Genomic DNA, 115,343 nt, shown 5'->3' on the forward strand with positions numbered 1-115,343 from the left:
TAATCTGCCGCATTAAAAGTCTTACAACAGACTCCCCCTCATTTTGTGTTTTAAAATTTTCTTGTTAGTGCCGGCCTATTTTTAGCCGCAATCAAGTTAATTTTCCTAAGGAAGCTATTTTGACATCACTCTGGGCTCAAAGCCTCAAACACTTAGAAAATGATTTAAACGATCAGCAATTTCACACCTGGATAAGACCCTTACAAGCCATCGAAGAAGAGTCTTTGATTCGTCTGCTCGCGCCTTCTACCTTTATTTTGGACTGGGTTAACAAAAAGTTAATGGATAACATCCGACAAGCTGTTAGTTTGGCCGCTCCCATTAACACCCCAAAAGTGCAGCTAGAAGTGGGTGATTACAGCATCGAAAATATAGAAGAACCTCAACCCATGGTTCCGCAAGCCATGCAAATGCCCAGCCACAATGCCACCGAGCAGGCCATTCAAAAAATCGCCATGGCTAATCCAGGAGCCGTACCTACCAAAACCGGCATTAAGCACAACTTAAACACCAAGTTTACCTTTGACACCTTTGTAGAAGGTAAAGCCAACCAATTGGCCGCCGCCGCCGCTCGTCAAGTGGCCGAAAATCCCGGTGGCAGTTACAACCCATTTTTTATTTACGGTGGCGTAGGCTTGGGTAAAACCCACTTAATGCACGCCATTGGCAATCAGCTTATTAAAGACAAACCCGATGCGCGCGTGGTGTATTTGCACTCTGAACGCTTTGTGGCCGACATGGTTAACGCCTTACGTCACAATAAAATTGACGAATTTAAACGCTTTTATCGCTCGCTAGACGCGCTGTTAATTGACGATATTCAATTTTTTGCCAAAAAAGAGCAGTCGCAAGAAGAGTTTTTTCACACCTTTAACACGCTGTTAGAAGGCAATAAGCAGGTTATTTTAACCAGTGATCGTTTTCCAAAAGAGGTGGACGGCTTAGAAGATCGTCTTAAATCGCGTTTTGGCTGGGGATTAACCATTGCGGTTGAGCCGCCCGAGTTTGAAATGCGTGTGGCGATTTTACTTAAAAAAGCCTCAGAATTTGGCGTGTTGTTGCCCGATGAAGTCGCCTTTTTTATTGCCAAACGTCTGCGCGGCAACGTGCGTGATTTAGAAGGTGCGCTTAAACGCGTCGGCGCATTTGCCCAGTTTACTCAACAAGTCTTAACCGTAGAGTTGGTCAAAGAGGCGTTAAAAGACTTATTGGCACTGCAACAAAAAATGGTCACCCTCGAAAACATCCAAAAAACCGTCGCCGATTATTATAAAATCCGAGTGGCTGATATTTTGTCTAAACGCCGCACACGTAACATTGCGCGCCCTAGACAGATGGCCATGGGCATTGCCAAAGAGCTCACCAATCACAGTTTGCCCGAAATTGGCGATGCGTTTGGTGGCCGCGACCACACCACGGTATTGCACGCGGTGCGTAAAATTAAAGAACTGCGCGAAACCGATCATCGTATTGACGATGACTTTAACAGCTTATTACGAATAATCACCAACTAGAGTTCAATAGAGTTCAACAAAGGCATTTAGCATGAAAATCAGTCTAACGCGTGAAAACCTTTTAAAAGTTCTGCAAACCGTCGGTGGCGTAGTCGAAAAACGCCAAACCATGCCCATTTTAGGCAACTTACTGTTTCAAGTATCCAACAACACGCTCACCGTTACCGCCTCGGATTTAGAAATTGAAACCCGCGCGCAAGCCGAGTTAGAGTCGTCCGATGTGGCCCAATTTGCCATTACCCTACCGGCCATGAAACTCATTAACATTGTGCGTTCTTTGCCCGACGGTTTAACCATTGTGATGGAGTTTGTAGACAGTCGTTGTAATCTGTCGGCTGGGCGTTCGCGCTTTAAATTGTCCACCTTACCGGCCGACGATTTTCCAACCCTAGATTTAACCCAAACCGAACTGTCGTTTTCGTTGTCGCAACATCAGCTTAAACACCTTATTGCCCATTCGAGCTTTGCCATGGCCAGTCAAGATGTGCGTTTTTATTTAAACGGCATGTTGTTTGACATCAGTGGTCATTCACTGCGCGTGGTCGCCACCGACGGTCACCGTTTATCAACGTGTGCGACCGATTTGGCCATCGAAGGCTTAACACCGACCCAAGCCATTTTGCCACGCAAAGGCGTTATGGAGCTGGCCAAACTGATTGGCGACGACGACACGCTGATTGAATTTTCACTGGCCAAGAACTATCTAACCGTTCAGTTTGAAGACACCGTATTTACCTGTAAATTAGTCGACGGACGTTTTCCCGATTACCGTCGGGTTATTCCGCAGCACAACGATCAATTTATTCAAACCGATCGCGAATTGTTACGCAGCTTATTGCAACGCGCCTCCATTTTATCCAACGATAAATTTAAGGGCATTCGCTTAATTTTAAGCCAAAACTTATTGGCGGTAGACGCGTCTAACAGCGAACAAGACGAATCGCACGAAGACATGGCCATTGATTACAACGGCCCCGAAATGGAAATTGGCTTTAACGTCAGTTACATTCTAGACGTGCTTAATTCCATGCAAGAAGACGTGGTGACCTTGCTGCTTAAAGATTCCAACAGCAGCTGTTTGGTAGAGGCCAACTCTGACACCGTTACCTGCCAACACGTCATTATGCCCATGCGTTTGTAGCAGGTTAATTTTACACACGCCTTAAACGCTCCGGACTTTTTAGACACCGACTATGACCAAAAATCGCCTTATTCGCATTGCCACCTACGCCTCGGTGGCCATTGCGGTGCTGTTACTTTTGCTAAAAGTGTACGCTTGGTCGCAAACCGGTTCGGCCAGTATTTTGGCCTCACTGCTCGATTCAGCCCTCGACATTGCCGCCTCGGTGATGATTGTCATTGCCGTTCACATTGCCCAAGTTCCCCCCGACAACGAGCATCGTTTTGGTCATGGCAAAGCCGAACCTTTGGCCGCACTGGCGCAAAGTGTCTTTATTGCTGGCTCGGCGGGGTATTTGGTGCTCTACGCGCTCGACCGTCTGTATAACCCGCAAGCCATCCAAAACCCCGAAATTGGTTTGTGGGTTATGTTATCGTCTTTGGTGTTTACCATAGGCCTGGTGGCGTTTCAACGCTATGTCATTGCGCAAACCCAATCTACCGCTATTAAAGCCGACTCGTTGCATTATGTATCGGACATTATGGCCAATTTATTGGTTATTGCCGGGCTGTTTTTAAGCCACCTGAAATGGCTCGACCCCGTATTGGCCTTGGTCATTGCCGGCTGGATTTTATACAGTGCGGTGTCGCTGGCTAAAGAATCGGCCAATCAACTTCTGGATCGCGAACTGCCACAAGCCATGCGCAATCAAATTCAGCACATTATTTTAAGTACGCCCGATGTCAAAGGCTACAACGATTTGCGCACCTATCAATCGGGCCCTAATCGCTTTGTGCAATTTGATTTGGAGCTGGACGACGATTTAACCTTAAAACAGAGCCACACCATTGCCGAACGCGTCACCAAAAGCCTTAAAAACGCCTTTGGCAATTTGGACGTAATGATTCACCAAGAACCGGTCAGCTTAAAAGATCACCCATCGCACCACACATGGGGCGAAAACTAAGCCCTAATGACTCACATTACCCAACTGACGGTGCAACAATTTCGCAACTGCCATCAAGCTAATTTAAGTTTAAGCCCCGGTTTAAATTTAATTGTGGGCGACAATGCTGCCGGAAAAACCTCGCTGATTGAAGCCATTTGGGTCTTGGCCACCGGGCGTTCGTTTAGAACGGCTAAACCTCAACAACTGATTGAGCACACGCAAACCGATTGCACGGTGTTTGCGGCGGTGAGTTCGAGTTTTAGTACGAGTTCTCATCACAACCCATCCAAAACACATCGCTTGGGATTGCAAAAAAGTGCGCTCAACACCACGTTGCGAGTGGACGGTGAAACCACGCAATCGCAAGCCGAACTGGCGCGCTTATTGCCCGTGCAACTACTCACCCCCGAAAGCCACCGTTTGTTAGAAGAAGGCCCTAAAGCGCGTCGCCAATTTATGGACTGGGGCTGTTTTCATCAACACCCCGAATTTGCGGGTGTATGGCGAACTTACCAACGGGCGTTAAAACAGCGTAATCACGCTTTAAAACGCCGCTTACCCAAAGCCCAAATTCAGCTTTGGGACAGTGCGGTGGTGGACAATGCCCTGGCGATTGACGCCATTCGTCAAGACTATTTGGCGCAACTTACCCCGTATTTACTGACCTTTTGCCAAGCCTTAATGCCCGAACTCACCACCACGGTGCAGTGCCAATACCGTGCCGGCTGGTCTAAAGGTTGCGACAATTTGCTTGGCTTGTTTGAGCAAAGTTTTGACGCCGACTTACGCATGGGACATACTCAATTTGGCGCGCACCGTGCCGACATTCGCTTTAAATTTGGTGCGGCTGAAGCCTTAGACACGCTGTCGCGCGGCCAACAAAAACTATTTGTGTGCGCCCTGCTACTGGCGCAAGCCAGTTTGCATGAAAAAGTAGTGCAAGAACCCATTATCATGCTCATCGACGACCTGCCCGCCGAACTAGACGCCACCCATCGCTTAAAACTGCTTGAACTGTTGCAAATTCTGAATATTCAACACATCATCACCAGCACCGCGCAGTCGCTGATTCCCATTCTTAACCCCGACACCACGCAAATTTGGTCGTTGCACGATGGCGCGATTGTTTGATTATATTGACCAGGCCTGGTCTAATGCAAAACACGTGCTCATAACGAAATAATCGTCGTATAATCAGTGCCATTAATTTGTTACGGATAGGTTTCACGTGAAACACCACTACACTTCTTTTTGGCCACACCTTAACGACCCCAAACTAAGCGAATGGCAGAGCCAATTACCGGCCTTAATAGACGCCGCACTGTTGCCCGATGGCAATGGCAATTTGCCGCGTTGGCAGGCGGCGTTGGACAGCTTAAATCAACTGCCGAGCCATCAGCCGCACGCCCTTGACCAGGCCTGGGTAAGTGCCGGTGACCCAACGACCTTAACGCCCCAACAACATGAACGACTCGAAACCGCATTGCGTGCATTGCACCCTTGGCGTAAGGGGCCGTTTAAGTTGTTTGATATTGAAATCGACACCGAATGGCACTCGGATTGGAAATGGGATCGTGTGCTGCCGCATTTAGCCCCCTTGCAAGACCAAGCGGTGCTCGACATTGGCTGTGGCAGCGGCTATCACCTCTGGCGCATGTTGGGACAAGGCGCTCGGTTGGCCATTGGCGTTGACCCAAGCTTGCTGTTTATGAGCCAATTTTTGGCGCTCAAACAGTTTATTGGCCAACAACAACCCGCGTACTTTTTGCCCTTAACCCTAGAGCAACTGCCGGTGTCGCCCAAAGGCGGTTTTTTTGATACCGTGTTTTCAATGGGCGTTTTGTATCATCGACGCTCGCCCATTGACCATATTTACGAGCTTAAAGCCCAACTTAAACCCGGTGGCCAATTGGTACTGGAAACCTTAGTCATTGACGAAAAACAGGGGCAATTATTAGTGCCCCAAGATCGCTATGCGCAAATGCGCAATGTCTGGTTTTTACCTTCGGTGCCCGAACTCACACGCTGGTTAGAGCGCTGTGGTTTTAGCAACGTGCGCTGTGTCGATTTAAACCAAACCAGCACTGCCGAGCAACGCAGCACCGATTGGATGCAATGGAATTCGTTAGAATCGTTTTTAGACCCAAACGACCACAACTTAACCATTGAAGGCCATCCTGCCCCCTTACGCGCGGTGATGTTGTGCAATGTGCCCGTCGCGTAAATAATGAGACCTTTGCACGATATAAACCAACTGACCAGGCCTGGTGAAACGATTTTAACCATCTTAAACCGCTGTTAACCCACACCACAGCATGATATCTAGGAAGTAGACCGTGTTTGAACCCATTGAGCCAAACAAAGAAACAATCCCTAAAAAGGCAATTGAAACAGCCGTTATGCTTGACCCCGCGCACCCAGATTTTTTAGTGCAACGATTTCAGGCCTTGCAAGCGCACGTTAATGCACACATTATTGGCCAGCCGCACTTAACACAACGATTGTTAATAGCGCTGTTATCCGACGGGCATTTATTGGTAGAAGGTCCACCAGGCCTGGCCAAGACCAAAGCCATTAAAGTCTTGGCACAATCCATCGAAGGCCAATTTCATCGCATTCAATTCACCCCCGATTTATTGCCCTCGGACATTACCGGTACAGACATTTATCGACCCGAAACGGGTCAATTTGAGTTTCAAAAGGGGCCAATTTTTCACAACCTTATTTTGGCCGATGAAATTAATCGCGCGCCCGCCAAAGTGCAATCGGCGCTGCTTGAGGCCATGGCCGAAGGTCAAATAAGTGTCGGCAAACGCACCTTGTCGTTAGACCCACTGTTTATGGTGATGGCCACGCAAAATCCATTAGAGCAAGAAGGGACGTATGCCTTGCCAGAAGCGCAATTAGACCGCTTTATGCTGCACGTTAACATTGGCTACCCTAACGCACAGGCCGAACACCAAATTTTAGAATTGGTTGAAAACGAAGCGCGCGCACTGAGCCCAGATGAGTTTGAGCCCATAGCCCAAGAGTCTTTGTTTGACGCACGTCGCGCCATTTTAAATTTGCACATGGCGCAAGCCATCAAAACCTATATTGTCGAATTGGTTATGGCCACCCGACAACCGCAACAATACAACGACACACTGGCCAAGCATATTGCCTACGGCGTAAGCCCACGCGCCACCATTGCTTTATCGCGTGGTGCGCGCGCTCACGCTTGGTTAAACGGCCGCACTTACGTTAACCCTGACGATGTAACCGCAGTGATTCACGATGTGTTTAGACACCGTTTATTGCTTAACTTTGAGGCGCAATCGCAAGGTTTAAGTGTGGACGATGTGGTTAATCAAATTTTAGAACTCGTGCCCGTTACATGAACATCTTGAATACATTAAGTTCACTGTTATGAGCACAGACAACCCCCAACTACTTTACAGCACGCTTGAACCTTTAATGGCATGGCAATTTCAGGTTAAAACGCGAAAATTTGTGGCGCATCAAGCCTTGCAAGCGCAACAAACCGGAACCCATCACGCCTTGCGTAAAGGCCGAGGCATGAGTTTTAGTGAAGTACGTCAATACCAACCAGGCGACGACATTCGCCATATGGATTGGCGGGTTACTGCGCGCACCCAAAAACCGCATACCAAAGTATTTATTGAAGAACACGAACGCCCCACTTTGTTGGTGTGCGAACAATCCCCAGCGCTGTTTTTTGCCTCACAAACCCGCTTAAAAGCCGTGCAGGCGCTTAACATTTGCGCCATTTTAGGATGGGTCGCTTTGGCGCAGCACGATAAAGTAGGCAGTTTAAGCTTTAATCATCTTAACCAGGCCTGGCAAGCCCCCAAAAACTCACCAACGACATTAATGCACGGTTTACAAAACGCCATTCAGCTGCAAAGCCAACTCAACGCTCCGGCGGCCGTGTCGAGTTCTCTTTGGCAAAACGCACTGCAAAAATTAACGCAAATGGTTAAACCCGGCAGCAAAATTTTTTTTGTGGGCGACTTGCTTAACCTAAATACGACCAGCCTTACACTGTTAAGCCAATTACGAAGACATAACGAACTGGTGGCCATTCACATTGTTGACCCATTAGAACAATCCCTGCCCAAGCTGGGCTGGTTAAGCTTACAAGCAACACCCGATGCAGATACCGCGCCCATGCGTCTTAACAGTTTTAAAGACAGCACACGCACCGATTACGCCGACAGCTATGTGCGCGCTTGGCAAGAGGCTCAAGCACACTGTATTACGTTGGGTATTCCGCTTATACAAATTGCCAACACTGACCATCCATTGCACGCCTTGCTTGCACACAAAGTGATTCAATAACTCATGTCAAATCCAAGCCCTAATCCTGTGCTCACGCCCGAATCGCTTAATGTCCTTAGCCAGTTGCACGACATTGTGTTGCCACAGGCCGTGGGTTGGTGGCCATTGGCGTTTAGCTGGTGGGTGCTTATTTTTAGCGTGGCTTCAATGCTTATTGGCCTAATTTGGTTTTTTACCGATCGCCACAAACGTAATGCGTATCGACGTGAAGCACTGGGCTTATTAAGCAACATTAATAACGATTCGAGCTTAAACGCACATCAAAAAATCTCGGCCATTAATCGTCTGCTTAAACAAGTGGCTCTCACAGCCTATGGGCGTCACGCCGTGGCCGTATTAACCGACCAGGCCTGGTGTGATTTTTTGCATCAAAATGCCCATTACATTAAAGCGCCCGCCACCTTATTAGCGTGCCTTAACCTGGCCTATCAGCCTGTTGTATCCCCCACTGAAAGCCAAGCGGCCTTGATTATTTGGCACGACTACGCCAAACAGTGGATTTTAGGACACCACCAATGAACAGCGTAACCGAGGTGTTTAGCTTTATAAGCCACGTGCAAAACCATTGGGACAGTTTTGAGTTTTTATACCCTTGGATGCTGGCGTTTTTACCCTTGCCGTGGTTAATTCGCAGCCTGTTAAAACCCGTACCAAAAAAACAACACCCCCTATTGGCACCCCATATTGTGGCGCGTTTGCAGGCACATTTACCGCAACAAACTCAACTTATTCAACCGCAACGTCACGGTAAAATTGCGCTAGGATTTATTATTTTATGGCTTTTACTCATACTTGCCGCCTTGCGTCCTATTTGGTTTTTAACCCCCACGCCATTTCACATCAGCGGTAAAGAGCTTATGTTGGCGGTCGATTTATCGGGCTCCATGCAAAAAGCTGACATGTATTTGGGCGGGGACGACGTTGACCGACTCACCGCGGTAAAATCGGTAGTGGCTAATTTTATTGAGCAACGCCAAGGGGATAGAATGGGTTTAATTGTGTTTGGCACGCAAGCCTTTTTGCAAAGTCCACTTACTTACGATTTGACCACGCTCAACACCCTATTAGCCGAAACCCAAATTGGCATGGCCGGTAACAACACCGCCATTGGCGATGCTATTGGCTTAACCCTTAAACACCTGCGTCAAAAACAAAACACCCAAGCGGTGCTGATTTTACTCACCGACGGCTCCAATACCGCCGGCACGGTTGAACCCATTGCGGCGGCGCAAAAAGCCCAAACCCTAGGACTTAAAATTTACACCATTGGCGTAGGTCGCATGACTGACCGCACTGGACTGGATCGTTTTTTGGGCAGTAAAACCGACATGGACATTGCCACACTCGAACAGATTGCCCAACTCACTCAAGGGCGTTTTTATCACGCCAACGACACCCAACAACTGGCGCAAATTTATCAAGAAATTAATCAACTCGAATCGGTAGAACACCAAGTCAACAGCTACCGTCTTCGCACCGAACTCTATGTTTGGCCATTGGGTGCGGCGTTTGTGCTCAGCCTAATCTTAGCGTTTGGCCATCTTCGTCACCAAAAACAGCAAGGTTCTTAACATGTTTGCCATCGAATTTTTACGTCCATGGTGGTTTTTAGGCGCTCTGCCGGTGGCCTGGATACTTTGGCAGGCCTGGCAAGCTCATCGCCAACAAGGCGCATGGCATAAAGTCATTGCCCCACCGTTTAGAACGCTGTTATTGGGTAACAACCAAACCAACGGATTGGACGGTTTTGGCCACATAGCGCTTATGGGTTTGGGGGGGCTTTGGTTGTTAATGTTAGTGGCACTGGCCGGACCTACCTTAAAAACCGTTGAAATTCCGGCCGAAAAATCCCAACAAGGCACCGTGATTTTGCTGGATTTATCGCTGTCCATGCTGGCCGACGATGTGTCGCCCAATCGTTTAACACGTGTAAAATTTAAGCTCACCGACCTGCTCACGCTGTACCCAGAACAACCCACTGGCTTGGTGGTATACGCCGGCTCAACTCACACGCTTGCGCCCATCTCTGAAGACAATCAAACGCTGTTAGGCTTACTGCCCGCTCTGGATCCCACCATTATGCCCAGTTACGGCTCTGACCCGCTTAACGGATTTAAACACGCCAAAGCACTGTTAAACGGTGCACACGTTCAACAAGGGCATATTATTTGGATTACCGACGATTTAGAACCCGAACAAATCGCCCCCCTAAGCGATTGGCTTAATCGCCAATCTTTTAGAGTCAGTGTCTTGGCCGTGGGCACAGACAAGGGTGGCGCGGTAAATATTCCCAATTTTGGGCTGCTTAAAGACGCCCAAAACAACGTAGTATTGCCTCCGCTGGCGTGGACACAACTCGAACAACTGGCGCAAAATACCCAGGCCAAACTCACTCCACTTACGCTAAACGACCGCGACATACAAACCTTGCGCCCCGCACACCGTGCCGGTACAAAACCAACCGATGCCGCCAAAGACTTAGACAACAAAACCGTACAACATCCGCTTGACGAAGGCAGTGCGTTACTGTTTTTATTGATTCCTTTGGCCGCACTCATCTATCGCCGTGGCTGGATTTTTAGCCTAGGTCTAAGCCTGTTTTTGCCCATTTTTGGCGGTTTGAGTTTAAGCGCACTGCCCAATACCGCCTTTGCTCAAACCGAGTTACCTAGCTTTACCGAGGTGTTTAAATCGGCCGACCAACAAGCCTACCAGGCCTGGCAAAAACAAAATTTTGAAGCCGCCCAAGCGCAATTTGAACACCCACAATGGCGCGCCAGCAGTTTGTATCGCTTAGGCCAATTTGAGCAAGCCGCTAAATTATTTGCGCAAGATAGCACGGCGCAAGGTTGGTTTAATCAAGGCAATGCATTGGCCAAAGCGGGTCAATTAGACCCAGCCATAACCGCTTACCAAACCAGTTTAAGCCTGCAACCCAATTTTAAAGAGGCCGCCGACAATTTAGCCTTGGTTGAGCAGTTACTTAAAACACAATCTCAAGAACAAGCAGCAGACAAACCAGCGCCAACACCGCCCAGCACAGCACCTGAGCAAAAATCTGAGCCGACATCCGAACCGACATCAAAGCCAACGTCTGAACAGCAACCCGAGCCAAAAAGCAACGATGCTAAAGACACTGACGAAAAAACAGTGACAAAAACGATGACACAAACACAGAAAATAGTCAGAATAAAGACGATGGCGATGATAAGAGCAAAAACACAAACCAGGGTGATGACGACACCTTAGCAAACCCGCAGACGGGTCAATCCACCGCCGATACACCTGATGCACAGACCCTAAACGACAATCAAACCAGCGATGAAAATGCCGCCGCGCAGTTACCAGCGCAATCTTTAGCCGACGATTCAAAACAATCCAATGCAAAAAATGAAGCTGAAAAAAGCCAACAATCCGAACAAAATCAAGCCACCGAAGCCTGGTTAAGGCAAATTCCTAACCAACCCGAGCTGTTTTTAAAACGTAAATTTGATTATCAATACCAACAACAAACCCAAAAAAATACCGCGCAGCCACACACCAAACCCAACACCAAAGATTGGTAATATAAAATGCACCGCCAAAAGAGTCCACTTATGCTATTTGTACCCGTTATAAACCGACTGCATACTGTTATTTTCTCTGCCCATTTGCGCTTTAAAGTACGCCAATGGATAGCCGTAGCACTGTTAAGCATTGCACCGCTTAGCCACGCTAAAACCATTACGGTGCAAACCGATCGCCAAGTAATCGAAATGGGCGATGTAATCACGCTCGTGGTTGAAACCGATTTTCAAACCACCGGCACCCATTTAGATCTAACCGTGCTTGAAGATCAATTTACGGTGCTAACGCAACAACGCAGTAACAATATTCAAATTATTAACGGGGATTTTAAATCCAGTACCCGCTGGCAAATTCAACTCACTCCCAAACAAATAGGCGAACTACAAGTACCGCCTCTAAGCATCGAAAACGTCACCAGCACACCCTATACTCTTACCGTGCGCCCCGTCGCTAAAGCGGCTGACAGTAACTTAGAACCGTTTTTCTTAACCGCCGATCTCAGTCAAAACCAGGTTTACGTTCAACAACAAGTGTTGTATACCCTGCGCTTTTTTTACCAAGGCCGTTTTCTAGACGGAGGCATTAGACCGCCGGTCTTTAACCATGCGCAAGTAACCCCAATAAGCGATCAAACTGTATACACCAAACAACTCAATGGCCAAAACTACACTGTGTACGAATGGGTTTACGCATTGCATCCCCAAAAAAGTGGTCAACTTGACATTGCCCCACCCATGTTTAATGGTCAAATTCAGTTGCAAGGTAGACAAAAGCAGGTGCAAATCTTTGCCAAACCGCTTAGTTTAAACGTCTTACCCGAACCCCCAAGTTACGCGCAAAACACCCAAAACAGTTGGTTGCCTGCCAGTCAAATCACGCTTGACCAGGCCTGGTCAACCCTGCCCAACACACTTTATGTAGGCGACACAGTTAACACCACCTTAACCTTACAAGCCAACGGACTCACAGCCAATCAACTGCCTGATGCAACAAAACTAACCCAACTGTTTCGCGCAAACATGCCAGAGGCGCTTAAAATCTACACCGAACAACCCAGCACTCAAAACCAAGTGTCTGCTAATGGTGTCAGCAGTCAATGGCAAGTACAGCAAACGCTAATGGCTACCGCGCCAGGAACGTTTACCCTGCCCGAGCGCAGTCTAAACTGGTGGAATACTCAAACTAATCAACTGCAAAGTGCCACAATTCCGGCCAAAACCATCACCATTTTGCCGGCCAAAAACACGGTTCAAACAGCCATTCCCGCCGCTCAAGATACAACGATTAATGCACAAACCAACACTCAAACCAATCCAACACCGGACACGTCTGCCGCTGTAGATAAAAAAGACGATGCACTTATCCCTGCCAAATCCATAGACTTTTGGCAAATAATTGCGTTGCTTGCGCTGATTTTATGGGGAGTAACCTTGGTGGCAGGGGCGTTGCTATGGCGAAAATTGAGCCACAAACAGCCCTCTAAAATAGCAGATGGTACGGATACATTACAGTATGAAATGGCGCAAAACACAGAACGCAACACGTCATCTGACTGGTGTACGTTAGCGCCCAATTTATTTTACGCTCGCCTACGCCACACCCTGCAAAACGACTATGGCATCACCGACTTAACCAGACTTAACGCTTTACCCTTGTTTAAAAACAGCACGCTAAACACCTCATTACCGGTGTTAATAAACGCATTAGAGGCGCATCTATTCAATCAAGCGCCTTTGGACAACGATTGCCAAAAGAAAATTTGCGCGGTGCTTAAAGAATGGACTAAAACTACAAAAAAACTAAACAAACCAAACAAGACCAACTCACCTAACTCGTTAAACTCATCGCCCAGCCAGCTTAAAAAGCTGTATGGCCAAAGCGATTAATAAAACTAAAAACGCAAAACTACGCAACACAACAAACTAACCAGGCCTGGTCAAACCAATAAAGTTACCTTATTCAAGTTTAAAATGCTGTTCGGCAATTTTTTGCACTGCTGGATAATTGGTTTTACCACTGCCTAACAGTGGTATGGTTTCAACTAAAATCACTTTTTTGGGTACCATCAGCTCGCTGACTTTTTTGTCTTTGGCGGCTTCTAACACGGTTTGGCGACTTAGGCTAATGTCGTCGGTGACCAGCACCAATTGCTCGCCTTTGCGCTCGTCGGGCACAGCCACCACCACATGATGACCGTGCGGGCTGGCTTGGTTAATGTAACTTTCAACCGCCGTCAACGACACCATTTCACCGCCAATTTTGGCAAAGCGTTTGGCGCGGCCTTTAATCCAGACAAAACCGTCGTCGTCCACGTGCACAATGTCGCCGGTGTCGTGCCAGCCATCCACCGGCGGTTGCAACAGGCCTGGTTGATTGGCAAGCAAATACCCCAACATCACATTAGGCCCTTTAACCCAAAGTTGTCCGCCCTCTTTAATGCCGGCCACCGGTTCTAAACGGTGTTCAATTCCGGGTACAAATTGCCCGACCGAGCCATTTTTAAACGCGGTGGGAATATTAACCGACAGTACCGGTGTGGTTTCGGTCACACCGTAACCTTCGTAAATGGCTTGATGAAATTGACTGGCAAACAGTTCACGCGTTTCGGGACGCAGGCGTTCAGCACCTGAAACCATCGCGCGCAAACTGTAAAAATCGTATGGATCGGCTTTGCGTGCGTAGCCGCTAAAAAAGGTGTCGGTACCAAAAATCAGTTTGGCGTTGGTTTGATAACTCATCTCGGGCACCACCGCGTAATGCACGGGTGACGGGTATAAAAACACTTTAGCGCCCTTTAAAATAGGCCACAACATGCCGGCCGTTAACCCAAAACAGTGAAATGTTGGCAGGGCGTTTAACAGTTGTTCGCCCGGCAATAAGGTCAGCATGGCGCTAATTTGTTCTATGTTGCTCACCACATTATGATGCGACAAAACCACGCCTTTGGGCACACCTTCCGAGCCCGACGTAAACAGCACCACCGCCTCATTTTGTGGGTTAAGTGCATAACCCGGCAAACGGTGCGCAGGCGTCAGCAGACCGGCAATTTTTTGGCGCAAACCAATGCGTGCGCGCACCTCTTCCAAATAGATAAACTGCACTTTAGGCGCTAAACTGGTCACCAAATCGTGCAATCCAAACGCTTCTATAAACGCCTGTGACGTCACAATGGTGGTTAATTGCGCGGTGTCACACGCCGATTCAATCGCGGGCGACCCCGCAGTAAAGTTAATCATCGCCGGCACGTAGCCGTAGGCTTGCAACGCAAAAAAACTCACGGGCATGGCGGCCACATTAGGCAACATTAAGCCCACACGTTTCACCCGACCTGGTGATGCATTTTCTGGGTTTGCCGCGAGGGTTGCCGCAAGAATGACATCGAGTTGTTTGCCTAAAATAATGGCGGCTTGATTGATTTTTTTAAGGCTTAAAGCCTGATTTTTAACATCTTCTACCGACACTTGATTGGCGTGAAAGGTCTGTTTGGCGTGCACCAAAGCTTGATACAACGACACAGAACGCACCGACCCGTAAAAAATACTGTTGCGCATTAAACGAGTAATTTGCTGTTTTAAATAGAGATGTTTGGCGTGGCCTTTAAGTTCTAATGGTGCATTAAGGGTGCGTGCTGGCTGAATATTTAAGGTGATTTTTGGAAACCACAAACGTTTCATAAAGCCAAATTTAGTGCCGTCCAAATACGAAAACCGACTGTACACCGCCCCACCAATGTAAATAGGCAACACCGCCGCTTGGGTTTTTTGCGCCACCAAAGCCGTACCGTCGTAAATTTTCATTAACCCACCGGTGGTGGTAATGCGCCCTTCCGGAAAAATCATGCATTGCTTACCCTCTCTTAAGGTTTCAATCATGTGTTTGGCCGCATAAGGACTGTGCAAGTTCACCTTAAAAAAATCAGTCATGCTTAAAATAACGCGCTCGTACCATTTTTTGGTGTGCGACTCATCAATCATAAACGTGGTCTTACCCGGAATAAAAAGATCCAACAAAGGCCCGTCTAACAGTGAAACGTGATTGGCAATTAACAACAACGGCTGTTGAGTTTGTTGTGCGGTGTAATAATGCTCAAGCCCGGTAACCTCGACTCGATAGACTATTTTTAATACGCCTTTTACCAGCGGTTTAACGAGCGATATAACGAACCTTTGCATTGCGACTCCTTCTTGATTCTTTTCGTAACCTTATATGTATTATGGATAGAAAACGTGATTTTTGACCACGAAAACACTAAGGCATGAAGTTTTTAAAAAAATTCAACTACTTTGAGGCCTTTGAATATTAACTGCTCATTTATCTAACAACCTGTTAGATTAAAATGACTGAAACGAACAAACCTTGCTTAAAACAGTTTTGTTCGATTTTGAGGAAAATAGCCCGCTATTTGACGAAAAACTGGGCAAAAATTAACTCAATAAAGAGTTTGATGAAGAGCCAAGAAATCTAGCTTTTTGCAGCCAATTGGCTTTAATCCAAGAAGCTACTAGACACGGCTACACGTTCACGCCTTAATCTGATTTACTTATGATTGACAGAATCAATCTTAATAGATGAGCCCTAAGTTCAATGTATTTCCATTCGATAAGGTCTCAAAATAACCAAGCCTGGCAAAATAATAAACCGATAAATGCATTATTTTGCCCTTAACAATCTCATCTAAACTTTAAACGCCTTAACAACCTGTTCTAAATCTTGGGCAGACTCAGACACCATATTAATTTGTTGAACAGTTCGTTGAATCATTTGGCTATTATGCTGACTGATATTTTCAGCTTGAGAGACCGCTTGCGATATATTTTGCGCCGACTGACTCTGTTCAATACTGGCATGATTTATGGCATTAACGGATTGTTGCAAGGTTTCAACCTTTTGTTTAACCAACTCTAAAGACTGATTAACATGATTCACCAATGTAACGCCATTATTAACCTTATCATTGGAGTTTGAAATGAGTTTTGAAATTTCTTTGGCGGCCTCGGCTGATTTACCCGCCAGGTTTCTAACCTCACCAGCGACCACTGCAAATCCCCTACCCTGCTCCCCTGCTCTAGCCGCTTCTACGGCCGCATTCAGTGCCAAAAGATTGGTTTGAAAAGCGATGCTGTCAATTAAATTAATAATATCGACAATCTTGCCAGACGATTCTTTAATGTCATCCATAGCTTTCACCATGCGCTGCATGACATCCATTCCTTCATTCAAGGCAATAACTTGTTCATCCGTAATTTGAGTCGCTTTAGTGGTGTTTTGAGTGTTAGATTTAATTTTATCGGTGGTATCTTCAACTGCCTGCAAAGTACTGTGCAAGGTCTTTGATTGTTGATGAGAACTTTGTTCTACCGTTTCAGAGTCTTCACGTACAGTCACTATTTGTTGTTGTATATGGGTTGAAACTTGAGCCACCTGTTGAATGAGTTTTGCTAAATTATCTAATGAACCATTCAAAGCTTCTTTTACCTGATTTAACTCTCCTTCATAATTGCCCTTAATTCTGACCGATAAATTACCCTGTGCCAAGTTGTCAGAAACTGAACTCATTTCTTTCATATAGGCTTGTAATCTATCTAGAGTGGCATGCACACTCTCTTTAAGCTTACTAAGATCCCCTTCAAACCTTTCATTGGGTAAACGTTCACTAAAGTTACCTTTAGATACTTGAGTCATTAATTCACTTACAGCTGCAATTGCTAAATTCAGCTTTTGGCTGTTTTCTTCAGTCACTTTTTGTTGTTTAGCAACTTGAGTTTGAGCGGTTTCAGCTTCAATGACTTTACTGTCGGCAATGGCTTTTTGTTGATCAAGTTCATTTAGCTTGCTTGCTAAATCGATGCTTGCGGTTTGCGCTTTTTTTGAAGCCCCTCGAATTTGTAACATTAAAAGGGTCACCAAGACCAGCATAGCGATAACTAAACCAATTAAAGTGTTAGAGAGGGTTTCTATAAAGTGATTTACTTTGAAATATTCACCACTGTAAAAATCGTGTGATTCTTGAATGGCGTCTTCTATTTTTGAAGAACTGATTTTTTCTAAAATAATGTGGACTTTAGGTTGGTATTCCACAATTAAATTGATGTGTGTTTTTAAAATAATGTAATCGGATTGTGTAATGTTTTGCTTAAATTTATCAATACTTCCCAGGGTAATTAAAATATCTTTAGTTTGAATGGCTTCGTTACCTGACATATATTGAAACATTTGTGCTTCAAGGTGGGTCAATAGTTGTTTCATTAACATGGTTTGCTCAGAAATTTTATGAATTCTGATCAGTTCTGGCAAATAGGTTCTAGAATTATTAAGCAAAGAGTTTATACGCATAAACTCTATAACATCAGAGTCAAGTTCGTTAGCATATTTAATGACTTCTTTATTTTTGGCCTGTAAAACTTGTTTTACTTGGTTATCCAAAAACTCAGGTACATACACTAATGCATTTGAAAAGCGTTGAAGTTTAACTAAATTGGCTTGTAAAAAATCATAATGCCCCACCCCGCCACGACCTGCTTTAAAGGCATTTTCTGATGTTCTTAAAAAGTAGTTTTCAAGCTTAGAATAACCATTAATATAGGCTTCATGGTGGTTTGCATTAATATTGGGCTTGATGATGATAATACTGATAACACCAATAATAATGGCTGCAATCAAGGTTAATAAGAGCATGTTTGATGTATTTTTCATATTGAGGCCTTTTAACATTATTCTTTAGGGGCTAGCATGGCTTGCGTTTCCAGCTTACCCGTTAATGTGGTTAAGAAATCTGCTATTAAAGCGCGCTCATTATCAGGAATTTTGCGACCCAATTGGTTAAGTCCCATAATATTGATTGCCTCATCTAAGTTTTTTGCCCCTGCGTTGTGAAAATAAGGCGCAGTGACTTCAACATTACGCAAAGTGGGAACCTTGAACACATTTTTATCTTTTTCTTGTTTAGTCACATTAAATAAACCTTTATCAACCTCCGTTTCGTTATTGTCAGAAAAATAAGCCTCTAATGCGCCAAACTTTTGCATCATATTGCCGCCAAAATTAACACCCTGATGGCAAGCTACACAGCCATAACTTTGAAATAGCTTGTAACCCTTTGCTTGATTGGCGGTGATAGCGTTATCATCCCCTTTCAAATAAGCATCTATCGGGGCAGGTGTAATTAAACTGCGCTCAAACTCAGAAATGGCATCGGTAATCGTATAAACAGAAATACTTTGTTCTGGATAGAGGGTGTTAAAAAGAGTTTGATAGGTTTTTACGGATTGAATATTTTTAACCACCTGAGGCCATTCGGCTCCCATTTCTATGGGGTTAGCCACAGGTCCTTCTGCTTGGTTTCTAAGATTCGCTGCACGACCGTCCCAAAACTGTTTAAAGTTAAATCCAGAGTTTAGGACAGTGGGGGAATTAATCGGCCCCATTTGACCATCAATCCCGATAGCAACGGGCATATTATCATCACCTCCGATGGCCAAACCATGACAACTTGCACAGTTAAGTTTGCCATTACCAGATAAGCGAGTATCGTGATAGAGCATGTTACCAAGGCTGACTTTTTGAGGGTTTAGATTGAGGTCTTTTAAATTAGGAAGGGGTTGATTGTATTTGGTTCTGGCAGAGTTCACTGCATAGGTCATTAAATAAGGTTCTTCAGCGGTTTTTTGATAATCAACATAAGCCATATCAGTATTTTGGCAACCAATTAACCCTTGAACAACTAGACAAACAACGCCTAGTTTTAAGATTGACGATTTCATGGTGAATTTCCTTAAGGATTGATTAAGACTTAATTACGCATATTGCCATATAAAGTGAAAATTTAGCAATGAAAAGTTTATTATCTTAAAACTTCGTGTCTTCGTGACTTTGTGGTTTTTTTATAAAAACTCCCGCCACCACTAAATTGAGTAAGGCCATAATCAGTAATTGCGTTAACAAACTCACCTCATTGGCAAAACCAACCATCAATAGCACCGAGGCCACAACCATAAATAACGCGTTAAGGATGTTGTTGGTGGCCATCATTCTAGCACGGTGTTGTTGCGGAGTTTTTATTTGTAATAGCGTATAAAGAGGGACAATATACGCACCACCAAACACCGCTAAAACAAACAGCAAACCTAAACTTAAGATGTTATAGCCATGTTGAATAAATTGGCTAAAATTGTATAAGCTGTTTTGAGTCGTTGGCACATAACCGGCGATCACCGCCACCAACAGCGCCAATGCAACAGACAAACCCATTAACAAAATGCGTGCCATTTTAAGGTAACTTGACCTTTTAACAGCCAAACCATCAAACCCGAACCCACCGCAACGCCCACCGAAAACAGTGTTAAAAACGCCACGACCACGCCATCGTCGCTTATTAAATGAGTTTTTACCAAGGTGGGAAACTGACTCAGCAACACCGCACCCATAAACCAAAACCACGAAATAGCCAACACCGCCCAAAAAGCCTGCCGATGACTGCGACTCAATGCCACCATTGTCCAAGTGCTTTTAATAATATTAAGCTCAACGGCCACGCTGGGGTTTTGCACAGGCAACTTAGCCCCACGACGACTTAACACCAAAAGTCTTACACTCGCGCCATAGCCTAACAGAGCCACCAGCATGACTGTGCCAGCCATTAAAGCCAAACCGTGCTCTAATAACACACCCAAGCCACCTAAAATAGTGCCCAATAAAATCGCAATAAACGTCGAACCGCTGATCAAGCCATTGCCTTGTAATAATTGTTGATTGGGCAATATTTCTGGCAGAATCGCGTATTTTAGCGGCCCAAAAAAAGCCGATTGTGCGCCCATTAAAAACAGTACGATTAATAGACCTTCTAAATGTTGCATCCACAACGCCCACGCGCCTAGACTCATAATCAGCACTTCGGCCAATTTGATTTTTTGCAATAACCAGGCTTTGGGATAGCGGTCGGCCAATTGACCCGCGAGAGATGAAAACAGAAAAAATGGCAAGATAAACAGGCCAGCGGCTAAGGTAATCAGCAAGCCGCTGTTGTCGGTGGTTAATTTAAAGGCGATGAGCATCACCAAAGCATTTTTAAACAGATTGTCGTTAAAAGCCCCCAAAAACTGCACCCAAAATAGAGCAAAAAAAGACGTTTTGGGCGCTAATAACGAGCTGTTTGCAGAGCCATTAAAGGCCTTATTGGGCGCGTGAACTGACACAAATATTTACTGAGTAGCCATTAAATAACCCTGCCACTAAGCCGCAATGCCGCTGTGACGCAGCAATGCATCAATGTGCGGTTCACGGCCTCTAAAGGCTTTAAACAGCACCATCGGGTCTACCGAACCGCCGGCCGCCAAAATACTGTTTTTAAAGCGCGCGCCCGTATCCGGGTTTAGCACGCCGGTCTCTTCAAATAAACCAAATGCGTCGGCCGACAGCACCTCGGCCCACTTATAACTAAAGTAGCCCGCCGCATAACCACCGGCAAAAATATGGCTAAAACTGTGCAAGGTTCTGCTAAACGCTGGCGGCTGTAACACCGCCACTTCGGCTCGAATCCGTCCGATAAGCGATTCTAACGACTCCACCGCATTCGGGTCATAAAAGGCGTGCAGTTCAAAATCGACCAAAGAAAATTCAACCTGACGTAACATCGCCATCGCCGACTGAAAACCACGACTTTGTTTAAGCGCCAAAAACAGCTCTTCGGGCAAAGGTTGCTGGGTTTCAACATGCGATGAAATTAAATCCAATCCTTCACGCTCCCAACAAAAGTTTTCCATAAATTGCGACGGCAGCTCAACCGCGTCCCACGGCACGCCGTTGATGCCCGAAATATCCAAATGCTCCATCTCGGTAAACAAATGATGAATGCCATGACCAAACTCATGAAATAAAGTAGTGACTTCATCGTGAGTTAAGCAGGCCTGGTCAGAACCAATCGGCGGGGTAAAGTTGCACACCAAATAGGCCACGGGCGATTGCAATTGACCGTTAGGATGACGCCAGCGGGTAATGGCCGAATCCATCCATGCCCCGCCACGTTTGTTTTGGCGCGCGTATAAATCCAAATAAAACTGGCCAATGAGCTGATTATTGGCGTTAAACAATTCAAAAAACTGCACGTCTTCGTGCCACGTCGATGCACCGGTTTTGGCCACAATGCGCACGTCAAACAGGGTTTGCGTAATGCTAAACAAACCCTTTAACACCGCCTCGACCGGAAAATACGGCCGCAACACCTCTTGCGATAACGACAGAGTTTGAGTTTTTAATTTTTCAGACGCGTAGGTTACATCCCACGGTTGCAAGGTGTCCAACCCCAAATGGGTTTTGGCAAACGTTTGTAAGTTGGCCAATTCAGCCTGGGCTTGCGGTTTAGAACGCTTGGCCAAATCACGCAAAAAGCCCAGCACCGTTTGCGTGTTTCCGGCCATTTTAGTGGCCAACGAATACTCGGCGTAATTGGCAAAATCCAATAGCAAAGCTAATTCATGGCGTAACGCTCTAATTTGCGCAATATGCGCGGTGTTATCAAACTCGGTATTTTCGGCGCACTCTGACGCGCGGGTTACAAACGCTTGGTAGACTTGGGCGCGTAATGCTCGATTATCGGCGTGCGTCATGACCGCCAAATAAGAGGGAAAATCCAGAGTAACACACCAACCTTCTTGGCCTTTTTGCTGCGCCAATTGCGCCAACAACCCCAACGCACTGGACGGTAAACCGGCCAGCTCGACTGGGTCTAAAATAGACTTTGACCAGGCCTGGGTAGATTTTAAAACGTGGTTACCAAACGCACTGCTCAGTTGCGACAACTGTTGTTTAATGCGTTGATACTCAAGCTGCTGTGCCGGTTGCAAGGCGATGCCACTCAACTTAAAGTTACGTAACGCGTTTTGTATGACCTTTTTTTGCGCCAAGCTGTAATGCGTAAATTCCGCGCTGTCGGCTAACGCTTTAAATTTAGCGTATAAACCGGCATTTTGACCGACTTCGCTATGGTACGCGGTCACAAGCTCCAAACAAGTGGTATAGGCTTTATGCCAATCATCGCTATTATTCACCGCATCCAAATGGCCAACCGGCCCCCAAACGCGTTCAAAATGATTGTCTAACACCTCTAAGGGCTCAATAAAGTTTTGCCAGGTTGGTGCATCGCTTAACGCCACAATATGCGCAATTTGCGCGCGGTTGTCGGTCAATAATTGCTGCACCGCCGGCTCAATGTGTTCCACGTGAAACGCCTTAAACACCGGCAAGCCCGCTACGTTTAGTAAAGGATTGGAATTTAAAACGTTATTAGAGTTTAAAGCGTTAAGTGCAGTGTTCATGACAGACATCTTTACAATAAGTGGAAAGCACTTATTATAACCAATCCCGTGCTCAACGCATCATTAAGCCATTTTAACTTGATTACGACCTGCCTCTTTTGCTTTGTATAAAGCGTTATCGGCTTGTTTAAAAAAGGCTTGTTCACTTTGCTGAGAAAATTGCACCACCCCTAAGCTAATGGTTAAATTTGGTACGGGTAAAAAATCACTCTCCTCAATGGCGTGTCTAAGTTTTTGCGCCACCTGAACCGACTGCTCAAGGGTTTGATGAGTAAGCAAAATAGCAAACTCCTCTCCACCAATTCGATAAAAACCGTCTGTTTCACGCAAATGCTGACTGATAATTTGAGTCATTTTTTTTAAGACCATATCGCCTGCATCGTGGCCAAAATCGTCATTTACACGTTTAAAAAAATCAATGTCAAACATAATCAAACTTAACAACGAATGATAACGTTTAGCGTCCTCTATTCGCTCGTTAAGGTGAGCATTAAACTGACGACGATTGCCAATACCGGTTAAATCATCTTTTAAGGCATTTTTTATTAATTGCTGATGGAGTTTTTCATTTTCAGTCACATCGTTTAAGACCACCACCGCCAAACTTGGATCAGAATCTATTGTGTTGGCTTTAATATCAAAAATTCGGGGCTGATCTTGCAAAAGCAACTTAACTTTATACGATGTTTGTGGATGTGTTAACAAGGTTTCTAACCAGTTTTTAGAATGGTCATTAGGGTTTAAATACCCTGGTTCATCCATAAATAAATGACCAATACAACCGTAAGTTTTTTTAAACTTTTTTAAATTCATGGGCGCATTAAAATAGTTAAAAAAGGCTTTATTAGCCTCTAAAAGTTCTTTGCCATTGGTAATAATTACCACCTCTTGTTCTTGATTAATCACACCCCGATAAAATTGTTTTTGTTTATACAAAACCCAACCTATTGCTGCAAAAAGAACAAGTAAAATTAAACCATTTCTTACCTGATTTAAACTATCTTGCACGTGCTCAAAAGTGTCTAATCCATCATCACCTTCTAACGCCCACAAAGGTAAAAAAGCCAAAATCCAACCATTAAACTGTAAGTTTAATGGGCTGGTTAAGCGACTGTTTACATCTTGTTTTATGTTTGAGTTTATGGTGTTTATGGGATAACGCACCACCAAATAATCTTGCCAAATCACTGGTGTGGTTACATCGTGCAACCAAGTTTGTAAGATTTTTTTTGGCAAATGATTCACGTTTAAAGAGTCTGTTGTTTGTTGTGCTTGATGCTCTGGATTGAATAAAATTGTTTCAGTGCTTTCGTCATTAAGGTGGGGAATTAAAGTAATCAAAGAGTGATTGATAAACTCTAAGGGTTTTTTGTTTATAACCACTTGATTAAGCGTGTTAAGAAGACAAATAACCTCAATAAACCCCATAAGTTCATTCGCCACAAAAATAGGAACAATAGATCTTAAAATAGGCAAATTAAACCCATCCTCTACCTTAACTAAAGGCTTTGCAAGTCTAATAAGTCCCTGCCACTCCCAGGTTTCGATGGCTGAGGTGTGTTGAAATAACAACGGATTTGAACGATATAAAACCTGACCTTGCACGTTTAAAATTTGAAAACAAACCGCTCGGCTTGCCGATTCAGGCTGAATTTGGCGGATAAAATGATGAAAATCACTGGGAATTTTAAGACCCTCAACAGCGGGTTGGTCAAGGGGTGAATAAGATATTAAGTTGGCCGTCTGATTAACGGTTTGATTGTAATAATCCATCTGTTTGGCTAAATTTAACGCCAACATTAACGCATAATTTTGTTGTTCTTGTAACTGCTGGTGAATGTGTTGCTGTGTTTTTTCGGTAACTTGCTGATACAGCGTTTGATTTAGACGAGTTTGTTGGTTTAACTCAAAAATGTTAAACCCAAAATAAAGCGCCGGCAGTAAAACTAATAAACTGCACAGCATCATTTTATAACGCCCAGCTTGCTGAATCACGGCAGTATCACTTATCTTGATGATGGTAAAAGACAGTGTACCGCTTGGTCAAAAAGAGCAAAATCACCCACCAAGGTGATTTACTGGACATTTACTTGATATTTACTAAATATTTGATAGAAAATTATAGAGACCTTTGCACCCTTTTTGAGCACCTTTATTAACCCCAAGTTAAATAAACATGCCCTTTGGGTTAAAACGGTGCGGCGTAAAAATTGTATTTTTAAGGTTTTATTTGGTATCCCATGGCTTTCATGCAATCTTCGTAACTCACAGTTCCAGAGGTTTTTAAGCGCAAATGCAGTGTAGACACACCTTGTGAGTCGTTATTTTGACCTAACGCCTGACTGCGACAATACGCCTGATCAGTGCTAAAGGCACGCTCAGTTTGTTTTATTTTTGGCTCAAATTGTGGGGTTTGCGCGCATCCAGATAATGTAAATACACCCATGCCCAGCATTGAAGCCAATAAGGCACGCAACACAATCTTACGGTGAGTGAAGTGGTTCGCACGATTCATACATGACAATACTAAAGCGGGCTTGACCATAAAAATTTTCCTTTTGAGCTGTGTTTTAAGCGCAGTGATGATTTAAGGCGCTAGTGTAAACAAAAATCGTTAATTTAAGGCGATTTGAGTAGACTTTTTTATTTTGCCTAATAAAACCATTAACCTAGCCGTTAAATCATTGTGAGCACTTGTTTATAGAGACCTTTTCAAGAGTAAAGTACAAGAAAAAATGCAAAAAAACTTTAACCATTTTTAGGCGTACATCCACTTTTGCAAAGATATTTTATAAAAACTCATTTTATGAGAACGCATTTTAAAGCGATTTTTCAACGGTATTAGCAACCTTATCTAAACCAGAACTTACGTTTAGCGTTTGATTTGACTCAGCCAACTGCAATCGAGCAATGCGTTTAGACAAGGTATGCAATTGTTTTAACCCATCGATTAATTGCATCTCATATCTAAAGACTTTTAAGCGTTCTTCGTCCGGTCTAAACCGCTTAACTTGATGGGTCAGCGCGTCTTGAATAAGGTGGTCTATGGTCTGCTTTATAGCCAAGACCGCCATCGCCGATTCACTGTCTTTGCTGTAAATACTCTTTAACGCATTGTCCATCGCCTTACCCACCTCAGAGGTTAGTTGCCCCACCAGATTGAGCATGGTTTCACTGGGTTTAATATTGTCTTGAGTCATTTCATGCAAAATTTGCAATAAATTTGAACCGGCCGCTTCCAGCATCGATTCTAAATTATTCACCACATTCATTAATTTCATGTACTCGGTTTGCTCTTCTGGCGTCAGTTGATTTTGCCCAGTTTGCCCTAAATAACTTAATATTTGCCGTTGATACGATCGTAACCGCTGCAAGGTTAAATCCTCGCGTGACAAACGATCAAAGTTAGGATTGGCAATCATCGACACAACCCGCTTGTAAAATAATCCTACCTGTTTTTGATAATGTTCTAATTCAAGGTTAACCGCTTTCATCGCTAAAGATGGCGTATGCGTTAACGATTTGTCTAAAAACTCGGCCTGAAATTCACCAGTGGTTTTTTCCTCAGACAACACAGGTAATATTTTATAGACCACCCATAAAAAAACCGGAATAAACGGTAAAAACACCGCTAAACATACCACTTTAAATAAGGTATTGGCGTTGGCAATCTCTCTGGGTGTATTTTCGGCCAACATCGCCACAGAGCCATCGCTAACGGTAGCGTGTGCCGAAATAGCTACCGCCATATTGGCTAATTCGGGAATAAAGGGCAACCAAATTAACACCCCATAAATATTAAACTGTACGTGAATCAATGCGGCACGCAAGGCTTCTCGGGATTTGCCAATGGCCGCCAATAAGGCAGTAATGGTGGTGCCAATGTCTGCACCCAAAACCAAGGCAATTCCAGCCGGTAACGTTAAAAAACCGTTGCTGGCCATAACAATTACCACCGCAATGGTGGCCGACGACGACTGCACTAAGGCGGTAAAAACCAAGCCTAATAAAATGCCGTAAAACGGGTTTTGCATCTGTTGCATTAGGTCTAAAAACGGTGGGTAGTCACGTAAAGGTGCCATGCCTTCGCTCATTAAACTCACCCCAAAAAATATTAAACCCAACCCCATTATTAAATCGCCCAACGCTTTTTTGCGTCGCAACTTGGCCAAAAATTGCATACTAAACCCAATCGCAATCATTAACAGGGCAAAGTTAGTGACCTTAAACGCAACAATTTGTGCGGTGATGGTCGTACCTAAATTAGCCCCCATAATCACACCGGCGGCTTGGGTTAAAGTAATTAAACCCGCCGAAACAAACCCAACCACCAACACCGTGGTGACCGATGAACTTTGAATAACAGCCGTTATGCCTGCACCGGTTAATGCGCCCATAACCCTATTATTGGTAAGCTTAGCCAAACCCACTTTAAGCTTGTCGCCCGCCACCACCAGCAAGCCTTTTACCATCTGCTCCATGCCAAACAAAAACAGCGCCAAACCACCAGCCAGCCACATAAACATCGCTAACCAATCAATTTTATTGGCCGCATTTTGTTCTATTTGAGTTTGTGAAAACGCCGCCGTGGCCAACAAAGAACCCACCACCATTAACAGCAGCAAAAAAGGCATCGGCGAAAAAGAGTGCGTAAAACCAACCGAGCGTTTCATACGCTATCCCCTTACTGGTAAATAATTTAAACCACAATCATAGCTTGGTTAGTTTTTTAAAGCGGATTTAAATCCCTTTATCGTTTTATAAAGCCAGGATTTAAACAGTAGAATTTTTATAAAACACTTTAATTAATACGTACTATTTATAACTTTATTTAAAAAAATATTATATTAACGTTTGATTATATGTTTTAATAAAACCGCTTAAAACTTGCACACTTTAATGAAAGGAATCTATAAATGAAAAAACTCACTCTATCTTGGTTAAGCGCCGCTGCCTTAGCTGGCTTAATGTCTGCATCATTGGTACATGCCGCGCCAGCCCCAACCGATGAGAAAAAACAAACTCCTCAAGGACTGTACGTTGACGCCAAAGAAACCGCAGAGATGATGAAAAAAGACCCAAAAGTTATTTTAGTGGACGTACGCACTCCGGCCGAATGGCAATTTGTCGGTTACACCAAAGACGCGCAAATTATGATTCCATCGGTATTTTTTAAATACGACGGCATGGACGACAAAAAACCCCGTTACCGCTCTATGCCCAATGCCAACTTTGTGGCCGAGCTAGAAGGAAAAGCCGCTGAATTGGGCGCAGATGAAAACAGCACCTACATTTTAATGTGTCGTTCGGGCGCGACGCGGGCGCAACCTGCCGCTAAAATGATGGCTCAATACGGTTACAAAAATGTTTACGTAATGACCGATGGTTTTGAAGGCGACAAAGTTAAAGAAGGCGATAAAAAAGATTTTCGCATTAAAGATGGCTGGAAAAACGTTGGTTTACCATGGACTTACGACTTAGATGCTAAAACAGCGTATATTGAGAAAAACTGATTTTATTCTTCAGAAAAGTTTAATTTAAAAACCGCTGAGTTTATAAACTCAGCGGTTTTTTTGTTTCACGTGAAACCTTAAAACCCTTAGAAACCTTACTATTTAGAATCAATACTTGGTCGTGCCAAACTAAATCTTTGGCGAGTATGGCTATAATCGTTACCCGACATTTTACCTACGGCATCGAGCAATTCGGCATCAATAGCGCCGTTATTTAACACTTCATCCGCCACATTTATGCCTAATACGTCTAACAAAATAATCACCCCTCCTCCGGGTTGATTAGACAAATTAATAACCTCTCGTAAACGACATTCAAACTGCATTTTAGCGTCTTTAACCGCTAGGGCATCAACCGATTGACTGACAATAGATTCAATACCCACTTGCTCAAACTCACTCACGCCCAATGGATATTGCGCACTGGTGGCGTTCATTTTTTCGGCCAAATGCGCGCTGACAATATTCACCACACAGCTTTGAGTGCTCTGCAAATTAGCCAGAGTGTCTTTTATAGGTTTGTCATTAGCGTTAATGTGCGTAATGCTTAAAATAGGTGGTTGCACGCTGGCCACCGTAAAAAACGAGTAGGGCGCTAAATTGGCTATTCCATCGCTATCAAGTGTGCTCACCCAGGCAATAGGACGCGGTACTACGCCGCTTACTAACAGTGAATAGAGTTTTTGGGTGGGCAGTTCCTGAGCATTAAAATACATTATTACCTCGCTTTGCGTAAATGCGCGTTATTAAATTTTTAAAGACCTTTACACGAATGGGATACAAGAAAAAAATGAGGAAAGTTTTAATCATTTTGGCCGTACGTTCATTCGTGCAGAGGTCTCTTTTAAATGATTATAATCATTTAACCAGGCCTGGTCAGCCTTAAAAAAAGCAAATATTCTCTAAATTAATAAGCATTCTTTGCGATAGTAATGTCTAAAGGGAAAATTCAATAAATGCAAATTATCGCCAAGTTTTTTATGGATAACATGCTAATATTTATGCATATTAATAACTGGCACCTTGCTTCAATTTAATCGAAGTTGCCTAACCCCTAGGAGCTCAATATGTTTGCAATATACAACATTGATGGGCGACGTTTTAGAGATAATTTAGAGGCTTTAAAGCGAGTACGAGCGCCCGATCCAAGTGAAGCGTTTAACCTCCACAGTAACGTTGCGCAAGATGAAACGGTCATTATTCAAGGTCTTAAAACCGAAACCTTAAACACCAAAGGACTTGAAGCTTACCGAACTATGTTGCACCTAAATGAACGTGCACCCATTTTTCATGCCTATCAACTGATGAGTCATCCCGTGATTACCTTGCCAATTGATTTACCTATTATTGATGCCTATCAATTGATGAAAAAACACAAATTTAATCAAATGCCGGTAAGTACTGCACAAATGCAATTGGTTGGATTAGTCACCCTAACCGATTTATTAGCCTTTATTATTGACGATAATAACAAGGTTTCATTTGTAACCAATAAAACGGTTAAAGATGCTATGACCTCTGAAGTTATTACTGCAGACCCTGTTTCGGATGTACGGCGTATTGCACATGTTATGGTGGAATATAATTTAACCAGTGTTCCCATCGTTAATGATCAAGATAATTTAATTGGCATTGTGACACGCACCGACCTGCTTAAAGCCATGCTAAAAGATCCACCGCTTAGTCTTTGGAGTTAAAAGCCCTTTAACAAGGCCAACAACATGGCACTCACCGAATCTTTAGCCATGGCCACACCGACTGATTGACTTTGATTGCGCTGTACCAAAACGTACGCCATCGCAAACGCCTCTTTACCTGTGTCAATTGCGCTTTGTAAATGCAATGCGTGTTCGACGTAATCGACTATTTCAACTGTTTCTCCGGTACGATTTTTCCAGGCGTCGCACAAGGCACTTAACGTGCCATTACCCAGGCCTGTCCAGATTTCTCCATTCACTTCAATAGACAATTTTTCTTGCTGACCTGTTTTATCCAACTGATAGTGATTAAGACTAACCTCTTGATTATTAAGTCCATAATACGCACTAAATGCATTATATAAATCAAGATGACTGACCACCCCGCCCTGCTGTTCGGCCAAGGTTTGCGCCACTGGGGCAAAATCGACTTGCACCCATTTGGGTAAATTTAAGCCATATTCTTGCGCCAACACAAACGCCGAACCCGCTTTGCCCGATTGACTGTTAACCCGAATAATTGCTTCGTAATCACGGCCTAAATCTTTCGGATCAATGGGCAAATAAGCCACATTCCAGGGTTGATTGGCGTGCTGTTTTAACAAACATTTTCTGATTGCATCTTGATGACTGCCCGAATAGGCGGTGTACACCACTTCGCCCACCCAAGGATGACGGGGATGCGTTTTAATCTTAGTGACCTCTTCGACCACTGGAATCCACTCTTTGGGGTTTTGCAGATTTAATTTAGGGTCAATGCCTTCGCTGTACAAATTCATCGCCAAGGTCACAATGTCCATATTACCGGTGCGTTCGCCGTTGCCTAACAACGTACCTTCAATGCGATCCGCACCGGCCAACAAGGCTAATTCGGCGGCGGCCACAGCACATCCTCGGTCGTTGTGGGTGTGAATTGAGATAAGCACCGATTGTCGATTATTAAGTTTATTTATAAAGTATTCCACCTGATCAGCAAAGCGATTGGGTGAGGTACTTTCAACGGTGGCGGGCAAATTTAAAATGCATTTTTGTTGGGGTGTGGGCGACCAAACGTCCATCACCGCCTGACAAACTTCTACCGCGTAATCGGTTTCGGTTTGCGAAAAACTTTCGGGTGAATATTGAAAGACAAACTGACTGTTTGGAAAATCCACTTTAGCTTTTTGGGCGTACTCTTGCACCCATTGCGCGCCCTGCACCGCCATGGCTTTGATGTCGGCTTGGGATTTTTCAAAAACGCAATCGCGTTGTACTTTTGAGGTGGTGTTGTAGACGTGAACCACGGCCTTATTAACGCCTTGTAACGCTTCGTAAGTGCGTTTTATTAAGTGTTCACGTGCTTGCACCAACACCTGAATACTCACGTCGTCTGGGATTAAATTGTCTTCAATCAACCGGCGGGTAAACTCAAATTCAACCTTACTGGCCGATGGAAATCCCACTTCGATGGTTTTAAACCCCAACGCCACCAATTGATGCCATAGCAACAATTTTTGCTCAACCGTCATTGGATTGGCCAACGCTTGATTGCCATCGCGCAAATCGACACTGACCCATAACGGCGCCTGGGTTAAAAATTGGTTAGGCCATTGTCTATTGGGTAAATTGGGCGTGGGTGTACGTTGGTATTTTTGGGGATTCATCATTCTCACCTAAAAAATAGTAAAAAAACAGTAAGAATATTGTATGACCAGGCCTGGTCAATTTTATTGTGTTTTATTGTTTAATTTAGATTAAATTTAGAATTTAATTTTAATATTTAAATTATTATTAGCATTAAATATCAAAATTATCTTTTATAGCTTTTATAAGGACGTTTATGCAACTGGATCAGTACGACAAACTTATTTTAAATGCGCTGCAGAATAACGGTCGTTTAACCAATCAAGAAATGGCCGACCAAATTGGTTTGTCGCCGTCGGCGTGTTTACGACGTTTTAAAACTTTAGAGACTTCAGGGGTTATTACTGGGTATAGAGCGTTGTTAGACGCTAAAAAGTTAGGTTTAGATTTGATGGCTTTAATTCACATTTCTATGGACAAACATACCAAAGAACGCTTTAACCAATTTGAAACCGCTGTGCAGGCCTTGCCAAACGTTTTAGAGTGTTTATTACTAACAGGGCAAAGTGCCGATTATCAATTAAAGGTGGTGGTAAAAGATTTAGAAGCCTATCAAGATTTGCTGTTAAATCATGTTACTCAAATTGAGGGCGTTAGCGGTGTACACACCAGCTTTGTCTTGCGAAAAGTGATTGATAAAATGGCGATACCATTATAAAACTGCTTTAGTTAAATAACGTTCCAACAAACTGTACAACAATGGCACATTAATTGGCTTGGTTAAATATTCATTTAAACCATGCGTTAAAAATTGTATCGAATCCCCTTCCATCGCGTTAGCCGTAACTGCAATAATAGGCATGGGAGGTAAATTTTGTGTTTTTTCTAACTGTCTAATGCGTTGTGTGGCTTCTATACCCGATAAATTTGGCATATTTTCATCCATTAAAATAATATTAAAAGTTTGATTATTGGTTTGATTTTTAAACGCTTCAACCGCTTCTAACCCGTCATTGGCCACTTCAGACGTTAAACCCACTTTTTTTAACAAGGTGGTTAATAATTTTTGATTGATAATATTGTCCTCCACAATCAATACATGTCCTGCAAGTTGTGTTGGCATTTTTATCGTAGAGGTATGCGTTTTTTTGAGTGTATCGTTTGAGCTAATGGGCGCGACAACACTAAAGGTAAATTGACTGCCTAACCCTAATTCTGATTGAACGCTAATATCTCCTCCCAATAGCTTTGTTAATTTAGTAGAAATAGCCAATCCTAACCCTGTGCCACCGTATTTACGCGTGGTAGAGGCATCGGCTTGTATAAAAGCATTAAAAATAGAACTTTGTTTTTCAGGTGCTATGCCGATGCCTTGATCTTTTACGCTTATGTGTAAGGTTTGTGTTGCTAATTGGTAGGTTATTTCAACCGTAATCTCAGAATATTCAGGGGAAAACTTAACGGCGTTAGACAATAAATTATTTAAAATTTGTTTAATTCGAAACGCATCAGACACCGCATATTCTGGAACATTATTATTAACTATTAGCGTAGTTTTAATGTGTTTTGTGTTGAAACGCGATGCAAATAAATCCAAACAATTCTGCACCTCTATTTGCGGATTAAATGCTTTTTGCTCTAACATCATTTGATTACTTTCAATTTTACTAAAATCTAAAATATCATTAATAATGTTAAGTAAATTTTGGCTTGCTTCAATTACAGTATTTAAATAATTGACTTTTTTAGGCTCTGTTTCTTCTTCTTTTAAAAGGTGAATAAAACCAATAATAGCGTTCATTGGAGTACGAATTTCGTGCGACATGTTGGCTAAAAATTGACTTTTTAACATACTCGCTTCTAAGGCTTTATTTTTTTGAATGTGCAAATTTTCAATAAGTTGATTATTTTCATATAACAACTCTAAATTCTTAGTAATGTTTTGGTTAAACAGTTTTCCGTTGCGCAACATAAACAAAATAAACACTAAAATCATTACCGCAAACAGATAATTAGCCATTTCTCCCATGGTGCTATAAACCAATAAAACCGGAATTAAAATGATAAGTAAAAAACTGTAAAAATAATGTTTAATCGGAATCAGTGACGCGGTGCTGCCAGCCACAATACCGGCTAAAGCAATAGTAATGTAGGCATTAGTAAGTGGATTGTTTGAATCAATAAATAACAACGCACTTACCCCCCAACCCAATGCGGTAAGCACCACCAAAGCAAACATTAATTTGTTATAACTGGGTTGATAATGTTTTTCTATTTTTTTAGCAAAATTAAACCCTATCAATAAGCGTGCGACAGAAACTAATGCCATAAACGCAAACCATAACCATAACGTTAAAGACGGTGTAAATTGCGCCAAAATAAGCGTCAGTAAACTCGCCACTCCAAAATTACCCAAACTGCTGCTTAGATTATTATTTAGCACTAGTTTTAACGTACTAATATGCAAATAATCCAGGCGTTTTTGAGTTTGAATATCTGCTTTAATGCGTTGTGAAGTGAACATGTTTTGAACCTATTAATGAGTTACTTTACTCAAAATTAAAGTCATTTAAAACTTTAACCGGTGGTTTGCCGTCGTAAATCAAATTAGTTCGATATTGCAAATAACTTTCTCTGGCAAACACATAAGGATCAGGTTGATTTTTTAAATTATCCACCAAGCTCACCACTTTACTGTATGCAACAAAACCTCGTGCACCGGCTATTAAGGCTCTGTCAGAATTATCTACGTCTACAATGTGATTATAAAGAGGGTCGTTTACTGAATCGACCATTGAACCGGCTAAAGAACGGACTGTGTAAGGTCCTACAATCGGTAAAATTAGATAATTTGATTCTTTCCATACACCCCAGTGATAGAGCGTTTGACCAAAATCTTCTTTTTTATCTTCTAATCCAGCCGGCGTTGCAATGTCTAAAATTCCTAATAAACCAAAGGTACTGTTAATTGAAAATCGCATAATTTCAGATAAACCATCTTCAGTTTTGCCTTGCAATAAACTGTTTAAAGCGCTTAACGGAGTGGTGAGATTGTTTAAAAAATTATCAATACCAATTTTTGCCGGTAATGGCATAACGGTGTTATAGGTATTAACAACAGGCGAACCAATGTATTCGTTAAAACCCATATTAAAATCAAATATGGCACGGTTATAAGTTTCATAAGGGTCATTAGAACCCATAGGTGAAGCAGTTTGTGCTTGATTTGCGTGTACTGATAAACTCATTAAGTTAACCAAGATGAGTACGCTAAAAATAGAAAATTTTGAAAAAATTAGTTTTATAGAATTCATAAAAATCATAGAAATACAGTCAGTTAAAATGGATTGAAAACTCTGCATAAATAAATTTATAAGGCCTTTGCACGTGTGCAAAGGCCTCTTATGCATTAATAAAAATTTAAGGTTGTTTAATTGGCATTGTACAAGGTATTTGTATTTGAAAAATAGCTTGTTTAAAGAGTTCTAAAATTTTTGGACGAGTAAACGTTTTACGCCATGCTATGGCCACAGTTCTTGTTGGAACAGGGTCATGTAAGGGTTTAATCGCAAAAAGGTCTTCATCGCGTTCTGAGAGCGAACTGCATGGAAAAATAGACAAACCTGCACCTGATGAAACCATATAACGAATCGTTTCAAGTGAACTGCCTTCAAATGTGCGCTGTAATCGATCACTTTGATAATTTAAATGCATCAAATTAGGAAAATTTTCAATAACTTGATCTCTAAAACAATGTCCCGATCCTAGTAATAATACACTTTCGTTTTCAATATTTTTAAGACTTAGGGTTGTTTTAGTGTTTGCCAAAGGATGGTCTTTTGGCACTATAACTTTAAAAGGTTCGTCAAAAATAGCCAAGGTTTCAATATTTGGTTCAGAAAAAGGCAATGATAAAATAACAATATCGAGTTCACCCGATTGCAATTTATTGGCTAAAACATGAGTGTAATTTTCTTCAATAATAAGTGGAACTTTAGGCGCTAAAGCATGAAATTTTGGAATCAATTTAGGCAATATATAAGGTGCAATTGTGTAAATAGCCCCAATCTTAAGTTCGGATGAATAATCTCCCTGTGCATCAAGAGCAAGTTCTTTAATGTCTTTGCTTTTTTCTAGTATTTCTTCTGCTAGTTCAATTACTTTTTTTCCCATTGGGGTTATTAATATATCTTGTTTACATCGTTCAAATAATATTATGCCTAATTCATCTTCCAGTTTTTTAATGGCCACACTTAAAGTCGGTTGACTAACAAAACAGGTTTCAGCGGCTTTTCTAAAATGTTTTTCACGGGCAACTGCCACAATGTATTTAAGTTCACTTAATGTCATTTTGGGGGTTTAATCTCTAAAAATTAAGGGTTAAACAAAAAGAGTCAGGTTGTTTTTAAGTGACTTATTTAAGGCGATGTGTGCATAAACTTATGCACTATTAAAGTATATAGATTTCTTTATATATTCTTTTTGTTATTTTTATTAGCAAACTTTATTCTGTAGATAAGCTTTATTTATTCATAGCAATCATTACGTTAACATGTGGTTAAGCTCTGTATGAATGGCTGTATAACCCATGTGTGTAAGTGTGGGTGTTTTGGGGATAAAAATCCAAAAAACCAAAAAAGCTAAAGTTATCCACAAAATAGCAGGTTTTATCCCAAGGCTTTAATGCCGTTTTTTTAGTGGGTTTTGCGCGTTAAAAATGGCTTTCGCCATGCGTGCGACGTTATAGCAGGTTAAATTAAATTATAATGGCTTTTTTAAATTTAAGCCCTTTTGTGAGTGATGTTATGAGTACGTTTGATCCGCATGCAACCTTATCGTTAATACAAGCCAGACGCACGTGTTATCAGTTTATGGATCGTGCACAGCACCCGGTTTTAGAGTCCGAAATAGCTCAGTGTTTAGCGGCTGCGGTGTGCGCGCCCAATCATAAACTGACTCAACCTTGGGTGTTTTGGGTGCTGGGTCAACAAACTCAAGCGCAATTGGCGCATATTTATGCGCAGCTTAGAGCGCAAAAAAATACCCGTTGTGACGATTTAGAGTATGAGCAGTGTTATGAAAATGCGCGGCTTAAATTTAATGCCATTGGCCAAGTGGTGTTGGTGGGACAAACCTTAAACACCGATTTAACCGTGCAAAAAGAAGATTATGCGGCCTGTGCCTGCGCCATTCAAAATTGGCAGTTAATGGCTTGGTCGCTTAACATTGGAGTGCAATGGAGTACCGGCCCTATTCTTAACGATGCACGTACCCTGCAAATACTCAATGTGCCGCACAATACCAGTTTAATAGGCGCGTTATACATGGGTAAAATTAATGCCGATTGCGCGCCTAAGAATACGTTAAAACGTAAAACAATAGCCGAAGTAACCACGTATTTACCTTAAAAGCTTAACAAGCTTAAAATCATCAAAAAATTAAAATAAATAGCCTTTCACCAGGCCTGGTCAATCGAGTAATTTCATCAATATGATAAATCAATGAACGCTGACAACCCCAACAATTCTAACAACGCCACGTTACAAAACGCCTTAGCCACCTTGCAAAGTGTGTTTGGCTACGCCCAATTTAGGGCGCAACAAGCCGAAATTATTGATGACGTTTTGCGAGGCCAAGACTGTTTTGTATTAATGCCCACTGGCGGTGGAAAATCGTTGTGTTATCAAATTCCCGCCTTGTTGTTGCCAGGCACCGCACTGGTGGTGTCGCCGTTAATTGCCTTAATGCAAGATCAAGTGTCGGCGCTTAAAGCCAACGGTGTAAAAGCCGATTTTTACAACTCCAGTTTGGACGCTCAAAGCGCCGAAGAGGTGTTGATGAAACTGCACACTGGGCAACTCGATTTGCTGTACGTGTCGCCCGAACGCTTGTTAAATCAGGCGTTTATTGCGCGGTTGCAAACCATCGAGATAAGCCTGTTTGCGATTGATGAGGCGCACTGTATTTCGCAATGGGGACACGATTTTAGACCCGAATACAGTCAAATTGGGGCGTTGCGGGCGCTGTTTGTGCAAGTGCCGTTTATAGCCCTAACCGCCACCGCCGACCACGCCACGCGTCAGGATATTCTAGACAAACTGCATTTATCTAATCCCACCACGCGCATCAGCAGTTTTGATCGACCCAATATTCGTTACACCGTGCTCGAAAAAAACAATCCAATGCGCCAATTATTGCAATTTTTACAATCCCATCCCAACGACAGCGGCATTGTTTACGCTCTAAGCCGTAAACGGGTTGAAGAAGTGGCCGAAAAACTCAAAGAAGCCGGTTTTAACGCCCAAGCGTATCATGCAGGATTGCCCGCCCAAATTAGGCAAAGTGTTCATCAGCAGTTTATTCGCGACAAAATTGACATTGTTGTCGCCACCGTGGCCTTTGGCATGGGCATTGATAAACCCAATGTACGTTTTGTGGTGCATTACGATTTGCCCAAAAACATCGAAGGCTATTACCAAGAAACCGGTCGTGCCGGACGAGACGGTTTGGCCTCGGAAGCCCTGTTATTGTTTGGCATGCAAGACGTGGTAACGGCCAAACATTTTGTGGAAAACGTCCCCAACGAAGACCAACGGCGTTTAGAAAATTTTAAATTGGCCAGCATGGTCGATTTTGCCGAAGCGCAAACCTGTCGGCGCAATGTGCTGTTAAATTATTTTGGCGAACCCAGTCACCAGGCCTGTGGCAATTGCGATATTTGCTTAAACCCACCGGCGTTATTTGACGGCAAAGTGGCCGCACAAAAGGCGTTATCGTGTGTGTATCGGCTTAATCAAGGGTTTGGAGCAAAACACGTGGTGGACGTATTGCGCGGCGTGGACAACGAACGAATTAGGGGTTTATCGCATCAGCAACTCAGCACCTACGGCATTGGCAAAGAGTTTTCGGCCACCGAATGGTCGAGCATTTTGCGCCAATTGATTCATTTAGGGTATTTGTATCAAGACATTCAAAATTATTCGGTGCTAAAACTCACCGCGCGTTCGGGTGATGCGCTAAAAGGTAAAGTTGACGTGCAATTTGCGTCGCCTAAAAAAGCCAGTTTTGATGTGACCAGGCCTGGTAACAGCGGCAAACGCACCGCCAAAGACGATTTATTAGAACACGATAAACCGTTGTTTGAAGCGCTTAGAGCCTTACGCAGAGAAATTGCCCTAAGCGAAGACATCCCCGCCTATCAAGTGTTTGGCGACGCGGCGTTGGTCGAAATGGCGCAAAAACGCCCGCAAGACGACCATCAATTATTACGCATCAGCGGAGTAGGCGAAACCAAACTAGCGCGCTTTGGCTTTGAATTTTTAAGCTTACTGCGCCAAAATCCTTAACTTAATTGAGCATAATCTAGACTGAATGTTATTCAGTATTTAGGGTTTTTTGATTTTTTAACCTTTTGTAATTTTTAGACTTTACGCATACAATCAAACGCCTATTTTGCTTACTACGCTCACATTGGGGTTATGGTCATGCTGTTTAATACATTTTATAAAACCTCTTGTAAAACTTTGGTTAAACCCTTTTTTGACACTTATCTTAGAGCGCACTTTGGCGTGTTGTTAGGGGCTTTTTTTACGGTTTTTGGCCTTAATCAAAGCACTTTTGCGGCGGCGCCATCGGGTGCTCAAACTCCCCCGCCGGTGCAAGTCATTGCGTATAAAGTGCCTTTAGCGCCCATCCAAAAATCCATCTCGGTATTGGGTCAATTGCAAGCCCAGCAGTCGGTGGCCATTACCAGCAATGTCAGTGAACACATTGAGTCTTTGCATTTTAAAGACGGTCAAAGCGTGCAAAAAAATCAACTGTTGGTGTCGCTTAACGCGCAAGAAGAACGCGCCCTGCTTAACGAAAATCAGGTGGCGATTAACGAGGCTAAAACCCAATATCAACGGGTAAAAGAGGTGGAAGGTCGTGGCAATGTGACCCGTGCCTTAGTGGACGAAAAACAGCGTATTTGGCAAAGTTTGCTGGCCAAACAGACGGTGCTCGAAACCGCTTTGGCCGAACGCAGTATTACCGCGCCTTTTAGCGGAACATTGGGTTTAAGTCGTGTTTCGGTGGGCAGTTTGGTGTCACCAGGCCTGGTCATTGTCAGTTTGGATGCTCTGCAACAGATGCAGGTGGATTTAAACATTCCCGAACAATTTTTAGGGGTGCTTACACTTAATCAAGCCGTTAAACTCAGCACGGCGGCGTATCCCGAAAAACAGTTTATGGGTTCAATCAGCGCCATCGCTTCGCAAGTCGATGCCAACTCACGTTTGGTGCAGGTTAGAGCGGTGCTGGACAATTCAGACGGTCTGCTAAAAACCAATATGATGATGCAAGCGCGTATCGACATGCCTGCAAAACAGCGTTTAATTGTGCCCAACAGTGCGGTGGTGATGTTGGGAGATTTGCAATTTGTCTATCAATTAATAGCCCGTGAAAACGGCTTGTATCAAGCCCAAAAAACCGTGGTTAAAACCGGTCAAATTGGCGCGGAATTTACCGAAATTACTCAAGGTTTAAACGTGGACGCGCTGGTGGTAAGCCAGGGCGTAATGCGGGTTAACGACAAAACGCTTATCAGCATAAAACACCTGCAAAACCCAGAGAATCAAGCCACACCCATCGAGCAAGCCGATTTACTCAAACCGAAGGTTAAACCCGATACTCAGTCTAATATTAAGCCCAATACTAAGCCGGGAGCGTAATTATGTGGTTATCCGATACTTCGGTTAAACGCCCCGTTATGGCGACGGTGGTGTCGTTGATTTTACTGGTGTTTGGTTTAATGGCGTTTGATCGCATGAGTTTGCGCGAATACCCCAATGTAGACGCGCCCATTATCAGCATCGACACCCAGTATTTAGGCGCTTCAGCGCAAGTGGTTGAATCGCGCATTACCAAAATCATCGAAAACCGCATTTCGGGTATTGAAGGCATTCGCGCCATCGAATCAAGTTCGCAAGACGGTCGCTCTAGCATTAAAGTGGAGTTTTCGATTGACCGCGATATTGACGCGGCGGCCAACGACATTCGTGACAAAATAGCCCGAATTCAAGACAATTTACCCGAAGAAGCGGGTGCGCCCGAAGTTGAAAAAACCGACGCCGACGATTCGCCCATTTTATGGTTTAACTTAAACAGCGATCAGATGACCGTGCCGCAATTAACCGATTACGCCGAACGTTATTTGGTCGATCGGTTTTCGGTGCTGGACGGCGTGGCCAATGTGCGTATTGGTGGCGGTCAGTCGTTGGCGTTACGCATTTGGTTAAATCCAGAAAAAATGGCGTTGTACGGCGTCACCGCCCAAGACATTGAACAAAAATTGCGTTTGGCCAACGTCGAACTGCCGGTGGGTTCGATTCAAGGAAAACACATTTTGTTTAATGTGTTAAGCCACAAACCGTTGCAAACGATTACCGATTTTCAGGGTTTGGTGATTCAACAAACCACACAAAACGGGCAAATTAATCAACTGACCTTGGCGCAAGTGGCCGAAGTAAAATTGGGAACGGTCGAAAACCGTCGTATGTTTAGCGGCAACGGTCAACCCATGGTGGGCATTGGCATTGTCAAACAATCCAACGCCAACACGTTAAACGTCGCCAAATTAGCTCGTGAGCGTAAGGAATTAATCAATCAATCGCTCCCCCCAGGCCTGGTGTTGGCCGACAGTTTTGATTCGTCGGTGTTTGTAGAACAATCGATTAAAGAGGTGTACACCACGCTTTTGGTGGCGTTGGGGTTGGTGGTGATTGTCATGCTGGTGTTTTTAAGAAGCTGGCGCGCCGCTCTTGTGCCTATTGTGACCTTGCCGGTGTCGCTGATTGCGACGTTTTTTGTGTTGTGGACGTTGGGTTTTTCAGTCAATTTGCTTACTTTATTGGCGTTGGTATTGGCGATTGGCTTGGTGGTGGACGATGCGATTGTGGTGTTAGAAAACACCCAGCGTTACATTGATAAAGGCTATAAACCCATTGCAGCGGCGTATTTAGGCACTCGTCAAGTAGGGTTTGCGGTGGTGGCCACCACGTTGGTGTTGGTGGCGGTGTTTTTACCCATCGCGTTTTTAGAAGGTCAAATTGGCCGATTGTTTTCAGAGTTTTCAATTACCTTGGCAGTGGCGGTGTTGTTTTCGAGCTGGGTGGCGTTAACGCTGTCGCCGGCGTTGGCGTCGGTGATTTTAAAACAACGAGTGTTTGCGCCAAGTACATCGTCTGCTTCTGTTAAGAAAAAATCGTCTAAACCCTCGGTTTGGACACGCGGTTTTAAAAAGGGTTTAATTAAAAATTTACGCTATCCTTGGGTGAGTTTTTTGGTGTTTGCGGGCGTGGTCGCCGCTGGCGTGTTTTACGCGCAACAGCTCACTCAAGAATACGTTCCCAAAGAAGACCGTGGGGTGTTTTTTGTCACGGTAAAAGGCCCAGAAGGCGCGACCTTTGAATACATGCAAAGCTACATGGAACAAATTGAACAACGCTTAATGCCTTTGGTGACCAGTGGCGAGGCCAAACGGTTATTGATTCGTGCGCCACAATCGTTTGGTAACAGCGAAGTGTTTAACAGTGGTTTTGTGATTGTGGTGTTAGAAGATTGGTCTATGCGGCGTTCGGCGTTTGAGATTATGAAAGAAACCAGCAAAAAACTGGCCGATTTGACCGGCATAAAAGCCACGCCCATTATGCGTTCGCCCATTGGTGGGCGCATTCAAAGCCCGGTGCAATTTGTGATTGGTGGGCCAAGTTATCAAGATTTAGAGGCGTGGCAAGGTTTAATAGACCAAGCACTTGCCGCCAACAACCCAGGCCTGGTCAATATAGATTGGGACTACGAGCCGAATAAGCCACAACTGCAGCTCACCCTTAACTACGCCAAAGCCGAAGCCTTGGGGGTGTCTTATCAAGCCTTATCCGAGACATTGCAGACCTTGTTAGGCGGTAAAGCCGTCACCACGTTTCAATACAATGGCGAAGAGTACGACATTATTTTAAAAGCCGATCACGAATGGATTCAATCGCCCGACGATTTGCAAAGTATTTATATACGCTCAGACACCAACAATGCCCTCATTCCATTGGTTGAGTTGGTCAGTGTTAACACGCAGGGTGTGGCCTCAAGTTTAAACCGCACCAATCGAGTTCGCTCGATTACCCTGTCGGCCAAGTTGGACGATAATTTGGCCTTAGGGGATGCGTTGACTTATCTAAACGAGTTGGTTAAAACCACCCTACCCGATACTGCAACAGTCGATTATAAAGGTCAATCTAAAGACTTTTTAACCGCCTCACAGTCGTTTTATTTTGTGTTTTTGCTTGGGATTGTGGTGATATTTTTGGTGCTGGGCGCGCAGTTTGAAAGTTTTGTGCATCCGCTGGTGATCTTGTTTACCGTGCCACTGGCACTGGCCGGCGGGCTGTTTGCCCTGCTCTACTTTAATATGACGCTGAATATTTACAGTCAAATTGCGTTGGTGTTACTGTTGGGGTTGGCCACCAAAAACGGCATTTTAATTGTCGAGTTTACCAATCAATTGCGTGATCAAGGCTTGTCGTCGTATCGCGCGTTAATTTCGGCCACGCAGTTGCGTTTGCGGCCTATTTTAATGACCACCATCACCACCATGGCCGGCACCATTCCGCTGATTTTTTCGAGCGGTGCTGGGGCTGAAACCCGCGAAATTTTAGGCATTGTGCTGTTTTGGGGGGTGGCGTTTTCAACGCTGTTGAGTTTGTGGATTATTCCTAGTGCCTATGGACTTATGGCCAAAAACAGCAGTTCGCCTTTGGCTTCAACCCAAAAGCTTACGCGTGCTTTAGCTAAAAATGAGGGTAATAAGGTTTAACCAGGCCTGGTTAAACGCTTTTTGCTGTTAAAAACGCTCACCTAAAAACGCTAAAATAAAAACGTTAAAATAAAAACGTTAAAAATTAAGCATCTCTTCTTCTTCAATGATGGAAGAAGGATTGGACAGATTACGAATGTTCTTTTTAAACATCAGTTTGTTTTGCACGGGTTCGGGTAAATCGGTAAAACGAATCAGCTCGCGTTTAAGCAACATGTCCACCACGTCTTCAATAACGCGCACCATGTCCATGTCTAACCTATTTAGCACACTTTGCACAATCGCCTCGCTGTTGGGCGATTGTTCAATAAAGCGCTTTAATTCTTCATCGTATAAGCTGATTTCTTCACGGTGTGCGCCAGGAGAAAATTCAATGTCGGCGATTTCGCCTTGAGGATTACGGACGATGTACAGCATGGCTTATCCTTTTAATTTTATCAGCTTAGTTTTTATCAAAGTAGTTTTATCAACTTAGTGTTACTAACCTTAATCTTCGTCAACCACGTTGCCTAATAGAGCGGTTAAACGGTCGTTTTGTGAGTAGTCTACCGGACAATCAATGATGGTGACGGTATTGGCTTTTAACGCGGTTTGTAACGCGGGTAACAGCTGGTCTGCCGACTCAATTTTAACTCCAGTGGCACCAAACGATTGCGCGTATTGGACAAAATCGGGGTTTTTAAAATCAATGTACGCACTGCGTCCAAAACGGCGTTGTTGTTTCCACTCAATTAAGCCGTATTGGCCGTCGTTCCAAATTAAAATCACAATCGGCGTATTGCAGCGTAAAGCGGTTTCAATTTCTTGCGAATTCATCATAAATCCGGCGTCACCGGTGACCGCCACCACCGCTTTATGCGGATACGCCAATTTGGCGGCAATCGCCCCAGGCACAGCAATGCCCATGCCGGCAAAGCCGTTCGAGATAATGCAGGTGTTGGGCAGGTCACAGCGAAACATACGCGCCATCCACATTTTATGCGCGCCTACGTCACTGATGGCAATGTCGGACGAGTCCATCGCGGTGCGTAAATCCCAAATAATTTTTTGCGGTAACATCGGCCAGGCATCGCTTTTAGCACAGCGGTTCATCTCGTTAATCATGGCGGTGCGTAAGTTAAACTCAATGTCGGTAGTGGTAATGTCGTTAACCAATGCCTCCCCCAACGCTAAAAAGTTAGCACCAATATTGCCAATTAACTCCACGTTAGGAATATAGCTGTTGTCTACTTCGGCTTTTTTGGTGTCGATGTGAATGATGGTGTGATTGCGGGTTGGATTCCACAAGTGCGGGTGGTATTCCACCATGTCAAAGCCCACGCAAATCACCAAATCGGCCTTAGCAAAGCCGGCGTTTTCATAATCGCCTTTTTGCAAACCAGCCGTGCCCATGGCCATGTCGTTGTAAAACGGAATAATGCCTTTGGCCATAAACGTGTTAACCACGGGGATTTTGTGGCGTTTAACAAAGGCCACAATGTCGTCACCTGCCCGGGCGCGTACTGCACCGTTGCCCACCAAAATAAGCGGATTTTTAGCGTTTTTGACCAGTTCGGCGGCTTGCTTAATTAAAGCGCGGTCTGCAAAGGTTAGGCGATTGGCGCTGACCGGCAAGGGCAGTTCGTCGGTGTCCATTTCAACGATGTTTTCGGGCAGGTCAATAAAGGTGGCACCGGGTTTTTCGGCTTCGGCCAATTTAAAGGCTTTGCGCACCACTTCGGGAATGGTGCCAGGCTCTAATACTTGTGTGGCGTATTTGGTAATGGGTTTAAACATGCTTACCAAATCGACCACCTGATGCGACTCTTTGTGCATTCGCGTGGTGGCGGCTTGGCCAGCAATGGCCACCAAAGGGGCGTTGTCCATATTGGCATCGGCCACACCGGTGACTAAATTGGTGGCACCAGGGCCAAGGGTCGATAAACACACGCCCGATTTACCAGTTAAACGTCCGTACACATCCGCCATGTACGCCGCACCCTGTTCGTGGCGTGTGGTTATGAAGCGAATATTTGAGTCGAGCAGAGCGTCCATAATATCCAGGTTTTCTTCACCGGGAATGCCAAAAATAAACTCAACATTTTCGTTTTCTAAACAGTGAACAAACAGTTTTGCGGCCTTCATAGAACTCTCATATTTAATACGTAAAAATGGTAAAACTCATAATCAAAGATTCTCTTTAAAATGTCAAAGAGAATTGACCAGGCCTGGTTATAAAAAAAGAGCCAAGGGGCTCCTTCTTTATAACACGTTACTTTGGATTTATGTTAAATCACGGCATTACTGTAAGGTCAGTTGATTAACGACATTCCACATAGCCGCTTTATTGCCAGCCATAGGAACATCGGTTAGGTATTTGCCGTTTACAATCACCGCAGGCACGCCTTCTACGCCGTAAGCGGCGGTAAGTTGTTGGGCTTTGCGAACGTGTTGATCGACTTTAAACCCTTTAAATGTGGCGGTAAAATCTTCTGGTTTTACCCCAAACTGAGTAAAAAACTGTGCAATGGTTTCTACGCTGTACAGGTCTTTTTTATCGCGATGCAGAGCATCAAAAAACGCACCGTGTGCTTGGTCTAAAACCCCTAATTCTTTGGCGGTGTAAAACACTTTAGCCATAAAAATCCAGTTGGGGTTGTTAAACACCACGGGCATTAACTCAAACTCCACATCGGCCGGTTTGGTTTTTAACCACTCTTTAACGCTGGGTTCTAGGTGGTAGCAGTGCGGGCAAGTATACCCAAACACTTCAACCACTTTTTTGCTGTGGGGCGCAATAGACTGCGGCTGTGGAATTTTTTTGTATTCCACACCGTTGGCCAATTCAGCCGGTTTTTCGGCGGCGTGTGCGCCTGCCGAAAACAGTAATAATCCGCCTAAAACGCCAGTGGCTAAGGTGTTCAATAATTTTCTGCGTAACATTTAAACATCCTCTGTTTAAAACTTAAATTACAACTCGCCGTATGAGTGTAAGCCTGATAAGAACATATTTACCCCTAAGAATGCAAAGGTGGTAATGAGCAAGCCAATAAACGCCCACCACGCCATTGGCGTACCGCGCCAACCCTTAGACATACGAATGTGCAACCAAGCGGCGTAGTTAAGCCATACGATTAAAGCCCAGGTCTCTTTTGGATCCCAAGACCAGTAACCGCCCCACGCTTCGGCCGCCCACATGGCGCCTAACACCGTGGCAATGGTAAAAAAGGCAAATCCAAGCGCGATGGTTTTGTACATTAAATCGTCCATCAGCTCTAACGATGGCATCTTTGTCGCAAACACGCTGTTTGGGTTGGTTCTTAACGCTTTGTCGGTAATAAGGTAGGCAACACCAATCATGGCAGCGATCGAAAACGCACCGTAACCCACAAAGTTGGCGGGGACGTGAATTTTCATCCAGTAACTTTTTAGCGCCGGCACTAAAGGCTGAATAACGTGCGCGCCTTTGTCAAAGGTATACCACAATAAAAACGCCACAGCGGCACTTATAACCAACATAACAAACCCACCCAAAGCGCGAGTTTTGTAGCGTTGCTCATAATACAGGTACATAAGTGCGGTCATAACCACAAATAAAATAAACACTTCGTACAAGCTGCTCACAGGAATATGACCGTAATCAAAGTTGATTAGGTACGATTCGCGCCAGCGAACCATCATGCCCACTAAACCAAAGGTAGAACCCGACCAGACCATAAAGGTAGCGGTTTTATATGCAAAGTCCGATTTAGTGTACAAGGCAAAAAAGTAGGTTACGGTGGCCAGCACAAACAATGCGCTCATCCACATAATGGCCGATTGACTGGAAATTAAAAACTTCAAGAAAAAGGCTTGTTCATTGGCAGTAATGAGATCGCCGTTGTTTTGGTACGTCCACAAAGCCAGCAACGTCATGGCGGTAGTCACCACTGTAACGGTTTGGATACTTGGCCAAAAACGTCCTAAGGCAATTAAGCTTAACGCCGTACCAATCAATATACCTTCTTCGTACACATCCATTAAATGGCCGTATTGCAAGTGGGCAAAATAACTGCCCACTATGACAAATACCGCCCATGCCAAATCACGCAGTGCAAAAGGCTTTTTATCGGCACTTTTAAACTCGTTAATGTAACTGTCTGTTTGCATTTTTTATAACCCCGTTTTAGACGATTAATATTTTTGTTTTATGGTTTTTAAAGTGTTCTTTTTTAAAACGTTAAAGCGTTTTTTGTTTAAATTCTTGAATCTGTTTTACCAGTTCTTCAAATTCTTTAGTGGTTTCTGGTAGATTTCGGTTGTCTTTAGCGGCCATGGTTAGCTCAGTTTTTAGGTCGTCTTTATCGTTTTGTTCTTCGCTGACACCGCTCTGTGTATTGATGGGTTGAATATAAATCCAGACACGACGCTGACGAAGGTAAAACAAAAAGAAGACTCCGATTATAAGCATTGCACTGCCAAAATAAACGACATCTTTTCCAGGGGATTTGGTAATTTGTAATCCGGTGGCTTGTATTTCGGTAAATCCAGTCATTTCAAAGTACATTGGCGGGCCATATTTACCCAGTCCGGCAATGGTGTTTAGCGCGTCTTCAAACCAGGCCTGGTCAGCGGGTAATACTTCAGCCTGATGGTCAGCAATGCGTCCTTCTTGCTTTAATGTATGCAAGTATAAAGTTTGTAATGCAAAAGTGGTTTGACCAAAATAATACTCAGCCACTTTTTCACGATCTTTCTCGGGCACATTCGCTTCTACAAACGCGGTAATGCCAGCAAAACCTTTTTGACGATACAACACCAATAATTGCTCAAGCAGTTTGGTTTGCATGTCATAAGATTGTACTGTCATGTCCTCAGCTTTAGGGTACATAGTTTTAAAAATAGTCACCGCTTTTTGTGGGTTGTTTAACAAGGATAAGTAGTTGAAAAAACGGTCTTTTTTGTTATTTGCATCAGCCGGAATAAATAAATATCTAAACGGATCTGCTTGCGTTTCACGCATACCGGTCATAAAAAACTTACGACCTTCTTGTTCGCTTGGCATCATGTAGTTTTCGTATTCCCAGGCTTTGCCCTGCTCATTACGAACTTTAAAAATAATGCTTGGTCCATTGTTATGTACTTTTTTACCCGTGGCGGCCAACTCTTCTTCGGTGGTGGGGACAATGTTAAACATTTTAAAGTCGTTAAATTCGGCTTTAAAGGTGCCCATTGGGGTTTTTAACGGCTCTATTTTATTCACGGTTGTTTCAAGCGCCAAAGGGTTAATTTCTGGCGATAACAAGGGGTGTACATTTACCTTTAGTTTGGTTCCACCATCACCAAATGACGACTGATAAATGGCGTAATTTTTATAATACAGTGGATGGTTTACTGCAATAGTGGCTTTAATTGGTTCGTCCAGTTCAGGATCCACTAAGATCAAATCGCTTTCAAACGATTTAGGCATGCCCGTATCATAGTACTCGATTCTAAAATCTGTATTGGTCACAGTAAAAGGCAGTTTCTGCACTAAATAACCATTTTCGTAAGGTAAAAATAGTACGTCGGTTTTGTCACCTTCGGGTACGTTTACCGAGCCTCTAAACGACATGTTTTCAGGGCCTAACCACGAATTTTGATCTACGTCGCTTAAGCTAACGGTGCGGGTTTCTGCTTTTAATGTGCCAGTGAGCTCGCGGTATTTAAGCAATAAATTACTGTCTAACAACGCACCTATACAAATGACAATAATTGAAATGTGGGTAAATAAATACCCCAAACGATTCCATTGACCTTTCATGCCGGCCACCATTACCCCACCGTCATCTCGCGTATGTATCTTGGTTTTATAGCCTTTATAGGTTAACAAGGCTTTAGCGTGGTTTTGTTGCTCTTCAAAAGAGTTGGTGGTTGCAAACGAGGCGTGATTGGGTTGATATTGCAATGCGGTACGTGACAGTTTTTCGCTAAATTGCTTCATGTCCTTCATAAAGCCAGGGGCGTTTCGACTCACGCACACGCTGGTGGACAGCAATAAAAACACCAAAACCAATACAAACCAGGCGGCACCATAAACGTGAAACAAGCCTAAACTGTTAAAGACTTGTGTCCAAAATGGACCAAATTTAATAATGTAGTCTTGAAACGATTGATTTTGTTGCAGTACCGTACCAATGACCGATGCAATTGACAGCATCATCAGCAAGGTTACGGCTAAATTCATAGAGCCTAAAAAGTTCATTAATGCGCTGGGTTTTTTGGCAACTTTTACAGCAGAAGTTGGGGGAAGCGTTTGTTCAGTCATGATCACTTTTCAATTAGGCAATTAAGGATTTACCGTAGTTTAAAATAAATATTAGTCAAAATGTATTTACGATGCATCTAGGTAACATTCGCTAATATCCCGCTTATTTCAAGGGTTTTGTAAGGATAAATTCGTTAAAAAATAGGATAAAGTATATACTTATACAAACCATTGATAAAGTATTAAAGTCCAAACTATGCAACATCCGCTCTACCAACAAGCTACCTACTTAAAAAGTGTGCCAACCATTCACTTATGCCCTGAGCATTTAACGCATGAAGTGGCATTTGCTGGCCGTTCAAACGCCGGAAAATCGAGTGCATTAAACGTAATTACTTCGCAAAAAAGTTTGGCGCGCACCAGTAAAACGCCCGGACGAACCCAACTCATTAACTTTTTTACCGTAGACGACACTCGAGCTGTGGTGGATTTGCCTGGTTACGGTTACGCCAAAGTAAACATTAACGTTAAAAAAGCCTGGGAAGCCGGTCTGTCTGAATACATTCAAAAAAGACAAACCTTAAAAGGTTTAATTTTGTTAATGGATTGTCGCATGCCGCCCACCGACATTGACTTAACCATGCTCAACTGGACGCAAGGCTTAGAAATGCCGGTTCACGTGCTCCTTACTAAGTCGGATAAACTTAAAAAAGGTCCGGCCAAACAGAGTTTGCTTAATGTGCAAAAACTGCTTAAAGAGCACTATCCGCACGCCAGCGCCCAGTTGTTTTCGTCGTTAAAGCGTGAAGGTTTAGAGCAAGTGTGGAAAAAACTCGATGAGTGGATGGAATATCAGCGTCCACCTAAAGAGGTGTTTGTGCCCGAACCTGCTAAAAAAGACCCCAAAGCCAAACGTAATCCTAAATTTGCAGCACAGGCAGCGCAAGACGCGTTATCAACCCCTTTGCAGCAGAACTTAGACTGATTGAGTTAATCCACAGCAAACGTAAACTTAGTAAACGTAAATTCGTTAATTATTTTGCCTAACAAACTTAATAAACTTAATAAACTAAGCAGAGTGTAAATACCGCATTAACACTCTGTTTAGTTCGTTCATTTCGATGGGTTTTGCCAATACATCACTAAATTCTTCAGCCAAATAGCGCTCACGGTCACCCTTTAAGGCATTGGCGGTTAAGGCGATAATCGGGGTTGCCTGTTGCAAGCTTTCTGTTTGATACGCTCTAATAAGCTCACACGCTTGCTCACCACCCATAATGGGCATGTTTATGTCCATAAAAATTAAATCGTATTGAGTTGCGGCCTGCTTAACTTTATCAACGGCTTGTTGGCCATTTTCGGCCACGTCTGGAACCAGCTTCAATTTGCTTAAAATGGCCTGCATCAGCATTTGATTTACTTTATTGTCTTCTACCAATAAAATTTGTTTACCCGCGTAATGGCTTTGTAATTTGGTGTGTTCAACAGCGCTTAAACGTTGGGTGCTTTTACCTGGGGTTTGAGTCACCTTAGCGTGCCAGCTAAAAGAGAAGCAACTGCCTTTATTAAGCTCACTTTCTATTTTAAGCTCACCACCGTGCAGAGCAATTAAGCGCTTGCTAATGGCTAACCCTAGCCCTGTTCCACCGTATTCTCGGGAGGTAGACGAGTCTGCTTGAATAAACGGCTCACCAATAAACGCTAGTTTTTGTTGAGCAATGCCAATTCCGGTATCTTCTACTGCTATCTTTAACCAGGCCTGGTCATCTTTAAGTTCTAAACAACTTAAGGTAAAAGTAATTTTGCCATGATGAGTGAATTTAACGGCATTGCTGATTAAGTTACTCACAATTTGCTTAAGTCGTAACGCATCGCCTAATAGATAAGCAGGTAAGCTGTTAAGGGTTTTAAATTCAATGTAACTGTCATTTTCTTGGGCTTTAGACTGAAACAACTCAACCAGCATTGAAAACGTGTCAATTAAATGAAAGGTTTGCTCATCTAGTGCCAACTTACCGGCATCCATTTTAGAAAAGTCTAGAACCTCATTGATAATGCCTAACAACGAATCGGAGCTGTGCTCTACTATTTTTAAATAATGTTGTTGTTGTTCATCCAGTAAGGTCGATTTAAGCTGATTTAAAAAACCAATAATACCGTTAAGTGGGGTACGAATTTCGTGTGACATATTGGCCAAAAAAAGATCGCGAGCCGCTTGAGCTCTTTCTAAGTCCATTAATGTGGTTTGGAGTTTTTTCTCTTGCTCAACTAACTGTTTATTGGCGTGGCATGACTGAATAGAGGTGGCTAATTTATCGCACACCGCACCTAAATCTTTTAAAAAAATTTGATCCAAAGGTTCTAAACAAACCAGCGTGAGCCAGCCTTGATTTTTAAGCATAAAAACATATTGATAACGGTTTTGTGCATCACAAAAATGGCTTATATAGCCACTTTCTAGTTTTTTGAAGGTGCTTTTTTAAGTAAAAAATCAGCTGTAAGCCTCTGTAAGTTTTGTTGATATTCGGGGGTTAAACCTCTGCGCGGAATGGCCAGTAGGGCATTATGTTGCGGGTCAACAACGGCTATCATGACACCGTCAAGTTTGCGTAAAATTACTTTTAAAGAGTCTTTAAGCAATTCGTTAAGGTCTAATGTATTGCCAATGACCATCGCCATTTCATACAAAATGTGTACCCGTGAGATGGTTTTAAAATACATACAATAACCTACTGCTTAAACAACATTAAAAAACGGCAACCACGGTGGTTTTATTATAAAACTCTAAGTAACCTCCACCAGAGTTTGCAATTTCACCCAACGCCAATGCGCCAAACTGGGTTAACGGAGTAGGGCTTTGTTGAGCGGTTGCTAAGGCAATGGCCTCTAATTCTTGTGAAAAGTTTTTTTGTAAAAATAACGCTCTAGAAATGCAATCTATCAATAAAATACCCTGCGGAGGTTGTTCGGCCGGCATTTCAAACGCCAGTTGTGCCGTGTTGGCTGCGGCCGCAATTAATTGTTCGGGCAGTGCTGATAAAATATCAATAAAATCGTTTAACGCTAATTCACCCACACAAATTAACGCCCCGCACTCAGTAACGGCAATAGGGTCTCTTACCACTTTTTCACTGCACCGTTTGTTTATACCAAAAGGAAACGCTTGTGCCACTTCAAAAAAGTTTTCTTTTAAAATCGGTGTAGCCGAATATCGGTTAACCACTTCTTGATAAACTTCAAACGCGTTTCGATGGTCTATTTTATAAATTATATTTTTATCTACTCGTGTGATTTGGTGATCGCTGTCAATGGTGCTCCAACCATGACCCACGCCAACACGGCTGGAGGCTTGCAAAAATCCAACCAGGGCAACGTCTGCAAACATGCCATCATTACTAAATAAGCATGGTTTTTGCACAAAACTTAACGAACCCGCGCCCCCGCCAACAAAATTAGATTCAGCGCCTAGCACATCAAATAATCCGTCAACGACACCCGAAATGCATTTGGCCAGACCATCGACCAAAACCAAGACGGTATGTGGGGTTTCTACCCCTAAAAAAGCGTGCTCTATTTGATCGGCAAAAGGGGTGTTCTTATCGCTTAAGCCCTCAAAGCGTTCTACATTTAAGGCGTAAGGTAATCCTACCAACAAGCAACCAGTTTTATACGCTTGAGTTTGATAAATAATTTGAGGAAACACGCCCCCCATTAATGGCTTAGAAAAATTTTGCAATACGGTATTTATTTGGGGAAGGGGATAGTCATTTTTATCACAACTAAAAATAAGAACGCTTAACACAGTTGGATCAGATTCGAGCTGCGCTAAGCCATGTTTAAAAGTAGCCAAATCATGGGTAGGTGAAAAATAATATTGCATAAAATACTCTTAGAGTTTTTAAAAGGGTTTTAACAAGGCTTCTGTAACGATTAGAAACGATATGAACGATTTGCCTATACCATTTTTAAAACGACTACATTGAAAGGCCGCCACTAAGCAGCATGACAACTTTCTAGAAACGCCATTAAATGATTAACCGGCATGGCTTTATTGCATAAGTAACCCTGCCCGTAATTGCACCCCAAACCCGTAAGAATATCGAGCTGTTCTTGCGTTTCAATGCCTTCTGCAACCGTAGGCAACCCTAGACTTTTGGCCATTTGGGTGATGGTGCTTAAAATGGCCATGTCAGCATGACTGTTGGTCCAGTTACTAATAAACGATCGGTCAATTTTAATCTCATCAATGGTCAGTGTTTTTAAATACTGCAAAGATGAATAACCGGTGCCAAAATCATCTAATGAAATTTTAATGCCTTTTTCGCGTAAATAATTAATTTTGTCTTTAACGGCCGCAAGATTATTAATTAATTTTGATTCTATAATTTCTAATGTTAAAAGGATATGTCGTGTAAATCTTTAAAAAAATCACTAAAGTCAATCTGCTCTAAACTCATAATAGACAAATTAACCGATATGTTTTTTGGGGCAATTCCTAACGCTTCAAGGGCTGTAAAGTCTTTTAAAGCGCGGCGTAAAACGTATTTATCCACCTCTAAAATCTGACCGGTCGACTCGGCTACTTTAATAATAAGTTCTGGATTAACAAACCCTTGTTGTGGATGTTGCCAGCGTAATAAAGCTTCGATACCAGATATTTTTTTACACCCGGCATCAATAAAAAACTGGGGTTGATAATATACTTCTAATTGGCCAAGCTCTAATGCGCTAAACAATCCTTGGCCAATAATAAATTTTTCAGTTGTTGACTCAAGCAAGGTGTCTTCATAAAAACTCCAACTGCCACGTTTATAACGTTTGGCATTGTGCATGGCCACATTGGCTCTTTTAATAAACGTTTCTGAACTATCTTCCCATCCACCCGCTAATACATCAAGGTGGTTACATACATCAAGGCCATAACACGCACTGGTTTTAAAGGTTTGACCGTTAACAATTATGGGCTGGGCTAATTGTTGCTGAAGATGTGCGACTTTTTCAGTTAATGCATGACGGTTTGCAACGTTAGGCACAAACAAAACAAATTCATCACTGCCCAACGCAAAGAGTAGCTCTGAATCACTAATATTTGAATGTAGTCTAAGGGCAATGGCTCTTAACAAACTGTCCCCGATACTGTGGCCAAAAATGTCATTAACACTTTTAAATCCATCCATATCAAAACAGACCAACCCATGTAAGCAACCTGGCTTGGCATTTTTTGCTCGCTGATTAAGGGTTTTTAATAAAACAGTACGGTTGGGTAATCCGGTAATTAAGTCAGTGTCGATCATTTGTAATGCAAAATCGTTAGATAATTTTTCATTGGTAACGTCCCAACAACAACCCACTAAAAAAGCACGTTCGTTGGCATAAAACACCTCTCCAAAGGTTTTATAGTATCTAACGCCTTTGATAGGGTGTTGTTGACTAAACGCCAACTCAAACGTATTTTCTTGCAAGCAAGTCTCTATTGCCAACTTTAACGATATAGTTTCGGTAATAACGGACTGCCAATCGTCTATGTCATGCGTTAATCGTTGAGAAAAAACGCCAAAGTTTTGAATCATCGCAGTATCAAGCTCAAGAGTTTGGTCGGTGTAATCGTATACAAACGTACCCACACCGGCCATTGAGCCCATCATTTTAAGCTTAATAGCTCCAAAGTCTAACAGTTCATCAAAGGCCAAGCTCATCCAACATTACCTGTTTTTTTACTTATAAAATTCGCATTATCATAGCCAGATAATAGTTCAAATTCAATAGTTTATTTAAATAATTCTTTTTGTTCGTATTTTATAAGAGGAAAAAATGGTCTAAAAAGGATGGGTATTTGGTGTTGTGTATCAAAGCCGTGTGGCTTTGCGGCCTATGTGAAATTAAGCCAAATTTGAGGTTAACCAGGCCTGGTATGTTGCTTAGTCTTTTTAAACTACTTAAAATTTTCAATAAAACCGGGCAACAACAGGCCTTGTGCGTCTACTACAATTAAGTTTAAGTTTTTAAGTTTGGCTAAATCGCGTGATTGAGTTTTTTCGGTGAGTTTGGCGTACAGGGCGTTGTACCACGGTTGTTTTTTTAACTGTGCCAAGCTTAAACCTGCGCCATTGTGCAATACGGCGTTAACAATGGCGTATTGTCGGGGACGAATCACTTTATCGTCTTGTAAGTTTTTAAGTTTGGCCTCAAACAACACAATGTGAATTAATCGATTAACGCGATCGTGCAAGTGGTTAATGGTTTCTAATAAGCCGTCTAAAAAAAATGCAACAAATTCATGATTGGCAAATTCGTGTTTTTTATCGGCGGCTTTGCGGCACGCGTTAAACAGCGCAAAGTAGTGGTGAATGTGTTTTAAGTAAAAGTTGGCCTGCGCAAACGGCGCATAACGAAAGCCGTCGGCGTATAAAATTCCCGCTTCTAACACGCGGCCAACCCGGCCGTTACCGTCCCAAAAAGGGTGAATCAGTTCAAAATAGAGATGCACCAACGGCGCACGAATTAACGCTGGCAAACCGGCTTGGGCTAATTGTTGATTCCAGTTTAATAAGCCTTCGAGCAAGAGCTTAATGTCTTTACCCAGTTGTGGTGGTTTGTAAACCCCGCCGTGTTCGGAGTTGCCTACCTGAGTTAAGGTGCCTTTTGGATTGTCTCTTAGTACACCTGGGGCAGAGTGCTCATGGTCGGTTGGTAGGCCGTTGTAAACCTGTTGGTGAATGCGCAGCACGTCGTTTAAAGTGGGTTGCCAATGGGGTTGCGAGGCAATTTGACGGACAAAATCGTAGGCATTTTTAATGTTAATAACGCGTTTTTGTTGAGTGGTCTGAACGTCTTTGGGCGACAACGCCAAAGCGTGTTCGGTTTCATTTTCGGACAGTTCGCCGCCTTCAATGGTGTTGGTGCCAAACACCGAGCTTACCACCACCTCTTTTTCAAGATTGTTGGCTACGGTGGCCAGAGGCGAGCTTTGAAAACGGTTTTGGGCGTCAACGATGCGCTGTAAGGTAATTTGAAGCTGAGCATGGTTTAAGCCAAGTTGAAAGGTGAAGATACCCGAACACGTTGTGGTAACGCGTTGGTTTAAAGAGGTGTAATCGGTATAGTCATCCATTAATTTTTCCAAAATGTTTGTAAAAATGTCCGCCAAAATGTCTTCTTCATAAAGCATTTTTTTGTTTATTATTCAATACTTTATATTTTTAAACTTTATTAAATGTCTTTAAAAATGTCCGTTTAAAAACTACCAGGCCTGGTCATTCAACGTGACTTAAAGTTAATGCGCCTCATCCCAGTTTTTTCCCTGGCCGATTTCGACAATCAGCGGTACGTTTAGGGTTAAGGCCGATTCCATAAGTTCTTTAATGTGCGGTTTTACCGCGTCTACTTGGTGTTCGGCCACTTCAAACACCAATTCATCGTGTACTTGCATGAGCATGGTGATGTCAAATTCTGCGCGATTCAGCCAAGGTTCAATTTGAATCATCGCCAATTTAATAATGTCGGCGGCGGTGCCTTGCATGGGCGCGTTAATGGCGGTGCGTTCGGCGTACTGTCTTAGCTGACCGTTGCGCGCGTTAATGTCGGGTAAATACAGGCGGCGACCCATTAGAGTTTCAACATAGCCTACACTTTTGGCGGCCGATTTGGTGTTTTCCATGTACGCCAATACGCCGGGGTAACGGGCAAAATACAAATCAATATACTCTTGCGCCAAGCCGCGCGATACGCCTAATTGATTGGCTAAACCAAACGCCGACATGCCGTAAATTAACCCAAAGTTAACCGCTTTGGCACTGCGACGTTGTTCGGTGGTGACTGCGTCTAAGGGAACACCAAAAATTTCGGCGGCGGTGGCGCGGTGAATGTCTTGGGCGTGTGAAAACGCATTGACCAGGCCTGGGTCGTTTGACAAGTGCGCCATAATGCGCAGTTCAATTTGCGAATAATCGGCGGCGACCAGCACATAACCAGGCCTGGCAATAAACGCTTGGCGTATGCGTCGCCCTTCGGCCGAGCGAATGGGGATGTTTTGTAGGTTGGGTTCGGTGGACGAGAGCCGTCCAGTGGACGTGACCGCTTGTTGATAGCTGGTATGAACGCGCCCCGTATTGGGGTCAATTTGTTTGGGCAGTGAGTCAGTGTAGGTTGATTTAAGTTTGGCCAAACTGCGGTATTCTAAAATAAGGGTGGGCATTTCATGGCCGCGCTCGGCCAGTTCGGCCAGCACGGGTTCGGCGGTAGACGCTTGACCTTTGGGGGTTTTTTTAAGAATGGGCAGTTGCAGGTTTTCAAACAAAATCACTTGCAGTTGTTTGGACGAGTTTAAATTAAACACCTGGCCGGCAATCAGGTGCGCTTGTTGTTCTAATTGGGTCAGTTTGTGGCTGAGCTCAACGCTTTGTTTGGCCAGCATGTCGGTGTCCAGCAACACGCCGTTGCGTTCCATGTGCGCCAAAATGGGCATTAATGGCATTTCAATGTCGCTAAACACGCTTTGTAAGCTGGGTTGTGCGCTTAATTGTGGCCAAAGTGTTTGATGTAGGCGCAAGGTAATGTCGGCGTCTTCGGCGGCGTAGGCGGCGGCTGTGGCGATGTCAATCTGATTAAACGTGACTTGTTTAACGCCTTTACCAGCGATTTCGTCAAAATGAATAGTGCGATGGTTTAAATATTTTAGCGCCAAATCGTCCATGTTGTGCCGTGTGGCGACGCTGTTTAGGCAATACGATTCAAGCATGGTGTCAAAGCGCATGCCTTGTAAATCAATGCCATGGTTTTGCAAAACATGCCAGTCGTATTTAAGATTTTGACCGCATTTGGCGTGCGCTGGGCTTTCTAAAATGGGTTTTAGGGCGTTTAACACTTCGGTTAAGTCTAATTGGGGTGGGGCATCGGGGTAATCGTGCGCCAGGGGAATATAGCAGGCCTGGTTACCGTCTTGCGTGGGGTGTTTAACCGCCAAACAAATGCCAACAATCTTGGCCTGCAAGGTGTTAAGCGAGGTGGTTTCGGTGTCCAGGGCAAACAGGTCGGCGGCGCGAATGCGCTCTAACCAGACCGCCAGTTGTGCGGCGCTTAATATGGTTTCGTAAGGTTCGGTGCGTTCGGCGGCGTGGGTGGGTTGAGAAGCGTGCAAGGGTTGAGAGGGCAGAGAAGCATACTCAGCAGACAAGGCGGGTAACGCCCCAGCGGATTTTTTTTGCACCGTTTGGCTGTGGGCTTTTACGCCATTGTTTTTGGTAAATGGCGCATGGCCGGCCAATACCTGGTTGAGCCAGGTTTTTAAATCGTATTGCGCAAACAGCTCGGCCAAGCGCGTCATGTTGGGCGGTTGGCGGGTAATGTCGTGCAAATGCACGGGCAAATCGCAATCGGTTTTAATGGTGGTCAGTTGGCGCGATAACGCTAATTGGTCTAAATTATTGCGTAAATTTTCGCCAATTTTTCCGCCAATCATCGAGGCGTTTTCAACCAAGCGGTCAATGTTTTGAAACGAGTTAAGCCATTTGGCGGCGGTTTTAGGCCCGCAATTGGGAATGCCTGGAATGTTGTCTGAGGTGTCGCCCACCAGAGCTAAATAGTCAATAATTTGATTGGGGCGCACGCCGTATTTTTGCAACACCGATTCGGGCGTGGCCAAGGTGTCGTTCATGGTGTTAATGAGCGTAATGTGCTCGTTAACCAGTTGCGCCATGTCTTTGTCGCCGGTTGAAATTAAGGTGTCGTGCTGCGCCAAAGTGGCCTGATGCGCCAGCGTGCCCATCACATCGTCGGCTTCTACGCCGTCTATAATTAGCAGTGGCAACCCCAAGGCTTGCACAATTTGATGAATCGGCTCAATTTGACTGCGCAGTTCGTCGGGCATGGGCGGGCGGTGCGCTTTGTAGTCGGCGTACAGGTCGTGTCTAAAGTTTTTGCCTTTCGCGTCAAACACCACCGCCATTTTTTCAGGCTGATACTGCTCTAACAATTTACCCAACATATTAATGACCCCAAAAATTGCCCCAGTGGCTTGCCCTTGGCTATTGGTCAGCGGCGGCATAGCGTGAAACGCTCTAAACAGATACGACGAGCCATCCACCAAAATAAAAGGGCTGTTGGGGTTGGTAATAAGGTGTAAATTGGAATCCGTCATTTGTTGGCCTGTTATGGTAAAATTTGTGGCTTTATTTTACTCAAAAACCCACCGACTATTTCACCCCATTTAAGAGACTTTACGCTATGTCAGTCTATACTGTTGTTGATGAAACCCAATTAATCGCCTTTTTAAGCGATTACACCGTGGGCACGTTGCATTCGTTTGAAGGCATTAGCGCAGGCATTGAAAACACCAATTACTTTGTTAACACCCAAAAAGACGGCCAAATACAGCGTTTTGTGTTGACCATTTTTGAGCACCACAGCTTTGCCGAACTGCCCTATTTTTTAGACATTATGGCGTTTATGGCCGAGCATCAAATCCCGACCGCGCACCCAATTGCCAATCAACAAGGCGAGTATTTGCAAGCGCTGTATGGTAAACCGGCCGCTTTGGTAGAACGGTTGCAGGGTCAGGGCGTTGAACAACCGTCGGTGGTGCAGTGTGGCGTGATGGGCGAGCAGTTGGCGCGGTTTCACAACGCTGGGCAAGGCTATCAAGCCCAGCGCCACAACGACCGAGATTTAGAGTGGATGGACGCAACGTTTGAGCTGATTACGCCGTTTTTACCGCAAGACGAGGTGGAATTGATTGCCACCGAATTGGCATTTCAGGCCGATATTTGTTGGGAGACCTTGCCTCAAGGCGTGATTCACGCCGATCTGTTTTGCGATAACGCATTATTTGATGGAGACCAATTGTCGGGCATTATTGATCTGTATTACGCCTGCAACGCGGCGCTGTTGTACGACTTGGCGGTGATGGTCAACGACTGGTGTCGAATCAATTCATCCAATCCGGCCGACATTGAATTTGATGAGCAAAAACAGACGCACATGCTTAACGCGTACCAAGCTCAACGCTCACTCAGTCCGGCAGAGCACCAGGCCTGGTCGGCCGCATTGCGCATGGCGGCGTTGCGCTTTTTCTTGTCACGCTTAAAAGACAAACACATGCCGCGCGAAGGTGAGATGACGCAAATAAAAGACCCTAATGTGTTTAAAGCGGTGTTGTTATTGCGTCGTCAAGGGTCGGCGGTTTAATCGCTTACACCGTATTTACGCGATTTGCCACACCAACAGCCGATTGTTTTGCGGCATGGCGTGGTCTTGGCAAAGCGTTAAGCCAGCGTGCTGCGCTAATTGGTTGCACCATTCAAAGTCTTTAATGCCGCTGTGCGGATTGCGCTCTTTTAACCATGCGTCAAACGCGGCGTTGCTGGGGCTGGTAAATTGGTTGTGTTGGTTAAACGGCCCGTAAATAAGCACTTTGGCTTTTGGGCTTAAAGCCAATGGCAGGTGTTTAAAAAACTGCTCTACCGCGTGGTGGTCCATAATGTGAAAACTGTTGGCGCTGTACACGGCATCAAAACGGCCGCTTGGCCAAGGGGTTTGCGTTACGTCTAAGACCAATGGTGGTTTTACATTGGGTAAATTGGCGTGCATTAACCACTGTTTAATTCCAGCGTGATGAGCGATTAAATCAGATGTTTGCCAGGTAAGATGCGGTAAATGTTGCGCAAAATACACGGCATGCTGTCCTGTTCCCGAACCAATTTCTAACACCGATTGTGCCTGCGTCAGCAGGGGTGCAATGTGCTCTAAAATAACCTGTTTGTTTTCATCGCACGATGCACTGTACGGTTTTTGCTGGGTCATACGGTTGCATTCTCACATTAAAATCGAGTCGGATTGTTGAGTTGGATCATAGCTTCATTGAGTTTTTGTTTTAAATAATGGCCGTAAAAATCGTACGCACCCGAAAACAGCGGAGTGGTTAAAAACTCGCCTTGCGCATCTAAAAACACCATGGCCGGCAAACTGGTCACGTTAAACAAGGTTTGGTATTCGGCGTTGGGCAGGGGTTGAGCGTAAAAATCGATTATCTCACCTGGGGTGTTCACCTCAAGTTCTCTAAAAATAACCTTATCATCAAACTCACCGCTGGCCAGCAGCGGGTAAATGGCTTGCTCTTTTAACGCCAAACCCGATTTAACCCCTTTGTGTACCAATAACACGGCAATGGGTAAATTATGAGTTTTGGCACTGCGCGCGTCGGCGTAAAAGTTGCTGGCCAAAGGCATGTCGGTGGCCGCATTAACCGCCAGAAACGGCCACAACAGCATACTAAAAAACAAACTGTTTGCGGCTAATTTAGCCTTTTTAATCAACATGGTAAGACCCTTTAAAGCACGATAATAATCTTTAATTTAAGTTGACCAGGCCTGGTCAACTTAAGGCAACTTAAGTTTGCTTATTGGCCTTTATTAAACGCCACAATGGCCATTAGTTCGGCGTATTGTTGTGGGGTTAAGATGGCTTTTAACCCAAATACGCATTCTATGGTGAGTTGCATGCGTTTTTTGTCTATTTCACCCAGTTCGTCAATCAGCTTTAAACTGGTGGCTTGCTGGCCGTCTTTGCCCAGGGTTTCTTCTTGCAGTTGGGTTTTTAGGTTGTGGTATTGGGCGTTAATGTATTCAACTTGCGAAAAATTGGTGCGCGCAATTTGGCGCACTTGGGTGATTTGTTCTGGCGTTAACTCAAGGGTGTCTAAATTATCGATGACCACGGGCATTAACACCGCCACGGGTGAGGATGGTTTAAAGTCTTGAGCCGCTTGAGCATGGGCTAAGTTGGACTGCAGAGCCAAGCTACTTAGAAGGGTGACGCTCAATAGGCAAGTCTTTAGTTTTCTGATGCGTACAAGGGAATTTAACATGGCGGTTCTCCTAGTTTTGTTTTGCAACACGAATCGTTAACGGGTAAAAGTTTTGTTAAGTATGACTTAATTTAAGTCCGATAATGCCGGCAATAATTAATAACACGCTGATGATTCGTCCGGCGGAAATGGGTTCGGCCAGCATAATGATACCAAAAATGACTGTACCCACCGCGCCCACACCCACCCAAATGGCGTAAGCGGTGCTGGCCGGCAGGCTTTTCATGGCAAGGCTGAGCAGCCACACGCTTAACACCATAGCCACCAGCGTTCCCAGGGTCGGCCAAAGCCGCGTAAAGCCTTCGGTGTATTTTAAGCCCACCGCCCAAACCACTTCAAACAGACCCGCTAAGATTAAAATAGCCCAAGCCATCGCTTAACCCGCCGTGCCAAACAGTAAACCCACATAAGTGGTTAAGCCCATCGCCAAACTTCCCCACACAAACATTCTTAACGCCCCTTTGCCCATTGGCGCACCACCGGTTTTGGCGGCCAATGCCCCCAAAGCGGCCAGCAATACCAGCGAACTGGCGGCAATGATGATGCCTAAGTTTTGCATGGGCAAAATCGCCACCAAGCCCACAGGAACCGATGCCCCAGCCACAAACGATGCCGCCGACGCCAACGCCGCTTGCAACGGTTTAGCGCTGTGGGTTTCGGTTAAGCCCAGCTCGTCACGGGCGTGTGCGCCAAGGGCGTCGTGTTGCATCAGTTCGATGGCGACTTGTTGTGCAGTCGCGGGGCTGACGCCGCGTTGTTGGTAAATTAAGGCTAATTCGGCCGTTTCGGTTTCCCAGTCGTCTTCTAACGCCTTTTTTTCAATGGCCAAATCGGCTTTTTCGGTGTCGGATTGCGAGCTGACCGACACGTATTCGCCTGCCGCCATAGACAGTGCACCGGCCACCAATGCCGCCACCGCCACCAGCAAAACGTGCTCTTTAGACGCGCCAGCGGCCAGCACGCCCACCAACAAACTCACCACCGAAATAATGCCGTCGTTGGCGCCTAATACGGCCGCACGCAACCAACCCATGCGGTGGCTAAAGTGGGCGGTGGTTAGGTGTTGGTCGTGCATTTCTGGGGTGTAATGGGGCATAACGTACTCCAAAATAGATTGTTTATAATTGACCAGGCCTGGCAGGCCTGGTTAAAGTCCTGTGCTCTGGCATCTAAACCAACCGGCGACGCTGGTTCTGGGTTGTTGGGTGGGCAAGACTTCGTGTGGAATTTGTTCGCTCATAAATAAAACTAACGTGCCCATTTGCGGCGTCACAGTGGCCAATGTTTGAGTGGAATCTTCATTGTAAATCACTAACTCACCGCCCCAGTTAGCTTGCCAATCGGGATTTAAATAGAGCACGGTGGTGACCATGCGGTTGGCACGGCCTCTAAAACTGTCTAGATGTTTTTTATAAAAATCACCGCTGTTGTAGAGCGCAAAATGACTTTCGTATTGGTTTAGCCCCAAATAAAGCGCGCGGTTTAAGGTGGTTTGCAGCTCATGCATATAAGCCAAATAGTCTTGTTGCGCGGGGCTGGTTTGGTCAAGCCATTTAATGTGATCGCGCCGAATGGTTTGATTAATGTGATGCTCGCCACCGCGACCAATCCCGGCGCGTTGCAGTTCGCCTTGCGCTTCAAGCTGAGCCACTTCGTCCAGCAACGCCAAGCATAAGGCATCGGGCAGCGCGTTAGGCCAGACAAACCAACCGTGCTCTACCAACGCGTCCAACATTGCGTCTAAGACGGGTTGCGTGGCGTGATGTAGGGTTTGATTAGACAAAGCGTTTAAAGACATGACAGGGCACTCGTGCAAAGGTCTTTGATTATGCCGTTAAGCGGGCGACTAATCAAATAGTCTTAAGGATTATTGTTAACCAGGCCTGGTGAATTAAAATCACGCATAAATTGGGTCATGTGTTTGGCATTAATGGGGCGTGAATAAAAATAGCCTTGAATGTTGTTGCAGCCGTTTTGCAGTAAAAAATCGCGTTGTTGTGCGGTTTCTACGCCTTCGGCAATCAGTTTAAGTCCCAAACTGGTGGCCATCGCAATAATGGCTTTGGTGATGGCGGCGTCGTCCTCGTCTTGGGGCAAATCGCGCACAAACGACTGGTCTATTTTAAGTTTGGTGACCGGTAAGCGTTTTAAATACGCTAGGGACGAATACCCAGTACCAAAATCGTCAATCGCTAAACTAATCCCCAGTTGGCGTATTTGATTAAGCTGTTCTATGGCGATATCCGGGTTTTTCATTAAGTCACTTTCGGTGACTTCAAGCTCTAGCCAATGGGCTTGGCATTGAGTTTCTGTAAGAGTTTTGGTTAAGCACTTCAAAAAATCAGTTTGTTCGGTTTGCTTGGCCGACAGGTTAAGCGACAATGTTCCTGGGTTAAATCCTTGCGCAACCCATTGAGCAAACTGTTGCATCGCCATGCGCATCACCAAACGGTCGAGCTCCACAATCACGCCGGTCGATTCGGCCAGTGGAATAAATTTGTTGGGAGGCACCAAACCCATAATGGGGTGTTGCCAACGCACCAACGCTTCCATGCCGGTAATGCAGTGGGTGAGCGCGTTGATTTGCGGCTGATAATAGACCACAAATTCTTGGTTTTTGATGGCTTGGCGCAAACTGGCTTGCATGGCGATGTGCTCAAACGCCAGTGTGGTCATATCGGCGGTGTAAAATTGAAAATTGTCACGGCCTTCATCTTTGGCGCGATACATGGCGGCGTCGGCGTATTTTAAAAGTTCTTCGGCCGTTTGTGCGTCTTTGGGGTAAATGCTAATGCCAATGCTACTGGACAAATACAATGAGTGTTCGTCAATTTGAAAAGGTTGCTTGGTGATGTCAAGAATTTTATTGGCCAAAATCGACGCGTCTTGTGGCTGATTAAGCTCTTGCACAATAATCGTAAATTCGTCCCCGCCTAAACGTGCCAAAGTGTCTTCTTCGCCCAGAGCACTTTTTAAGTTTGCAGCCACCATTTTGAGCACTTGGTCGCCAATGTCGTGACCTAACGAATCGTTAATTTGTTTAAATTGATCCAGGTCAATAAACAGCAAGGCAAATTGTTGGGCGTGGCGTTTAGACTTTTGAATAGTTTGTTGTAAACGATCTTGAAACAGTACCCGATTGGGTAAACCGGTTAGCGCATCGTAATGCGCTTGGTAACGTAAAAACTCTTTTTGTTGCAGCAACTGGTTTTCAATAAAGCGGCGCTCAGTAATGTCGTCGTACGTACCTAAGGTGCCAATAATTTGGTTTTGTTCATTTTGCAACGGCACTTTTGAGGTCAGTAAATAAATAGTCTGACCATTTGAAGTGGTCTGCTTTTCTTCAAACTGGAGTTTGGGGTGGCCGGTGTTGATTACCTTTTGGTCATCGTGTCGATAATATTGCGCGTTGGTGTCTGCCCAAGGCATGTCAAAGTCGGTTTTGCCAATAAGCTGGTTTTTGTCGGTGAGTTGCGCGTCTTGTAAAAATAAGTTGTTGGCGCCCAAGTAATGGCCGTTTAGGTCTTTCCAAAATATACGTGTGGGTACGGTGTTAATTATTTTTTCGAGCAAACCATTTTGCGCCATTAAACTGTTTTCGGCCGTTTTAAGCGCGGTGATGTCGGTGTTAAAAATAGCGTAGGCCATGTGGCCTTTGTAGTGAATTTTTTGCAAAGACGATTGCACAAAATAATCACTGCCATTTTTGCGCTTAAGACGACTTTGCAAGGTTATTTTTTGTGGTTTGGGGTGTTCAATCTCGGCGCGACATGCGGGTTTTTTAAGGGTCTTTTGCATATTGGAATCAATGTGCTCTAAGCTTAACGCCATCAACTCGTCGTATGTGTAACCTAAATTTTCTAACGCGGCCTGATTGGCGTAACGAAATTTTAAGTGTTCGGGATCAATAATAAAAATTTCTTTATGGGCAATTTCAATTAAATGTGCCAAGTCTAGGTTGTCTTGTTTTAAGGCCAGCAGGTCGGTAATGTCTATGGTCGTGCCCAAAATTTTTATAGGCAGTTGTTGTGCATCAAATAAAATTTGCGCCACCATTTCTAACATCCGTTTTTGACCATTTTTACGGATAATGGTGGCCATCACACGTTGCTTTTGGCCTGTTTTTTGCGCCTCTGTTAAGGCGTGTAACATGGCATCGCGCTCTATTTTGAACGAACGTTTTAGTACATAGTCCAGCGTAGGGGTAAAACAGGTGGGGTCTTCTTGATAAAAATCGTAAATTTCTTGCGACCACGTAAATTGATGCGTTACCAAGTCGAGTTCCCAACTGCCAATTTGGGCTATTTTTTGGGTTTCACGCAATTGTAAGGCGTTTTTTTGCAACTCTAAGTTACTTTTCATCAGCGCATTGGCGGTTTCTTGCAACACCAAAGCATTGTGTTCGGGGGCGGCAATTTCAACCAATACAATGGCATGGTAGTGTTTGGCAATGGGCGAATTTAAGTGTGAGGTAATTTGAAACCAGCGTGTTGTTTGGTCTTTGCACATTACCTTGGCCGGAAACGCCAATAAATGTGACTGCGTTTGCTGGGCTTTTTCTAAAGCATTAAACCATTCTGCTTTAACCATGGCTTGGTATATTGGATCGGGATAAGCTTTTTTAAACCAGGCCTGGTCGGTTGGAATATCTTCTACACAATACCCTAAAATGTTTTGAAACGCGGTATTCACAAAGACAATTTGATCCAATATCACCCCTTGGTCATTTATCATCGAACGATTTAACGTAACTGGATTGGGTAGGGCGTTTAGCAGCTCGAACCAATGCAAAATGTCATTCATATTTTGGGGGTGCTTAGAAAAAATGGTCAAGATACATTCCAGCGTAAAAGAGCTTAACGGTTAGAAAATTAGGATTTATTAGAATTATAAATAAAACCCCTCTGAGTGTTAGGGGTGAAGCCGTAAAATTGCGAAAATAGTTTTAATTTTGTCTGTGTGCCTTATTAAAAGAAGTTTTTCTTTAAAAAAATAAGTGTTTTAACTAATGGGTTTAGGGTGCGGGCAAGGTTAAAATGCGGGTCTATTTTAATCATCGTACAAGGCCAAATCGAGTGACGCATTTAACGCTATCGCAAACTGTTAGCCAAATTAACGCCGGTGACGTGGTGGCCTATCCTACCGAATCGGTGTTTGGTTTGGGGTGCGACCCGTTTAACGAGGCGGCCGTGCAAAAATTGTTTCACGTGAAACAACGCGAACACACCAAAGGGCTTATTTTAATTGCCGCTACCGTTGAGCAAATTGCGCCTTACGTGTTACTGCACAATCAGGCCTGGCAACAAGCGGTATTGGCCACTTGGCCAGGGCCGGTTACCTGGATTTTACCCACCAAAACCCATTTACCCAATTGGATTACCGGCGGACGCGACACCGTGGCCGTGCGCGTATCCAGCCACCCAACTGTACAAGCCTTATGTTTGGCCTGCGGTCACGCCCTTATTTCGACCAGTGCCAATCCCAGTGGACAGCCACCCGCCAAAAGCTGCGCGCAAGTTGAGGCGTACTTTCAAAATCAAATAAATTGCTTAGACGGCGCATTAGGCAATCTAAGCAAACCTACCCAAATCATCGACGCACAAACCGGCCATATTTTGCGTTAACCACCAGCCATCACTACTCTATCACCGCTCTACCAGGCCTGGTCACTACCATAAACACCACAAAAACAACTCGGTCATTGCGGGCTTGACCCGCAATCTATTGCCGTTACCGCGTTAGATGCCGTGTCGTAGCACGGCATGACGATTATCTTCCTTGCTAAACAAATTCACCAGGCCTGGTCACCGCAAAATTAAAGTTAGTTAGCATCACTTTTTAGCCTGTTCATACAGCGGTTGGACTTTTTGGGCGTACTTTTGTAAATCGTCTATGCGACTGCTGTGCGAGGGGTGGGTGCTTAAAAATTGCGGGGGTTGTTGGCCTCCAGATTGTTTGGCCATTTTTTGCCACAGTGTGACGGCGGCATAAGGGTCGTAGCCAGCGCGAGCGGCCAGTTCGATGCCAATGCGATCGGCTTCGACTTCGTGTTCACGGCTGTTGGGTAGGGTAACGGTCACGTTAAGCGCCATAGCGGCGGCGTCTAAAGTAGCGCCGCGCACGCCGGTAAACAGGCTTAAAGCGGTTAAACCAGCTTGCGATAATTGCGCGCGTGAGGCGCGTTCGCGGCCGTGTTCGCGTAGGGCGTGCGAAATTTCGTGCCCCATAATGGCGGCAATTTCAGCGTCGGTCAGTTGCAATTTGTCAATGATGCCGGTGTAAAACGCAATTTTGCCGCCAGGCATGCACCAAGCGTTAATCTGATCGGACTTTAACACATTCACTTCCCATGCCCATTTGGGTGCATCGGCTCTAAACACAGCGGTTTGCGGTATCAATCGATTGGCAATGGTTTGCACGCGTTTTAATACATTGGGGTCGGTGTTAAGGGTTTTTTGGCTTTGGCTTCTTTAATAATGGCGCTGTACGCGGCCGCACCACCCTTGGTCATTTCGGCTTCGGACACCAATAAAAGCTGTTGGCGATCAACGCCCACCTCGCCTTGTTTGGTGCTGGTGGTGGTGCATGCTATAAGACTTAAAGAGAATAGCCCAATCAGCAGGGCGCGACTGTGTTTCATAGTGGTTACCGTTTGTTGTGTAGTGTGGGTTGTGTGCCGTGAGTGTTTATTGACCAAATACTTTTTAAGCAGTTCTGTGCCTTGTTTTAATGGGTCTTTGCGAATGCTGGCCTCTTCTTGCCCAAGGTAATAAAACAGTCCGTTTAAGCTTTGGTCGAGCACGTGGTTTTGCAAATCGTTTTTAACATCGGGTACAAAGGGCACCGATTTGTAACTGGCAATGGCTTTGTCGTAGGTGTTGAGTGCGCCCACCTGGCTTAACGATTGCGCCACAATAGGGGTCATTTGCGTTTTAAGTTTGGCGGCGGTTTTAGACCTTAAATATTGGGTGGCCGAATCGTTCGCCCCGCTGTAAATTTGTTTTACGTCGTCAAAGTTCATCTGTTTAATGGCGTCAATAAACAACGCTTTGGCCTGCGGTGCGGCGGCCTCAGCCGCGCGGTTAATTTTAAGTTCTAGGTCGTCTAGGGTGCCGCCCATGCCAATTTGTTTTAAGGTAGATTGCACCGTTTTTAAACTGCCCGGTAACGCAATGTGTACTTTTGGGTCTTTATTAAACCCATCGGGAGCGCCCAGTTTTTTAACCACCACGTCAGAACCCTGCGTTAATGCCTGCTTAAACGCCGTTTGCAAGTCGCTGTTAGAAACATTGTTTGGGGTGTTTTTAGGGGTGTTGGCGTTGGATGGTGCGCTAGGTAAGGTCTGAATTTGCTTGAGCGCCTCAGCACCTTGTTGCAACCAATCGGCCTGCGCTGGTGCGTTTAGGATGACTAACGTACTTAAAACCGTTACGGTGGTTAACAGCGTTTTTTGAGTGCAAAATGTCATGGTCGTGCCCAACTGTAAAGTCATTAAAACCCCATTGTAGCCTATTTAAAAACTAAGCAAAAAGCCCTTTTGCAGTTTGACCAGGCCTGGTTAATATAAGAACTCTTCATGTAAGCGCAATATAAGCACATGCAAAAACGCGCAATACCGTCTAAAATGTTGGCCATACTCTTTGGCCTTATAAGGAAGTCACTATGTCGCTTAGCGCATCTCACATTGAAGCGGTTAAAACCTATTTGTTAAGTCTACAAGACGATATTTGCGCGCAGTTGGCGGCAGAAGATGGCTCGATGGAATTTATTATTGACCAATGGGAGCGTCAGGGCGAAGAGGGGGTCATGGGCTTGACCGGCGGAGGGCGCACGCGGGTGATGGAAAACGCCACGGTGATTGAAAAAGGCGGGGTCAACTTTTCGCATGTGCGCGGCAAAAGTTTACCGCCTTCGGCTACGGCGCATCGTCCTGAACTGGCGGGGCGTTCGTTTCATGCATTGGGGGTGTCGTTGGTGATTCATCCACGCAACCCTTACGCGCCCACATCACATGCCAATGTGCGCCTGTTTGTGGCCGAAAAACCCGGTGAAGAAGCCGTTTGGTGGTTTGGCGGCGGCTTTGATTTAACCCCTTATTATTTAGACGAAACGGACGCGGTGCATTGGCATCAAATGTCTAAAAACGCCTGCGAGCCGTTTGGTGAGGCCATTTACCCACAATACAAAAAATGGTGTGACGAGTATTTTTATTTAAAACACCGCCAAGAAACCCGTGGCGTGGGCGGGCTGTTTTTTGACGACTTAAATCAGAGTACCTTTGGTTGGGATTTTGAGCGTTGCTTTGCCTTTATGCGCTCGGTGGGCGACCACTTTATTCGCGCCTATCGCCCCATTTTAGCGCGCCAAAAAGACCAGCCTTATGGCGAGCGGCAGCGCGATTTTCAGTTGTATCGTCGTGGCCGTTACGCCGAATTTAACCTGGCGTTTGACCGTGGCACCATTTTTGGTCTGCAAACCGGCGGTCGTACCGAATCGATATTAATGTCCATGCCGCCGTTGGTGACCTGGAAATACAACTATCAACCTCAGCCTGGCAGTGAAGAGGCGCGTTTGTACGACTACTTAAGCCCCAGAGAGTGGTTGGCCGAGTCTTTATGAGTCAATATTCATTAAGCCATGATTTGAATGCCATAAATGATGCCATTGAAGCCAGCATTCGGGTTGATAAATGGCTGTGGGCAGCGCGGTTTTTTAAAACTCGTGGCTTGGCGTTAGACGCCCTTAAAGGTGGAAAAGTTGAGTTAAACGGCCACAAACCCAAGCCCAGTAAAACCTTGAAAGTGGGTGATAAGCTCAAAGTAACCCAGTTGCATCGTAAGGTAGAGATTACCGTGCTGAGCGTGAGCCAACAACGCGGCTCGGCTGAGCAGGCTTTGCTAATGTACACCTTACACAGCGAGGTGTTAAGCCAGCGCAAACCCACCGCTGACATGGCGCTGGTGGGCTACCGCGAAAAAGGCGCTGGCCGACCAACCAAGCGTGATCGTCGGAAAATTCAAAAGTTTTCCGAATTTTAATTTGCTGGTTTAGTCCAACTTTATTGGTCAACTAAATTATTTTATGCATAATACCTGCTGGATATAAATTGTGTTTAATTACGTAAAGGATAGTTAAAAAATGAAAAAATTAGCGTTAGCAAGCGTGTTAGGATTGGCCGGTTTAAGTTCATTTGCCGTTCAGGCATCGGGTGCACAAGGTGTGGGTGTGGCGGTTAATTACGGTTTAATTTCGGGTCCGGCGTTAGAAGTAAGCTATCCAATCAGCGATGTTTTGCAAGTGCGCGGTGCATTGTCGGCCGGTATGGGCTTGTCAGAAAGCACCAGCGATACCGACATTAACTACGATGTAGAAGCCGACGGCGGCATTCACCGTTTAAGCATGGACTACCACCCTTTTGCCGGCAGTTTCTTTTTATCAGCGGGTTATGCGTTTAATGATTTTAAATTGAAAGCCAACGGACGTGGTACGGGCAGTGTTGATGTAGGTGATGAAACTTATGATAATGCTGACCTTAATTTAAAAGGTCAAATTGAGTGGGATAGCGCGCCGATGTTGTCTTTAGGTTTTGGCCACAGTCCAGAAGCCGGTTGGGGTGCCATGATTGAAGTCGGTGCTATCTTTACGGGTTCACCAGACGCATCTTTAGACGGAACGGGTACTTATGATAATGGTACTGTTGACGTTTCAACAGATCCTTCGTTTCAACAAGCCCTACGCGACGAAGAAGCTAAATTACAAAACGACGTGGGAGATTTTGACTTTTTACCGATTTTACAAGCGGGTGTTACGTACCGTTTTTAAGAGCGTGTTTGTAAGACCGTGGTTTAGCGTTGCATAACATTACACAACATTTTGTAACGTAATCGTTGTGGTGTGAGCCAAACGGTCGTCATTGCCGGCTTGACCCGCAATCTACCGCCAATTTAGCCGCATACTGTCTAAGCCACAATTAAAACAAACCCACAAAAAAACCCGCGTTAAGACAATCTTAACGCGGGTTTTTTGCTTTTAAATCACTTAAAACCATTTAAATCGCCCTTGCAACAAGGGCGTTTAAATTTATTGCAATTTACTGCGCGGCCATAGCAGCGCGTTTTTTGGCGATTAGGTTTTGAATGATAGGAGTCATCATCAAATCCATGGCTTGTACCATGTACTGGCCATTGCACACTAAGGTGTCAGGACGCTGTAAAAAAGCACCTGGAATTTGTGCTTTAATGGCTTCCATGTCCACATCTTGGTGACGCACGTGGCAGATGATTAAGGAATCTTCTGGCGCAGGCCCCATTGGTGCATCAGCCGACATGGTTGAAAACGGATCAGAGGTGTCAATTAACGGCACACGGTGAAAGTTAATGTGGGTACGGTGAAACTGCGGCACGATGGTTTCAATGTAGTCGGGCATACGCTCTAAAATGGTGTCGCGTACTTGCTGAACCGAATAAGGACGTTCTGCTGTATCGCGGTAGATTTTTTGCATCCATTCAATGTTGATAGACGGTGCTACGCCAATGCCTAAATCAACGTATTGTGCTACGTTGTGCATGCCTTCGGCTGGACCGTGATCCATACGTTTGGCCATGCCGTGCAAGCCTTCGTAAAATAATACGTCGGTGTCTTCTGGAATCGATTCCCAAGGGGTAAATTCGCCCGATGCAAAGTTGGTTCCGCCCAAACGTGCGTTGTGCTCAACCGCTTCTTCGTCGCTGTGAATGTAGTAACGACGCTTGCCTGTGGCGCTTTCTTTGTACTCTTTAAACAACGCTTCTAGTTGACCAAATTCGTTTGCCGCTTCTGAAAAGTGGGTTAACACTGGGCCACAATTGGCTTTAGATTCAGCCACTTTTACTTTCATTTCGGCACGGCTGTATTTGTGGTAGCTGTCGCCTTCAACGATGGCCACATTTAGGTTTTCGCGAGTAAAGATTTTTTCGACGGCACGTTTAACAAAAGACGTTCCGGCACCTGAGGAACCGGTAACGGTTACGATTGGGTGTTGTACAGACATAAACACTCTCCTAATAAATGAAATGACCAGGCCTGGTCATCGTAAAGTTAATAAAATTATTATCAAACGGTTCTTATACATAGTATTACAAATAAATTACGGGTAGCGCACACTTTAAACGTCCAGGTTTTCGACCTGTAACGCGTTGTTTTCAATAAATTTACGTCGTGGTTCTACTTCATCGCCCATTAAGGTGGTAAACACTTGGTCGGCCACCATCGCGTCACGTACGGTCACTTGCAGTAAACGGCGCGCTTCGGCGTTCATGGTGGTTTCCCAAAGTTGCTCTGGGTTCATCTCCCCCAAACCTTTGTAGCGTTGAATGTTTTGGCCGCGCTTGGCTTCGTTAAACAACCAGTCAATGGCCTCTTTAAAGGTGCTAATAGACTGCTTTTTATCGCCACGTTGAATAAACGCGCTGTCGCTTAACAAGCCCTGCAACGACTCGCCCAAGGCGACAATTTGCAAATAGTCTTTGGACAAAAAGAAATCCCAATCAAATACTTGCGAGCTTAACGTGCCGTGTTCGCGCTGTTGCAGTCTAATTTGAAACTTGGCTTCACCGTCTAAATCGGGCGAAGGTTCAGCGTTTAATTGGTATTCAACCTTGTGTAATTCGCCGTTGGCTTTAAGCTGTGGCAACACCAAGTTAACCCATTGTTGGGTGGCATCAAAGTCGTTTAACACCGCTTTGGTAACTGGGGCTACGTCGACCATCATGTTTAATAACACAGGATTGTAGCGACGGCTTAAGCGGTCAATAACGCGTTTGGTTTTAAAATACGCTTTAGACAGGTTTTCGAGTCCCAAACCGGTAATGGCCGGACCTTCGGCTGCTACCGACAGCATGGCGGTGTCTATGGCGCTTTGCAATAGATACGATTCAAGCTCGGCATCGTCTTTTAAATAGGTTTCTTGCTTACCGCGTTTTACTTTGTACAGCGGCGGTTGGGCAATGTAAATGTAGCCTTTTTCGACCAACTCGGGGTATTGACGGTAAAAGAAGGTTAACAGCAGGGTGCGGATGTGCGAACCATCCACGTCGGCATCCGTCATGATAATAATGCGGTGGTAGCGCAGTTTGGCAATATTGTATTCGTCCGCGCCAATGCCGCAGCCCAGTGCCGTTATTAACGTACCCACTTCGGCCGACGACAACATTTTGTCAAAACGGGCTTTTTCGACGTTTAAAATTTTGCCTTTAAGCGGCAAAATAGCTTGGGTACGACGGTCACGACCTTGTTTGGCCGAGCCACCGGCCGAGTCACCCTCCACCAAGTACAGTTCGGACAAGGCGGGGTCTTTTTCTTGGCAATCGGCGAGTTTTCCAGGCAAACCAGCAATGTCCAACGCGCCTTTACGACGAGTCATTTCACGAGCTTTACGCGCCGCTTCACGCGCACGCGCGGCATCGACAATTTTGGCAAATACGGCGTGGGCTTCTTTGGGGTGTTCTAAAAGATATTCGGCCAGTTTTTCGTTCATGGCGGTTTCAACCGCGGTTTTTACCTCGGACGACACCAGTTTGTCTTTGGTTTGTGACGAAAATTTAGGGTCGGGAACTTTAACTGAAATAACCGCCGCCAAGCCTTCGCGGGCGTCGTCGCCCGAGACGTTAATTTTGTATTTTTTGGTTAAACCTTCGGCTTCGGCGTAGCTGTTAAGCGTACGGGTTAACGCCGCTCTAAAGCCCGACAAATGTGTGCCGCCATCGCGTTGTGGAATGTTGTTGGTAAAGCAAAATATCGATTCTTGATACGCTTCAGACCATTGCATGGCCACTTCGACCACAATGTCGTCTTTTACGGTAGAAAAGTAAAAGGCTTTTTCATTAATGGGGGTTTTGTTGGTGTTAATGTAGTCAACAAATGCCTTAATACCGCCTTCAAACTCAAAGATTTCTTGGCGACCATCGCGCTTGTCGTTAAGCTCGATGTGCACGCCCGAGTTTAAAAACGACAGTTCACGCAAGCGTTTTAGCAGATAGTCGAAGCTAAAATCGGTCACATTGGTGAAGGTTTGTTTACTGGGTAAAAAACGAATTTCGGTACCGGTATCGTTACTTTCGGCCACCGCTTTAAGCGGCGCGTCGGGCACGCCGTGGCGATAGGTTTGTTTCCAAACATGACCTTCACGTTTAATGGTTAAATGCAGTTCTTCGGACAGCGCATTGACCACCGACACGCCCACACCGTGCAAACCACCCGAGACTTTGTACGAGTTATCGTCAAATTTTCCGCCAGCGTGCAAAATGGTCATAATGACTTCGGCGGCCGAAATACCTTCTTCTTCGTGAATGCCGACCGGAATCCCACGACCGTTATCGCTGACCGACACCGAGCCGTCGGTGTGAATGGTGACCACAACTTTATCGCAATGCCCTGCCAACGCTTCATCGATGCCGTTATCGACCACTTCAAACACCATGTGGTGCAGACCCGAGCCATCATCGGTGTCACCAATGTACATTCCAGGACGTTTACGGACGGCATCAAGGCCTTTTAAAACCTTAATGGAGGAGGAATCGTATTGCGTTTCTTCAGACATAAACTCGATTTCTTTTAAGGAGGTGGCGCTCACGTAGTTTACACAGTACACACTGCTATGGCGCGACACTCAGGTTGTTTATAAGCTGTTTTAACAGGTCGTTTTAGATTTGTTTTAAGATTTTTAAAGCGTCTTAAAGCGCGTGTTTGAACCGCACAGCAAGCCCAAAAATAAGCCGCTAATTCTATCATAATTGTGTATTAATTGCATGGGGTTCGTGGTTTGGCTGTTTGTATTTAAAATCAATAAGTTACTAAAAAATGATGCGCCAAAGCCTGTTCAGCATAAGGCTGTTTGGCGTATAAAGCTGTCCGTATTGTAAAAGGGAAAAAGTCAGCGCTCATGTTTTCTTCTAAAAAGCCAGTCTAATCCGTTACAACACCTTGTATTACGTGCTCTATATAGCCGATAAAATTTAGAGTTGTTTTGCGTTAAGTTTGCACCGATTACGTTTGAAAAAATAAGGTTTGTTGTTTTACATCAAAGGGTTAATTTTAAGGCGGGTTATTCTGTTAATAGCCAAGCAATTGGCGTTTTTTTAACCTAAGGAGTTTTATTATGAGCCTATTTTTAAGTAAATTTGAACCGTTTAAAGAGTTAAAAGCACTAGAGCGTCGTATTGAAGACAAGTGGCCATCGTTAATGGCGTTTGAGGCCAATCTAGCGGGTTTTACTCCCAGCGTAAACACGCGAGAAGGTGAGTACGCGTACCACATAGAGGTGGATTTACCCGGTGTGAATAAAGACGATATTAAAGTTGAGGTTAAAGACAATCGCATGTCTATTACCGGTGAGCGTAAAACCCATGAAGAAGTCAACAAAGACGATTATTATCGAGTAGAAAGCAGTTACGGTCGCTTTGAACGTAGCTTTACCTTGCCCGATGGAGTGGACGTAGAAAACGTCAAAGCCAACAGTAAAAACGGCGTATTAGAAGTGGTTATACCTAAAGTAAAAGGCAAAGAAAATGCCAGCAAAAAAATTAAGGTAGATTAGATTAAGCTAAATGTACCTTTATTATTGAGTCTATTTTTAAACCAAAAAACCCTTTGACCAGGCCTGGTCAAAGGGTTTTTTATGGCTGTTTTAATGACTTAAATGGTTTAAATTTAAATCGTTTAACCAAACATCCAGCTGGTTGGGTTTGGCACGGGTTGTTGTTTGCCCAGTAACTGAATACCTTTAATGCAACGCACAATCAGCCACACCAAGGTAAACAATAAAATAAGCCAGCCAATTAAAATGGTGGTTAATATTATGCCCACAAAGCCATACAGCACGCCAATCCAAAACGTTCTAATCGCGTATTGATAATGCGACTTTAACACCTCGGGCGCATCGCCCTTATTAATGTACGCCATAATAAGCCCCACCACACCGGTTAACGGAATAAGTAAGTTAAGCAAATACAACACGTAAATAATCATGGGCACCGTGGTAGAAATTGGCTCGGCAATCGCCTGCGCGGCCGGTGCAACCGGTGCGGGCGCGGTGGTTTCAATCATCGACTCTTGTGAATTAGGGGTTGGGTTCATTGTAATCTCCTGTTAAAGCTTGACCAGGCCTGGTCAAAGGGTTTTTAGTGTTTTTGTGAGTGGGTTTAGGGTGTTTCAAGCCCCTTTAATCGCTAAAAATGAGACAAAATTATACGCTTGAAACCAGATTCCGGCTGAGGCGAAGCCTACTGTTTTAAAGCGGTTTAAATGAAAATCGGCGGTGTCGCTAATAAGCACGTTTTCGAGCGAGTTACGTTTTTGGCTTATTTCGAGTTCGGAATAGCCGTTGCTGCGTTTAAATTGCAAATGCAAATGTTCAATGGCGTCTTGCAGGGCGTTGTCTTCAAAATGAATTTTTTCGGACACAATCAAAATGCCGCCGGGTTGCAGGCCATCATAAATGCGTTGCAACAGCGGTTGGCGTGCCTGTGGGTCAATAAATTGCAAAGTAAAGTTAATCACCACGACCGAGGCGTTGGTGATGGGCACTTGGGTGACGTCGGCGCAGAGTAAGTCGACAGGCACATCGGAGTGATAGGCGTGCAGGTATTGACCCGCTCGTGCAATCATGGCCGGTGAGTTGTCAATGGCGACAATATTGCACGGACGATGCTCGACATTGCGGCGCAGGGTGAGCGTGGCCGCGCCCAGTGAGCAGCCTAAATCGTACAGTTGAGTATGGTCTTGGGCGTGACATTTGGTCAACTCACCAATGCCGGTTAAGATGGTTTGATAACCCGGCACCGAGCGTTGAATCATGTCGGGAAACACCGCCACCACCGATTCGTCAAACTGAAACGCGCCCACCGCTTCGTGCGCTTGGGCAAACAAAGTGTCGCGTTGATGGTCGGTTAGGTGCGGCGTATTTTTCATGGCGGGTTCTCAGGTGCGTGCAAAGTCATTAAGATATTTTTGTTTATTGGCGGTCACTTTAATTAAATAATTTCTGGCCTCGGCGTATTTTAAACGGCTTTTAAGATATTGGTAAACTTGTTGACTGGAGAGGCGATTAATTTTTGCAGCGCACGAGCACGGTCGCTGTCAAACGCATTAAACACATTGCCACTGCCGGTGTTGTAAGCCGCAATCACACAATATTCGCGTGATTTGGCGTTGGTAACGCCTACTAAATAGCGGGTAAATAAAATGGATAAATAGGCCGCGCCGTATTCAATATTTTGCGCGGGTTGAAACAGCAAGTTTCTGCTTGGCGTGCCATCGCGCTGGTTAAGCAAGCGATAAACGTCGCGTCCCGCGGTGGTGGGCACAATTTGCATAAGCCCATAAGCGGGCGCGTGACTGACGGCGTAGGGATTAAACGCGCTTTCGGTTTCGATAATGCCCGAAATTAACGCGGGTTCCACGTGAAACCTTTTGGCTTGACGTAATACGATGGCTTGATAGCGGTGTTGTTGCTGCCCCTGAAAATCGTTGACCATGTCAAATTGCACAAAGTGGGTGGTTTTGCCTTGCACGCGACGGGTTTGCAGGCGATTTTTTATTAACCAGTCGGCGTATTGGTTAGCGCGCCACACGGTGCGAATGGTGGTGCGAGTGTGGTCTTTTACCAAACCGTATAAAAAGGGTGTTTTGCCGGTAATAATATCTTGGTCGCTAAACAGATCCACTTGGCTGGGGTCGTCTGGCGTTAAGAGCGTGCTAATAATGGCTTTTTTTAACGCGGTTTTGGGGGCGTTGGCGACCAAGGTTTCGACTTGAATGTGGCCGTTATTAAAGTCAATTAAGGCGCGACTTTGATAGGTGTCGGTGTATTTAACGTACTCTTTGGGGCTGGCCATGCGCTTATCGCCCCAATTTTTGGTAATTTGGTTTAAAAATCGGGCGAGTTGTTGGCGAATCAGACCGTCAATTTCGGGCACGCCAACGCCGGGAATTTGTGCGGTCACCGCATGGGTCACATCGCCTTTATAGAGTTGATGACCGGTGCTGACGCCACGCCTAATTTGCGTGGCGGTACAACCGCTTAACCCAACGCTGCTGACTACGGCCACGGTCGCCAAGGGGTAGGTTGCGCCTAAGAGTAATTGTTTTATAAACAGCCGACGTTTCATGGGAGGGGCATTGAGTTGGCCGAGTTGTTTATAACTTTTTTACAATGCAATGGTCTCATTTAGTAGCGCGATGGGCGATTAGCCACTTCGGCCAGTCCCCAGGCCTGGGGAAGTGAGTCGGACTCTATGCGTGTTTCGAGTTCGTCGTCAAGTTGCCAAAAAAGTCAATTCCGGTGCGCGCTTCCACAGCGTCAACGGTGGTGACCAGTTGCTGTAAATTAACATTGGGCGGGGTGTCTTGTTCAAATATAAACGCCAAGGCAATCGCTGGGCGTTCGGGTGTCGTGGGTTTAATTAATATTTTGTAAAATGCGCTGGGAATCACTACGCGACTGTTGTTAAGTGTAGGCTGTTGTTCGTTAAAAATAGGGCCGGTTACTACCCAAAACTCACCGTGTTTTTTAGCAAAATCGTTGGCGACAATTTCTTCAAGGCGCTGCCATGACTTTTGATTAAGCTTGGGATTTTGCGGGGTAATGTTGGTCATTAAAAAGTTTGTGATTGGGCATTTACGCCATAGCGTGTGGCAATAAGGTGGTTGGGTGCCATGTGGCCACGGTCAAACCCCGAGCCGGTGTAATCGTCGTGTGCAATGCTTGATGGACTGCGCCAGTCGGACTCAAAACGACTGGGGCGTTTGCCTGCCTTATAAATAGGCTCTCCCACTTTATACGTTACCCACAGCGGGTTGGCGAGTTTTTCAGAGTAACCCAGCATAAAACCATCGTTACGAATAACATGTGACCAGCTGTTGGCGGCATGGCCTGCGTGCATTTTAGGAACACCCATGTAGGCCATATTAGGACGAGCAATTTGGGTTTCATAAGCGTACCAAGCACCGCCCAATACAATAATAAGCAAAGCAAATTGTGGGCGACGTTTTATCCAGGACATCATAGGCACAAGCCATTGACCTAATGTACGGGCATTTATGTTTGAGCGGGCAGAAGAGCGACGACGTGTGGTTTTCATAAGGCGTTTACTTTGAGAGTGTTTAAAGTGGTTAAAAGCCTTTGGCGACTTTAGAGTGCCGTTTGGCATAAATTAGCGTTTGTTTTGTGTGCGCTCAACCTGTTTAATTTTTAGGTGCAATGCCGCCTTTGCCATTAAATGCGCACTGACTGGAGCGGTAATAAACAAAAACAACGTCACCAATATTTCGTGGGTGCTTATTTGCTCAGTTGCCAAGCTAAAGTAAAGTGCAGATGCCACCAAAATAGCACCCACGCCTAAGGTTGTGGCTTTAGTAGGGCCATGCAGGCGCATAAAAAAATCGGGTAATTTTAGTAAGCCAATCGAGCCTACCAGCGTAAACACTGCGCCAATTAACACCAAGGCGGCCAAAATATAATCAAGCATGTGGGTTCCTTTTTACATCTAATTTAAACGTTTTAAATCAATAAACCAGTAAGTGACCAGGCCTGGTTATTCCATAATATCGCCGCGCAATAGGTATTTGCTTAAAGCCACAGTACCCACAAACCCCATTACGGCAATCAACAATGCGGCTTCAAAATACAGAGAGCTGCCTAAATACAAGCCCAATAAAATCAGTAAAGCAATGGCGTTAATGTATAAAGTATCCAGCGCTAAAATTCGGTCGGGCACATCGGGCCCTTTTACCAGGCGCACAAAACTTAGCAGTAACGCTAAGCTTACCAAGGCAAATGCAAAGGGTAATACGGTCATTAACATGGGGCAAATACCTTTTTTAAGGGGGTTTCGTAACGGGTTTTAATTTGCAAAATGGTGTCTTCAATGTCGTCAACATGCAAAGCGTGAATAATTAAGTGCGTGCCATCGGGGGTTAAATCACACGATACCGTGCCGGGCGTAAGCGAAATGGTGTTGGCCAATAAGCTGATACCCAGTGGTGTAGTAATGCTTAATTCGTATTCGAAAAAGCCCGGTTTAAGCGCGTCGTTTTTACCCAAAATAAGTTTGGCCACGGCAATGTTGGCCACCAAAATATCCCACAACACCACGGCCAAAAACTTAAGCAAAGTAAGCGGTGCTTTGATGCAGACTTTTTCGGGCCAAAAGCCCGAGGTAAGTTTGGGAATGACAATGGCTAAAATGGCTCCCAATACCATGTGGCCTGCGCCCACGGTATTGTTAAGCAGTAACCAAATAACCCACAGCATCACTGATAAAACAGGATGAGGCAATAACCAAGTAAGCATTTTAGACATTATTGGTTGCTCCCAGGGGTGTGTGAGTTTTGCATGCTTTGCGCATCTTGAACCGTTTGATTAACCGGCGCGGCACTTAGCACAGCGTTGATGTAGGCGTGTGTATTAAACAGTTGTACTGCACTGGCTTGTGTAAACGCACTGATTGGATTGGCAAACAGTACCAGGCCTGGGCTGGTTAAAAACAGCGCCAACACCACCGCCATGGCGGGTTTGTTAAGTGCTGAGCCTTGGTCTAACGCAGCTTGATGAGGTGTTGTGGTTAGTTTGTCGGTTGATTTAATGGGTGACAGGGTGCGATAAAACAACCAAGAGCCACTGCGCGCCATAGCGATAATCATCATTAAACCTGCGCCTAACACCACGGCTAAAATAACGCCAAACCACGGATGACTTAGGGCGCTGTTTAAAATGAATACCTTGCCAAAAAGCCAGACAACGGTGGTAATCCGGTTAACGCAATAGCACCAAACATAAAGACCGAGCCTACTAAAATAGCGTTTTGCATAGATGGCGCTTCACAAAACTGGTCGCCAAACGAACCTCTTCCACGCGTAATAATGTCGGCTAATAAAAACATCGCACCGGCCATAAAGGTCGAGTGAATTAAATAATACAGCGTGGCGTTAAGAGCCGCAGGGCTGTTAAGCCCCACGCCAATTAATAAAGTGGCCACCGAAGCCAAAACCAAATACGCCACTTGTTCTTTTAAACCACGCGCCGCCAAAACCCCTAAGGCCGCCATAAACAACGTCACTAACCCTAATCCCAGTACCCAAGGGGCAAAAAGACCCGCCAGTTGGCCGGCATCAATGCCAAACACGGTGCCATGCACTCTTATAATGGCGTAAATACCCACTTTGGTCATAATGGCAAACAACGCGGCCACCGGTGCCGAGGTATTGGCGTAGCCAGCGGGCAACCATAAGTACAGTGGGAACATGGCGGCTTTTATGCCAAACACCACCAGTAACAACAAACCGGCTGCGGCAATAACGCCTAAGTTTTCGGGTGGGGCAATGGCGACTTTAGCGGCCATATCGGCGATGTTAAGCGTGCCCAATACACCGTATAACGCGCCCACGGCAAATAAAATAACGTAGAGCCAATTAGGTTAATGACCACATAGTGCAAACCCGCTTTGGTACGTAGACGACCACTGCCGTGCAACAGTAAACCGTACGACGCTAACAGCAATACTTCAAAAATACAAATAGGTTAAACACGTCACCGGTTAAAAAAGCACCGTTTAAGCCAAACAATTGCAGGTGAAACAGCACGTGAAAATGCGCGCCTTTTTTATCCACATTGGTAAAGATTGCATACAAGACCGCCCCTAGCGCCAATACGCTTGTAAGGGTAATCATCAGTGCCGAGAGTTGATCGAGAACCAGCACAATTCCAAAAGGTGCCGCCCAGTTGCCCAATAAATAAATGTGATGCTCGCCACCCACGGCGGCAAATAACAATGCGACCGACAAGGCAACCAGGCCGATTACACCCAATACGCTTACCGCACGTTGAAGGTTTAAGCCGCCTAAGCGCGCAAGCAATAAAAATACGCCCACCAACAGGGGCAAAAAGACCGGCCAAGCCGTTAAGTGACTCATTAATTTTCTCCCTTGTTAGCCCAAGAATCGGCTAAACGTGAGGTGGTTTTAGCGCTGGGTGTAACGCGCGCACTTAATTGACTGGATGTATTGTCATTGGCCACTTCATCGTGCGCTAGGTGCAGGCCGTCTACATGATCGTTGCCCAATTCGCCACGCGCTTTTAGCGCCAATACAATTAAAAACGCGGTCATTCCAAAGGCAATTACAATGGCGGTTAACACCAATGCTTGTGGTAGTGGGTCGCTGTAACCAGCGGCGGCGGCATCAATCACCGACGGCTGGCCAATGGTTAAACGTCCCATAGCAAATAAAAAGACGTTAATGGCATAGGCCAATAAGGTTAGCCCCAGCACCACTGGAAAGGTACGAGCTCTTAAGGTTAAAAAAACGCCCGTGGCGGTTAATACGCCAATCACGAAAGCAATTAACCATTCCATTATGATTCTCCCAAATGCGTAGATGAGTGGGTGGGTTGAGCGGCAGGCTTGTTTAGCACCGCACTGTGCGAATGATGACTAAGTTTGCCTAACTGCACTAAACTTAATACCGTAGAACCTACTACCACTAAGAACACGCCAAGGTCAAAAGCGATGGCGCTGGCCACTTCAAACTCGCCCACCACGGGCCAATGCACATGGCTAAAGGTAGAGGTTAAAAATGGATACCCTAAGCTCATAGCCACCAAGCCGGTGGCTGTGGCAATAAGCAGCCCCACGCCAATGGCGGTTTGCATGCCCACTTTTAAGCGTTCGTTGGTCCAGGCAATGCCGTTGGCCAAATACTGCACAATTAAGGCTACGGCGGCAATTAAGCCGGCAATAAAGCCGCCACCGGGTAAATTATGCCCGCGCAAGAAAATAAACACCGCCACTAATATCATCAACGGCAGTAATAAGCGGGTAAGGGTTTTCATAATAGCCGGATGGTGGTCGGTGTTCCATGCAATGCCTTGCGTATTGTGAGTGGGCGCGGGCAGTTTCATGCCTTGTAACAGGGCATAAATACCCAGACCGGCTAACGCCAATACCGCAATTTCGCCTAAGGTATCGGTGCCTCTAAAGTCCACTAAAATAACGTTGACCACATTGGTACCGCCACCACCGGGTACTGAGTTTTGAATAAAGAACTCTGATATAGGCGCAAAATCACGGCTTAACACCGCCAGGGTTAGCAAGCTGGCCGAAACACCCGATGCCAGTGCAATAAGGGCATCTCGTCCCAGTCTAAAACGACTGGTTTCCGAAGGTGTGCTTTGCGGTAAAAAGTACAATGCCAGCAACAGTAAAATAATGGTTACCACCTCAACCGACAATTGAGTAAGAGCCAAATCGGGAGCCGAAAATTTTACAAACCCCAGTGATATCACCAGGCCTACTACCCCTAAGGTAATCAAAGAAACCAAACGTTGTTGATGCCATACAAGCGTAAGCACACTGGCCACCACCAAGGCCAACACCGCCAAAACGGTCACCCCTTCAATGGGTAAGAATTCACGCGTACCCAACAGGGGAGCGTCAAAACTAGCAAAGCCAATAAAGCCTGCCGCTAAGGCGGTTAATATCACCCAAACTGAGGCAAACTGCAGCGAGCCTTTGTCAAAACCACGTGTTACTTTATGCGCCATAAACATAAGCGCGTTCATTAACGCGTTGTAAATAATGCGTGCATCCCAATGCGCTAAAGTGCGTTCGTGCCACGCAAACAAAGGCTTGCGCAGTAAATACACCACCACACCTAAGGCTAACGCCACCGCACTCATGGTTAAGGGCACATTAAAACCGTGCCAAATGGCCAAGCTGTATTCGGGTGGTGTGCTTTGCAAAGTGCCTGCCACTGCCACCGCCAAAATGGGGGCGACGGTAAACATAGGCACAATGCCCACGGCCAAACAGACAATCACCAATAAATCGACGGGGATTTTCATAAAGCGTGGCGGTTCATGTGGGGTTTTAGGTAAATCGATGGGTTCGCCGTTAAAAAATACGTCATGAATAAAGCGCAGTGAATAAGCCACCGAAAACACCGCCGCCAAGGTCACCAATACCGGAACGCCCCATGCCAATACCGACGCATTGGCCGAGCTGACCGCTTGTTCAAAAAACATCTCTTTGCTTAAAAAACCATTTAACAACGGCACACCGGCCATTGCGGCCGCGGCAATCATCGCCAAGGCGGCGGTGTGAGGCATGTACTTTAACAAGCCGTTGAGTTTACGCATGTCACGTGTGCCGGTTTCGTGGTCGATGATGCCCGCCACCATAAACAACGACGCTTTAAAGGTGGCATGGTTAATAATATGAAAAATCGCCGCCACGGCCGCCAACTGAGTGCCAAAGCCAAATAACAAGGTAATTAACCCCAAGTGACTGATTGTAGAATAAGCCAATAAGCCTTTTAAATCGTGCTTAAACAACGCGGTATACGCGCCAATAAGAAGGGTAATTAAACCCGCTCCGCCTACTAAAAACGTCCACTCTGCCGTGCCCGATAATGCGGGAAAAAAACGCGCCAGTAAAAAAATACCGGCCTTAACCATGGTGGCCGAATGCAAATACGCCGACACCGGCGTGGGCGCGGCCATAGCGTGTGGCAACCAAAAATGAAACGGAAACTGTGCCGACTTGGTAAACACGCCCAATAAAATCAACACCAAAATAGGCACGTACAATTCATGTGCACGAATTAAGTCGCCTGCGGCCAACACGTCGGTTAGGTTGTAACTGCCCACGATATTGCCCAGCATAAGAACGCCACCCAACAAAGCTAACCCGCCAGCGCCGGTAATGGTTAGAGCCATGCGCGCGCCTTGACGAGCCTCTTTGCGATGCTGCCAATAGCTAATCAATAAAAACGAGGTGAGCGAGGTGAGTTCCCAAAAAACCACTAATTGCAGCAGGTTTTCGGACAGTACTATGCCGAGCATAGAACCCATAAACATCAGCAAGTAGGCAAAAAATCGCCCCATGGAATCTTTTTCGGACAGGTAGTAGCGGGCGTAAATAATGACCAATAAGCCAATGATTAAAATCAGTAACGCAAACAATAACGCCAATCCATCCAGTCTAAAGGCAAATTCTAGCCCAATGCTGGGCATCCATTGCCAGCTCTGAATTAACGTTTCACCGGTAAATGGCAATGCCATGCTCGGGGCTAAAAAAGCCAAAGACAACGCCGTTACTAGCGCGGCAGTCCAAGCCGATGCAACGCGGTGAAAGCGCGCCGACCAGGCAACAAAAATAGCCCCAATAAACGGCAGTAACACCACAATAGGAAGGTTTAATGAGAGTAAAGTCATGCGTTATCCGATGGTTTTGAGGCTTTAAAAAATGTAAAAATGGTGCGTTAGCCTGTTTGTAAAACAATAATTGATATTTTAAAAGGGCTAGATAATACCATGATAGTCAACACAATTTAAGCCGCCAGTTACAATCAAGCCAACATTAATCGGCTTTACGCTGTGCCAAAACATGCACATAACGCGCCATATTTCTAAAGGTGGGGGCGCGACAATAGCGGTATTCGAGGGCAAACAACTCGTCTAAATCGGTTTGCGCCAACGCCTCGGGCGTCATGTAATCGTGAAAAATTCTAATGCCGGTATGCACTTTAATTTCAAACCCCCAATCGGCCAGCCATTGGCACACTTCTTCGGGGGTTTGCGGGTTGGGTGGAGTGAGTTTTTTGCCCTTGCCCATGTAGTCGTCGGTAAGCAAACTTTGCAAACGCCATGCGCCTTTTAAGGTGTTGCGAATCACCACCGAATTGCGGTTGTAAAACAACAGCGACAAATGGCCGCCAGGTTTAACCTGATTGGCCACCGTGTTGAGCGTGGCTTTTGGCTCGCCCAACCACTCTAAAACAGCGTGAAACAGCACCAAATCAAACTGCGGTAAGGTGGGCGCTAAGGCTTGCGCCGCGCCCTCTAAAAACGTAGCCGAAAGGTTGGCCTGTTTAAAATTTTCTTGCGCGCGCATCAACATTTGATGCGACACATCGCACGCCGTAATGTGGTGGCCAGATTGCGCCAACCATTGGCTCATCTGCGCAAAACCACACCCGGCATCCCACACGGTTAATGGCGCTTTAACCAGGCCTGGTAAGTTGGGTATATTTGGCAAATCGCTTACAAACCTCTGCAAGTCTTCTTTAAGCAATTTTAAACGCCATTCCCCTTTAAGCGTGTCATACACTTTAGACTCAAACTTATGCACCAATTTATCAAAATTGCGATCGCACGCTACGTTGTTGGGCGTGGTTTGATGGGCAGAAGAACTGGCAGAATAACTGTTAGAAGACGGCGAAGAACTCGGTGGCGTTTTAGGCATGCTCGGGTACACTTATAAGCTGTTTTAAAACCCCTATTGTAAAGTGATGGAGAAATCATGTCAGCCAAAGTCTATTGTTTAGCCCAATTTAACCCCAAACCCGGTCAAGAAAACGCCCTGTTTAGCGTATTGCAAAGCCTAGAACCCAACACCCTGCGAGAAGACGGCTGCCTGCAATACCGCGTAACCCGCCAGATTGCCAGCCCCTTTGCCACAGGCACCAGCTACCCTATTGTGTTTAACGAAATATGGGCCAACATGGCCGCCTTTGAAGCCCATTGCCAACGCCAAGAAATCGTCGATTTTTTTAACACCTACTGCCTAGCCCCCAACGGCCTAGCCGCCCAATGGAACGTCTGCGTTTACAGCGATCAACCGCAAGACTACGACGCCCCGAAAATATAAAGTAATAAAAATTAAATTGACCAGGCCTGGTCAAGAGGTTAATGCGTTTTTGGTGTCTTGATTGCCAAAAATATAAGTGTAGATATTTCTACAAAATAAGTTTTTTAGCTTATATTTGTAGCGGGTAATAATACGAGTTGGCCAATGCACAAATTTGAGCGTAAAAGAGCGTTATTAAAGCAACTGCAACAGACTAAGCGGCCGCTAAGTTTAAAGCTATTGGCGCAACAGCAGGCCTGTTCGGTTAAAACAATACGCCGAGACATTGACGAGCTGGTCATGGAACGATCAGCTCCCTGGTTTATTTTAAACGGACAGGTTCACCTTGATGAACTTAGGCAACAACAAATAGAGCACGAAGGCTATTGGTTTACCTCAGAAGAGCTTTTTTCATTACTGGCGCTTTATAAGATGATTGATGCTTTGGCAGAAGGCTTATTAGCCGAGCATTTTGCGCAGGTAAAGCCGCTTATATTAAACATGCTGGGTGCCAAAGAAAAAAGTCAAAACCTCATTGATAATATTAAAATTATTCCCATTGCGCAACCGTCAGTCGACAGTCAACTGCTTAATAAAATTACCACGGCCATCGCTCAACAGAAAAAACTAGAAATTGAATTCTGGAATCGTCGCACTGATCACATCAAGCTTCGCGAAATATCACCCTATCAATTAGTTCGCTATCGCGACCGATGGCTAGTGGACGCCCATTGCCACCAACAAAATGCCTTACGCAGCTTCTCTTTAGAAGCCATTTTGCGCGCAAAAATCCTTCCACAAAAAGCACGGCTAGCCAATTTTGAAGCGTTAAACACCTATTTTCAATCCAGTTACGGCATCTTTAGCGGCCAGGCCGACAAGGTAGCCATTATACGCTTTAGCGCCTACCAAGCCCGCTGGATCAAAGACCAACAATGGCACCCAAAACAAATAACCGAATGGCTAGAAGACGGCCGATACCAATTAGCCTTGCCCTATAAAGAAGATTTAGAACTGATTCAGGACATTCTTAAATACGGCGCAGAAGTAGAAGTCATCAGCCCGCCACAGCTGCGCCAAAAAGTGCACGAAACCCTACAAAAAACACTGGCGCTGTACGCAGAAAATTAGCGGGACAGGTTTTGTCCCAATCGATTGATATACTTAAATAACATTGCAACTCAAAGACTTTTTGGAAAAAAATGAATACATATTATGGGCACTCAGGTAAGAATCCAGATAAATCAGATTGGCAGACATTGCAAGACCATTTGCATGAAGTTGCAAACATTGCCAAACATAATGCACGTTATTTTGGTGCGGAAGAACTGGCTTATTTGGCAGGTTTGCTACATGACTTGGGAAAGTACACCTCAGAATTTCAGGCGCGTTTAGGCGGTTCACCTAAAAAGTTGACCACGCTACCGCTGGTGCAAAAATAGCATCTGAAATTTTGCCAGATGAATTGTTTGGTTGGCCATTTTATAAATTTTTAGCTTATGCCATTGCTGGTCATCATGCAGGTTTAGCCAATGGAATTAATGAGGGTGATGGGCGGAGTACGCTTGAAGCGCGTTTAAAACAAACTCTTGGTAAAGAGTTATGCCAGCTAGATAATGAGGCTTGGCGCAAAGAATTGACTTTACCTGAAGTAAATCAACTTTCACCAAAAATTCAGCCTCACCCTGATCAGGGCATTCATGGTTTTCAGTTCGCATTTTTAATCCGCATGATTTTTTCTTGTTTAGTGGATGCCGACTTTGTAGATACAGATAAGTTTTATAAGCAATTAGAGGGTAAGCCTTGGTTGCGAGGCGGGTATCCAGAGTTGGTTGACTTGAAATTCGTTTTTGATGCCTATCTTCAAGATAAGTCAGCCAATAGCAAACCAACCAAGGTCAATCAATTACGCCAAGACATTTTAACTACCGCGCGTGAGCGTTCGCACTTGTCACCAGGCCTGTTTACGTTCACCGTGCCAACAGGAGGCGGTAAAACTTTTAGCTCTATGGCGTTTGCATTGGATCATGCTTTGCAGCATGGTATGCGTCGCGTGATTTATGTGATTCCGTTTACCAGCATTATTGAACAGAATGCTAAGGTTTTTCGTGAGGCGTTTGGTGAGTTGGGCGAAGCGGCTGTGCTCGAACATCATAGTAACTTTGATGATAGGCGTATCAAAAATGAAGATACGCAAGATAAGCTCAAATTGGCTATGGAAAACTGGGATATGCCGATTGTGGTGACCACCGCAGTACAATTTTTTGAATCCTTATTTGCGGATCGGCCTTCGCGCTGCCGCAAGTTACATAATATTTCCGGCAGTGTGATTATTTTGGATGAAGCGCAAACTCTGCCGCTTAAATTTCTTAAGCCTGTAATGGCTGTGATTGATGAGCTTGCTCGCAATTATGGATGTTCTGTGGTGCTGTGTACGGCTACCCAACCTGCACTGTGCGCGCCAGATTTTGATAAGGGGTTTGAAAATGTGCGTGAAATTGCGCCGAATCCTGCAAGGCTTTTTGAAGAATTAAGCTTGGTCAGCGTTAGCCATTTAGGCGAGTTGGAAGATGAGCAATTATTAGAGCGGATTAAGGCAAATGAACAAATTCTAACTATTGTTAATAACCGCCGTCATGCACAATCTTTATTTCAAGCGCTCAAGGGAAGGCAGGTTGAAGGCGTTTTTCATCTCACAACCCTTATGTGTGCCGCGCATCGTATTCAAACTCTAAACACACTTCGTGAAAGATTGAAAAACAACCAGGCCTGCCGAGTGATTTCAACCTCGTTAATCGAGGCGGGCGTTGATGTTGACTTTCCATGCGTTATGCGTGCCGAAGCTGGACTGGACTCCATAGCCCAAGCCGCTGGGCGCTGTAACCGCGAGCGTTTAAAAACCAAAGAAGACAGTCATGCTTGGGTGTTCAAGTCACCCGATTGGAAAATTCCGCCGGAATTGGACGGCTTGGCGGCCGGTATGCGTTCGGTGTTTCGTCGCGGTTATGACAACCTGCTAGGGCAGCAAGCGATTAAAGAATATTTTTCGGAAGTCTATTGGCGCAAGGGTGATGAGTTAGATCAAAAGCGGTTAATGAAAATGCATCAGGATCACGCGCCTAAGATGACTTTTCCTTTTCAGACCATTGCGAAAGAGTTTCGGATGATCGAAAGTTTTATGCATCCAATTTTTGTGCCGTTTGACGAGGAAGCAGAATCTTTATTGGCGCAACTCAAAATAACGGATGAGGTGGGTAAAGTGTTGCGAAAACTCCAGCCTTATATCGTGCAAATTCCTATGAAAGGCTTTGAGGCATTACAGATGGCGGGAGCGATTCAGACAGTTGCACCGCATCGGTTTGAAGACCAATTTTGGGAGCTGATTAACCATGATATTTATGATCAAGAGTTTGGTATAAGTTGGAATGATCCGTCATTTATCAAAGCAGAAAGTTCAGTTATTTAGTCGCCGTTTGGCGTGGATTAATGGAGGAGAAATTAATGGCTTACGGAATTAAACTGCATATTTGGGGTGATTATGCGTGTTTTACACGACCAGAGATGAAGGTGGAACGAGTATCTTACGACGTGATTACACCATCGGCAGCGCGTGGCATTTTAGAAGCGATTCACTGGAAGCCCTCAATACGTTGGGTGGTAGATCGGATCCATGTTTTAAAGCCGGTGCGTTTTGAATCGATTCGGCGCAATGAATTGGGTAATTGCAAAATTTCGGCTTCAAAAGTAAGCGGGGCCATGAATAGGAAAACAACGCAGGATTTATACTTTTTGATTGATGACGGTGACAATCGTCAACAAAGAGCCACAACGCTGCTTAGAGATGTCGGATATGTGATCGAGGCTCACTTTGAATTGACCGATAAAGCCGGCAGTGAAGACTCAGTTGGTAAACATCTCGATATTTTTAACCGCCGCGCACGTAGGGGGCAGTATTTTCATCAGCCGTGCTTAGGCAATCGTGAATTCCCCGCCTATTTTGCATTGATTGAAACGGATGATGGCTTTCCTACTTCCGATTTAGTTGATGTATCTAAGGATTTGGGTTGGATGTTGCACGATATTGATTTTGCCAATAATGCCGAACCTAAGTTTTTTAGAGCGGAATTAAAGAATGGTGTGATTGAAGTCCCTCCCTTTAATGCAATGGAGGTGGTGCAATGATATTAATGGCTTTGACTCAATATTATGATCGTTTAGCCAATGCCAGCGATGGTGCAAAAGTACCCGCTTACGGTTTTAGCGAAGAAAAGATTGGCTATATTCTTGTGCTTTCTGAAAAAGGTGAGCTGGTGGACGTTGTACCAAACTTAACCGATGAAAAAAAACCGCGGCCTAAGTTTATGGCGGTGCCAAGACCTGAAAAAAGAACGTCAGGCGTTAAGCCAAATTTTTTGTGGGATAAAACAGCTTATGTATTAGGTATAGCATTGCCTAAAGACAAAAAAACTGAGGTTGTTTTTGAATTGTCTTTAGTTACGTTTGAAGCATTTCGGGATACACATTCGTCACTATTGAGTCAGACAGAGGATAAGGGTCTAAAAGCGGTTTTCCAATTTTTGCAGAATTGGCAACCAGAAAATTTTGAGTCTTCTGTTTTAACTTCAGACATCTTAGACGCAAATGTTGTGTTTCGATTGGATGGGGTTCGCCAATTTATCCATGAATCTATTGAGGCAAAAGAAATTTGGTCGTCACAGCTAAAGTCAGAAGATGGCAAAGAAGCCATGTGTTTGCTTACAGGCAAGCAGCAACCCATTTCAAGATTACACCCATCTATTAAAGGGGTTTCCGGAGGTCAAAGCTCAGGCGTGTCAATTGTTTCATTCAATAAAGATTCATTTGAGTCTTATGGTAAAGAGCAGGGGGTAAATGCCCCTGTATCTGAACAAGCTGCATTTGCCTACACAACAGCATTAAATTACTTGTTACGTCGCGAAAATAGACAAAGTATCGGTTTGGGGGATACGACTATCGTATTTTGGGCGCAGGCGGATAAAACTGAAAAGGCTCAAAAAGCCGAATCCTTATTTATGAACTTCTTTAATCCACAGTCGGCAACTGACGAGTCAGAGACAGTTCAGTTACAAGTTGAAATTGAAAAGTTGGCTAAGGGTCGCCCTTTGTCTGAAATCGCACCTGACCTAGATCCTAAAACTCAGTTTTTTATTTTGGGATTGGCACCGAATGCGGCGCGACTTTCAATTCGCTTTTGGTTGCAAACCGAGTTTGGTTATATTCAACAAAAACTGTCCGAGCATTTCCAAGATTTAGCACTAGACCCATTGCCCTGGAAAACACCGCCTTCAATTTGGCGTTTGTTAATGCAATTAGTTCCGCATCGGGAAGGGCAAAAAAACAAAATTGAAGATGTACCAGCGCATTTAGCCGGCGAGTTAATACGCTCGGTTTTAACCGGGCAACGCTACCCTAGAGCGATACTTGCTCAATTGCTATCACGGTTTCGTTCGGATGGCGACATAAATGGTTTACGGGTCGCAATGGTTAAAGCCGTTTTACAAAGAGAGTTTAGAAAACAATTAACCAAAGAGGAGATTCCAATGAGTTTAGACGAATCCAATACCAACCCTGCTTATTTGCTCGGCAGACTGTTTGCGGTGTTAGAAAATATTCAGCGAGGTGCATTAGGCGATAAGGTTAATGCCACGATTGCAGACAAATATTATGCCTCGGCTTCAACCGTGCCTTATTCAGTCTATCCAAGACTATTATCAGGTAGTAAGCACCATTTATCGAAGATTCGTAAAGAAAGGCCAGGCTGGGCTTTTAATTTAGAAAAAGAGTTGGGGCAAATTATGTCGCAATTGCCAACTGAATTTCCTCGCCATTTTTCGATTGAAAACCAAGGCCGTTTTTCGATTGGTTATTATCATCAAAAGAATGCGCGCTTTGTCAATGCAATCAAAGATGAAACTAATGAATTAATCTCTGAAGGAGAAGAATAATGACTATTCAAAACCGCTATGAATTTGTGTATTTTTTTGACGTAATTAACGGTAATCCAAATGGAGACCCAGACGCGGGTAATATGCCCCGGCTTGATCCCGAGTCCAGTAAGGGGCTTGTTACTGATGTCAGTCTTAAGCGTAAAATTAGAAACTATATTCAGTTAAGTGAAGAGCAAACGCCTGGTTATGATATTTACGTTCAAGAAAAGGGCGTTTTGAACCGTCAAAATCAAAAAGCCTATGATGCCTTGGAAATTAAATCTGAATCCAAAAAATTACCTAAAGAGCAGGAAAAAGCAAAAGCCGTGACGGATTGGATGTGCGCTAACTTTTTCGATGTTAGAGCCTTTGGTGCGGTAATGACAACCGAAGTGAATTCAGGCCAAGTACGCGGGCCTTTACAGTTGGCGTTTGCTAAATCTATTGATCCAATTATTCCATTAGAAATATCGATTACCCGTATGGCGGTAACCAACGAAAAAGATTTAGAAAAAGAGCGCACTATGGGGCGTAAGCACATTGTGCCTTATGGTTTGTATCGGGTGCATGGTTTTGTTTCAGCCAAATTAGCCGAAAAAACCGGCTTTTCAAGTTCCGACTTAGAAAAGGTTTGGAAGTCATTGGAAATGATGTTTGAACACGACCATTCTGCTGCACGTGGCGAAATGTCAGCACGTAAGTTGATCGTGTTTAAACATGACAATGCTTTAGGTAGTGCGCCCGCGCATAAATTGTTTGAACGCGTCACAGTTGAGCGTGTTAATGGCGAAGAAGGTACGCCTGCCAGTGAGTTCAAAGACTATGCTATACAACTGAATCAAGAGGGTTTAAAAGAAATGGGTGTTGAAGCCAAAGAGATCTTCTAGCCATGCCCGATACCCGTTTAATCCCTTTGTCGGCATTACAGCATTATGCCTTTTGTCCGCGTCAGTGCGCACTCATTCATAATGAGCAGGCCTGGTCGGAGAACTGGCTTACCGCACAAGGCCAGCAACTGCATCAGCGGGTTGATTATGGTTTACCCGAATCCCGTAAGGGGATTCGTTACGAGCGCGGGGTGGAAGTCTCTGCCCCAACGCTCGGTTTAACCGGAAAGTTGGATTTGGTGGAGGTGGAAATCACCACCGGAGCCTGTTTTCCGGTTGAATACAAGCGTGGCAAACCCAAGCAAGATCATATTGATTTAATTCAACTCTGTGCCCAGGCTCTCTGTTTGGAGGAGATGTTGGGGTTAGATGTTCCACATGGAGCAATTTGGTATTGGCAAACACACCATCGTCACCAAGTAGAGCTCACCCCAGAGCTTCGGCAAGAAACGTTCAATATTATTAATTCAACCCGTGAATTGCTTAATTCCAGTCAAACCCCCAAAGCCAAGTATGAAAAAAAGTGCCAGGCCTGCTCACTCTACGACTTATGCAATCCTAAGCTAACATTCCGCGACGCCAGCCGCGCTTATGTAAAGGCGATTTATCAGGAGAACACCGATGAAGAAACTGCAAAATAGCCTTTACATAACCCGTCAAGGGGCTTACTTACACAAAGAGCGCGAAACCTTAGTGATCGAGGTCGAAAAAGAAAAGGCTATGCAAGTGCCGATTCATGCTATCCAGGCTATTTATTGTTTTGGAAACGTAATGGTATCGCCATTTTTAATGGGGTTTTGCGGTGAAAATGGCGTGCATTTGGCGTTTTTTACCGAGTACGGTCGGTTTTTGGGGCGGTTACAAGGTAAGCAAACGGGAAACGTGTTGTTGCGACAGGCGCAATACAAAACCGCCGAGCTTAAACCAGAGTTAATTTCGCGCAATATTATTGCCGCCAAATTGACTAATTCGCGTTCAGTTTTATATCGTCATTTACGAAATTACGCTGAAAATAAATCCGTTAATCAAGCGATTATTCAAATTAACTCTGCCCTTGGGCGTTTACAAAAAGCCATACAATTAGACTCGATTCGCGGCATAGAAGGGGAAGCCGCCGCATTTTACTTTGGCGTATTCGACGAATTGATTTTGCCATCGGTCGGTGAGGGGTTTGAATTTAATACGCGAAGCCGTCGTCCGCCATTAGACAGAGTAAACGCCTTGCTTTCATTTTTATACAGTGTGGTCGGCAATGACATTAGTGCCGCGTTGCAAGGTGTTGGGCTTGATCCGCAAATGGGCTTTTTACACCAGACCAGGCCTGGTCGTGACAGTTTAGCGCAAGATATTCTGGAAGAGTTTCGAGCATGGTTGGTGGATCGCTTAGTGTTAAGTTTAATTAACCGTAAACAAATCAAAGCCAATGACTTTGTGATAGAAGCCAGCGGCGCAGTCAAATTAAAAGACGATGCGCGAAAAACGGTGCTAGTTGCTTTGCAAAACCGCAAGCAAGAAACGGTAAAGCATCCATTTTTAAATGAAGATGTGCCTATTGGTTTATTGCCCCATGTACAAGCACTTTTGCTAGCGCGTCATCTACGAGGCGATTTGGCAGAGTATCCTCCCTTTGTTCCGCGTTAGGAGAAATCAATATGATGGTTTTAATTACTTATGATATTTCATTTGATGACCCAGGTGGACAACGTCGGCTGCGTCACATTGCAAAGGCTTGTTTGGATCATGGCGTACGCGTACAGTATTCGGTGTTTGAGTGCGAAATTGACCCAGCGCAATGGGTGGCATTAAAAGCCAAACTACTCGAAATTTATAATGAAGATGCCGACAGTTTGCGATTTTATATGTTGGGTACTAAATGGCGAAGTAAGGTTGAGCATCATGGTGCTAAAAAAGCACTGGATATTTTTCAAGACACGTTGATATTATAAAGTTATCCTATATGATAACAAGGGTGAGTTATGTCTAAAGAGTGGATAATAAAATTCTATACGGGTGTAGAAAACGACATTCGTGAAATGCCTGTTGGTATTCGAAGTAGGATGGTGAAGTTACTTGAAGTGATTCAGATAAAAGGTCCTGATTTAGGTGAGCCAATGACGAAACCGATGGGAAAAGGGTTATTTGAAATCCGAGCAAAAGGGACAGAAGGGATTGGCCGAAGCCTATTTTGTTATCAAAAAGGCAAGATGATTGTAGTTTTATATGCTTTTGTTAAAAAAACACAGAAGACGCCAAAAACTATTTTGGAGATTGCAAGACAACGTCAAAAGGAGATTGAACATGCAAATGATGACATTAGATGAATTAAAAAGTGAATTAATGCAACAACCTGATTTTAAAAAGGAATATGACGCGCTTGAAGAAGAGTTTAAGTTGATTGAAGTCTTGGTTGATATGCGCCAAAAAGCAGGTCTAACCCAAGAAGAAATTGCGCAAAAAATTGGCACTAAAAAAGTAATATTAGCAGGTTAGAGTCCGGCACGGGTAACCCAGGCTGGAAGACCCTACAAAAATACGCTCACGCCTGCGGGTTTAAAATTCAATTGCAGTACTCTTAATTTAACCTGCCTTTTTAGCTCGCGCTAACCCCTGGTGCTCTTTAAAAACCCGGAACCTTAGCGATAAGCCAAAACAGCCTAAAATTGGCAATTATTGATTCTTAAAATATTAATTTTGTTAAAATACAAACGCCTATTTTTAAGGTTAGCGAATTCCCGTCTACAGCCTAACGATTTACTAGCCTTAAAACATAAGCAGTCGCGCCCCCCGCGGGCGCGTGGATTGAAACTAAAACATAAACAAACATTGCGAAACTATCATTTTCGTCGCGCCCCCCGCGGGCGCGTGGATTGAAACGTCCTGAGTGGCAATACCTGGCCGCTCATACGAGTCGCGCCCCCCGCGGGCGCGTGGATTGAAACTAATAACAACGGCAAACCAACATAAGCACCGCCGTCGCGCCCCCCGCGGGCGCGTGGATTGAAACTCGTGATGATTCTAGTGCGTTTTGAATTACCGCAGTCGCGCCCCCCGCGGGCGCGTGGATTGAAACGCGGCAAGTGCTTTGAGTTAAGCGTTGTACTCTGTCGCGCCCCCCGCGGGCGCGTGGATTGAAACCCACCTTACGGTTTTATCAACAATGATACTGGCTGTCGCGCCCCCCGCGGGCGCGTGGATTGAAACAAACCAAAGCTACACTTTCCGCCTGCGCGTTAGGTCGCGCCCCCCGCGGGCGCGTGGATTGAAACGACCTACCCCAACACGTCGCACAAGTAGCCAAAGAGTCGCGCCCCCCGCGGGCGCGTGGATTGAAACAATAGTACGGGCGAATTTGGCCACATTTGCGGAAGTCGCGCCCCCCGCGGGCGCGTGGATTGAAACCCAAAATAGGCTTTTACCGGTACCCTGCGGACCGTCGCGCCCCCCGCGGGCGCGTGGATTGAAACATAAAGTCCTAGGTTTTTGTAGTTGTCGCCGCCCAGTCGCGCCCCCCGCGGGCGCGTGGATTGAAACAAATGGAATCAACTATCGCTACAGTAGCTATTGAGTCGCGCCCCCCGCGGGCGCGTGGATTGAAACTCCGCCTCCTCCGGTTGAGAAGACAAACCAAGAGGTCGCGCCCCCCGCGGGCGCGTGGATTGAAACAACAGCGTACTTTGTTTCAAGCGAACGGCTATCCTGTCGCGCCCCCCGCGGGCGCGTGGATTGAAACCATGTACCCGGCCATTAGGCATGGCTGGTATGTAGTCGCGCCCCCCGCGGGCGCGTGGATTGAAACGAGCATTTGGTCGTATGGAATAGAAGTCGTTGCCGTCGCGCCCCCCGCGGGCGCGTGGATTGAAACCCACAAAACCCACTGTGTGCTTAAACGCTTGGGTGGTCGCGCCCCCCGCGGGCGCGTGGATTGAAACTAAGGCCTGCTGGGTCTGCTGAACTTGGCTGGTGTCGCGCCCCCCGCGGGCGCGTGGATTGAAACTGACCCATGACGTCTTTGTCGTCTGGGGTTAAATCGTCGCGCCCCCCGCGGGCGCGTGGATTGAAACGGTGCCATTGGTCGCCGCCGCGCTGTAAGGCGCGGTCGCGCCCCCCGCGGGCGCGTGGATTGAAACTAGCTTACTGGTCTTTTTAGCCATTGCGCCAAAGGTCGCGCCCCCCGCGGGCGCGTGGATTGAAACAATTTCGTATGCCAACCCGTTTGGGGCAAAGAATAGTCGCGCCCCCCGCGGGCGCGTGGATTGAAACACAGCACGATTGGCTAAGACTTCATCAATCTGATAGTCGCGCCCCCCGCGGGCGCGTGGATTGAAACTTGCGTATGGCACGAGAGCCTCGGTTGCTATGTGCGTCGCGCCCCCCGCGGGCGCGTGGATTGAAACTTAAAGTCGCTTCCATCTTTTAGAACAGATTCAGGTCGCGCCCCCCGCGGGCGCGTGGATTGAAACTACCACGGGCGGCTGGGGCGTTAATCCATTCACTGTCGCGCCCCCCGCGGGCGCGTGGATTGAAACGGTGATAAGGCGTTTTATTTTTGGGTTAAACGTGTCGTCGCGCCCCCCGCGGGCGCGTGGATTGAAACAGCGCCCATGGTGCTGTTTACTAATAACAGCACGGTCGCGCCCCCCGCGGGCGCGTGGATTGAAACTTCAAACTCTTTAGAGCGCATACCGCGCGCTAAGGTCGCGCCCCCCGCGGGCGCGTGGATTGAAACTAGATTTTTATCAATTTGCTTTTTCATGGCGTTAGTCGCGCCCCCCGCGGGCGCGTGGATTGAAACTACCAGCGGCCTACCCATGCCGCTTATGCCTTTTGTCGCGCCCCCCGCGGGCGCGTGGATTGAAACTATGACGAAGTCGTTATAGGGTCGGACCCCAACCGTCGCGCCCCCCGCGGGCGCGTGGATTGAAACATTGAGAATAACGCGAGGAGCACCTATGAGCTTTCGTCGCGCCCCCCGCGGGCGCGTGGATTGAAACAAACGTTACACCCAATAACAGCAGCAGGGTATTGCGTCGCGCCCCCCGCGGGCGCGTGGATTGAAACTTATGATTATTACGCCAAGTGTGAAGAAAGTCGAGTCGCGCCCCCCGCGGGCGCGTGGATTGAAACTAGGGAATGAGGAAGGGTAGGGGATCGTATTCAGTCGCGCCCCCCGCGGGCGCGTGGATTGAAACTCCGCATCGACAATGCATGGGTTGTCGTATCTACGTCGCGCCCCCCGCGGGCGCGTGGATTGAAACAACGTCAGGGGTGAGGTTAATTGGCTCATACGGCAACCTTGTCGCGCCCCCCGCGGGCGCGTGGATTGAAACAACGTCGCGGCCGCGTCGGCCTACCACGTTTTGGTCGCGCCCCCCGCGGGCGCGTGGATTGAAACCATTATAAGTTTTTACGGTTAAAAAAACGCCGTAGTCGCGCCCCCCGCGGGCGCGTGGATTGAAACTTAGAATCCTGTTCAGATGTTTTTAAAGAAAAGCGTCGCGCCCCCCGCGGGCGCGTGGATTGAAACAATAGTAGCCTAAAGGCAACTATAAGGCAACAAGTCGCGCCCCCCGCGGGCGCGTGGATTGAAACCGCTCCAACCTCCAACCGCTTGCAAAAGAGGCCATGTCGCGCCCCCCGCGGGCGCGTGGATTGAAACCAAATGTAAACGTCACGGCCAACAATTGCGTCAAGTCGCGCCCCCCGCGGGCGCGTGGATTGAAACTAGCACGACCGGTTGGTGCTCGTTTGATAAAAACAGTCGCGCCCCCCGCGGGCGCGTGGATTGAAACACGTTGATTATTAGTTGCGGCTTGTACTTGTCGGGTCGCGCCCCCCGCGGGCGCGTGGATTGAAACACATGGTTAACATGATTGAGCGCGTAGGCGGTATGTCGCGCCCCCCGCGGGCGCGTGGATTGAAACATCTTTGTGCAGCCTTTGGCCACGCTCAACGGCTTGTCGCGCCCCCCGCGGGCGCGTGGATTGAAACTCAAGACTAGTCACCCATTGAAAACCTTTTAAAGTCGCGCCCCCCGCGGGCGCGTGGATTGAAACCAACCCAAACCTTTATTTAGTGGCGTTCTATGCAGTCGCGCCCCCCGCGGGCGCGTGGATTGAAACGCCATCGTTATTACACCATTTAAAGGAAATAGGAGTCGCGCCCCCCGCGGGCGCGTGGATTGAAACATGCCTTAAATCGTGAAATCTTAACCCCTCAATCCCGTCGCGCCCCCCGCGGGCGCGTGGATTGAAACTAAACTCCAACGTGTGCAGCCGGCCACAGTCCGGGTCGCGCCCCCCGCGGGCGCGTGGATTGAAACCTATTTCTTTATCTATGCCTTTGGATCAACCGCGTCGCGCCCCCCGCGGGCGCGTGGATTGAAACTCGCGGAAAGGTGTCCAGCGGGTCGAAATATCGTACTGGACTGGCTACAATCCTTCGTACACAAAGACACGTTAAAATGTGACTTAAAAAATACGAATAGGAATTGAACATGAAACATCAAAAACGCTATGACGACCAACTCAAACAGCAAGCCATTGAAATGGCGCTAGAAGGTTCAAAATCCGTGGCACAAATCGCCCGAGATTTAGACATAAAAGACAACACTCTTTACGGTTGGGTTGATAAACATCGTCGTGATAATCCTGATAAAGCTTCAACTAAACTGGTTGTCGCAATACCAGTCGATTTAGAGGCACAGAACCGCAAACTCAAACGCGAACTCGCTCGTGCATTGGAGGACGTTGAACTCCTAAAAAAGGCGGCGGCGTACTTTGCGGTTCACAAGTAGCAAAGTACGCCTGGATAGACGAACATAAAGCCCACTATGGAGTGTGCCGACTGTGCCGATTAATGGATCTCAAACGCAGTAGTTACACCAGTCATCTTCAATCGCAGCCTGAGCGCGCCAAAAAGCAAGCTCAGCAACAGAATAGATTAAACGAACTAGATCAGCACATCACGAAGATGGTCGAGGACTACAAAAACACCATTGGTGCGCGACGCATTAAAACCGCCCTCAAGCGCAAGCATAAGCTCATCGTCAGTCGCCGACATATTATTGAGCGTATGAACGCCTTAGAGTTAAAAGTCGTCACACGCCAGCGTTACCGTAATCGCAATGTGGCGGCCATTGACGATGACCGGATTGCGGCCAATGTACTCAAGCGCGAATTTAATGTTAAAGGGCCGAATCAAAAATGGGTCGCCGACATTAGCTATATCCGCACGCTGGAAGGCTGGCAATATCTAGCCGTGTTTATCGATCTTTATTCACGCCGAGTGGTTGGCTGGGCTATGGATAAACACATGAGTGCCCAACTGGTGAAAACCGCTTTAATGAGAGCGTTGTGGAGCCGAAAGCCCAAGCGCGGGTTGATTATTCATACGGATCAAGGCAGTCAGTTTGTCTCCAAGGCCTATCGTAACGTGCTCAAACACTGGGGCATAAAACCCAGCATGAGCCGTCGCGGAAACTGTTGGGATAATGCGGTGGTAGAGAGTTTTTTTGCTTCTTTGAAAAAGGAACGAGTGTATCGGACAACCTACAGCACGGGTAAAGAAGCATTATACGATGTGACCGAATATATTGGTTGGTACAACCACAAAAGAATGCACAGTACCAATGACGATTACTCGCCAGTAGAGTATGAAAATCAATGGATCAAAGCCATGAAGGACTTAGATAAAAAATGGGCGTCTTTGTGTACGAAAAAGGGTTGACAGTCCAGACAGTCGCGCCCCCCGCGGGCGCGTGGATTGAAACTCAGATAACAAGGAAAAAGTACAAGCACTAGGCGGTCGCGCCCCCCGCGGGCGCGTGGATTGAAACTTCCTGCTGCACCAAATACCACCCCACTACCGTGTCGCGCCCCCCGCGGGCGCGTGGATTGAAACTAGCCATGGATTTACACGGCTTCCAAGGGCGTTGAGTCGCGCCCCCCGCGGGCGCGTGGATTGAAACTAAACATGTTCGTGATATGTATATACAGGCTGGGTCGCGCCCCCCGCGGGCGCGTGGATTGAAACGTGCCGAAGCGGTTAAAACGGATTACAAAAAACAGTCGCGCCCCCCGCGGGCGCGTGGATTGAAACATGAGTTTAGGACTAATTACATTTACGAGTTAGGTCGCGCCCCCCGCGGGCGCGTGGATTGAAACTCGCGATCGGTCAATCGGCCGTCCTGTAATGCCTGTCGCGCCCCCCGTGGGCGCGTGGATTGAAACTGCTTATGCTGCTGTTATTGATCCAGTTGTAATGTCGCGCCCCCCGCGGGCGCGTGGATTGAAACAGCGTAGCCATACGGTACGGTTTGATGCAGTGCGGTCGCGCCCCCCGCGGGCGCGTGGATTGAAACTCGAAAGGATTCGTGCATCATTACCCTGTCGGTGGTCGCGCCCCCCGCGGGCGCGTGGATTGAAACTGAAACTCACGCACGCAAAGTATGCGCATCTTTGTCGCGCCCCCCGCGGGCGCGTGGATTGAAACATTTGAGTTCGCCTTTATAAAATACGTGACTATGTCGCGCCCCCCGCGGGCGCGTGGATTGAAACAGGCTGTCTGCTAGGGTCACAAAATACGATTTCGCGTCGCGCCCCCCGCGGGCGCGTGGATTGAAACATCATAAGTTTTGCCAACATATTCAGCAGGTTTAGTCGCGCCCCCCGCGGGCGCGTGGATTGAAACCAAGTAAATGCTGTGTGCGGGACCCTGTAGCTTTGTCGCGCCCCCCGCGGGCGCGTGGATTGAAACAAACTTGCGTGATTGACTCGCTTGATTGGCTTGAGGTCGCGCCCCCCGCGGGCGCGTGGATTGAAACTGCTCTCTGAAAATGGCCGCCTACCATTACCCGCATCGGGCGCGGGTTTAAATTTTTGTTTGATTATTGACCAGGCCTGGTCATAACTTTATAAGCCATAAAAACCATAAAATTCATAAGGCTAATTTGGACTTTGATTTAATGATTTGATATTAAGCATATAACCCATGCACCAACGTTAATTTAAAGTTCGTGTATTACTTAACAACGCTGGGTTATAAAACTTCTTTAATAACGTTTACTTAGGATAAATAAATTTTGTGCTGGCTTTTCAATAATTGGGGGTGATCAAGTTACGAATTATCTTGATAAGCGTCAAGTTTCGCATTAGTATCAGTAAAAAATCATAACCTTAATAAGAGTGCTGTAAATGAGAAAAAATCACCCAATTCTTCAAGAAGAGTACGCTGTTCCTAAAGGGCTTACTTTGGTTTCTAATACCGATTTAAACGGCACAATCACCGATTTAAACGATGCCTTTGAAATTGTAAGTGGTTTTAGCCGTGGTGAGCTTATTGGCCAGCCCCATAATATGGTACGTCATCCAGACGTACCCGAAGCGGTGTTTAAAGACATGTGGACAACCCTTAAAATGGGAGCAATTTGGTCACAATTGGTTAAAAATCGTCGTAAAGATGGCAGTTTTTATTGGGTGAGAGCGAATGTATCGCCTGTGTTTGAAAATGGCTTACCTGTTGGGTATATTTCGTTTAGAACCGAGGTAACGCAGACCGAAAAAAATGAGGCCGAACAAGCGTATAAAGACATTAATGCCGGCCTTAAAAAAATACAATATGGCAAGGTTTACAGCGGTGTTAATTGGTCAGAGTTAAATTTTTACAGCAAACTTAACCCACAGTGGCAATTGTCTATCCTTACACTTATTTTTAGCGTTATCCCTTTGTTAACCGTTGGCATTGACGATGGGTTAAATCCATTAATCTTAGCGTTTCTGTCGGTGATTATGCTCAGTGTTTCTTTTTTATATGGATTGTCTGAGTTAAAAGGTCAGCGATCAGTCAGGGTTGCATTGCGTCACGTATCGGCTAATGAACCTATCACCATGAGTTGTTCACGTCCAAAACATTTTTTTGGCAAATTGATTAATCCTGTTATTTCAAGCTCAATAGCGGTTAGACACGCCATAGAAGACAGCCACGCCAAAGCAGATCAAGCTGCGCAATTGCAAGTGGCCATTGATCAGGTGTCCAGTAATATTATGATTGCTGACGCCAATTTAACGATTGTATACATGAACGACAACATGAAAGTTTTTATGGCAGACGCGCAACCGACCTTACAGCATTATTTGCCAAATTTTAATGCCAATGAATTACTGGGCGCAAATATTGACATTTTTCACAAAGACCCCAGTCATCAAAGGGGGTTACTCAACAAAATTACCGCACCGCATTTGGCCAGTATTAACTTGGGAAATACGCATTTAGAAGTAAACGCCATTCCAATTTATAATCGTGCAGGGGTTAGAACGGCCACTTTGGCCGAATGGCGCGATAAAACTCAAGAAGTGCAGTTGGTTCGTGATGTAAACGGCGCGGTTCAGGCGGCCAAGCACGGCTTGCTTAACAAGCGCATTGATTTGTCACAGGTAACTGGGTTAGCCAAAGAGTTAGCGGCGGCCATGAATGACATGCTAGAAACCATTGAAAAGCCTATAAATGCGGCTGTGGCGGTTGGTGTGAGTTTGGCAGAGGGTGATTTAACCAACCATATTGATGGCACTTATTTGGGACGTTTTGCTGTATTACAAGACAGTTTAAACGTGGCGGTAGACAACCTGGCATCCATGATGGCACAAACCAAAGTGGCCACTCAATCGGTAGCCGATGGCGCCAATGAAATTAAAAATGCCAGCACCGATCTAAATGATCGTACGCAAAATCAAGCGGCTGCTTTAGAGCAAACGGCGGCGAGTATGGAGCAAATGACCGCGGCCGTTCGCCAAAATGCCGACAACGCGCACCAAGCAGAAACCTCTACGGCGACAGCTAAAAAAGAAGCCGAAAACGGGGTATTGGTTATGAACAATGCCATTGCCTCAATGGAACAAATTCACGCTTCTAGTCAAAAAATTAACGACATTATTGGGCTTATTGACAGCATTGCGTTTCAAACTAATTTACTGGCACTTAACGCTGCAGTCGAAGCGGCGCGTGCGGGTGATCATGGTCGTGGGTTTGCCGTCGTGGCGAGTGAAGTGCGCAATTTAGCCGGTAAGTCTGCCAGTGCCGCTAAAGAAATCAGAATACTCATTGAAGACACTGTAAAAAAAGTGTCCGAAGGCACGCAACACGTAAAAGGTTCGGGCAATGCGCTCAATGAAATTGCCAGCTCTATTCAGACAGTCAATAAAGTCATTGAAGAAATTGCGCGCTCTAGCCATGAGCAAGCCGAAGGTGTTTCGCAAGTAAATCAAGCCATTACGGCCATTGACAGTGCCGTGCAGCAAAATGCGGCGTTGGTTGAAGAGTCTGCCGCCACCTCTGATGAGCTTGGAGAGATGGCACTTTTAATGAACGCCAATGTGTCGCAGTTTAAAGTGAACGGCAACTTGATTAGTTTAGGTACGGCGTTAAAAACGGGTAATTTTGACTTTGCCTCTGCACGGCGCGCGCATCGCCAATGGCGTGTAAAAGTGCGTGCTTATATTAATGACGTTAATATTGTATTTGATAGAGCCACTGCGTCGGACGGCTCTAAGTGTGCATTGGGTAAATGGATTTACGGTCATGGTAAAGATTACGTCTCTTTAAACACGTATCAAGCGCTAGAAAAAGGCCATGCTGAGTTGCATGCGTTTATTGGCCGAATTATGGACATAAAAGACATTGGGGACATAGAACAAGCCAATAATGAAATGGCTAAATTAGAAGAGTACAGCAACCAGGTCATTAATTTAATTAACGCATTAGAAAATGACATCGCTAATGGCGGCGTTATTAGAGCAAAAGCCAGTGCTTTTGATGCGCCGGCCTCCAGTCATAAGGCAACGGCTTTAAAAACCAATGTTATTAAAGCGTTGCCAAAAGCCTCAGTGGCGGGTATTAAAAAACCTGTCGTCAATATTTCGCAACAAAACTCAGATGAGTGGAATGAGTTTTAAAATTGATTTAATTAAAGAGACCTTTGTATGAGTGAATGCACAATCTCACTCGTGCAAAGGTCTTTTACTGCGTTTGCCAGTCCATTTGCACCAAATTGCGGGCGGTTTGGTTAAACACCAAACCCACCAAGTGAATGTGTTTACCCGAATGTGACCAGGCCTGGTACTTTTGCGCGTACTGTTTGGCCACAATTTGTGCCAAGGCGGGGTTGGGGGTTTGCGGTTGGTAATTAAGCGATTTATCGAGTTTAAATTCCATAATAAACAGCTGATCGGCCAGCTGAACAGTTAAGTCGACTTGGCCGTGATTGTTAATGTCTTCGGGGGTGATTTGAGCGTTTAGGCTCGACAAATACGCAAACATGACCGAAGCGTAATAGCCTTCGGCCGAATCAATGTCGTTTTGGGTAAAGTTACGCCAAGGTATGGCCGCAAACAGCGAGATAATGTGGGTTTGTACCGCATTTAAATCCCCCGCAATTAACGCTTTAGCCAAATCTGTACGGCGATAGTGCAGGCTTTCGGCCAAATGGGTGTAGCCCGACAACAGCTGATTGTACAACGCCATTTGCACCTCTTTATTAGGGATTTTTAGCGTGTATTCCCAGTCCTCTAAAATGCTTTGTTCGGCCTTGGCAATGGTCAAATAACCAGCCTGAAACAACAGGGTAATCGGGTTAATTTTATCCACGTCAAACGAGTCTAAAATCTCTTCGCCTACCTTAATATTTTCTAAAGAGGGCAAAAAATAGTGGTATTTTTTAAAGAGTTTAATTAAAAAACTTGGGCTGCCAGTCTCAAACCAAAAGCTGCGGTAGCTTTGTCCTTTGTCAATAAACAGCAAAATATCAAACGGGTTGTACACCGGCTCACCCAAAATTGGTAGCCGTTGTACCACTCTTTAAGCTTATCCCAATTTACCCCAGCCAAGTGCTCGGAAAACGTGGTTTCTAGATCGTGTTGCGTGTAACCGCACAAGGTGGCATAACGACGGTCTAAAGAAATGTCGCTAAGTTGGTTCATACCGCTAAACAAACTCACCTTAGAAAACTTAGTAACGCCGGTCATAAACACAAACTGCAAATACGCGTCTTGGCCTTTGAGCACAGAATAGACGTTTTTAAGCCCTTCGCGCACCTCGGCCGACACGGTGGGATTGTCAATGTTGTCTAATATGGGTTTATCGTATTCGTCTACCAGCACCACTACTTTTTGACCGTAGTGGGTGTAAGCGGCCTCAATTAACTGGCTTAAACACGCGCCTTTATTGGCCATTGGCGCACAGGTAATGCCCAGGCGATTTTGATTTTGTTCTAAGTTATGTTGCAGCCAAACATCTAAATCGGCCAAACTTTGCACCGAGCCGTTGGCAAAATCGAGTTTAATGACCGGATAAGTGGTGTGCCAATCCCATTGATTTTCAATGTACAAGTCTTTAAATAAGGCTTTATTGCCTTCAAACAACTCTTTAAAGGTGTCAATCAGCACACTTTTGCCAAACCGGCGCGGGCGCGATAAAAAATACGCCCCGGCTTTTGAGGTAAGTTGGGCAATAAGCGGGGTTTTATCGACGTACACAAAATCGTCTTCGCGCATTTTTGCAAAGGTTTGAATGCCAATGGGGAGCTTTTTCATGGTGAACCGCTTTAAAAAGGTAACGTGCTCAAAATTATAGCACAGCCAGTCACGGCTCAAAAATGCCGTTCAAGGCGGTGCTTAAAACGCGGTAGAATGTGGCCTGAGTGCAACAGTGTGTGCCTAACAGATTTATAATCAAATAATCAATTGAATATTAATTTTAAGTTTGCACAACTCACGGCACACAGCGTAAAATATTGACTTATTTTTAAGTCTTTCTATTTTTTCAGTGGAGCGCCGCCTTGTATGCAAAACGAATTTAAAGCGTTAAAGCGCCATTTACAGTCGGTGATTGTGGGGCAAGAGGCGTTGCTGGACAAGATGATGATTGCCTTATTAACCGGCGGCCATGTGTTGTTAGAAGGTCCACCAGGCCTGGCCAAAACCACGGCGGTTAAAACCTTGGCATTGGGGGTGCACGCGGGTTTTCAGCGAATTCAGTTTACTCCCGATTTAATGCCCGGCGATGTTATCGGTTCAGAGGTATTGGACGTAAACAGCGGTGCACTGAGCTTTGTAAAAGGCCCTATTTTTAACGAAATTGTGTTGGCCGATGAAATTAACCGCGCGCCACCCAAAGTGCAGTCGGCGCTATTGGAAGCCATGGCCGAAAAACAAGTCACCGCCGGCGGTCAAACTCGCGCCTTGCCTGATCTATTTTTGGTGATGGCCACGCAAAATCCACTAGAGCAAAGCGGCACTTATCCGCTGCCCGAAGCGCAATTGGATCGATTTATGTTGCACGTGGTGTTGGATTACCCAACCGAGGCCGAAGAACTGACGATTTTACGCCGTGACCGCGCGCACCATTTTGGCGAAGACAAAGACCAGCCGGCGGCGTTAATTACCCCGCACAACGTGCTGCACGCGCGCCGCCAAGTGGCCGAACAATTTGTAAGCGAACCGGTAGAGCGTTACATGGTGGCGCTGGTGGCGGCCACGCGTAAGTTGGGTACGCTTGATCCGTCGTTAGAAGGGGTGTTGGACGTCGGTGCGTCGCCGCGTGCCTCGATTGCGTTATTGCATGCGGCCAGCGCCTATGCTTGGTTGCAAGGGCGCAATTATGTCACGCCAGACGATGTGGTGACCTTGTTGCCCGACGTGTTGCGCCACCGTTTGGCGGTGAGTTTTAGCGGTCGCGCCAAGTTGTGGACAGCCGATTTGGTGATTGCCAAACTCATCGAGTTGGTGGCCGTGCCGCTGATGCCCTTGACGGATGCGCCATGATACAACAACGTATCACGTTGTTTTTAAAACGATTGTTTGCAAGATGGTTTACAAGATGGTTTAAAGGGCGGCTGTTTAAAGAGCTGCTTTTTAAAGAGCTGCTGTTTAAAGAGCTAATGGGTGTTAAAAACCCCGACCACAGTGCCAACCCCGCCCATCATAACGCGCCGCTGCTGACCCACGCTGACATGTTGGCATTGGCCAGCGAGTTGGCGGCGTTGCCGGCGTTAGACAGAGTGTCGCGCAAGACCAGTCAAGCCATTCGCCAAGGCGAACAGTCCAGCCGTTTTATGGGCTCGGGGTTTGAATACGCCGACAGCCGACCGTATCAGCCGGGCGATGAAATTAGGCGCATTAACTGGCGCTTAATGGCGCGTTTGGGCGGTATGGGTATTCGTGGTATGGGCGGCATCGGACGCACGGGTCAGGCGTACACCAAGTTATTTCAAGAAACCCGCCAAGAAAATTGGCTTATTTTGGTAGATCATCGCGCCACCATGCAATTTGGTACCCGGGTGCGTACCAAAGCCCAGCAAGCGGTGCGCGTGGCGGGGTATTTTGCCTGGCAAGCCCAGCAAGCCGCCATTCCGGTGGTGGGTGTGCATGTGGCGCAGCACGTGAGCTGGTCGCCCACGTTAGAAGGGTACCGCACCTATTTACCGTTGATGGAGCTGTTTTGCAATGCTGAAGGCGCGCACGCGCAATCGGCTTTATTAAACGAATCGGCGCCGCGTTTAAACGACGTATTACTGGCGTTAAACAGCCGTTTGGCGCAGGGTGCGCGAGTGATGATTATCAGCGATTTTAACGACGTGGACGACAAAACCACCGCCGTGCTGGCGCAACTGCAATACCATTGCGATGTGCACGCCATTTGGATTGAAGACCAGGCCGAGCAGACGTTACCGCCCTTAAGCGGCGTTACATTGCACGCCATTGCCACTCCTGTTGCACATGCTGCCCATGACAGCCACGGCATAACGTTTGATGCCGCGCAAACTCAAACCTACCAGGCCTGGTTAAATCAATATCACCAAACCACCTTGCAACACCTTAACGCGGCGGGCATTACGGTAAGCCGACTAAACGCCCACGAGGACTTAAGCGTGCTGCCGGTGCGATTGAGTGCGCAACCATGAAAGACAATGTGCCCAGTACAGTGTCCAATACAGTGCTTGAAACGGCGACCGATTTAAGCCATGCCAGCTTGCAAAACCTGCAAGACATTGACGTGCCAGTTTGGTTGGCAGCCGAGCCTGCCTTAACCCCTGCCGTAAACTCAGCTATGGAGCTTGGCATTGTTTTGGCGTTGCTGTGCGGGGTGTTGCTGTTGAGCGTTTGGGGGTTTGGGATGTTTAAAGCGCGCGCACAATGGTTTGCGTCTTCGCGTTTTAACGCCGAAGTAGAACAGTTAAAAACCCAGGTTGAAGTGGGTCGTTCTTTAGAGATTAATTCAGGTGTTGGCTCAGACGTTGATCCACAATCAGTGTGGCGTTTGCTGAGCGTGGCCAACCAAGTGCAACACGCGGTTCATACTGTAAACAGGGTAAACGCCAAGCAAAGCGATTTAGCCAATTTAATGCGCTTAAACCAAGCCTTGCAAGCGTCGCTTAACAGCATGGCGTTTTCGGCCGACGTGGTTTCACGTGAAACATTTTTGAACACTTGCGTTCAGTTGCAAACGCTCATAGCCCACTACCAACGGGTTAAGCGGGATGCTGTATGGATTCGTTTTAGGAAACGCCATGATGTGGTTTGAAGCTATTTTACTGCGCGGTTTAAGCGCCCTTAACCAAACGCCAGTGGAGTTTGCGCACGCCCAGTGGCTGTGGCTGGTGGTGTTGTGGCCTCTTTTGTGGGGTGTTTCGGCGTGGCTAAAACGCCAGCAAACCACCGGCTTTATCGACGATGTGCAGCATTGGCAAGCCAGTCAAACCCTAAACGTGCGCCATCCACTGCTGGGCGTGTGGCTGGCTCAGCGCGCGCTAAATCCTGGCGATAACACGCAACAAATCCGCCACGTTGACGCGTTAGCGTGGCTGCTGCAAGGGTTGCGCGGGGTGATTATCGTGGCACTGGCGGTGGCGTTGGCCAGTCCGTATAAAATTGAAACGCCTATTTTAAACCCCTCTTTGACCAATACAGCAGAAAAGAAGGTGCGCGATATTCAGTTGGTAATAGAAAGTTCGGCGTCGTTTTTACTGCCCGACTATCAACTCAACGGTCAGCCCGCCAAGCGTATGGACGTGGTTAAATCGGTGCTGGATGGCTTTGTGGCGCAACTGCCGGGCAATCAATTTGGCTTAACGGTGTACGCCGAGCAAGCCTACACTCTAATGCCCTTAACCCCTGATATTGCGGCCACGCGGCTTAATTTACAGCGTTTGCAGCCCCATTTGGCAGGGCGCACCGACGAGGCGTTGGGCGAGGCGTTGGGCTTGGCGTTAAAAGGCGCAAGCGCTCAAATGAACAAAAACAGTGGCTTGACCAGGCCTGGTCAAGTTGATTTATCCGATTTAAAAGAATCTAACCCATCTAACCCACCTAACGCATCCAATGCACAACGCAATCGAGTGCTGGTGCTGATCAGTGACGGACAATCCAAACCCAGCCGACTGGATTTGGCCGAAGCGGTGAATTACGCCCAATGGCTCAACGTGCCCATTTACACCATTGGCGTAGGAGCCGGGCACGCTACGGCCGACACGCGGGTGTTTACCGGCTTGTTGTACGAGCCATTAGACGCGCAATCGTTGCAATGGTTGGCTCAGCAGACCCAAGGCGTCTATTATCAAGTGGGCAGTGGTGAGGCGTTGCAAACGGTGTTACAACAAATAGAACACAGCAGCGGTCAACCTTTACCGCTCATCGCGGCCGCACCACAAAAACAGCGCTGTATTACCAACCATTGCAGTGGGCGGTGTGGGGCTTGGCGTTGTATGCACTTTTGTACGCCATGTTGGGCTTTGGCGCGCGCACAATTAACGGAGCATCCCAATGAGCCCGGTACTGGACATGAGCATGCTGGATTCGCTCAGCACATTTTTTGCGGCGCTGGCAAACGACCAATTGCATTGGCGCAGTCCGCTGACTTTATGGGCGTTGATGTTGCCGTTGGGGGTGTTTGCTTTGCGGGTGTGGGCGCGCAAACGCCACAAAACCCAGTACGCCGACGCGCATTTGTGGCCGTGGGTTAACGCCGACTTTGATGTTTTAACCAGGCCTGGTCAACGTAATGTTTACACTTATGTTTATGTTTGGATTAAAAAAATACTTAACCCCGGCGTGTTATGGGGTGCGGCCTGGTGTTGCTTGGTGGTGGCGTTGGCCGGGCCTAGAGTGGCTTTAAACCATCAACCCACTCATCAGCCACCTCGCGCTGGGTTAGACGTGGTGGTGGCACTCGACTTATCACATTCTATGACTGCCGACGACGTAGCGCCTAATCGGTTTTTATTGGCCAAATCGCTGATTGAATCGCTTAAAAACGATTTGCAAAGCCAAGCACCGGCGTTAAATAGTCACGCAAACGGTAGCTTAAATTCGCCGAACGCCGCAGATCGATTGGGATTGGTGGCGTTTGCCGGCGCACCGTATGTGGTGAGTCCGTTAAGCGTTGATGCCCAATTATTTGCCCACACGTTAAATTTATTAGAGCCGGATTTACTGCCCACTCAAGGCTCATGGTTGGCGCTGGCGTTAATGGAATCGATGCAACATTTGGCGCAGCTTAAACAAACCAATCAATCCGTTGTGGTGGTGTTTACCGACGGCGCGCCCGCGTTTTGGAACGATATCCCCTTGCCCGAACGCTTTGCCCAATCGCCTTTTGCCAGTGCGGTGCTTGGTCAAGAGCATGGAGATGAGCATGGACAAGACCGCGCAAAAACCCCGCCATTGCCCAGCGTTATTTTGGTGGGCGTAGGCACGCCACGCGCCACACCGTTGAAGGATTTTGCGTTTTCGGCCAAGCCCAACGCGCCCATGGTGGTCAATGGTTTATTGGCGCAAAGCCGGTTAGAAGAGGCCAGTTTAACCCGCATGGCGCAACAGCTTAACGGGGTTTATTTGCACGCCAATAACAGCGATGGTTTTAGACAAGCCTTGCTGGCGCAGATTATGCAAGCGGCGCAAACCGCGCGCGACGCGAAATCTAACTCAATTAATTCATCGACACACTCAGCTCAACTAACCCAATTTACCCAGTGGCAAAACCTGGCCTGGCCTTTTATGGCGTTGGGGGCATTGTTGATGCTGGTGGCATTTTACGGCGTGTTAAGTTGGCGTTGGCCGGTGAAGCCCGGCTCTTCTCAAAACTTGAGAGGCACGCATTTGGGTGTGGCAGCGTTGAGCAGTGTGTTGACGGCGTTGAGCTTGGCGGGCGGCTTAAGCTACAGCAAAGTGAGTTACGCCGATTTGAATACTGTAACGCAAGCCGATCACTTAGCTCAGGCGCAAACCGCCTATCAAGCGGGTGATTACACGGCGGCGTTTAATGCGTTTGCGCAAATAGAAGACTATGTTGGTTGGTTGGGTGCGGGGGTGTCGGCGTACCAAAATAACGACATGACCTCGGCCGTGGCGTATTTTAGGCAAGCTGCATTGGGCGCGCCCACCGACGCCGAGCGCGCGGTGGCTTTGTTTAACTTGGGCAACAGTTATTATGGCGCCACGATTTGGCCTTGGGCGATAGAGGCCTATGAGCAAGCGTTGCTCTATCAACCACATTACCCCAAAGCCACGCACAATTTAGCCCTAGCCTTGGCGGCGCAAGAGCAGGCCAAGCAAGCACAACAAGCGGAACAGGCTAAGCAGGCTAAGGCTCAAACCAAGCCCGAAGACGACCAAGACGACGCCGGCAGTGGCAAAGGCAAGGGCAAAGGGCGCAGTAACGAGAGTGCTTTTTACGGCGGTCAAAAACCCAATCCCGCCAACGATTCGGGCTCAGAGCAAGGCGATGGCATCGACGGCGGTCAAAGCGATGGCAAGGTAATTTTACCGGTGCTTAACCAAGCCACACACTATCAAAAAAACACCGCATCAAGCGATTTGATTAATGTTAATCCGCTGGGTCAAAATCAAGCTGGCCAAAATCAAACAAATGCCGTTAATTCAGTAGGTACAAATGTTCAAGCCCAAGCCTTGGCGCTTATTGAGCAGACTAAACGTCAACAACGCGCCCAGGCGTTTGAGCAGAGTTTGCTGGGGTTAAAAGATGAGCAAAAAACCTTATTAAAACGCCTGGTTGAGCGCCAAGAAGGGTTTGATGCACCCCAAGCGCATCCACACCCTATTGATGGAGTTCAGCCATGGTAAGACACTTAACACAACGTGGTGTACTTGGGTTTTTAATGCTCTGGTTGTGGTTGGGCGTGGCCAATGCGCAAGGGATTCAGGAGGCTTCAGACACGCAAGACGTCAACCCAATGCAGACGGTGGACGTGCGGTTATCGGCCACCAAACTCATGTTGGGTCAGCCGTTGGTGTTGACCATTACTGCGCGGCCAACCATCAGCGGCGCGCAACTAGCCGAGCAG

At 45.7% G+C, this 115,343-nt stretch carries 94 protein-coding genes, 2 pseudogenes and 2 CRISPR repeat arrays (1 of these 98 running past the window's edge); of the genes and pseudogenes, 46 read left to right on the plus strand and 50 right to left on the minus strand.

The genetic code is table 11. From position 1 onward, the window contains the following. Nucleotides 1–116: 116 nt before the first annotated feature. The 11 genes from dnaA (at nucleotide 117) to EP181_RS00055 (ending at nucleotide 13,377) form a co-directional block, all read left to right on the plus strand. Entirely contained in the window at nucleotides 117–1,514 is a 1,398-nt protein-coding gene (dnaA, locus tag EP181_RS00005; RefSeq protein WP_172959749.1) for a chromosomal replication initiator protein DnaA, read from the plus strand. A gap of 31 nt (nucleotides 1,515–1,545) precedes the next feature. After that, a complete protein-coding gene (dnaN, locus tag EP181_RS00010; protein WP_127469819.1) occupies nucleotides 1,546–2,655 on the plus strand; it encodes a DNA polymerase III subunit beta in 1,110 nt (369 codons plus the stop codon). Between the two features lie 52 nt (nucleotides 2,656–2,707). Beyond that, nucleotides 2,708–3,601, plus strand: coding sequence for a cation diffusion facilitator family transporter (locus EP181_RS00015; RefSeq protein ID WP_127469820.1), 894 nt, complete (start codon nucleotides 2,708–2,710; stop codon nucleotides 3,599–3,601). A 6-nt stretch (nucleotides 3,602–3,607) separates the two neighbouring features. Next, complete coding sequence (gene recF, locus EP181_RS00020; protein WP_127469821.1) at nucleotides 3,608–4,714, plus strand: DNA replication/repair protein RecF; 1,107 nt, start codon at nucleotides 3,608–3,610, stop codon at nucleotides 4,712–4,714. Nucleotides 4,715–4,811: 97 nt separating this feature from the next. Continuing rightward, complete coding sequence (gene cmoB, locus EP181_RS00025) at nucleotides 4,812–5,807, plus strand: tRNA 5-methoxyuridine(34)/uridine 5-oxyacetic acid(34) synthase CmoB (protein ID WP_127469822.1); 996 nt, start codon at nucleotides 4,812–4,814, stop codon at nucleotides 5,805–5,807. A 175-nt stretch (nucleotides 5,808–5,982) separates the two neighbouring features. After that, complete coding sequence (locus EP181_RS00030) at nucleotides 5,983–6,963, plus strand: AAA family ATPase (protein ID WP_127471712.1); 981 nt, start codon at nucleotides 5,983–5,985, stop codon at nucleotides 6,961–6,963. Nucleotides 6,964–6,991: 28 nt separating this feature from the next. Beyond that, a complete protein-coding gene (locus tag EP181_RS00035; RefSeq protein WP_127469823.1) occupies nucleotides 6,992–7,924 on the plus strand; it encodes a DUF58 domain-containing protein in 933 nt (310 codons plus the stop codon). Between the two features lie 3 nt (nucleotides 7,925–7,927). Beyond that, nucleotides 7,928–8,443, plus strand: a complete 516-nt coding sequence (locus EP181_RS00040; RefSeq protein WP_127469824.1) for a DUF4381 domain-containing protein — start codon at nucleotides 7,928–7,930, stop codon at nucleotides 8,441–8,443. After that, a complete protein-coding gene (locus tag EP181_RS00045; RefSeq protein WP_127469825.1) occupies nucleotides 8,440–9,495 on the plus strand; it encodes a VWA domain-containing protein in 1,056 nt (351 codons plus the stop codon). The genes EP181_RS00040 and EP181_RS00045 overlap by 4 nt, the downstream gene beginning before the upstream one ends. 1 nt (nucleotide 9,496) lies before the next feature. After that, the gene (locus tag EP181_RS00050) at nucleotides 9,497–11,173 is read left to right on the plus strand and encodes a VWA domain-containing protein (RefSeq protein ID WP_127469826.1); all 1,677 of its coding nucleotides are present in this window, start codon (nucleotides 9,497–9,499) and stop codon (nucleotides 11,171–11,173) included. Nucleotides 11,174–11,520: 347 nt separating this feature from the next. Then, on the plus strand, nucleotides 11,521–13,377 hold the full coding sequence (locus tag EP181_RS00055) for a BatD family protein (RefSeq protein WP_172959645.1): 1,857 nt from the start codon (nucleotides 11,521–11,523) through the stop codon (nucleotides 13,375–13,377). A 69-nt stretch (nucleotides 13,378–13,446) separates the two neighbouring features. Here EP181_RS00055 and EP181_RS00060 read toward each other — a convergent pair whose 3' ends face one another. The 9 genes from EP181_RS00060 to EP181_RS00100 form a co-directional block, all read right to left on the minus strand. Next, the gene (locus EP181_RS00060; protein WP_127469828.1) at nucleotides 13,447–15,663 is read right to left on the minus strand and encodes an AMP-binding protein; all 2,217 of its coding nucleotides are present in this window, start codon (nucleotides 15,661–15,663) and stop codon (nucleotides 13,447–13,449) included. Nucleotides 15,664–16,165: 502 nt separating this feature from the next. Further along, the gene (locus tag EP181_RS00065) at nucleotides 16,166–18,184 is read right to left on the minus strand and encodes a methyl-accepting chemotaxis protein (RefSeq protein ID WP_172959646.1); all 2,019 of its coding nucleotides are present in this window, start codon (nucleotides 18,182–18,184) and stop codon (nucleotides 16,166–16,168) included. Between the two features lie 17 nt (nucleotides 18,185–18,201). Continuing rightward, nucleotides 18,202–19,251: a cytochrome-c peroxidase gene (locus tag EP181_RS00070; protein ID WP_127469830.1), complete on the minus strand. Its 1,050-nt coding sequence runs from the start codon at nucleotides 19,249–19,251 to the stop codon at nucleotides 18,202–18,204. 85 nt (nucleotides 19,252–19,336) lie between these two features. Beyond that, on the minus strand, nucleotides 19,337–19,756 hold the full coding sequence (locus tag EP181_RS00075; RefSeq protein ID WP_127469831.1) for a hypothetical protein: 420 nt from the start codon (nucleotides 19,754–19,756) through the stop codon (nucleotides 19,337–19,339). Next, nucleotides 19,738–20,682 carry an MFS transporter gene (locus EP181_RS00080; protein ID WP_172959647.1) on the minus strand — a complete coding sequence of 315 codons (945 nt, stop codon included), beginning with the start codon at nucleotides 20,680–20,682 and terminating at the stop codon, nucleotides 19,738–19,740. Before EP181_RS00080 ends, EP181_RS00075 begins: the two co-directional genes overlap by 19 nt. 36 nt (nucleotides 20,683–20,718) lie before the next feature. Then, entirely contained in the window at nucleotides 20,719–22,800 is a 2,082-nt protein-coding gene (locus tag EP181_RS00085) for a M3 family metallopeptidase (protein WP_127469833.1), read from the minus strand. Between the two features lie 63 nt (nucleotides 22,801–22,863). Next, entirely contained in the window at nucleotides 22,864–24,795 is a 1,932-nt protein-coding gene (locus tag EP181_RS00090; protein WP_127469834.1) for a GGDEF domain-containing protein, read from the minus strand. Nucleotides 24,796–25,018: 223 nt separating this feature from the next. Further along, nucleotides 25,019–25,345, minus strand: a complete 327-nt coding sequence (locus EP181_RS00095; RefSeq protein ID WP_127469835.1) for a hypothetical protein — start codon at nucleotides 25,343–25,345, stop codon at nucleotides 25,019–25,021. 274 nt (nucleotides 25,346–25,619) lie between these two features. After that, on the minus strand, nucleotides 25,620–27,473 hold the full coding sequence (locus EP181_RS00100; protein ID WP_232023443.1) for a Na/Pi cotransporter family protein: 1,854 nt from the start codon (nucleotides 27,471–27,473) through the stop codon (nucleotides 25,620–25,622). Nucleotides 27,474–27,716: 243 nt separating this feature from the next. Between EP181_RS00100 and EP181_RS00105 the strand changes: the two genes are divergently transcribed. Next, nucleotides 27,717–28,313 (plus strand): rhodanese-like domain-containing protein, encoded by a 597-nt coding sequence (locus EP181_RS00105; protein ID WP_127469836.1) that lies wholly within the window; start codon nucleotides 27,717–27,719, stop codon nucleotides 28,311–28,313. A 98-nt stretch (nucleotides 28,314–28,411) separates the two neighbouring features. Here the strand turns inward: EP181_RS00105 and EP181_RS00110 are convergent, their stop codons facing one another. Beyond that, nucleotides 28,412–29,029, minus strand: coding sequence for a flavin reductase family protein (locus EP181_RS00110; protein ID WP_127469837.1), 618 nt, complete (start codon nucleotides 29,027–29,029; stop codon nucleotides 28,412–28,414). A gap of 351 nt (nucleotides 29,030–29,380) precedes the next feature. Between EP181_RS00110 and EP181_RS00115 the strand changes: the two genes are divergently transcribed. Further along, nucleotides 29,381–30,010 (plus strand): CBS domain-containing protein, encoded by a 630-nt coding sequence (locus EP181_RS00115; protein WP_127469838.1) that lies wholly within the window; start codon nucleotides 29,381–29,383, stop codon nucleotides 30,008–30,010. Here the strand turns inward: EP181_RS00115 and EP181_RS00120 are convergent. After that, a complete protein-coding gene (locus EP181_RS00120; RefSeq protein WP_127469839.1) occupies nucleotides 30,007–31,653 on the minus strand; it encodes a 2-isopropylmalate synthase in 1,647 nt (548 codons plus the stop codon). The genes EP181_RS00115 and EP181_RS00120 overlap by 4 nt on opposite strands. A 176-nt stretch (nucleotides 31,654–31,829) precedes the next feature. Here EP181_RS00120 and EP181_RS00125 point away from each other — a divergent pair, with 176 nt between their 5' ends. Continuing rightward, nucleotides 31,830–32,291, plus strand: a complete 462-nt coding sequence (locus tag EP181_RS00125) for an Lrp/AsnC family transcriptional regulator (RefSeq protein ID WP_127469840.1) — start codon at nucleotides 31,830–31,832, stop codon at nucleotides 32,289–32,291. Here the strand turns inward: EP181_RS00125 and EP181_RS00130 are convergent. Genes EP181_RS00130 through EP181_RS00140 form a run of 3 tightly spaced genes read right to left on the minus strand, consistent with a single transcriptional unit; the run spans nucleotide 32,286 to nucleotide 35,923 of the window. Then, nucleotides 32,286–34,097: an ATP-binding protein gene (locus tag EP181_RS00130; protein WP_127469841.1), complete on the minus strand. Its 1,812-nt coding sequence runs from the start codon at nucleotides 34,095–34,097 to the stop codon at nucleotides 32,286–32,288. The two genes, EP181_RS00125 and EP181_RS00130, sit on opposite strands and share 6 nt — an antisense overlap. A gap of 25 nt (nucleotides 34,098–34,122) precedes the next feature. Beyond that, nucleotides 34,123–34,935, minus strand: a complete 813-nt coding sequence (locus EP181_RS00135; protein ID WP_232023444.1) for an MlaA family lipoprotein — start codon at nucleotides 34,933–34,935, stop codon at nucleotides 34,123–34,125. Nucleotides 34,936–34,993: 58 nt separating this feature from the next. Next, nucleotides 34,994–35,923 (minus strand): hydrogen peroxide-inducible genes activator, encoded by a 930-nt coding sequence (locus EP181_RS00140; RefSeq protein WP_127469843.1) that lies wholly within the window; start codon nucleotides 35,921–35,923, stop codon nucleotides 34,994–34,996. 455 nt (nucleotides 35,924–36,378) lie between these two features. Between EP181_RS00140 and EP181_RS00145 the strand changes: the two genes are divergently transcribed. The 4 genes from EP181_RS00145 to EP181_RS00160 all read left to right on the plus strand — a co-directional run bounded on the left by EP181_RS00145 (nucleotide 36,379) and on the right by EP181_RS00160 (nucleotide 43,421). After that, on the plus strand, nucleotides 36,379–36,981 hold the full coding sequence (locus EP181_RS00145) for a nitroreductase family protein (RefSeq protein WP_127469844.1): 603 nt from the start codon (nucleotides 36,379–36,381) through the stop codon (nucleotides 36,979–36,981). A gap of 93 nt (nucleotides 36,982–37,074) precedes the next feature. Continuing rightward, entirely contained in the window at nucleotides 37,075–38,919 is a 1,845-nt protein-coding gene (gene recQ / locus EP181_RS00150; protein ID WP_127469845.1) for a DNA helicase RecQ, read from the plus strand. 138 nt (nucleotides 38,920–39,057) lie between these two features. Continuing rightward, a complete protein-coding gene (locus EP181_RS00155) occupies nucleotides 39,058–40,284 on the plus strand; it encodes an efflux RND transporter periplasmic adaptor subunit (RefSeq protein ID WP_172959648.1) in 1,227 nt (408 codons plus the stop codon). A gap of 2 nt (nucleotides 40,285–40,286) precedes the next feature. Beyond that, nucleotides 40,287–43,421 carry an efflux RND transporter permease subunit gene (locus EP181_RS00160; RefSeq protein WP_127469847.1) on the plus strand — a complete coding sequence of 1,045 codons (3,135 nt, stop codon included), beginning with the start codon at nucleotides 40,287–40,289 and terminating at the stop codon, nucleotides 43,419–43,421. Nucleotides 43,422–43,499: 78 nt separating this feature from the next. Here the strand turns inward: EP181_RS00160 and EP181_RS00165 are convergent, their stop codons facing one another. From EP181_RS00165 to EP181_RS00185, 5 genes are all read right to left on the minus strand, one after another. Next, on the minus strand, nucleotides 43,500–43,838 hold the full coding sequence (locus EP181_RS00165) for a hypothetical protein (RefSeq protein ID WP_127469848.1): 339 nt from the start codon (nucleotides 43,836–43,838) through the stop codon (nucleotides 43,500–43,502). A 69-nt stretch (nucleotides 43,839–43,907) separates the two neighbouring features. After that, the gene (locus EP181_RS00170; RefSeq protein WP_127469849.1) at nucleotides 43,908–45,545 is read right to left on the minus strand and encodes an acetolactate synthase large subunit; all 1,638 of its coding nucleotides are present in this window, start codon (nucleotides 45,543–45,545) and stop codon (nucleotides 43,908–43,910) included. A gap of 156 nt (nucleotides 45,546–45,701) precedes the next feature. Further along, the gene (locus tag EP181_RS00175; protein WP_127469850.1) at nucleotides 45,702–46,343 is read right to left on the minus strand and encodes a thiol:disulfide interchange protein DsbA/DsbL; all 642 of its coding nucleotides are present in this window, start codon (nucleotides 46,341–46,343) and stop codon (nucleotides 45,702–45,704) included. Between the two features lie 27 nt (nucleotides 46,344–46,370). Then, nucleotides 46,371–47,549: a c-type cytochrome biogenesis protein CcsB gene (ccsB, locus tag EP181_RS00180; protein ID WP_127469851.1), complete on the minus strand. Its 1,179-nt coding sequence runs from the start codon at nucleotides 47,547–47,549 to the stop codon at nucleotides 46,371–46,373. 70 nt (nucleotides 47,550–47,619) lie between these two features. After that, the gene (locus EP181_RS00185) at nucleotides 47,620–49,686 is read right to left on the minus strand and encodes a cytochrome c biogenesis protein ResB (RefSeq protein WP_127469852.1); all 2,067 of its coding nucleotides are present in this window, start codon (nucleotides 49,684–49,686) and stop codon (nucleotides 47,620–47,622) included. 196 nt (nucleotides 49,687–49,882) lie between these two features. Here EP181_RS00185 and yihA point away from each other — a divergent pair, with 196 nt between their 5' ends. Next, entirely contained in the window at nucleotides 49,883–50,611 is a 729-nt protein-coding gene (gene yihA, locus EP181_RS00190; protein WP_127469853.1) for a ribosome biogenesis GTP-binding protein YihA/YsxC, read from the plus strand. A gap of 84 nt (nucleotides 50,612–50,695) precedes the next feature. Here the strand turns inward: yihA and EP181_RS00195 are convergent, their stop codons facing one another. The 7 genes from EP181_RS00195 to polA all read right to left on the minus strand — a co-directional run bounded on the left by EP181_RS00195 (nucleotide 50,696) and on the right by polA (nucleotide 59,761). Then, nucleotides 50,696–52,027, minus strand: coding sequence for an ATP-binding protein (locus tag EP181_RS00195; RefSeq protein WP_127469854.1), 1,332 nt, complete (start codon nucleotides 52,025–52,027; stop codon nucleotides 50,696–50,698). 56 nt (nucleotides 52,028–52,083) lie between these two features. Next, on the minus strand, nucleotides 52,084–52,347 hold the full coding sequence (locus EP181_RS00200; protein ID WP_127469856.1) for a hypothetical protein: 264 nt from the start codon (nucleotides 52,345–52,347) through the stop codon (nucleotides 52,084–52,086). A gap of 25 nt (nucleotides 52,348–52,372) precedes the next feature. Beyond that, nucleotides 52,373–53,506 carry an FIST signal transduction protein gene (locus EP181_RS00205; protein WP_127469858.1) on the minus strand — a complete coding sequence of 378 codons (1,134 nt, stop codon included), beginning with the start codon at nucleotides 53,504–53,506 and terminating at the stop codon, nucleotides 52,373–52,375. Between the two features lie 113 nt (nucleotides 53,507–53,619). Further along, nucleotides 53,620–54,030, minus strand: a complete 411-nt coding sequence (locus EP181_RS12570; protein WP_127469860.1) for an EAL domain-containing protein — start codon at nucleotides 54,028–54,030, stop codon at nucleotides 53,620–53,622. After that, nucleotides 54,021–55,322, minus strand: a complete 1,302-nt coding sequence (locus EP181_RS12575) for a diguanylate cyclase domain-containing protein (protein ID WP_127469862.1) — start codon at nucleotides 55,320–55,322, stop codon at nucleotides 54,021–54,023. The genes EP181_RS12570 and EP181_RS12575 overlap by 10 nt, the downstream gene beginning before the upstream one ends. 236 nt (nucleotides 55,323–55,558) lie before the next feature. Then, nucleotides 55,559–56,737, minus strand: coding sequence for a Fic family protein (locus EP181_RS00220; protein ID WP_127469863.1), 1,179 nt, complete (start codon nucleotides 56,735–56,737; stop codon nucleotides 55,559–55,561). A gap of 162 nt (nucleotides 56,738–56,899) precedes the next feature. Beyond that, on the minus strand, nucleotides 56,900–59,761 hold the full coding sequence (gene polA, locus EP181_RS00225) for a DNA polymerase I (protein ID WP_127469864.1): 2,862 nt from the start codon (nucleotides 59,759–59,761) through the stop codon (nucleotides 56,900–56,902). 86 nt (nucleotides 59,762–59,847) lie between these two features. Here polA and EP181_RS00230 point away from each other — a divergent pair, with 86 nt between their 5' ends. Beyond that, on the plus strand, nucleotides 59,848–60,807 hold the full coding sequence (locus EP181_RS00230) for a homoserine kinase (protein ID WP_127469866.1): 960 nt from the start codon (nucleotides 59,848–59,850) through the stop codon (nucleotides 60,805–60,807). A gap of 15 nt (nucleotides 60,808–60,822) precedes the next feature. On the opposite strand, the gene EP181_RS00235 is transcribed toward EP181_RS00230, so the two are convergent. From EP181_RS00235 to EP181_RS00265, 7 genes are all read right to left on the minus strand, one after another. Continuing rightward, complete coding sequence (locus tag EP181_RS00235; protein WP_127469867.1) at nucleotides 60,823–61,422, minus strand: DUF938 domain-containing protein; 600 nt, start codon at nucleotides 61,420–61,422, stop codon at nucleotides 60,823–60,825. A 17-nt stretch (nucleotides 61,423–61,439) separates the two neighbouring features. Next, nucleotides 61,440–61,937, minus strand: a complete 498-nt coding sequence (locus EP181_RS00240) for a hypothetical protein (RefSeq protein ID WP_127469870.1) — start codon at nucleotides 61,935–61,937, stop codon at nucleotides 61,440–61,442. Nucleotides 61,938–62,017: 80 nt separating this feature from the next. Beyond that, a complete protein-coding gene (locus EP181_RS00245; RefSeq protein ID WP_127469872.1) occupies nucleotides 62,018–62,485 on the minus strand; it encodes a hypothetical protein in 468 nt (155 codons plus the stop codon). Between the two features lie 55 nt (nucleotides 62,486–62,540). Further along, nucleotides 62,541–62,858, minus strand: coding sequence for a quaternary ammonium compound efflux SMR transporter SugE (gene sugE / locus EP181_RS00250; protein ID WP_127469873.1), 318 nt, complete (start codon nucleotides 62,856–62,858; stop codon nucleotides 62,541–62,543). A gap of 3 nt (nucleotides 62,859–62,861) precedes the next feature. Next, nucleotides 62,862–63,581 (minus strand): VIT1/CCC1 transporter family protein, encoded by a 720-nt coding sequence (locus EP181_RS00255; RefSeq protein ID WP_127469875.1) that lies wholly within the window; start codon nucleotides 63,579–63,581, stop codon nucleotides 62,862–62,864. Between the two features lie 51 nt (nucleotides 63,582–63,632). Then, nucleotides 63,633–64,283 carry a 2OG-Fe(II) oxygenase gene (locus EP181_RS00260; RefSeq protein ID WP_127469876.1) on the minus strand — a complete coding sequence of 217 codons (651 nt, stop codon included), beginning with the start codon at nucleotides 64,281–64,283 and terminating at the stop codon, nucleotides 63,633–63,635. Between the two features lie 62 nt (nucleotides 64,284–64,345). Next, nucleotides 64,346–67,318, minus strand: coding sequence for a sensor domain-containing protein (locus tag EP181_RS00265; RefSeq protein WP_127469878.1), 2,973 nt, complete (start codon nucleotides 67,316–67,318; stop codon nucleotides 64,346–64,348). A gap of 242 nt (nucleotides 67,319–67,560) precedes the next feature. Here EP181_RS00265 and tsaC point away from each other — a divergent pair, with 242 nt between their 5' ends. After that, nucleotides 67,561–68,109, plus strand: a complete 549-nt coding sequence (gene tsaC, locus EP181_RS00270) for an L-threonylcarbamoyladenylate synthase type 1 TsaC (protein WP_197723378.1) — start codon at nucleotides 67,561–67,563, stop codon at nucleotides 68,107–68,109. Nucleotides 68,110–68,316: 207 nt separating this feature from the next. On the opposite strand, the gene EP181_RS00275 is transcribed toward tsaC, so the two are convergent. Together EP181_RS00275 and EP181_RS00280 are read right to left on the minus strand one after the other, a co-directional pair. Further along, complete coding sequence (locus EP181_RS00275) at nucleotides 68,317–68,904, minus strand: M48 family metallopeptidase (RefSeq protein WP_232023445.1); 588 nt, start codon at nucleotides 68,902–68,904, stop codon at nucleotides 68,317–68,319. A 5-nt stretch (nucleotides 68,905–68,909) separates the two neighbouring features. After that, nucleotides 68,910–69,977, minus strand: a complete 1,068-nt coding sequence (locus tag EP181_RS00280; RefSeq protein WP_232023446.1) for a DUF4197 domain-containing protein — start codon at nucleotides 69,975–69,977, stop codon at nucleotides 68,910–68,912. A gap of 170 nt (nucleotides 69,978–70,147) precedes the next feature. Between EP181_RS00280 and hemF the strand changes: the two genes are divergently transcribed. From hemF to EP181_RS00295, 3 genes are all read left to right on the plus strand, one after another. Continuing rightward, a complete protein-coding gene (hemF, locus tag EP181_RS00285; protein WP_127469882.1) occupies nucleotides 70,148–71,104 on the plus strand; it encodes an oxygen-dependent coproporphyrinogen oxidase in 957 nt (318 codons plus the stop codon). Next, on the plus strand, nucleotides 71,101–71,523 hold the full coding sequence (locus tag EP181_RS00290) for an RNA-binding S4 domain-containing protein (protein ID WP_127469884.1): 423 nt from the start codon (nucleotides 71,101–71,103) through the stop codon (nucleotides 71,521–71,523). The genes hemF and EP181_RS00290 overlap by 4 nt, the downstream gene beginning before the upstream one ends. Nucleotides 71,524–71,623: 100 nt before the next feature. Beyond that, complete coding sequence (locus EP181_RS00295) at nucleotides 71,624–72,307, plus strand: hypothetical protein (protein WP_127469886.1); 684 nt, start codon at nucleotides 71,624–71,626, stop codon at nucleotides 72,305–72,307. Nucleotides 72,308–72,575: 268 nt separating this feature from the next. Here EP181_RS00295 and EP181_RS00300 read toward each other — a convergent pair whose 3' ends face one another. Then, nucleotides 72,576–73,514, minus strand: coding sequence for a phosphoribulokinase (locus EP181_RS00300; protein WP_127469887.1), 939 nt, complete (start codon nucleotides 73,512–73,514; stop codon nucleotides 72,576–72,578). Between the two features lie 114 nt (nucleotides 73,515–73,628). Continuing rightward, nucleotides 73,629–76,061 carry a DNA topoisomerase (ATP-hydrolyzing) subunit B gene (gene gyrB / locus EP181_RS00305; protein ID WP_127469888.1) on the minus strand — a complete coding sequence of 811 codons (2,433 nt, stop codon included), beginning with the start codon at nucleotides 76,059–76,061 and terminating at the stop codon, nucleotides 73,629–73,631. Nucleotides 76,062–76,619: 558 nt separating this feature from the next. Between gyrB and EP181_RS00310 the strand changes: the two genes are divergently transcribed. Continuing rightward, complete coding sequence (locus EP181_RS00310; RefSeq protein ID WP_127469889.1) at nucleotides 76,620–77,057, plus strand: Hsp20/alpha crystallin family protein; 438 nt, start codon at nucleotides 76,620–76,622, stop codon at nucleotides 77,055–77,057. A 122-nt stretch (nucleotides 77,058–77,179) separates the two neighbouring features. On the opposite strand, the gene EP181_RS00315 is transcribed toward EP181_RS00310, so the two are convergent. The 11 genes and pseudogenes from EP181_RS00315 to EP181_RS00365 all read right to left on the minus strand — a co-directional run bounded on the left by EP181_RS00315 (nucleotide 77,180) and on the right by EP181_RS00365 (nucleotide 87,759). Beyond that, the gene (locus tag EP181_RS00315) at nucleotides 77,180–77,596 is read right to left on the minus strand and encodes a DUF4870 family protein (RefSeq protein ID WP_232023447.1); all 417 of its coding nucleotides are present in this window, start codon (nucleotides 77,594–77,596) and stop codon (nucleotides 77,180–77,182) included. 75 nt (nucleotides 77,597–77,671) lie between these two features. Further along, the gene (gene cmoA / locus EP181_RS00320) at nucleotides 77,672–78,430 is read right to left on the minus strand and encodes a carboxy-S-adenosyl-L-methionine synthase CmoA (protein WP_127469890.1); all 759 of its coding nucleotides are present in this window, start codon (nucleotides 78,428–78,430) and stop codon (nucleotides 77,672–77,674) included. 89 nt (nucleotides 78,431–78,519) lie between these two features. After that, on the minus strand, nucleotides 78,520–79,629 hold the full coding sequence (locus tag EP181_RS00325; RefSeq protein ID WP_232023448.1) for a murein transglycosylase domain-containing protein: 1,110 nt from the start codon (nucleotides 79,627–79,629) through the stop codon (nucleotides 78,520–78,522). A 124-nt stretch (nucleotides 79,630–79,753) separates the two neighbouring features. After that, nucleotides 79,754–80,670 (minus strand): annotated as a pseudogene (locus EP181_RS12815) (DNA/RNA non-specific endonuclease). Nucleotides 80,671–80,673: 3 nt separating this feature from the next. Beyond that, nucleotides 80,674–80,988: a Na+/H+ antiporter subunit G gene (locus EP181_RS00335; protein ID WP_127469891.1), complete on the minus strand. Its 315-nt coding sequence runs from the start codon at nucleotides 80,986–80,988 to the stop codon at nucleotides 80,674–80,676. A 66-nt stretch (nucleotides 80,989–81,054) separates the two neighbouring features. Beyond that, on the minus strand, nucleotides 81,055–81,324 hold the full coding sequence (locus EP181_RS00340) for a K+/H+ antiporter subunit F (RefSeq protein ID WP_127469892.1): 270 nt from the start codon (nucleotides 81,322–81,324) through the stop codon (nucleotides 81,055–81,057). Then, complete coding sequence (locus EP181_RS00345) at nucleotides 81,318–81,812, minus strand: Na+/H+ antiporter subunit E (protein ID WP_127471715.1); 495 nt, start codon at nucleotides 81,810–81,812, stop codon at nucleotides 81,318–81,320. Before EP181_RS00345 ends, EP181_RS00340 begins: the two co-directional genes overlap by 7 nt. 8 nt (nucleotides 81,813–81,820) lie before the next feature. Further along, a pseudogene (locus tag EP181_RS00350) lies at nucleotides 81,821–83,431 on the minus strand (monovalent cation/H+ antiporter subunit D). Next, nucleotides 83,431–83,871, minus strand: coding sequence for a Na+/H+ antiporter subunit C (locus EP181_RS00355; protein ID WP_127469893.1), 441 nt, complete (start codon nucleotides 83,869–83,871; stop codon nucleotides 83,431–83,433). Before EP181_RS00355 ends, EP181_RS00350 begins: the two are co-directional and overlap by 1 nt. Continuing rightward, the gene (locus EP181_RS00360; protein ID WP_127469894.1) at nucleotides 83,871–86,729 is read right to left on the minus strand and encodes a monovalent cation/H+ antiporter subunit A; all 2,859 of its coding nucleotides are present in this window, start codon (nucleotides 86,727–86,729) and stop codon (nucleotides 83,871–83,873) included. Before EP181_RS00360 ends, EP181_RS00355 begins: the two co-directional genes overlap by 1 nt. Nucleotides 86,730–86,874: 145 nt before the next feature. Continuing rightward, nucleotides 86,875–87,759, minus strand: coding sequence for a methyltransferase domain-containing protein (locus EP181_RS00365; RefSeq protein WP_127469895.1), 885 nt, complete (start codon nucleotides 87,757–87,759; stop codon nucleotides 86,875–86,877). Between the two features lie 57 nt (nucleotides 87,760–87,816). Between EP181_RS00365 and EP181_RS00370 the strand changes: the two genes are divergently transcribed. The 15 genes from EP181_RS00370 to EP181_RS00435 all read left to right on the plus strand — a co-directional run bounded on the left by EP181_RS00370 (nucleotide 87,817) and on the right by EP181_RS00435 (nucleotide 106,941). Beyond that, nucleotides 87,817–88,164 carry a putative quinol monooxygenase gene (locus tag EP181_RS00370; protein ID WP_127469896.1) on the plus strand — a complete coding sequence of 116 codons (348 nt, stop codon included), beginning with the start codon at nucleotides 87,817–87,819 and terminating at the stop codon, nucleotides 88,162–88,164. A 144-nt stretch (nucleotides 88,165–88,308) separates the two neighbouring features. Continuing rightward, nucleotides 88,309–89,274 carry a helix-turn-helix transcriptional regulator gene (locus EP181_RS00375; protein WP_127469897.1) on the plus strand — a complete coding sequence of 322 codons (966 nt, stop codon included), beginning with the start codon at nucleotides 88,309–88,311 and terminating at the stop codon, nucleotides 89,272–89,274. Nucleotides 89,275–89,345: 71 nt separating this feature from the next. Further along, nucleotides 89,346–89,585 carry a CRISPR-associated endonuclease Cas3'' gene (locus EP181_RS12580; protein ID WP_197723381.1) on the plus strand — a complete coding sequence of 80 codons (240 nt, stop codon included), beginning with the start codon at nucleotides 89,346–89,348 and terminating at the stop codon, nucleotides 89,583–89,585. A gap of 11 nt (nucleotides 89,586–89,596) precedes the next feature. Continuing rightward, on the plus strand, nucleotides 89,597–91,609 hold the full coding sequence (gene cas3 / locus EP181_RS00380; protein ID WP_197723382.1) for a CRISPR-associated helicase Cas3': 2,013 nt from the start codon (nucleotides 89,597–89,599) through the stop codon (nucleotides 91,607–91,609). Between the two features lie 35 nt (nucleotides 91,610–91,644). Continuing rightward, nucleotides 91,645–92,325 carry a type I-C CRISPR-associated protein Cas5c gene (gene cas5c / locus EP181_RS00385; protein WP_127469898.1) on the plus strand — a complete coding sequence of 227 codons (681 nt, stop codon included), beginning with the start codon at nucleotides 91,645–91,647 and terminating at the stop codon, nucleotides 92,323–92,325. Then, nucleotides 92,322–94,127 (plus strand): type I-C CRISPR-associated protein Cas8c/Csd1, encoded by a 1,806-nt coding sequence (cas8c, locus tag EP181_RS00390; protein WP_127469899.1) that lies wholly within the window; start codon nucleotides 92,322–92,324, stop codon nucleotides 94,125–94,127. Before cas5c ends, cas8c begins: the two co-directional genes overlap by 4 nt. After that, nucleotides 94,127–94,996 (plus strand): type I-C CRISPR-associated protein Cas7/Csd2, encoded by an 870-nt coding sequence (cas7c, locus tag EP181_RS00395; protein WP_127469900.1) that lies wholly within the window; start codon nucleotides 94,127–94,129, stop codon nucleotides 94,994–94,996. Before cas8c ends, cas7c begins: the two co-directional genes overlap by 1 nt. A gap of 2 nt (nucleotides 94,997–94,998) precedes the next feature. After that, complete coding sequence (gene cas4 / locus EP181_RS00400) at nucleotides 94,999–95,637, plus strand: CRISPR-associated protein Cas4 (RefSeq protein ID WP_127469901.1); 639 nt, start codon at nucleotides 94,999–95,001, stop codon at nucleotides 95,635–95,637. Beyond that, nucleotides 95,618–96,637 (plus strand): type I-C CRISPR-associated endonuclease Cas1c, encoded by a 1,020-nt coding sequence (cas1c, locus tag EP181_RS00405; protein ID WP_127469902.1) that lies wholly within the window; start codon nucleotides 95,618–95,620, stop codon nucleotides 96,635–96,637. The genes cas4 and cas1c overlap by 20 nt, the downstream gene beginning before the upstream one ends. A gap of 11 nt (nucleotides 96,638–96,648) precedes the next feature. Then, nucleotides 96,649–96,942: a CRISPR-associated endonuclease Cas2 gene (gene cas2, locus EP181_RS00410; RefSeq protein ID WP_127469903.1), complete on the plus strand. Its 294-nt coding sequence runs from the start codon at nucleotides 96,649–96,651 to the stop codon at nucleotides 96,940–96,942. Nucleotides 96,943–96,972: 30 nt separating this feature from the next. Next, nucleotides 96,973–97,317, plus strand: a complete 345-nt coding sequence (locus EP181_RS00415; protein ID WP_127469904.1) for a type II toxin-antitoxin system RelE/ParE family toxin — start codon at nucleotides 96,973–96,975, stop codon at nucleotides 97,315–97,317. After that, complete coding sequence (locus EP181_RS00420; RefSeq protein WP_232023449.1) at nucleotides 97,295–97,486, plus strand: hypothetical protein; 192 nt, start codon at nucleotides 97,295–97,297, stop codon at nucleotides 97,484–97,486. Before EP181_RS00415 ends, EP181_RS00420 begins: the two co-directional genes overlap by 23 nt. Nucleotides 97,487–97,770: 284 nt before the next feature. Then, a CRISPR array of direct repeats spans nucleotides 97,771–101,381; the repeat unit is 32 nt; unit sequence GTCGCGCCCCCCGCGGGCGCGTGGATTGAAAC. Nucleotides 101,382–101,489: 108 nt separating this feature from the next. Further along, nucleotides 101,490–101,789, plus strand: coding sequence for a transposase (locus tag EP181_RS00425; RefSeq protein WP_127469905.1), 300 nt, complete (start codon nucleotides 101,490–101,492; stop codon nucleotides 101,787–101,789). A 14-nt stretch (nucleotides 101,790–101,803) separates the two neighbouring features. After that, nucleotides 101,804–102,721 (plus strand): IS3 family transposase, encoded by a 918-nt coding sequence (locus EP181_RS00430; protein ID WP_232023545.1) that lies wholly within the window; start codon nucleotides 101,804–101,806, stop codon nucleotides 102,719–102,721. Between the two features lie 11 nt (nucleotides 102,722–102,732). Next, nucleotides 102,733–103,817: a CRISPR direct-repeat array (repeat unit 32 nt; unit sequence GTCGCGCCCCCCGCGGGCGCGTGGATTGAAAC). Nucleotides 103,818–104,187: 370 nt separating this feature from the next. Continuing rightward, the gene (locus EP181_RS00435; protein ID WP_127469907.1) at nucleotides 104,188–106,941 is read left to right on the plus strand and encodes a methyl-accepting chemotaxis protein; all 2,754 of its coding nucleotides are present in this window, start codon (nucleotides 104,188–104,190) and stop codon (nucleotides 106,939–106,941) included. Between the two features lie 64 nt (nucleotides 106,942–107,005). On the opposite strand, the gene EP181_RS12770 is transcribed toward EP181_RS00435, so the two are convergent. Both EP181_RS12770 and EP181_RS12095 read right to left on the minus strand, forming a co-directional pair. Next, nucleotides 107,006–107,509, minus strand: coding sequence for a PD-(D/E)XK nuclease domain-containing protein (locus tag EP181_RS12770; RefSeq protein WP_338064748.1), 504 nt, complete (start codon nucleotides 107,507–107,509; stop codon nucleotides 107,006–107,008). A 206-nt stretch (nucleotides 107,510–107,715) separates the two neighbouring features. Next, the gene (locus tag EP181_RS12095; protein WP_232023450.1) at nucleotides 107,716–108,576 is read right to left on the minus strand and encodes an ATP-binding protein; all 861 of its coding nucleotides are present in this window, start codon (nucleotides 108,574–108,576) and stop codon (nucleotides 107,716–107,718) included. 249 nt (nucleotides 108,577–108,825) lie between these two features. Between EP181_RS12095 and EP181_RS00445 the strand changes: the two genes are divergently transcribed. The 6 genes in view from EP181_RS00445 to EP181_RS00470 are tightly spaced (each overlapping or abutting the next) and all read left to right on the plus strand, a layout consistent with a single transcriptional unit that may run on beyond the window. Next, nucleotides 108,826–109,806 (plus strand): AAA family ATPase, encoded by a 981-nt coding sequence (locus EP181_RS00445; protein WP_127469908.1) that lies wholly within the window; start codon nucleotides 108,826–108,828, stop codon nucleotides 109,804–109,806. After that, nucleotides 109,803–110,945 carry a DUF58 domain-containing protein gene (locus EP181_RS00450; protein WP_127469909.1) on the plus strand — a complete coding sequence of 381 codons (1,143 nt, stop codon included), beginning with the start codon at nucleotides 109,803–109,805 and terminating at the stop codon, nucleotides 110,943–110,945. Before EP181_RS00445 ends, EP181_RS00450 begins: the two co-directional genes overlap by 4 nt. Next, nucleotides 110,942–111,565, plus strand: coding sequence for a hypothetical protein (locus EP181_RS00455; protein ID WP_127469910.1), 624 nt, complete (start codon nucleotides 110,942–110,944; stop codon nucleotides 111,563–111,565). Before EP181_RS00450 ends, EP181_RS00455 begins: the two co-directional genes overlap by 4 nt. Then, on the plus strand, nucleotides 111,552–113,003 hold the full coding sequence (locus tag EP181_RS12100) for a vWA domain-containing protein (protein WP_232023451.1): 1,452 nt from the start codon (nucleotides 111,552–111,554) through the stop codon (nucleotides 113,001–113,003). Before EP181_RS00455 ends, EP181_RS12100 begins: the two co-directional genes overlap by 14 nt. After that, the gene (locus EP181_RS00465) at nucleotides 112,912–115,122 is read left to right on the plus strand and encodes a VWA domain-containing protein (protein WP_269471159.1); all 2,211 of its coding nucleotides are present in this window, start codon (nucleotides 112,912–112,914) and stop codon (nucleotides 115,120–115,122) included. The genes EP181_RS12100 and EP181_RS00465 overlap by 92 nt, the downstream gene beginning before the upstream one ends. Then, a protein-coding gene (locus EP181_RS00470) for a hypothetical protein (protein ID WP_127469913.1) crosses the window boundary here: on the plus strand, nucleotides 115,116–115,343 show its start. Its footprint extends 1,476 nt past the window's final position; only the first 228 of its 1,704 coding nucleotides appear in the window; the start codon lies at nucleotides 115,116–115,118; its stop codon lies off the right edge, out of view. Before EP181_RS00465 ends, EP181_RS00470 begins: the two co-directional genes overlap by 7 nt.

Source organism: Thiomicrorhabdus aquaedulcis, assembly GCF_004001325.1.
Taxonomy (GTDB): Bacteria; Pseudomonadota; Gammaproteobacteria; order Thiomicrospirales; family Thiomicrospiraceae; genus Thiomicrorhabdus; species Thiomicrorhabdus aquaedulcis.

Coding starts and splice junctions, on each gene's coding strand:
- EP181_RS00120 (WP_127469839.1), bottom strand. CDS start 31,653: ATGAATCCCCAAAAATACCAACGTACACCCACGCCCAATTTACCCAAT.
- EP181_RS00435 (WP_127469907.1), top strand. CDS start 104,188: ATGAGAAAAAATCACCCAATTCTTCAAGAAGAGTACGCTGTTCCTAAA.
- EP181_RS00245 (WP_127469872.1), bottom strand. CDS start 62,485: ATGTTAAATTCCCTTGTACGCATCAGAAAACTAAAGACTTGCCTATTG.
- cas2 (WP_127469903.1), top strand. CDS start 96,649: ATGATGGTTTTAATTACTTATGATATTTCATTTGATGACCCAGGTGGA.
- EP181_RS00110 (WP_127469837.1), bottom strand. CDS start 29,029: ATGTATTTTAATGCTCAGGAACTGCCCACCCAAAAACTCTATTCACTG.
- EP181_RS00170 (WP_127469849.1), bottom strand. CDS start 45,545: ATGAAGGCCGCAAAACTGTTTGTTCACTGTTTAGAAAACGAAAATGTT.
- EP181_RS00145 (WP_127469844.1), top strand. CDS start 36,379: ATGAGTACGTTTGATCCGCATGCAACCTTATCGTTAATACAAGCCAGA.
- polA (WP_127469864.1), bottom strand. CDS start 59,761: ATGACGGATTCCAATTTACACCTTATTACCAACCCCAACAGCCCTTTT.
- EP181_RS00355 (WP_127469893.1), bottom strand. CDS start 83,871: ATGGAATGGTTAATTGCTTTCGTGATTGGCGTATTAACCGCCACGGGC.
- recQ (WP_127469845.1), top strand. CDS start 37,075: ATGAACGCTGACAACCCCAACAATTCTAACAACGCCACGTTACAAAAC.
- EP181_RS00420 (WP_232023449.1), top strand. CDS start 97,295: ATGCAAATGATGACATTAGATGAATTAAAAAGTGAATTAATGCAACAA.
- EP181_RS00070 (WP_127469830.1), bottom strand. CDS start 19,251: ATGAAATCGTCAATCTTAAAACTAGGCGTTGTTTGTCTAGTTGTTCAA.
- EP181_RS12580 (WP_197723381.1), top strand. CDS start 89,346: ATGAATACATATTATGGGCACTCAGGTAAGAATCCAGATAAATCAGAT.
- EP181_RS00075 (WP_127469831.1), bottom strand. CDS start 19,756: ATGGCACGCATTTTGTTAATGGGTTTGTCTGTTGCATTGGCGCTGTTG.
- cas5c (WP_127469898.1), top strand. CDS start 91,645: ATGGCTTACGGAATTAAACTGCATATTTGGGGTGATTATGCGTGTTTT.
- EP181_RS00105 (WP_127469836.1), top strand. CDS start 27,717: ATGAAAAAACTCACTCTATCTTGGTTAAGCGCCGCTGCCTTAGCTGGC.
- EP181_RS00365 (WP_127469895.1), bottom strand. CDS start 87,759: ATGCCTAAAACGCCACCGAGTTCTTCGCCGTCTTCTAACAGTTATTCT.
- EP181_RS12100 (WP_232023451.1), top strand. CDS start 111,552: ATGATGTGGTTTGAAGCTATTTTACTGCGCGGTTTAAGCGCCCTTAAC.
- EP181_RS00255 (WP_127469875.1), bottom strand. CDS start 63,581: ATGCCCCATTACACCCCAGAAATGCACGACCAACACCTAACCACCGCC.
- EP181_RS00165 (WP_127469848.1), bottom strand. CDS start 43,838: ATGCTGTACATCGTCCGTAATCCTCAAGGCGAAATCGCCGACATTGAA.
- EP181_RS00095 (WP_127469835.1), bottom strand. CDS start 25,345: ATGGTCAAGCCCGCTTTAGTATTGTCATGTATGAATCGTGCGAACCAC.
- EP181_RS00030 (WP_127471712.1), top strand. CDS start 5,983: ATGCTTGACCCCGCGCACCCAGATTTTTTAGTGCAACGATTTCAGGCC.
- EP181_RS00335 (WP_127469891.1), bottom strand. CDS start 80,988: ATGCTTGATTATATTTTGGCCGCCTTGGTGTTAATTGGCGCAGTGTTT.
- EP181_RS00445 (WP_127469908.1), top strand. CDS start 108,826: ATGCAAAACGAATTTAAAGCGTTAAAGCGCCATTTACAGTCGGTGATT.
- cmoA (WP_127469890.1), bottom strand. CDS start 78,430: ATGAAAAATACGCCGCACCTAACCGACCATCAACGCGACACTTTGTTT.
- sugE (WP_127469873.1), bottom strand. CDS start 62,858: ATGGCTTGGGCTATTTTAATCTTAGCGGGTCTGTTTGAAGTGGTTTGG.
- EP181_RS00195 (WP_127469854.1), bottom strand. CDS start 52,027: ATGCTTAAAAATCAAGGCTGGCTCACGCTGGTTTGTTTAGAACCTTTG.
- EP181_RS00125 (WP_127469840.1), top strand. CDS start 31,830: ATGCAACTGGATCAGTACGACAAACTTATTTTAAATGCGCTGCAGAAT.
- EP181_RS00455 (WP_127469910.1), top strand. CDS start 110,942: ATGAAAGACAATGTGCCCAGTACAGTGTCCAATACAGTGCTTGAAACG.
- EP181_RS00060 (WP_127469828.1), bottom strand. CDS start 15,663: ATGCAAAGGTTCGTTATATCGCTCGTTAAACCGCTGGTAAAAGGCGTA.
- EP181_RS00115 (WP_127469838.1), top strand. CDS start 29,381: ATGTTTGCAATATACAACATTGATGGGCGACGTTTTAGAGATAATTTA.
- EP181_RS00130 (WP_127469841.1), bottom strand. CDS start 34,097: ATGTTCACTTCACAACGCATTAAAGCAGATATTCAAACTCAAAAACGC.
- EP181_RS00100 (WP_232023443.1), bottom strand. CDS start 27,473: ATGAAACGCTCGGTTGGTTTTACGCACTCTTTTTCGCCGATGCCTTTT.
- EP181_RS00065 (WP_172959646.1), bottom strand. CDS start 18,184: ATGAAAAATACATCAAACATGCTCTTATTAACCTTGATTGCAGCCATT.
- EP181_RS00200 (WP_127469856.1), bottom strand. CDS start 52,347: ATGTATTTTAAAACCATCTCACGGGTACACATTTTGTATGAAATGGCG.
- EP181_RS00205 (WP_127469858.1), bottom strand. CDS start 53,506: ATGCAATATTATTTTTCACCTACCCATGATTTGGCTACTTTTAAACAT.
- EP181_RS00325 (WP_232023448.1), bottom strand. CDS start 79,629: ATGAAACGTCGGCTGTTTATAAAACAATTACTCTTAGGCGCAACCTAC.
- EP181_RS00300 (WP_127469887.1), bottom strand. CDS start 73,514: ATGTCTGTACAACACCCAATCGTAACCGTTACCGGTTCCTCAGGTGCC.
- cas7c (WP_127469900.1), top strand. CDS start 94,127: ATGACTATTCAAAACCGCTATGAATTTGTGTATTTTTTTGACGTAATT.
- gyrB (WP_127469888.1), bottom strand. CDS start 76,061: ATGTCTGAAGAAACGCAATACGATTCCTCCTCCATTAAGGTTTTAAAA.
- ccsB (WP_127469851.1), bottom strand. CDS start 47,549: ATGCAAACAGACAGTTACATTAACGAGTTTAAAAGTGCCGATAAAAAG.
- EP181_RS00295 (WP_127469886.1), top strand. CDS start 71,624: ATGAAAAAATTAGCGTTAGCAAGCGTGTTAGGATTGGCCGGTTTAAGT.
- EP181_RS12770 (WP_338064748.1), bottom strand. CDS start 107,509: ATGGCGTTGTACAATCAGCTGTTGTCGGGCTACACCCATTTGGCCGAA.
- EP181_RS00085 (WP_127469833.1), bottom strand. CDS start 22,800: ATGAACACTGCACTTAACGCTTTAAACTCTAATAACGTTTTAAATTCC.
- EP181_RS00450 (WP_127469909.1), top strand. CDS start 109,803: ATGATACAACAACGTATCACGTTGTTTTTAAAACGATTGTTTGCAAGA.
- EP181_RS00140 (WP_127469843.1), bottom strand. CDS start 35,923: ATGACATTAAGTGAACTTAAATACATTGTGGCAGTTGCCCGTGAAAAA.
- EP181_RS00040 (WP_127469824.1), top strand. CDS start 7,928: ATGTCAAATCCAAGCCCTAATCCTGTGCTCACGCCCGAATCGCTTAAT.
- EP181_RS00315 (WP_232023447.1), bottom strand. CDS start 77,596: ATGAACCCAACCCCTAATTCACAAGAGTCGATGATTGAAACCACCGCG.
- EP181_RS00345 (WP_127471715.1), bottom strand. CDS start 81,812: ATGCTTACTTGGTTATTGCCTCATCCTGTTTTATCAGTGATGCTGTGG.
- cas4 (WP_127469901.1), top strand. CDS start 94,999: ATGCCCGATACCCGTTTAATCCCTTTGTCGGCATTACAGCATTATGCC.
- EP181_RS00310 (WP_127469889.1), top strand. CDS start 76,620: ATGAGCCTATTTTTAAGTAAATTTGAACCGTTTAAAGAGTTAAAAGCA.
- EP181_RS00155 (WP_172959648.1), top strand. CDS start 39,058: ATGCTGTTTAATACATTTTATAAAACCTCTTGTAAAACTTTGGTTAAA.
- EP181_RS00185 (WP_127469852.1), bottom strand. CDS start 49,686: ATGACTGAACAAACGCTTCCCCCAACTTCTGCTGTAAAAGTTGCCAAA.
- EP181_RS00050 (WP_127469826.1), top strand. CDS start 9,497: ATGTTTGCCATCGAATTTTTACGTCCATGGTGGTTTTTAGGCGCTCTG.
- cas8c (WP_127469899.1), top strand. CDS start 92,322: ATGATATTAATGGCTTTGACTCAATATTATGATCGTTTAGCCAATGCC.
- EP181_RS00045 (WP_127469825.1), top strand. CDS start 8,440: ATGAACAGCGTAACCGAGGTGTTTAGCTTTATAAGCCACGTGCAAAAC.
- EP181_RS00290 (WP_127469884.1), top strand. CDS start 71,101: ATGAGTCAATATTCATTAAGCCATGATTTGAATGCCATAAATGATGCC.
- EP181_RS00360 (WP_127469894.1), bottom strand. CDS start 86,729: ATGACTTTACTCTCATTAAACCTTCCTATTGTGGTGTTACTGCCGTTT.
- EP181_RS00425 (WP_127469905.1), top strand. CDS start 101,490: ATGAAACATCAAAAACGCTATGACGACCAACTCAAACAGCAAGCCATT.
- EP181_RS00340 (WP_127469892.1), bottom strand. CDS start 81,324: ATGTTAATGACCGTATTACCCTTTGCATTTGCCTTGGTAAGCTTAGCG.
- EP181_RS00135 (WP_232023444.1), bottom strand. CDS start 34,935: ATGCAGAGTTTTCAATCCATTTTAACTGACTGTATTTCTATGATTTTT.
- EP181_RS00055 (WP_172959645.1), top strand. CDS start 11,521: ATGCTATTTGTACCCGTTATAAACCGACTGCATACTGTTATTTTCTCT.
- EP181_RS00370 (WP_127469896.1), top strand. CDS start 87,817: ATGTCAGCCAAAGTCTATTGTTTAGCCCAATTTAACCCCAAACCCGGT.
- EP181_RS00280 (WP_232023446.1), bottom strand. CDS start 69,977: ATGACTTTACAGTTGGGCACGACCATGACATTTTGCACTCAAAAAACG.
- EP181_RS00035 (WP_127469823.1), top strand. CDS start 6,992: ATGAGCACAGACAACCCCCAACTACTTTACAGCACGCTTGAACCTTTA.
- EP181_RS00235 (WP_127469867.1), bottom strand. CDS start 61,422: ATGACCCAGCAAAAACCGTACAGTGCATCGTGCGATGAAAACAAACAG.
- EP181_RS12095 (WP_232023450.1), bottom strand. CDS start 108,576: ATGAAAAAGCTCCCCATTGGCATTCAAACCTTTGCAAAAATGCGCGAA.
- EP181_RS00230 (WP_127469866.1), top strand. CDS start 59,848: ATGTCAGTCTATACTGTTGTTGATGAAACCCAATTAATCGCCTTTTTA.
- recF (WP_127469821.1), top strand. CDS start 3,608: ATGACTCACATTACCCAACTGACGGTGCAACAATTTCGCAACTGCCAT.
- EP181_RS00160 (WP_127469847.1), top strand. CDS start 40,287: ATGTGGTTATCCGATACTTCGGTTAAACGCCCCGTTATGGCGACGGTG.
- EP181_RS00465 (WP_269471159.1), top strand. CDS start 112,912: ATGTTGCCGTTGGGGGTGTTTGCTTTGCGGGTGTGGGCGCGCAAACGC.
- EP181_RS00415 (WP_127469904.1), top strand. CDS start 96,973: ATGTCTAAAGAGTGGATAATAAAATTCTATACGGGTGTAGAAAACGAC.
- hemF (WP_127469882.1), top strand. CDS start 70,148: ATGTCGCTTAGCGCATCTCACATTGAAGCGGTTAAAACCTATTTGTTA.
- EP181_RS00240 (WP_127469870.1), bottom strand. CDS start 61,937: ATGTTGATTAAAAAGGCTAAATTAGCCGCAAACAGTTTGTTTTTTAGT.
- dnaN (WP_127469819.1), top strand. CDS start 1,546: ATGAAAATCAGTCTAACGCGTGAAAACCTTTTAAAAGTTCTGCAAACC.
- cas1c (WP_127469902.1), top strand. CDS start 95,618: ATGAAGAAACTGCAAAATAGCCTTTACATAACCCGTCAAGGGGCTTAC.
- EP181_RS00260 (WP_127469876.1), bottom strand. CDS start 64,283: ATGTCTTTAAACGCTTTGTCTAATCAAACCCTACATCACGCCACGCAA.
- EP181_RS00220 (WP_127469863.1), bottom strand. CDS start 56,737: ATGGATGACTATACCGATTACACCTCTTTAAACCAACGCGTTACCACA.
- EP181_RS00375 (WP_127469897.1), top strand. CDS start 88,309: ATGCACAAATTTGAGCGTAAAAGAGCGTTATTAAAGCAACTGCAACAG.
- yihA (WP_127469853.1), top strand. CDS start 49,883: ATGCAACATCCGCTCTACCAACAAGCTACCTACTTAAAAAGTGTGCCA.
- EP181_RS00175 (WP_127469850.1), bottom strand. CDS start 46,343: ATGTTACGCAGAAAATTATTGAACACCTTAGCCACTGGCGTTTTAGGC.
- EP181_RS00015 (WP_127469820.1), top strand. CDS start 2,708: ATGACCAAAAATCGCCTTATTCGCATTGCCACCTACGCCTCGGTGGCC.
- EP181_RS12575 (WP_127469862.1), bottom strand. CDS start 55,322: ATGAGCTTGGCCTTTGATGAACTGTTAGACTTTGGAGCTATTAAGCTT.